This window comes from Microvirga calopogonii (assembly GCF_003347665.1).
GTDB lineage: Bacteria > Pseudomonadota > Alphaproteobacteria > Rhizobiales > Beijerinckiaceae > Microvirga > Microvirga calopogonii.
Genome location: NZ_QDGA01000002.1, coordinates 282,375 through 388,547, shown reverse-complemented (window position 1 = coordinate 388,547; position 106,173 = coordinate 282,375). Strand labels below are relative to the sequence as shown.

Here is a 106,173-nt window from a genome sequence, read left to right as displayed (position 1 = left end):
CCTTGCCGGCCACCATCATCAGGTCGGCCATCTCGTCGACGATCACCACGATGTAGGGCAAGGCGTCGAGATCCATCACCTCGTCCTCGTAGACCGCCTCGCCGGTCTCGCGGTCGAAGCCGGTCTGCACCGTGCGGGTGATGGTCTCGCCGCGGGCTTTCGCCTCGACCACGCGGGCGTTGAAGCCGTCGATGTTGCGCACCCCGAGCTTCGACATCTTGCGGTAGCGGTCCTCCATCTCGCGCACCGCCCATTTGAGCGCCACGACCGCCTTCTTCGGGTCGGTCACCACCGGGGTGAGCAGGTGCGGGATGCCGTCGTAGACCGAGAGCTCGAGCATCTTGGGGTCGACCATGATCAGCCGGCACTCGGCCGGCGAGAGCCGGTAGACCAGCGACAGGATCATGGTGTTGATCGCCACCGACTTGCCCGAGCCGGTGGTGCCGGCGACGAGCAGGTGCGGCATGCGGGCGAGGTCGGCGATCACCGGCTCGCCGCCGATGGTCTTGCCCAGGCACAGCGCGAGCTTCTGCTTCGAGGTCTCGAAGTCCTGGGAGGCGAGCAGCTCGCGCAGGTACACGGTCTCGCGCTTGTGGTTGGGCAGCTCGATGCCGATGGCGTTGCGGCCCTGGACCACGGCCACGCGCGCCGAGACCGCGCTCATCGAGCGCGCGATGTCGTCGGCGAGCGAGATCACCCGCGACGACTTCGTCCCAGGCGCAGGCTCAAGCTCATACAGGGTGACAACCGGGCCGGGATTGACCTTCGTGATGGCGCCGCGGACGCCGAAATCCTCCAGCGTCCCCTCCAGAAGGGCGGCGTTCTGTTCCAGGGCCTCGGCCGAGATCGTGGGCGCAGCGGGCCGTTTCGGCTCGGCGAGCAGGTTGAGCTGCGGCAGCTGGTAATGTTCTTCGTCCAATAGGGAGGGCTGCGCCTCCCGGGCCATGCGTTTGCCGGGCTTGGGCGCAGAATGCGCCGGCCCGACGCGCGCCGGCTCGGGCCGCGCGGCCGGACGGGGCGAGGGCGGGGTGATACCGTCGTCATCCCAGCTGGCCTCATCCTCGTCATGCATCGGCATGGAAGCGGGCGCGGGCCTCTGGCGCGCTGGGGCGCCGTCGAGAACCGGCTCGCGCCGCAGGGCGGGCTGGCGGGAGGGCCGCTTCGGCCGTGCGGGGACCTCCTCATCGTATTCGTCTTCCGGGGCGGCGCGGCGGCTTTCCTTCCAGCGCCGTGCCGTCGCGCGCAGGCTCATGACGCCGTGAGCCAGGGCCCCCAGGGACACGATTCCCCAGCCCGGCTCATCGTGGCTGATTTCCTCCGCCTCGTCCCAATCCTGGATCTTGCGCCGCCTGAGGGGCTGCGGCTCCTCGATCTCCTCCGGCTCCTCGTGGTGACGCTCCTCGTCCGGCCCGAGGCCGCAGGCCGCCGTGAGGCTGAAGATCGCGACGCCCGCGAACAGGAAGCCCAGGACCGCGCTGGCCGAGCCGCTGGAGAGGCCCGTGATGGCCTTCGCCCCGGCGAGGATCGCATCGCCGACCACGCCGCCAAGGCCCGTCGGCAGCGGCCAGCTCTGGGTTGGAGGCATGGCGCTGGCCAGAGCGGTGGCGGCGCCCGCGCCGATGACCCAAAGAGCCAGGCGCAGTTGCAGGCGGCCGAGATCGCCCGACTTCATGAGGCGCCAGCCCCAGAGCGCCAGGGGCAACACGGCCGCGATGGCGCCTAGTCCCAGGAGCTGCATCAACAGATCCGCCACGATGGCGCCGGGCCAGCCGAGAAGATTGCGGACCGGCAGGTCGGTGGCGTTGTTGAGGCTCGGATCGTCCACCGACCAGGTGGCGAGCGCCACCGCCACCGCACCGGCGACGGCGATCAGGCACAGGCCCGTCAGCTCCTGCGCCCGGCGGGCGAGGAAGGCCCGGAAAGCGCTGAAGAGGCCATCATAGGCGGAAGAAGAACGGCGGGCCGTACGCATCAAACCACTCTAAAAATCCATAGGACGGGACAATCTCGCCAGGATGCTAGAGAAGCCGGGTTAAGGGTCCTTTAACCGTAAGTGCATCGGACGGAGAAAGTGGCCCGGGTGATCCGCTGTTGACGTTCCCCCTTGAAAGGACGAGTGTCCCGGCCATGACGCGCAGGGCTCCCCGAACCGGTTGGACACACACCGCCATCGTGGCGGTGATGGCCTATGCGTTCGTCCTGCAGGCCCTGCTTCTCTCGGTCAGCGGAGCGTTCCACACGGCAGCGGCGGCTGAGGCGCAGGAGATCATCTGTCTTCAGGACGGATCCACTGCGCCGGACCATGGGCCCAAGAAGGCGCACCAGAATTTCTGCTGCACGCTCGGCTGCCATGGCGCCGGCATGGCCGGGCCGGTTCCGGCCACGGCCGTTCCCGAGCAGATCGCGCCCGCGGCCGCCGCAGACGAGCGGCCCGCCGAACTGCCGGATCTGCGGCTCACCTCCAACGTCCTGCCCCTGGGATCGCGCGCGCCGCCGCGCCTCGGCTGATCCGCACCAGCCGATTTCCCAGTACTCAAGGACAATTCCATGACTTCGTCACGCTTTGGCGCGCTCGCCGCCGCCCTCATGCTTTCCTCGCCCGCCTTCGCCCACGTCACTTTCGAGAACGGCCAGACGGCGCCGAACTCCACCTACAAGGCGGTCTTACGCATTCCCCATGGTTGCGACGGCAAGGCGACCCTCAAGGTGCGCGTCCGTATTCCCGAGGGAATCGTGGCTGTTAAGCCCATGCCGAAGGCCGGCTGGAAGCTGGAGACCACCAAGGGCTCCTACGTAAAGGCCTATCAGGTCAACGGGGAGGCGGTGTCGGAGGGCGTCACGGATATCGTCTGGACGGGCTCCCTCGATGACGCCTTTTACGACGAGTTCGTGTTCCAGGCCCGCTTCACCGATGCCTATCAGCCCGGCGCGACGGTCTATTTCCCCATCGTGCAGGAATGCGACGGGGCGACCGCGGAATGGACCCAGGTGCCAACCGCGGGCGAGGATCCGCACAGCCTGAAATCGCCGGCGCCCGGCGTGCGGATCGCAGGCGTCGCCACTGCTCCGCAGGCCGTGAAGGCCGGCACGCTCAGCCTCGAACAGCCCTGGTCGCGGGCGACCCCGGGGGGAGCCAAGGTCGGCGGCGGCTACGTGCGCATCACCAACACGGGCGCGACGCCCGATCGGCTGATCGGCGGCTCGTTCCCGCTCGCCTCCAAGGTCGAGGTGCATGAGATGCGTCTCGACGGCGATGTCATGCGCATGAAGCCGGTCGAGGGCGGGCTCGAGATCAAACCCGGCGCCACGGTCGAGTTGAAGCCGGGCGGGCTCCATCTCATGTTCATGGACCTGAAGGAGCCGCTGAAAGACGGCCAGACGGTCAAGGGCACGCTCGTGTTCGAGAAGGCGGGCTCCGTCGAGGTGGAATACGCGGTGCGCGGCATGGGCGGCGAGGCTCCCGCCGAGCACAAGCACTAGCGCGGAGACGATCGATGAACCTCAAACGCCTCCTCGTGCCGCTCGTCGTCTTCACGGCCGGCCTCCTGGTGCTGGTGGTGACGGCGGGCCTGCTCCTGTTCCCGTCCGGGCAGCAGCAGAGTGCCGGCAAAGTGCCCATCGGCGGCCCGTTCCGGCTCACCAGCCATGACGGAAAGCCGTTCACCGAAGACAACCTGAAAGGCAAGCCCTTCGTGGTCTTCTTCGGCTTCACCCATTGCCCGGAAGTCTGCCCGACCACGCTCTACGATCTCACCCAGGACATGACGGCCCTGGGCAAAGACGCCGACAGGCTGCAGGCTGTCTTCATTACCGTGGATCCGGCCCGCGACACCCCGGAGCTGATGAAGACCTATCTCTCCTCCTTCGACCCGCGCATCGTCGGCCTGTCGGGAACCGAGGAGGAGATCGCCGCGGCGGCGCGCGCCTACAAGATCTATTACCGCAAGGTGCCGACGGAGGGTCAGGACTACACCATGGACCACTCGGCAACCCTGTTCCTGATGGACAGCAAGGGCGAGTTCTACGGCACGTCCAACTTCCAGGAGCCCGAGGAAACGCGGCGGGCGAAGCTGCGGCAGTTGATCAAGAACGGGTGAAATTTCACCGATGTCATTCCGGGGCCGCGAAGCGGAACCCGGAATGACGGTTGAGGACAAACAAGAAAAGCCCCGGACCGAAAGGCCGGGGCTTTTCCTTTGAGCCTCTGGAAGGCTTCTTTGCCGCAGCGCCTGAGATGGGTCTCGACTCTCTCGGGCGCTGCGGAGTTTGGCTTAGTAGTTGTAGGCGCGCTCGCCGTGGTCCGCGAGGTCGAGGCCTTCGCGCTCCTGATCCTGCGTGACGCGCAGGCCGACGATCAGGTCGGTGATCTTGTAGAGCACCACGGAGCCGATGCCGGTCCAGGCCAGGGTGATCACCACGGCGATAAACTGGGTCCAGACCTGGCCGCCGATCGAGTACTCGCCGACGCCGTAGCCGCCGAGCGACGGAGCCGCCACGATGCCGGTGCCGATGGCACCGATGATGCCGCCGACGCCATGGATGCCGAAGACGTCGAGGGCGTCGTCATAACCCAGCGCGTTCTTCACGCCGGTGACGGCGAAGTAGCAGACCGCGCCGGCCACGAGACCGAGCACGATGGAGCCCATGGGACCGGACAATCCTGCGGCCGGCGTGATGGCCACGAGGCCGGCGACCGCGCCCGAGGCGATGCCGAGCAGCGAGGCCTTGCCCTTGCCGAGGGCTTCCACGGTCATCCAGGCCAGGCCGGCAGCGGCCGGAGCCAGGATGGTGTTGATGAGCGCGAGAGCGGCGCCGCCCGTGGCCTCCAGGTTGGAGCCGGCGTTGAAGCCGAACCAGCCGACCCACAGAAGGCAGGCGCCGACGAAGGTGAGAGTCAGCGAGTGCGGGGCGAGCAGGTCACGGCCATAGCCGATGCGCTTGCCGATCAGCAGGGCGCCGACGAGGCCGGCCACGCCGGAGTTGATGTGAACGACCGTGCCGCCCGCGAAGTCGAGGGCGCCGAGGCCGAAGAGGTAGCCTTCCGAGAACCACACCATGTGGGCGATCGGGAGATACACGAAGGTCAGCCACAGGCCCGTGAAGAGCATCACGGCCGAGAACTTGATGCGCTCGGCGAAGGCGCCGACGATCAGGGCCGGCGTGATGGCCGCGAAGGTGAGCTGGAACGCGATGAAGGTGAATTCCGGAATCGCCACGCCCTTGGTGAAGGTGTCGGCGGTGGAATCCGTGGTCACGCCGGCGAGAAACGCCTTGGAGAAGCCGCCGATGAAGGCGCCGATGCCCTCGCCGCCGGACGTGAAGGCGAGCGAGTAGCCATAGAACACCCACAGGATGGCGACCAAGCTGAACACGGAAAAGACCTGCATCAGCACGGACAGCATGTTCTTCGTGCGCACGAGGCCGCCGTAGAACAGGGCAAGGCCGGGAATCGTCATCAGGATCACGAGGATCGTCGAGACGAGCATCCAGGTGGTGTCACCCTTGTTGACCGTGGGAGCCGCAGCGGCAGCGTCCTGCGCCAAGGCGGGATCGACGAGCGCGAGACCTAATCCTAGCGCACCGAGCGCCGGCAGGAGGAATGGACGGAACTTCATCGGATTCAAACTCCGGTATTATTGAATGAATGGAATCAAAGGGCGTCGATGTCGGTCTCGCCCGTGCGGATGCGGACGGCCTTCTCGAGCGAGGTGACGAAGATCTTGCCGTCGCCGATCTGGCCCGTACGCGCGGCCGCCGTGATCGCATCGATCACCTGGTTCACCAGCTCGCTCGCCACGGCCACTTCGATCTTCAGCTTCGGCAGGAAGCTCACGGCGTACTCGGCGCCGCGATAGATCTCGGTATGACCCTTCTGCCGTCCGTAGCCCTTCACCTCAGTCACGGTGAGGCCGTGCACGCCGAGAGCGGTGAGCGCGTCGCGCACCTCTTCCAGCTTGAACGGCTTGATGACCGCCATCACGATTTTCATGGGTTAGGCCCCCTTTTGAGACGTCCGCCCGACAGCCCGGGCAGCGGTTTCCAACGTCAACCCGGCCTCGTGGACGGGTGTCGGGGGCATTTAGGCAAGAAGCATGCCAAGCTTTGTCCAGCATGCGCAAAGGGCCTCTGCCTCTTTGCTAGGCAGCCGAAGCTGGGCTATAAAACAGCCTTTCTGATGAAATTTTAGGCAGAGCTTGTCAGGTCCGCCGCTCGCGGATGAGTCCTTCCTGAGCAACGGATGCCACCAGCGTCCCGTCCTGCTTAAAAATGAGTCCGCGCGAGAATCCGCGGGCACCGCCGGCGCTCGGCGTATCCTGCGCGTAGAGCAGCCACTCGTCCGCCCTGAACGGACGGTGGAACCACATGGCGTGATCCAGGCTCGCAGGCTGTATGTTGGGGTCGAACACTGTCCGGCCGTGGGGAAAGAGGGACGTGTCGAGAAGCGTCATGTCTGAGGCATAGGCTAGGACGCATTGATGGATGGCCGGATCGTCGGGCAGGCGGCCGAGGGTCTTGATCCAGACATGGAAGCGCGGCTCGCCCGGATCGCGGGAGGTGTAGCGGTTGATCTCCACGGGACGGATCTCGAGCGGGCGCTCGCGTTCGTAATAAGTGCGCATCGGTTCCGGCATCTGCAGGAGAAGCCGGCCTTTCACGTCCTCCTCGCTCGGGAGTTCGTCGGGGCCCGGCACCTTCGGCATCTCGGCCTGATGCTCGAATCCCTCCTCGTCGCGGTGGAACGAGGCCGACATGGCGAAGATCGCCTGTCCGTGCTGGATCGCCAGGACCCGGCGCGTGGTGAAGCTCTTGCCGTCGCGGATGCGTTCCACCTCGTAGATGATCGGGATCTTCGGATCGCCCGGCAGCATGAAATAGCAATGGAGCGAATGGGGCGAGCGTCCGTCCACCGTGCGGGTCGCGGCGACCAGCGCCTGCCCGATCACCTGCCCGCCGAACACGCGCTGCCATCCGCTCTTCGGGCTCTGGCCGCGAAACAGGTTCACCTCGAGCTGTTCGAGGTCGAGAATGGAGAGAAGGTCGGTGACGGCGCGGGACATGGATTCAAGATCCTTCGATCGGCAACAATCATCCATCGATGAGCGCTTCGGGAACGTCAAGCTTGACGCTGGTCAATGATTGACGGACACCCACCTATAACGTTCGGAGCTGGAGAGTTTCCCGGGCGGATGCACTTTCGGACCACGAGAGTGTTTCCCTCACCGGACAAGCCCTTGAGGAGCAAGAGTCATGAGCGCAACGACCGGGATCGAGCGACCTCGCATCGTCATTGCAGGTGGTGGGCTCGCCGGATTGTCCCTGGCGTTGGCGCTGAAGGAGGCGCTCGGCGACGGAGTCGACGTGGTCATGTGCGATCCGGCGCTCAAGCGCGACCCGCACGGGGACAAGCGTTCCTATGCCATTGCCGCCGCGGCGCGGCGGATGCTGGCGGCGCTCGGGACCTGGGACCAGGTCGTCGACAAGGCTCAGCCGATCCTCGACATGGTGATCACCGACAGCCGCCTGCATGATCCGGTGCGGCCGACCTTCCTCACCTTCGCGGGCGAGGTGGATGGCAACGAGCCCTTCGCGCACATGATCACGGCGGGCGACCTGACCGCCGCCCTGCTGGAGGCCTGCCGTGAGGCCGGGGCCGATCTCAGGGCCGAGGGCGTGAAGGGCTTTGCCGTGCATGGCGCCCATACGGAGATTTCCCTAACGAACGGGGAGAGCCTGCAGGCTTCGCTGCTCGTCGCCGCCGACGGCGCGCGCTCGCGTCTGCGGGAGCAGGCGGGCATCGGCTGGATCTCATGGCCCTACAACCAGTCCGGCATCGTGGCGACCATCGCCCATGAACGCGATCACGAGGGCAGGGCCGTCGAGCATTTCCTGCCCTCCGGCCCCTTCGCGATCCTGCCGCTCAAGGCGGAACGCCAAGCCGACGGATCTTACAGCCACCGCTCCTCCATCGTCTGGACCGAGCGCGCCGAAAACGTGCCGGCCCTCCTGGATTCGCCTCCGGACGACCTGCTTGCCGAACTCGAGCGCCGCTTCGGGCTGCAGCTTGGAAAGCTTAGCTTCGAAACCAAGCCGCAAGCTTTTCCCCTGTCCTTCGGCGTGGCCCGCTCCTTCGTCGGCGAGCGGCTGGCGCTCCTCGGCGATGCGGCCCATGTGATCCACCCGATTGCCGGCCAGGGTCTCAATCTCGGCCTGCACGATGCGGCGGCCCTGGCCGAGATCATCACCGACGCCCTGCGCCTCGGCATGGATCCCGGCGCGGCCGACGTGCTCGACCAGTACGAACGGGCACGGCGCGCCGACATCACCGCGATGGGCCTGATGACGGATGGTCTCAACCGCCTGTTCTCGAACGACGTCCTGACCGTCCGCCTGATCCGTGACTTAGGCCTCGGTCTCGTCGACCGGATGCCGGGCCTGAAGCGCTTCTTCATCCGCGAGGCGGCCGGCCTGCGCAGCGGCGAGGCGCCGCGGCTGTTGAGGGGGGAGGGGCTTTAAATCCCTTTACGGCAAAAGCCTTTAGGATGACAAAGAAGCCGCTTTCGTAACGGTACATAATAACGTATAAGGCCCTCATATTGGTTCTCACTGAGGGTTCACCCATGTCTGAAATCTATAAGGCTATTCTCCAGAGCAGTGATCTTACGGCAGGGGTCGACTCGAGCATCCAGTACAAGCATCTGACAGCCGATACGGGAACGACTTTTGTCGGGTTCAGCATATCCGACACCACGACGGATGCGGGCGGGATCAAAGCAACCGCCACCCAACGCATCCTCGTGGCCTACGAGATTAACCTGAACGTAAAACTGAATGCGATCGAGTTCTCCGGCGCTGACAACACCGTTTACAACGAGGGAAAGATCACATCGGCAACGGGAACCGGTCTGCGCTTTCTCGGAACGGGAACCCACACGGTCAACAACGTCTTGAGAGGAAGCCTTCCGACACCATCGAACAATACAGGAAATGTGCTCGGTGGCAGCATCGTCGGCGCCGTCGGAATTGATCTGACCCGGACGGACACGACCTTTACCAGCCGGCTGGACCTGTTCAACTCGGGTGTCATCGAAGCTTCTTCCGGCTCAGTGATCATCGGCGGCAGCGGTGACGACCGGGTCGTCAATGTCGGCTTGTTCCGGACAACTGCCGCCAACGGTTCGCTCCTTATCGACCTGAAGAACGGCAAGAACTTTTACGACGGCGCAGCCGGCAGCTATCTGTCTGCTCCAAACACAACCTTGAGCGTCACGATCAAGGGAGGAACAGGGGAGGACACTTTTTTCGGGGGTGAAAGCGGCGAAACCTTCGTGGCCGGTACCGGCACAAACATCATTCACGGCGGCAACGATAGCGGTACTAGCCAGAAAGATACGGTCGATTACGCATGGGCGGCGGCGGCGGTCAGTGTAAGCTTGGAGCGCACCTACTCGCAATGGACCGGCGTGTCGTCCGATCTTCTGGTCAATATCGAGAATCTCACCGGCAGCGACTTCAATGACATTCTCACCGGCAATGACAAACCCAATGTGCTCAGGGGCGGGGCTGGTAACGATACGCTTGAGGGCGGCTACGAAGATGATGTCCTGAACGGCGGCAGTGATGAGAATGAGGCCAACACAGCGCGCTATACGGGTAGCTTGGCCGTCACAGTCGATTTAACGGTTCAAGGCGCCCAGAATACAGGCTACGGCTCCGATACGCTGATCAACATCCGCAACGTTGAGACCAGTGGAGGGGCGGATAAGCTGAGTGGCGATGCCAAGGACAACCTTCTCAAGAGTGGAGCTGGAAACGACTCCCTTAAAGGCGGAGCGGGTAACGATACCCTTCAGGGTGAAGCTGGCGCCGATACACTCAACGGCGGAGCGGGCAACGACACGCTGGACGGGGGCTCCGGCGAGGATACGGCGGAATTCTCCGGCAACCGCGCCAACTATACCTGGAACCTGGAGTCGGACGGCCGATACAAGATCACCGACAACACAGGCCAGGATGGTATCGATTATCTCAAGGACATTCGCATCCTGAAATTCGCCGATACCAAGGTTGCGCTGTCCAACGCTGCGCCGTCTGCCATCTTTCTCTCGATTTCCAGCGTTTCTGAATCCGCTACACCCAGCAAGGTCGCGGATATCTACGGTTCCGATTCCGATGGGGACACGCTGACTTACGCCCTCGTCGACAGCGCCGGCGGCCTGTTTTCGATCACCGATGACGAACTCATCCTCAACCGTCCGCTCGACTACGAGGTGGCGAAGCAGCATGTCATCTCCATCAAGGTCACGGACCCCTATGGCGGCGAGTTCACCAAAGCCATCACACTTAGCGTCCGGAACGTGACCGAAACGACCCCGCTCGTTCTGAACGGAACCAAGAGCGCCGACACATTGTCGGGCGAATCCGGCAACGACCGTCTCTCAGGCTTCGCGGGCAACGACTCTCTCTATGGGAGCAACGGCGACGACACCCTCATCGGCGGCGCAGGAATCGACGTCATGTTCGGCGGCGCAGGCAAGGACGCATTCGTGTTCGACACCAAGCCCAACGTGAAGACGAATGTCGAGTATCTCTTCGACTTCAACGTTGTGGACGACACGATCCACCTGAAGCTGTCCGCCTTCAAGGGCATCGGCAAGAAGGGCACGTTGTCGAAGGCAGCGTTCTGGACCGGCGACAAGGTGCACGATTCGAACGATCATATTCTCTACAACAAGAAGACCGGCGCGCTCTTCTTCGACCCTGACGGCACCGGCACCAAGCCGGCGCTGCAGATCGCGAGCCTGCCCAAGAACCTCAAGCTGACGCACAAGGACTTCCTCATCATCTGACGGGAGCCTGACGTCAAACGACAAAGGCCGGGCTTTTGCCCGGCCTTTTCTTTGAATATCACCAGGTCTTCAACCCTGCTTCTTCGCCCGCTCGATCGCCTCGACGATCAGGCGGCGGGCCTCTTCAGCATCGCCCCAGCGGATGATCTTGGCCCATTTGCCGGGCTCCAGATCCTTGTAGTGCTCGAAGAAGTGCTCGATCTGCTTGATGGTGATCTCGGGCAGGTCCGTATAGGTCGCCACCCGGTCATAGCGCTGGGTCAGCTTGCTCGACGGAACGGCGATGATCTTCTCGTCCTGGCCCCCGTCGTCCTCCATCACGAGAACGCCCACGGGGCGCACGTTCATGACGGCGCCCGGCGCAATGGCGCGCGTGTTGGCGACGAGCACGTCGCAAGGATCGCCGTCGCCCGAGAGGGTATGGGGGATGAAGCCGTAATTGCCCGGATACCGCATGGAGGTGTAGAGGAAGCGGTCGACGAAGAGTGCACCGGATTCCTTGTCCATCTCGTACTTGATGGGCTCGCCGCCGAGCGGCACTTCGATCACGACGTTCACGTCGTCCGGCGGGTTCTTTCCAATCTTGATCGCGTCAAGGCGCATAGAGCTGTTCTCCGGAACAAGGCTTGAAGCATCGTCCCGGGCGGGCCTCCTCCCGATGGGGAGATGGGCCGTCACGCCGGACGATGCGGCAAAAGCTCGTCTTGAGAGCGGCTTGAACCTTTTAGGCCGAAAGGCCGCTTTCTGAAGCTTGGACGCCTCACTAGAGCATCGGGCCCAAAAGTGGAAGGCACTTTTGGGTTCGATCCGGTGCTCATGACCTGAGCCAGCCCCTTGAGGTCAAAAGGCGAACCCGTTTTTCGGCGCCGTCGGGCGCACCGCTCGGCAGCAAGCCGGATAGCAGGGGAACCGAAAACAATGTTTCAGTCCGATTGCGGTGATGCCCTCAGCGGAAGAGATAGGCGACCTTGGCGAGCGGCGTTCCGCCGATCCGCTCCTCGACCCGCGCGATCGTCCGCCCGCCCATGCCCGCGTAGAACGCGCAGGCGCGCTCGTTGTCTTCGAGCGCCCAGACGGCGATCCTGTCCATCTTCTGCGCCTTGAGGTCGTTGCGCACGGCGTTGAACAGGCGCCGCCCGAAGCCGACGCCTTGGTATTCCGGCAGCAGATAGAGCTCGTCGATCTCTCCGTTCGCCGGCAGCGACCGGTCGCGGCAGCGGCCGTAGGAAGCATAGCCGACGGCCCCCTGGCCCATGTCCAGCACGACCAGCGGACGCCCGCGCGACACCGTGGAACGCCACCAGCGCGGGCTGCGCCGGGAGAACATCTTGTCCAGGGTCACCCCGGGAATGATGCCGAGATAAGCCTCCCGCCAGGCAGCATCGAAGACACGCGAAAGCGCCTGGGCATCCTCAGGTCTAGCGTGACGGATACTGACGAGAAGGTCGCTCATGGCTTTGGCAAAAAGATCGAGAGAAGCAACGGCATCAGTCTCTGCGGGTAAGGGTTAACGGCGCCTTAACGAAATGGGAAGACCGACGGTGAAAGCGTGGCTTTTTAAGCAAAATTCGGGCGCCGGGGACAGGCCAAAACGACGCAAGGCGGTGCTCCGGCCCATGAAGTTTTCAAGGCTACAATCCTAAATTGCGGGCAATGAGACAGTTTGGGACGAAGCAGACGAAACCTTTCAGCACCAACTGAAACAATGTAATATTGCGCACATCGTGAATCGGGCGGCTGAGCTATGCCTGCAGCCAAAACAGGATTTTAGAAGGAGGTTACCGTGGCGGCACCTGAAGCTTGGGGTGGAGAGTTTTCTTACGGCACCGCATCGCGAGAAAACGATGGTTGGGGTTTCATGAGTTATCTAGGTCAGATGTCCGCGACCGTTCTGAAAGACGGTCGAACCGTTCTGACCTGGACAGATCCTGCAAGCAACACAGTCAAAGCTCAGATCCGCAACGTCGACGGAACGCCGAGCGGGAATGTGTTCACGGTTAATATCGTCCCAGCAAGCGAGCAGACCAAGCCCGATATTGTTACACTCTCGAACGGGAATTTCGCGATCGCCTACCGATCGGATTTCCAGCAAGGATCGTCCGGAATCTACGTTGCAACCTATGACCCATCCGGTCATTCTCTGACTAACTTCCCCATTCGTACCTTGCCAACGTCAGACCCTTCACCACCGCGGATGGCGGCCTTGGCGAATGGGGACTATGTGGTTGTGATACCCGGCGACGAGGACTCAAACGCCACAACCTACGAAGGCCTCAATTACCTTTACGTCCGAAATACCCCGAACGGCCAAGTGGTACAGCCGAGATGGGAGTACGGTGGTGACGATCTTGAGCCGTTAGGCGTCGTGACGCTTAGCAATGGAAACTTCGTAACTCTGATTAACCATGAGGGGAACGACCTCGGGCATCCGGAAAAAGACTGGGTGGCATTTGAAATTCGGGACAGCAGCGGAGCCATTGCGGTCACGAGGACTAAAATTCCCAACGTTGACGCCCGGACGTCGCACTCCTCGCCGTCAAGTACAATTGTTGATCTCGGAAACAACTATTTTGGCGTTGTTTACACTGAGTCCGCCAGTAACCAACCTACATCCCTCAAGCTGAAAATATATTCAGGAATCACAGGCCTAGTGATCACCGGAGGGGATGGGATCGTACTAGCTACAGGCATCGATAGATATGATGCTTTGAACACCAGGGCAGTCCCCGGTGGTCTGATCTTTGCTTACGAATGGGGAAACTCTCCGCTTGGCGGCACAGCAAAGTACTTGGGCGTCTTCAAACTGTCCAATATGAGCGTTGAGGTCACCGAGGTTCTGCACGGCCCCTCACATTGGTACCAAGCAGTTCCGGTTCAGCTCGATGACGGTCGCTATGTGATTCATTGGTTGGACGCAGGCGGCGTAAGCAACTTCAATATCAAAGCTCAAATTTTCGACCCCCGCACCGAGGCTGTCACTTGGGTGAACACAGGAGGCGCCAAGCAGTTTGGCGGAACCAAATACGGGGACGATCTGACCGGTGGGGTCGAGAACGATACGCTCTACGGTTATGATGGCCACGACATCCTGAGGGGCGGCAACGGGGCAGATGTGCTCAAGGGTGGCATCGGCAACGACCTGCTCGAAGGGGGAGCCGACGCGGACGAACTCGACGGTGGGGACGGCACCGGGGATATTGCCGTCTATTTCGCCAATACCGTGAATGATGCCGTGGATGTCGATCTCCAAGGGGCCCTCGACGGAACCGGCATCGGTACCCGCGGCATGGCGGCTGGCGACAGGCTCAAGAACATCGAAGGCCTCATCGGGACGCGATACGGCGACACGCTGGCCGGGGACGGCAACAGCAACGTCCTCTATGGAGCCGACATCGAAGCCAGCGGCCCGAACGACAATGATCACCTGTATGGTCGTGGCGGCGCGGATGGCCTCTTCGGCTATGCCGGCAATGACATCCTCGACGGTGGAGAGGGCGCCGACGTGCTCGACGGCGGTGAGGGCCGGGACACGGCGGACTACACTTCGTCACCCGACGCGGTCGAGATCGATCTGTCGCAAGCAACGGTGATAGCCAGGGGCGGCGATGCCCAGGGCGACGTGCTGAAGAGCATCGAAGCTCTCGTCGGGTCCCGTTTCAACGACACCCTGACCGGCGGTGCCGGCGAGAACCATCTCTACGGCGGCATCGGCAACGACACGCTGATCGGCGGCGTGGAGGATTCGCTATGGGGCGGCGTGGGCAACGACAGGCTCGTGAACGGCCACGTGATCTTCGAGGGATCTCTCGGGCGCAACATCGATCTGGCCACCGGCACGGCGACGAACGCCGAGGAAACCGACACGCTGGTGAATGTGGTCTACGTCACCGGCGGCGACGGCAATGACACGATCACGGGCGTGAGCGGGACGAACAACGTCTCGGGCATCAACGATACGCTCCAGGGTGGCGCGGGTTTCGATCACTTCATTGCCAGCTACGGGAATGATAGTATCGACGGTGGAGCGGACGGCGGCGAGATCACCTACTTCTTCGTCTCCGCCTCCGGGGTCAACCTCGACCTGCAGCACGGTCGCGCGACCAAGTTCAACGGCCAGCAGGACACGCTGACTAACATCTGGCACGCCTGGGGATCGCGAGCCGACGACATCATCACGGGCGACGACGACCACGGAAATATCCTGTTCGGGCTGGACGGACACGACACGATCGACGGCGGCATCGGCAACGACACCCTGTGGGGCGGAGACGGCGGCGACACGCTGATCGGCGTCTCGACGATTGCCGGCTCGGATGTCGACGAGCTTCATGGCGAGCAGGGCAACGACTCCATCGTGGGCGGCGCCGAGGACGTGCTCTACGGGGGCGCGGGGGACGATACCCTCGAGGGCGGACATGTGGTGTTCGAGGGACCCGGCCGGACGATCAATCTCAAGACCAATATTTCAACCGTCACCAATCCTCAGGGCGTGACCTACGAAACGGACGTTCTGCGGAACGTCCGTTAGATCACGGCCGGAGACGAACGGGACACCATCGTCGGAAGCGATGGTAACGACTCGGTCGAAGCCGGCGGCGGCTTCGACCTGTTCATGGGCTCGACCGGCAACGACACTCTCGACGGTGGCGCTGGTTACGCTGCCGCTGATTATGGAGCATTGGGTGCCGGGATCACCTTCGATCTGGTGCTCGGCCAGGTATTCAAGCCGGGTAGCCAGAAGGATCTGGTCTCCCGTATCGCCGATGCCTATGGGACCGGCTTCGGCGATGTGTTCTATGGAGACGACCTCGCCGGCGGCAACGTCTTCGACGGACGGGCGGGCAACGACATCATCTATGGCTTCGCCGGCAACGACAAGCTCTACGGCGGGGACAACAGCGACCAGCTCTACGGGGGCGCCAACAACGACACCCTCGACGGCGGCGCGGGCGCCGACCGGATGGTGGGCGGGACCGGCGACGACGTCTACTACATCGACGATCTGAATGACGTGGTGGTGGAGGCCGCGGGCGAGGGCACCGACACAGTCGTCATCCGGGTGCGCGGCTACGACCAATCGCGGCTTCAGAACATCGAAAACATCCAAGACATGTTCAACCAACCTCCCTCGCTCCCCAGCTTCGAGGGCGGCGCTGTTTCCGTGACCATTCAGGAGAACCTCGGTGGCGCCTTCAAGCTTTTCGCCACGGACGACACGACACCTCTGTCCAGCCTGACATTCGATTTCGACAGAAGCGTCACCGACAGCGATGCCGGTGGGCGGTTCAGAATCTTGAAGTCCGGCAACCTGAGCTATCTCGAACTCTTCGGTACTCTTGACTACGAGAGCGTGCCGAAAAACGCTCAGGGAGAGGCGTTCTACACGGTCTACGTCAAGGTGAAGGACGGATCGGGAGCCGAGAGCGCAACGCAAGCCTTGACGGTCAAGATTGACGATGCGGATGAGGCTGCGAGAGATTTGATCTTCTCGGACCTTCAAACGATCAGGGTGGGGCAGACGAATGCGAACGTCGTCAAGGCCCAATGGGATAACGACCCCGACACCAAGGCCGCATTCCAGGTGAACAAGTATGGGTTCCTGGTCGACGGACTGGTGATGACGGACGATGGGGGCTTCACCATCAATGAGGATACCGGCCAGATCAGCACGAACGGCAGCTTCGGCAGCGAAGGAGCCGGCCCGCGGCTCCTTCAGGTTGTCACGTATGTGATGACGAACGGGACCAGGCACACGGACATTCGCTATAAGGAGAATTACACGGTCGACATCAAGGCTCCGGTCATCTCGATCTCGACCGAAACTGCCTCCGTAGTCGAGAGAAATAATTCGGATTTTGTGGAATACACTTTCATCGCGACCCGAAATGGAACAGGCGGTCCGGCGACCGTAAGCTGGTCGATTGCGGGAACCGACATCGACGCGAGTGACTTCACGTCCCTTAGCGGAACCTTCGATTTCGCAGCCGACGAGACGAGTACGACCTTTACGGTCCGGGTGCGCGGTGACAAGCTCGTCGAAGCCAACGAGACCTTCACGGTCACGCTGGTCAGCGCAACGTACGGCACGATCAGCACCACGAACGGCAGCGTGACCGGCGTGATCGTGAACGACGATCACGCGCCGACGCTGACGGTCACGGCGGGGCAGGAATCCAAGATCGGGGTGGTCGGAAGCACGGTCGCCGAGGCGTTGAAGGCGGTTGAGGTTGGTGATGGTGACGACGACCCGCTTACGGTGACGATCTCGTTTGCCACTGGGCACGGGTCTCTCACCTTTGATGCGTCCGGGAGCGGCGTGAATGTCTCGGTCATCGGGACCGACGCCGCCCGATATACGCTCCAAGGATCGGCAACGAACCTCAATGCCTTCATCGACACGATCGGGTTCAATGTAACCGGAATCGGGCAGACCGAATTCTCGTTCACCGTCAGCGACGGAACCAACACGACGAACTTCGCGAACGTGATTTCGGTGGTGGGCTACGACGCCTCGAACCTGCCCCCGCCCGTTCCGTCGGGCACCTTCACGGTTCACGAGAGCAAGAGCGGCGTGATCCACGAATTCGCGCTGGTGGACAACGCTCAGGAGAATACGACCGTCCTCTACAGCTTCGTGGATCATTTGGAGGATAACGTCAGGATCAGCGCGGACGGGCGGTTCGAGATCGACGGCAACCAGCTCAAGGTTCGCAATGCCTCGGTCCCAGGCGACTATACCGACACCTATCGGATCGTCGCGTCCGACGGCCCCAACTCGGTCACCGGCTATGTCAGCATCACGGTGAAGAACAACGTCGGCCCGACGATCACCCAGGTCAAGGAATCCGAACACGGCACGGCGGGAGCCAACGGCGTCATCCTGGTCCGGGAAGATGCGGGCGTCGGCGTGGTCGCGCGGGTCAGTGCCTCCGATCCGGACGCGGCCCTGGACGGACGCGCGCTCACCTACTCGCTGGAGGACACGCACAATGGGTTGTTCTCGATCGACGCCGCCGGCGTGATCCGGATCTCGAATGCGAGCCGGCTGCCGGTCGACCTCGACACTGAGTATCAGCTGAAGGTTCAAGTCTCCGACGGCAGCACCGAGGATATGGCAACCCGGACGGTCACGGTCAAAGTGACGGATGTCCCGGCCGGCAACCCGAACCACGCACCGACGGACATTGTCTTTGCTGGCTCTGCCGCGGAATATGCCGCGCGGGAGACGTTGGTCGGCACGCTAAGCGCCGTGGACGACGGCGTCGGCGGGGCTGGACTGGAATACACCCTGCTCGACAATGCCGGCGGCCGGGTCAAGCTCGTCAACGGCAACCAGATCGTGGTCGACAACGGCTTCCTGCTCGATGCCGAGCAGGAAGCCTCGCACAGGTTCAAGGTGCAGGTGAAGGATGCCAGCGGCGCCACCTATGTAGAGGAGCTCACCTTCGGCGTCCGGGACGTGAACCCCGAGGTCACGGCCGGCTCGGTTGCCAACGATGTGTTCCGTGGCGGCGCGCTGAACGACTCGCTGTCAGGCAATGCCGGCGACGACCGCCTGTTCGGCGGAGCGGGCAAGGACACGCTCAAGGGCGAGGCCGGCAACGACACGATCGGGGGCGGCGAGGGACTGGACGCGCTCTACGGCGGCAAGGGCGCGGCGAACAAGGACGCATTCGTGTTCGACACAGCGCTCACCAGCAAGAGCGTGGCGAACAAGAACAAGGACGTGATCTACGATTTCGGGCCGAAATACGACTCGATCTACCTCGACGATGCGGCGTTCACGAACAAGACCATCGCCAAGTACCTCAAGGGGAAAGGGGCCAGCCTCGACACACCTTTCAAGCTGAAGAGCAGCTTCCTGCGCGTCGGCGACAAGGCGCTCGACAAGGACGACTTCATCATCGCCAAGAAGGTGAAACCGACCGAGTACAAGCTGTACTGGGACGTGGACGGTTCCGGTGCGAAGGCCATGCTCGAGATCGGCACCGTGAAGCTTCAGAAAGGCGAGGGCACAACCCTCACCTACAAGGACTTCTTCTTCATCTGAACGACAAAGGAGCGGTTCCCGGGAACCGCTCCTTTGTCACGTGCGACCCGCACATCCCATGTGTCTTCTCGCGGCCGCACGACGTCCAGCCGGATGCTGCACAGATGAATCGCCCTCGACAACAGGAGCAAGTTCAGTTTATGTAATATAATTACAATAAATAGGCCGTTGGCATGACCTCCAAAGCTGGCACAACCCACTCCGCCCTCACGAGCCCGGGTAACGACACCATCGTCATCACGGCCAGCGAGCTCGATTTCAGGCTCACATTGGATGGCGGCGAGGGCACGGATACCCTCCAGCTGAATGGAGGGGGGACCTTCGATCTCAATATTCCTGGTACCTTCTCGTCGATCGAGATCGTCAAACGCTCCGCCGCCGACGATCGGATCCTGATTTGGGACGATTATTGGTACACTCACCCGTTGGAGAGTATCTCCGCCATCGAGGGCGGTGGCGGCAATGACACTCTTTCCCTCTATGGGTGGGATATCGATCTCCGCGGCAAGACGATTACCGGTTTCGCCGAAATCGAGCTGGCGGAACTCGGGGGCATCGAGGTCACGCTCAATGACCGGGATCTGGCGTTCCAGCTGACGGGCTACTGGAGCGAATCCGATCACCTGATCTTCGAGGGCGGGACCTTCGATGAGGCGGAGCGGAAGGCCTTGTTCGACAAGGGCGTAGACACGGTCACGGATGCGAGCGGTCTCACCTATTATGCAGCTCCTCCGGTTCTGTCGAATCTCGATGAAGAGATCATCCTCACCGCCGGTCAGATCGGCCAGCCTGTCCGGCTTGACGTCGGCGCCGACGCGGTCGTGACCGATGGCGACGACGCGGCCATCGCCAGCTTATACGTTGCTCATGGTATACTGGCGAATGGAGAGGCGGTGTACATCGCGCAGACCGCGCGGGTTTTTCTGTCGGATGGCATGAATGTCGGCAGCCGGATCTTTGTCGGACCGGAAGACGACCGCGTCGAGATCGGCAGCATCGCTCCTCATAACGAATACGGCTTCGATATCGCTTTCAACGGGAACGCGACCCATGCAAGGGTGGAAGAACTGCTCCACGCCTTAGAATACAGCAACGCGTCGACCGATCCATCTCTGACGCTTCAACGCAACCTCTATATTTATCTCAGCGACAAGGGCGGCCGGACCTCCATGCCGTCCATTTCCATTGCGATCGCTCCCGAAGGCGTGAAGGTGCTGACCTCCGGTGTCGATCAAATGGACGGCACGGCCGGGGATGATGTTTTTGCCGCGACGACAACCACCTTGAGCGATGGCGATGTGATCCATGGCGGTAATGGAACCGACACTCTCAAGGCATTGAGCGGTTCGGTTCCCGGTGCCGTTTTCGACCTCACCAAGCTTGCCGCATTCAGCGGTGTCGAGATCATCCGGTTGAGCGACACGTCCGGCGAGGTGCTGCGCACGAACGCCCAGCGCCTGAATGGGGTGACGAGCATCGACGGCGGAGCGGGCAGTGACGATGGGCTGACGCTTGTCGGATCGTCGTTCGACCTGACCGGAAAAACCATCACCGGCATCGAGAGGATCGAGCTGGCCGACCGAGCCGTTTCGATCACGGTCGACAGCAAGGAGGTCGCGGCTCTCGTCCAAGCCGACTATTACGGCTCCGCCAGCCTGACGCTTGCGGGAGGCACCTTTACGAGAGCCGAGCGCAAGCTTCTGTTCGAGCACAACATTAAGACAATTACCGATACATCCGGCACCTACACCAACGAAGCGCCTCGGGTGGAAGGCCTCGACGGCGACAGGATCCTCATCACTGCCGGGATGAAGGTCTTCGTGGATGTAGGCCGGAATGCAGCTGTCTCGGACGATTACGAAGCCCTCGCAGCGCTTGAAATCAGCGTCCAGGGCGGGGGCTCGAGCGGGCAAGGAGTCGCGGATCGGCTCGGGGTCGATACATCGGGACCGATTTCGCTCTCTGACGGAATGAACGAGGGGAGTGAAATCTTTCTCGGGCAGGAGTCGATCGGGGCAATCGTCACCTCTTCCGCAAGTTCTCTCAGAATCAATTTCAGCAGCCCTGTGGCGGTCGCTCATGTACAGGAGCTCGTTCGCGCCATTACGTACACCTATGACCGGCCCGCCGGCCCGTCGCTGGGCCAGAGAGAGATCTCACTTCTTCTCTGGGACACCGCCGGCAAGGCGACCAGTTCGATGGTTCATCTCAGTGAGAATCTAGCGCCGTCGCAGCTCGATCTGTCTCAGAACCTCACCGATGAGATGGCCGCGGCGGGAACGGTGGTGGGCTCGTTGCGGGCAACGGATGCCAATCCGGGCGATACCTTCACATATCGGCTGCTGGATGATGCCGGTGGCCGTTTTGCTCTTCGCGGCGATCAGCTCGTGGTGGCCGACGGCACCAAGCTCGATTTCGAGCAGGCAGGCTCCCACAATGTCAAGGTAAGGGTTACGGACAAGGGCGGCTTGAGCTTCGACAAGAGCCTCACGATCAATATTCGAAACGTGGAACCTGAATCCGTCCTCGGGACATCGGGCGACGATCATTTCGTCGGCGGCCTGAAGAACGATTTCCTGGCAGGTGGCGCCGGCGATGACGCACTTTCGGGCGGCGCAGGAAACGACCGATTGTCGGGCGGATTGGGCGCGGACATTCTGACCGGCGGAACCGGCAAGGATACCTTCGTGTTCGACAGTGCGGTCGCCAAGAAGAAGAACGCCAATATCGATACGATCGGCGATTTCAGCGCCAAGGACGATGCCTTCTGGCTCGACAACGCGATCTATAAGGGATTGGGCAGGAAAGGCTCGATCACGACGCCCATCAAGCTGTCGGATGGCGCGTTCTTCAAGGGCGAAGCCGCCCATGATGCATCCGATCGCATCATCGTCAGCAAGAGGACCGGCAAGATCTATTACGATGCCGACGGCACCGGCTCGCAGGCGAAGATCCACATCGCCACGGTCACGAAGGCTGCCGTCAAGGCCATGAGCGATGGCGACTTCTTCGTGATCTGATCTCGAAGAAAAAAGGCGGCCGAAGAAGCCGCCTTTTTCCAAATCTCCGCCCGTTCCTCTGCCGAAGAGCGGGCGCTTTGCCGTAAGCCTTACGCCGCGAGCTGACGCAGGACGTAGTGCAGGATGCCGCCGTTGCGGAAGTACTCGACCTCCTCCAGCGTATCGATGCGGCAATGCACTGGCACCTTGCGCACCGAACCGTCGGCGGAAGTGACTTCCATCTCCATGCGCTGGCGCGGCTTCAGATCGCCGGCAAGACCCTTGATGGTGATGGTCTCGTCGCCCTTCAGACCGAGAGTCTCCCAGGACGTGCCCTGCTCGAACACGAAGGGAGCGACACCCATGCCGACGAGGTTCGAGCGGTGGATGCGCTCGAAGCTCTCGGCGATGACGGCGCGCACGCCGAGCAGGTTCGTGCCCTTCGCCGCCCAGTCGCGCGACGAGCCGGTGCCGTATTCCTTGCCAGCGAGAACCACCAGCGGAACGCCCTCGGCCTTGTAGCGCATGGCCGCGTCGTAGATGAACATCCGCTCGCCGGAAGGCTGGTGGATGGTGTAGCCGCCCTCGACCACGTGGCCGCTCTCGTCCTTCACCATCTGGTTCTTGATGCGGATATTGGCGAAGGTGCCGCGCATCATGACTTCATGGTTGCCGCGACGGGTGCCGTACTGGTTGAAGTCGGCGACGCGCACCTGATGCGACTGCAGGTATTCACCGGCCGGCGAAGCGGCGCGGATATTACCGGCAGGCGAGATGTGGTCCGTGGTGATCGAGTCCTGGAACAGGCCCAGGATGCGCGCGTTCAGGATGTCCGTGACCGGCTTCGGCTCCTTGGTCATGCTTTCGAAGTAGGGCGGGTTCTGTACATAGGTGGAACCCATGTCCCACTCGTAGGTGAGGCCCGGCTCGAACGTGACCTTCTTCCAGTTGGCATCGCCCGAGAACACGTCGGCGTAGCGGGTCTTGAACAGCTCGCTCGTGATCGTGCGGTCGATGAACTCCTGCACCTCGGCCGAGGAGGGCCAGATGTCCTTCAGGTAGACGGGCTTTCCGTCCGAGCCCGTGCCGAGGGGATCCTTGGTCAGGTCCACCAGCATGGAGCCGGCGAGCGCATAGGCCACCACCAGCGGAGGGGAGGCGAGGTAGTTCGCGCGCACATCCGGGTTCACGCGGCCTTCGAAGTTGCGGTTGCCCGAGAGCACCGACACGGCCACGAGATCGTTGTCGTTGATCGCCTTTGAGATGTTCTCCGGCAGCGGGCCCGAGTTGCCGATGCAGGTGGTGCAGCCGAAGCCGACGAGGTTGAAGCCGAGCGCATCGAGGTCGCCCTGGAGGCCGGCCTTCTTGAAGTATTCCTCGACGATCTGCGACCCGGGCGCGAGCGAGGTCTTCACCCATGGCTTGGAGGTCAAGCCCTTGGCGACGGCGTTGCGGGCGAGAAGGCCTGCGCCGATCATCACGCTCGGGTTCGAGGTGTTGGTGCAGGAGGTGATCGCCGCGATCACCACGTCGCCGTGGCCGAGATCGTAATTGGCGTCTTCCACCTTCACGCGCTTGCCGATTTCGCCGGCCTTGCGGAACTCCTTCTCCATGGCGCCGAGGAACTCGGTCCTGGAGTTGTCGAGGGTCACGCGGTCCTGCGGGCGCTTGGGACCTGCGAGCGAGGGCACCACGTCGCCGAGGTCGAGCTCGAGGGTGTCAGTGAAGACCGGATCCGGCGTCTCGGCCGTGCGCCACATGCCTTGAGCCTTGGCATAGGCCTCGACGAGGGCCACGCGCTCGTCGGTGCGGCTGGTGGTCTTGAGGTAATCGATGGTCTTGGCATCGATCGGGAAGAAGCCGCAGGTTGCGCCGTATTCCGGGGCCATGTTGCCGATGGTGGAGCGGTCCGCCACCGACATGTCGTTGAGGCCGGGGCCGTAGAACTCCACGAACTTGCCGACCACGCCCTTCTTGCGCAGCATCTGGGTGACGGTGAGCACCAGGTCGGTGGCGGTCACGCCTTCCTTGAGCTTGCCGGTGAGCTTGAAGCCGATGACTTCCGGAATGAGCATAGAGACGGGCTGGCCGAGCATGGCAGCCTCAGCCTCGATGCCGCCGACGCCCCAGCCGAGAACGGCGAGGCCATTGACCATGGTGGTGTGCGAATCGGTGCCGACCAGGGTGTCCGGATAGGCGGTCTCTTCACCGGTCGCCGTGTCCTTGCGGGTCCAGACGGTCTGGGAGAGGAATTCCAGGTTCACTTGGTGGCAGATGCCGGTGCCTGGGGGAACGACTGAGAAGTTCTCGAATGCGGTCTGGCCCCACTTGAGGAAGCGGTAGCGCTCGCCGTTGCGCTGGTATTCCAGCTCGACGTTGCGGTCGAAGGCCTTCGGGGTGCCGAACTCGTCGACGATGACCGAATGGTCGATCACGAGGTCGACGGGGACGAGCGGGTTGATCTTGCGCGGGTCGCCGCCGAGGTTCTTCATGGCGTCGCGCATGGCGGCGAGATCCACCACGGCGGGAACGCCGGTGAAGTCCTGCATCAGAACGCGGGCGGGACGATAGGCGATTTCCTTCTCGTCCTTGCCCTTGTTGTTGAGCCATGCGGCCACGGCCTCGATATCGGTCTTGGTGACCGTGCGGCCGTCCTCGTAGCGGAGCAGATTCTCGAGCAGCACCTTCATGGAGAAGGGCAGCTTCGAGGCGCCGGTCAGGCCGTTCTTCTCGGCCTCGACGAGGGAGTAATAGGTATAGGTCTTGTCACCGACCTTGAGGGTCTGGCGGGCATTGAAGCTGTTGTTGAGCGTCACGGCGAATCCTCGCGTGCATTTGGGTTACGAACATGTGTTCGGCCGAAAGCGCGATAAGCGCGCGCCGCTCCGGGGGCGCCCGGACAGGGGAGAAGCGCGCGAGACGGATTGGACGCCTTGGCGCGCGGCGCAGCCGAGGGTGCTATAGATCATTTCGAACCATCCCGCTACACGGTTTAGAACCATTCTGGGGTGCAATCAGGGCAGGGGTCCGGGTTTGGGACAGGGTTTGCGTCTGAGCGTTAACAATTTGGCCTGCGAGCGGGGAGAGCGCCGTATCTTCGAGGGGGTTTCGTTCACCCTCGAGCCCGGCGGGGCCCTGGTGATCACCGGCCGCAACGGCGCCGGCAAATCCACCCTGCTGGAGCTGCTCGCCGGACGTCTCACTCCCGCGGCCGGAAAGATCCTCTGGGAGGGGGCGGGTGAGCGCACCCTGCCCGAATGTCTGCATTACGTGGGGCACCGCGACGCCCTGAAGGCAGCGCTTACGGCGGAGGAGAACCTGACCTTCGCCCGCGACTTCCTCGGGCATCCGGCGATGAAGCCGAGAGACGCGCTCGAAGCCGTCGGCCTCGTCCATGCGGCCCGGCTGCCGGTGGCCTACCTCTCGGCCGGGCAGCGCCGCCGCGTCGCGCTCGCCCGTCTCCTGGTGGCCGAACGCCCGCTCTGGCTTCTCGACGAGCCAACCTCGGCACTCGATGCCGCGTCCCAGGAAACCTTGCGTCTTCTCCTCGAGCATCACCGCGAGACCGGCGGCATGATCGCGGCCACGACCCATTCGCCGCTGTTCCTCAGGGAAGCGAAGGAGATCAGGATCGAACGCGTCAGCCCTGTCTCCTCGGTGGGGCAGGGGGCCGAGTGGAGCGAGGCGGGAGAGGCCCCATGATTCGCTCCTTCCGCGCCCTTCTGATCCGCGACCTGAAGCTCGCCGCCCGCGTCGGCGGTTCGGGCGTCATGGGGCTCATCTTCTTCCTGATGATCGTGACGCTCATCCCCTTCGCGCTCGGCCCCGACCTCAACCTGCTCTCGCGCATCGGGCCGGCCATCCTCTGGATCGCCGCACTGCTCGCGACCCTGATCGGCCTCGACCGGCTGTTCCAAGCCGATCAGGAGGATGGATCCCTTGATCTCCTGAGGCTCTCGCACGCGCCCCTCGAGGTCGTCGTGCTGGCCAAGGTGGTGGCCTATTGGCTCGTCACGGGCCTGCCGCTCGCCATCGCGGCGCCCTTCCTCGGTCTGCTCGTGGCACTGTCGCCGGAAGGCATGCTCGCCATGGTGGCGACCTTGCTGGTCGGCACGCCCGCGCTCACCTTCATCGGTGCCGTAGGCGCGGCCCTCACCTCGTCCTTGAGGCGCGGCGGGCTGATCCTGGCTATCCTGGTCGTGCCCTTCATGATCCCGACGCTGATCTTCGGCGTCTCGGCCGCCAATGCCGCCCTTGGCGGGACGATTCCCTTCGCGACGCCCTTCCTGGTCTTGGTCGCCCTGTCGCTGATCGCCGCAGTGATCGGAACGATCGGTGCGGCCGCGGCCCTGCGGTCGGGAGAGTAGGGCGCCTCGATCAGGTTGCACCAGACAAGATCTCTGACTAAAGTCAGACAATGGATCAGCGCCAGATCGATCAGGTTCGCCGCTTCAACCGCATCGTCACGCAACATGTCGGCGCGCTGGAGGACAGCTATCTCCAGCGGGGCCGTCCCCTGGGCGAGGCGCGGCTCCTGCACGAGATCGGGCCGGATGGCGTCGACGTGCGGGCTCTGCGCGACCGGCTCGGGCTCGATTCCGGCTATGTCAGCCGCTTGCTGCGCTCACTCGAAACGCAGGGTCTCGTGAAGACCGGCAATGGTCAGGGCGATGGTCGGATCAGGCGCGCCGTTCTGACGCCGAAGGGGTGTGCGGAGCGGGCGACCTACGATGCACTGTCCGACGATCTCGCCGCTTCCTTCTTGTCGCCTCTCGATTCGGCGCAGCGCGAGCGACTGGTGAACGCCATGGCCGAGGTCGAACGTCTGCTGCGGGCAGGCGCCGTGGAGCTGCACCTCGAGGCGCCCGACAGCGCGGCCGCGCGTGCGTGCCTGGAGCAGTATTTCCGCGAGCTCGCCGAACGGTTCGACATTGGCTTCGATCCGGCCAGAAGCAACCCGGCCAGCGTCGAGGACATGACGCCCCCGGCGGGATACTTCATGGTCGCCCGGCTCGATGGCCATCCCGTCGGGTGCGGCGCACTTAAGGTCGCAGACGGCATCACCGGCGAGGTCAAGCGGATGTGGACCGCGCCGTCCGCGCGCGGACTCGGGATCGCCAGAAGGGTGCTGCGGGCGCTCGAGGAAAAGGCGCGCGACGTCGGTCTCGTCAGACTGCATCTGGAAACCAACCGCTCCCTGACGGAGGCGCAGGCCTTGTACCGCCGCGAGGGCTATGAGGAAGTCACGCCCTTCAACAGCGAGCCCTATGCTCACCACTGGTTCGAGAAGCCGCTGTAATGGCCGTTACGATGGGCTGAAGGCTGCATCGAATCCTTCGATGCCCTCGCAGGTGAAGGTGAGAACGCGACCGGCATCGCGCCGGACCCATTGTCGGTCGATCATCGTGGAGAGGATCGCCGCGCCGAGTGCGCCGCCGAGATGACTGTGGCGCTCGCTCCAGTCGAGACAGGCGCGACAGACGGGGCGGCGGCCGTTTTCGAGCCGCGCGAGATCGATGCCGAAATCGGCGAAGAAGGTACGGCCCTTGGGCGTAAGGGCCAGATCCTGTCCGCCCTCGATGAGACCTTGGCGCTGTGCTCCCTTCAGCAGCGCGACGCCGCGTTCTCCCGCGAGATGGTCGTAACAGACCCGGGCGGACCGGAGCGCCGCATCCTTCGGACCCGTTCTGACGCGGGTGGCGCCCGTGCGCTGCGCCAAACCCATCAGGGCCTCCAGAACCTGCGCCACGTCCGGGCCCGAAAGCCGGAAATAACGGTGCCGGCCCTGCTTCTCCGCCGTCAGCAGGTTCGCGGCATCGAGCTTGGCGAGGTGGCCGCTGGCCGTCTGGAGCGTGACGCCAGCCGCTTCGGCCAACTCGCTCACGGTCAAAGCCCGCCCGTCCATGAGGGCGGTGAGGATGTTGGCTCGGGCCGGATCGCCGAGGAGCGCAGCCACGGAGGCGATGACGGGTCCTTCTTTCATACTTCGATCATAGCCGAACCATCGACGTCATACAATCAGCTAGAAGGGGGCGTGTTCCAGCCAACAGCAAGGTTCAAGATGATCACCTGCTTCATTCGCTACGAGATCGATCCGTTCAAGGTATCCGCCTTCGAGGAATATGCCCGCAACTGGGGCCAGGCCATTCCCCGCTGCGGCGCGGACCTCATCGGCTATTACGCGCCGCACGAAGGCTCCGCCACGACGGCCTATGGCGTCTACAACATCGGCAGCCTAAGCGATTACGAGGCCTATCGCGAGCGCCTGCGCAACGATCCGATGGGGCGGGCCAATTATGAGTTTGCTAAAAGGGAACAGTTCATCCGCCGGGAGGACCGGATCTTCCTGCGGCTGGCCTCCGGCCCTCATACGGAGCTTGTCAAACCATGATCGCGGTGATCTTCGAAGTCTGGCCTGACGGGGAGGACGGGAAGCGGGATTATCTCGGTCTCGCGGCGGCGCTGCGCTCCGATCTGATGGAGATGGACGGCTTCATCTCCGTCGAGCGCTTCCAGAGCCTGACCGAGCCGGGCAAGCTTTTGTCGCTGTCCTTCTGGCGCGACGAGGAGGCGGTGCGGGCGTGGCGGAACCTGCCGTCGCATCGCAGCACACAAGGCGCCGGCCGTGCCGGCGTCTTCCGCGATTACCGTCTGCGGGTTGCCGGTGTGATCCGCGATTACGGCCTCAACGAGCGCGAACAGGCGCCGGCCGACAGCCGGGTGGTGCATGATCCTGTCTCATCCGAGGCCTCGGCCTCAAAGTCTGATCCATCAATCTCGACCTCATCCTGAGGAGGTCGCGCAGCGACCGTCTCGAAGGAGGCTCCAGAGAGCACTGGAGGCGCCCTCGTCCTTCGAGACGGATTGCTGACGCAATCCCCTCAGGATGAGGGCTTAGGGAAGAGCGAAATAATGAGCCAGGCACTCAGGCTGATTCTGAGCGCCTGCTCTGCGCTGGGCGCGTCAGTAGAGCGGCCGGTGTCGTCTTGAGACGTTGAGCGATTTTTGCGATGACGTCGAGCGATGGATTGCGCACGCCGCGCTCGATTCCCGATATGTAGGTTCGGTCGATATCGATTTCATGCGCCAGCTCCTCCTGTGAAAGCTGGAGCGCTTCACGAGCCTTGCGCAGGTTCTGACCGAGAATTCGCTTGTAGTTTTCCATGGGCGCATGAGGCCCTTATGTAGACTGAGCGTCCACGGACTCAGCGTCACAATTCACTTGACGTGATATGTAGACTATAGTCTACAATTTGAGCCCGTGGCCGGGGGGTATCGCCATATGTCCAAGACGAAAAGTCCAAAAGCCGGTACAGCCGCTTGAGACGGTCCCTGAGCCCCCGGCCGCCACTTTCCTTGCGTCATGGCCTCAGGCTGATCCCGAAGGCCTGCTCGATGGCGGGTTTGCCGTCCCGCTCTACCCGATAGATGGCACGATAGAGGCCGGGCCGGAAACCGCCCTGCGGCTGCTTCACGCCGGCGAAGGCCATCCACTGCGCCTTGTCGCGGTCGAGGGGCGGGGCCCTGTTCTGGGCCAAGGGCTTGCCGTCGGAATCGAACAGGGTGAGCGTCTGAATGTCGCCGCCTTTCAGGCCGATGGCCCGGACAAAGGCCACGAGGGCAGGGGACCTCGTCGTCGGGATGTCCTGTTCGGCCGCGCCGGACTCGATGGCTTCCATGGTGACGGGGCCGGGAGCGAAGCCCTTGTTGAGGACGCTGCCGCCCTGATAGGCGAGGGCGCGCTGGAGCGAAGCCTCCCACAGCGATTTGCCGCCGCCGCAGGATTTGTCAGGCGCGCCATAGGCGAAGGGATCGATCGGCTTGCCGTCCTTGCGCAGGGTGAAGTGCAGGTGCGGAAATTCCGTCATGCCCGACAGGCCGATCCTGCCGATCCGATCGCCGGTTTTTACCGGGTCGCCCGGCTTCACCGCGAGGCTGCCCTTCGCCATGTGGCAATACTGTGCTTCCCAGCCATTGCCGTGGTCGATCACGGCGCCGTTGCCGCATTCGGTATTGGCGACGCTGTCCCGTCCCCGCCCGCTGATCGAAACATCCTCGACGCCGTCGCGGGTCCGCAGCACCTTGCCATCGGCCGCGGCGATCACATCGACGCCGGCCTTCTGGGCGGCCATGGTCGGAATCCGGATATCGGTGCCGTCATGCTTGTCGTAGGTGAGGGTGCCGCATTGATAATCGCTCGCGGCCGGCGACGGGTCACGGTCCACGTAATGCTGGATGAAGCAGGTGCGGCCGATCTCGCAGGCGACGGGCAGGCGCAGGGAGATGTCCTGCGCGGCGGCTGGAAGAGCGAGGGTGAGGCCGACAAGGCTTGAAAGTCCAAGGCGCATGATCGCTCCGCAACATTGATGCGGGATTATAGGCCGTTCCGCGTGGCGGATGAAAGGCGGGAGGACTTAACACTCACGTCATCACCGGCCATGTGCCGGTGATCCCGATGCGAGAGGCGCGGCGCTTCATTAGACCGGGATGGCCGGACAAGCCCGGCCATGACGTGAAAAGGGTTCGCATCTGGTCAAACAGAAAAGCCAAGGTCCTACGCACATTTCCGGAATGCCCAAATGCCCTGGACATCCTTAAAAGCGGCTTTCTGGCGAAAACGTTACGCGACTTGCGGCGATGTCTCCGTTGCAGGTGCAATTCAAGACCGCTACATCGAACCCATGATCCGAGAGCTTGCCAATCCGACCCGCTTCATGAGCCTCAGCGGCGCGCTTCTGCCGTGGGTGGGAGGCTTGGCTGCGCTGCTCCTGGCCGTCGGGCTCTACATGGTCTGGTTCACGGCGCCGGCCGATTACCAGCAGGGCGAGACGGTCAAGATCATGTACATCCATGTCCCGGCGGCGTGGCTGTCCCTGTTCTTCTACATGACGATGGCGGCTTCCGCGTTCGGCACGCTCGTCTGGCGCCATCCGCTCGCCGACGTGTCGCAGAAGGCGGCCGCGCCCATCGGGGCGGCCTTCACGCTGATCTGCCTCGTCACCGGCTCGCTCTGGGGCAAGCCCATGTGGGGCACCTATTGGCAATGGGACGCCCGGCTCACCTCCATGCTGGTGATGCTGCTGATCTATCTCGGCATCCTGGCGCTCTGGCGCGCCATCGAGGAGCCGAACCGCGCCGCCCGGGCCGTGTCGATCCTGACCCTCGTGGGCGCGGTGAACGTGCCGATCGTGAAGTTTTCCGTCGATTGGTGGAACACCCTGCACCAGCCGGCCTCCGTGTTCCGCCTCGGCGGGCCAACGATTCATTCCTCCATGCTCGTGCCGCTCCTGGTGATGGCCGTCGCCTTCACCCTGGTGGGAGTCGCGCTGCATCTCTCCGGCATGCGCACCGAGATCCTGCGCCGCCGGGTCCGTACGCTCACGATCCTCGAGGCCGAGCGCCTCGATGCACAGGCGGCCTGAACGATGTCGCACACGTTCTTCATCGCATTCTCCTATATACTGACAGCGCTGGTGATCGCCGGATTGATCCTGCGCGCGGTAATCGATCACCGCATCCAGGTGCGCGCGCTGGCCGAGCTCGAATCGCGCGGCATCGGCCGGAGGTCCCGCCGTGGCTAAAGCCGCCGAGCGCCCGCGCCTCCGCCTCATCTTCCTGCTGCCCGCGCTCGTCTTCGGCGCGCTGGTGGTGCTCTTCGGCGTGCAGCTGATCTCGGGGAGAAACCCTGCCGAGGTGCCCTCGGTCCTGATCAACAAGCCCGTGCCGACCTTCAGTCTCGCGCCGCTCGAAGGCCTTATGGCCAACGGCCAGCCCGTGCCCGGCTTCTCGAACCAGGATCTCAAGGGCCGCGTGACGGTGGTGAATGTGTGGGCTTCCTGGTGCGCCCCGTGCCGTCAGGAGCATCCGCTGCTGGTGGATCTCGCCAAGGATCCATCGATCCGGGTGGTCGGCATCAACCAGAAGGACAATCCCGACAATGCCCGCCGCTTTCTCGGCGCGCTCGGCAATCCTTATACCGCCGTCGGCGTCGATCCGAACGGCCGCGCCTCCATCGACTGGGGCGTCTACGGCGTGCCCGAAACCTTCATCGTCGGCCCGGACGGCACCATCCGCTACAAGCATATCGGCCCGCTGACGCCGGAGAATTTTGCGAGTTTCAAGGAGCGCCTGAGACAAATCCCGCGCGCTTGAGCCGGTTGATCGCCACGTCGAGCGCGGAGAGGAAGGCCGAGCGGTCCTTCTGCGAAAACGGTTTCGGCCCGCCGGTCACCTCGCCCATGGCGCGCAGGTCCTCCATCAGGTTGCGGGTGGCGAGCGCCATGCCGACGGAGGCTTCCGTGAAGGGTTTGCCGGTGGGGCCGATCACCTCGGCGCCGGCCTTCACGCAGCGGCTCGCGAGCGGGATGTCGGCGGTGATCACGATGGCGCCGCGCCGGGCGCGCTCGGCGATCCAGTCATCGGCTGCGTCGAAGCCGGAACTCACCACGACGCGCTCGATCAGGGGATTCTGCGGTACCTGGAGGAAGGCGTTCGAGACCACGAAGACGTTGACGCCGTGCCGCTCGGCGACTCGGTAGATCTCGGGCTTCACCGGGCAGGCATCCGCATCCACATAGACGACGATAGGTTGGAACATCTCGGTCATCGGCCATATATTCCTGTGGGATGCGGGATGCCGCCGGGACCTTTCCGGTAGGTCATGACGGCGTAACCGATCCGTAATGGGCTTTGAGTCACGTGTCGACCGGACCATATCCATCCTGGAGAGCAGAAAGAACCCCGTGACTCCCCGATCCCGCATCCGCGCCGCGCTGGGCTTGATCAACAGGCTGCGAACATCTCCCGTCCTGAGCGATGCCACGCACCGGCTGATCCGTGAGGCCGATACGGGCGCGCTTCAGCGCGCCGGGCTCGCGCGCATGGTCACGGCCGGGCTGCTTCTCATGGCCGTTCTGGTCACCACGGCGGGCGTCGAGCTCACCAATCCCATCGCGCTCAGGCAGATCTGGGCCGCCGAGCTGACCCTGGTCCTTTTCGGAGCGCTGGGCTGGTGCGGTGCCTGGCTCGCGTCGAAACGGATCGGCATCGAGAAGCTGCCGTTCATCACGGCCGTGCTCGATGCGTGCCTCGTCCTCGGCAATCTCGGCTATACCCATTGGGGTCTCGGGATCCCCGGCAGTCTCTTCTCGGTGTTTCCGGTCGCCTGGGTCGTGCCGATCACCATGGCGGCGGCGGCCATTCATTACCAGCCCAGGCTCCAGGCCTTCGTGGCGGCCCTCTACGTGATCGGCCTTTCGCTGCTCGCCTTCGGGAGCGGCTATTTGAGCCCGGCCGAGCGCCAGGAGGATCTGGCGGAAATCGTCGGCGTCTTCTCGGCCCAGGCCAACATGGTGCGCGTCGTCATGGTCTTCGCCGCCGCCCTGATCCTGATCCTGGTGGCGCGCCAGGGCCGGCTCATGCTGGAGCGGGCCGTGCGGGAAACGACCTTGCGCGTGACGCTCACCCGCTACCTGCCGCGGGAGCTGGCGCCGATCCTCACCGACCAAGCCTTCGCGTCCCTGCGCCAGGGCCGGCGCATTCCAGTGACCCTGCTCTTCGTCGACATCCGTGCCTCGACCACCTTCGGCGAGACCATGGAGCCGGCGCAGCTCGCCGTCTTCATCACGTCGTTCCGCCGTCGGGTCCTGAGGGCGGCCTCCCGGCACGGGGGCGTCATCGACAAGTTCACGGGCGACGGGGCCCTCATCCTCTTCGGGGTGCCGGGGGCCAGGGAAGACGACGCGAGCCGGGCGCTCGCCTGCGGCCGCACCCTCCTGACCCTGATCGACCGCTGGAACGCCAAGCGCGGCTTCAACCCGCCGGTGCGCCTCGGCATCGGCATCCACACGGGCGACGTGTTCTGCGGCGTCGTGGGGGACGAGAGCCGGCTCGAGTTCACGGTCGTCGGCGAGACCGTCAACATCGCCTCGCGCATCGAGCAAGCCACGAAGACGGCGGATTGCGAACTCCTGGCCTCGCAGGAGACCGTAGCGGCAGCCGGCGAGGAGGAAAGCTGGATCGAGGTCGCATGCGATCCCCTGCCGGGGGTCACGCGCAAGATGGTGCTGATGAAGCCGGCCGGATAAGGCTCACCCCCGCGCCCGCGCGATCGCCTCGCGCTTCTGCGCCAGACTCATGCCGCCCACATAGGCGTCCGTCCCGATCAGGAAGGAGGGCGTCGCCACGACGCCGAGGTCGTTGCCGGTGGCGAAGGCGTCTTTCATCCAGCCGGTGGTCTTGTCGCTGTTGGCGATCTCGGTCATGCGACTCCGGTCGCCGCCGAGCTTTTCCGCCTCCGCCAGCGCCCGCTCCCCATCCACCGTGCCGCGTAAGCCGAACAGGGCGAGATGCAGGGGCAGATAGCGCTCGGGGCCGTAGAGCTGCAGAAAGGCCAGGGCCGCGCGCGTCGCCGCGACCGATTGCGGGCTCAGCACGGCGAAGTTCACCAGCACGTAGGACAGCTCGGGCTCGGCTTTCAGAAGCTCGGGCAGGGCCTGCGCCGAACGTTTGCACCAGGGGCAGTTGTAGTCGAAATACTCCACCATGATCACGTCGCCGTGCTGGTGACCGAGGCGCACGATGGAGGGCAGGTTCAGAGCGTTCTCGATCAGCTCCACCGGGACCATCTGCGGCTCCGGCGCGGATTGCGCGAAGACGGGAGCTTTCGTACCGGACAGGGCGAGGCCGGCGAGAAGAACGCGGCGGGACAGGATCATGAACAGCACTCTCGTAAGGTGAGATCCTCGTGCCGGTCGAACATGGCGATGGCAAGGCCAAGGTTCGCTTTCTCGCAGACTCGTGAAAGGTGGTCCGGTGCCTGTGGTTGGCACTCGCGCAAGGCCTTACCCCCCGGCCCATGAGGTGATGAAGACCGGCACGTCTCCGGCCGGCATGGGGCGGCCGAAATGGTATCCCTGCACGAGATCGCAGCTCATGCGCTGCAGCAGGGTCGCCTGGAAGGCGGTTTCGACGCCCTCGGCCACGACTTCGATGCCGAGATTGCGGCCAAGGCTCAGAAGAGCCCTGACGATGGCGGCATCGTCCGCATCCGTCTCCAGGCCATCCACGAAGCTCCGGTCGATCTTGATCGCATCGACCGGGTAGCGCTTGAGATGCGACAGGGAGGCATAGCCGGTGCCGAAATCGTCGAGCGCGATCGTGACGCCCTCCGCGCATAACGTGCGCAGCGCCCGTTCCACGTATTCGGCGCCGGAGCCGAGAAACACGCTCTCGGTCACCTCCACTTCGAGGCAATGTGCTGGCACGTTCATCGATCTCAGGTCTTCGAGCACGCGCTCGGCGTAGTTGTCGCGCCGGAACTCGGCCGCCGAGGCGTTGATGGCGATCCGTCCGAAGGTCAGGCCGGTCTCGAGCCAGGAGCGGATATCCTTGAGGATGCAGGATCGCATGCGCTCGCCGATGGCCGTGCCGAGTTCCGTGTCGTTGAAGGCGGAGGCGATCTTTTCCGGCGACTGGATTCCGTTGCGCGGATGATGCCAGCGCAGAAGCGCCTCGAAGCCGCCGATCGAGCCGGAGGCGAGCACCACCTTCGGCTGGTAGAACGGCACGATCCAGTCCGACGCGACCGCCCGCGCGGCGACCTCCAGGGCGGAGGCCTGCCTTTGCGACTCCTCCCGCATGGTCGTGACGAACATCCTGAACGAGCCGCGTCCGGAGGTCTTGCTGCGATAGAGCGCCAGGTCCGCCTGTTTCTGGAGTTCCTCCGGGCTCATGCCGAAACCGACCGAGATGGCGCCGCCGATGCTCGTGCGGCAGTCCAGAAGCTTGCCGTTGCGCTTCAAGGGCTCCTGCATGCGGGCCAGGATGGCGTCGGCCATGGCGGCAACATCGCCTTCTCCTGCGATTCCGGGCAGGAGCACGGCGAACTCGTCGCCGCCCAGGCGGGCGACGGTGTCGCCGGATCGCACGACACTGCGCAGCCGCTGCGCAAACTCCTTCAGAAGGTCGTCGCCGGCATCGTGACCGAACCGGTCGTTGATCTGCTTGAGGTGATCGAGATCCATGACCAGCAGACCGGCGGCACGAGGCGATCCCAATGTGTCATTGAGAGCCTTTTGCAGGCGCTCGCGGAAGAGCCTGCGGTTGGCGAGGCCCGTGAGATCGTCATGATGGGCGGCCCAGCGGAGGGTTTCCTCCGTGAGCTTGCGATCATGGATGTCCTCGACGGCACCGTACCAGCGAACAACAGCGCCTTCTTCGCTGCGGCGGGCTGCGGCGCGGGAGCGGAACCAGCGATAGGACCCATCGGCCATGCGCAGGCGGTAATCCATATCGAGGCCCTGTCCGGTCGAAACGGCGCGTCCCCATTGCCTGATGATGGCAGCCAGGTCGTCGGGATGCAGCGCCTGCCGCCAGCCGGAGCCGAGAGCATCCTCCACGCGCATCCCGGTCCGGTCATACCAGCGCGACGAGATATCAAGCAGGTTGCCCCGCGGATCCGCCGTCCAGGAGATTTGCGGATTGAGTTCGATGGAATGCCGATGATGCTCCTCGCTCTCGCGCAGGGCCGCATCGCTGCGCTGCCGCTCGAGAGCCAGGGCTGCCAGATGCAGCAGGGCCTCCATGCGCTCCATCTCATTGCATGTCGGGGCGCGCGGTTCGCCGTAATAGAACCCGAAGGTGCCCAGCACGTCGCCGGAGCGCGAAAAGATCGGCTTGGACCAGCAGGCTCGGAGACCGTGCGTCAGGGCAAGGTCGCGCCAGTTGGCCCAGAGAGGATCGGAAGCGATGTCGGTGACGATGACGCTGGTGCGGGAGTAGGCGGCGGTGCCGCACGAACCTTTATCGGGTCCGACACCCAGACCGTCGATGGCAGCATTATAGGGAGCCGGAAGGCCGGGCGCGGCACCGTGCCGGAGCAAGCCGGCCTCGGCATCGTACAGCAGGATCGAGCATTTCGCCCCCGGGAGCTGTGCTTCGGCCAGGAGGCAGAGCGCCGTCAGAATTTCACCGACCGGCTGACCGGCGGCGACCATTTCCAGCACGCGGGCATGGCCCTGCAGGGCGAGCTCCGCTTCCTTGCGCTCGTGGATGTCTTCCGTGGTCCCGTACCAGAACGCGATCGCCCCGGCTTCGTCACGCCGCGCGGCGGAACTCGACCGGCACCACCGGTAATGGCCGTCCGCCATCCTGATCCGGTACTCGCACTGGTAGGGCGTGCCCGCCGCGAGGCTTTCGCGCCTCGCCTCGACCAGGCGGGGTAGGTCGTCCGGATGAACCAGCTTGACCCATCCGTTCCCGACCAGGGCTTCGGGCGGCTGGCCGATCCACTCGGACCAGCCGGGCCCGACCTGGACGACCGTTCCGTCCGCATCGGCCAGCCAGGGGATCTGCCGGCTCAGGGCGAAAGCGTAATGATACAGACTGTCATAGATTGTCGGTTCATTCCTCTGCGGCATGAGCAAATCTTCACGAGTCAACTCATGGGGCGAAGCAAATTCAACGTCCTCGTTCCAACGCATACCGCAAACCGAAATGCCGCGAATATCGAATAAATTCTTGGCGTATATTGCAATGCCTGTCCATTAGGAGGAATGGACTAACGCAGCCTTTCAGAGAACGCGACAAGGCTGATTTTTTATTGATGCTTTATTGGTAAGGTTAAACGGGGACGCAAAAGCGCAGTTCCGGAAGCAGCAGTTCGTCGACCGGCATGCATCGTCGTGAGCCAGACTCACGACCCAAACTCGGCACCTTATTTTGTAATAACGTAAAATTTAATATGGGCCGACCATCCCTCGTTTTTCCCAGCCGAGCCTTGCATGACCCAAACCCCTCTCCAAACCCTTGCCGGTAATACCTTCAACCTGACCAATAATGCCGATAACCCCGATATCATTACCGGAACGGCCGACGATGACACCTTCGTAGCCGTCTTTGGCACCCTCAATGTCGGTGACAGGCTCAACGGCGGCGCCGGAAACGATACGCTGCAGCTCGGGTACTGGTCCAATGGGAATGGATATAGCAGCATCCCGCTTTCGCAGATTGCTTTCACAGGCATCGAAACCATCCTGGGCTCGGATCAAAACGATCTAATCGACCTCGATGGAGGGCAACTCCAGGACATCAGGGTCATTAACGGCGGTGGCGGCACATTCAATTCGCTGAATCTTCGAGGAGCCACGATCGACCTGACCGGAAAGACGATCACGGCGTTCCGATCGATCAGTCTCGTCGAGAACGGGTCGACCATCACGGTCGACAATGTGGCCACTGCCAAGCTGATGTGGGGCAATCAAGTGCAGAACGATCACCTGATCCTCACCCAGGGAACGCTCACGAACGACGAACGTAACCAGCTTCATGCCCAGGGCATCGACAAGATCACCGTTGGAAGCGTCACGACGGAGAACAAGGCTCCCTTCGTGGCCAATCTGGACGGCGACCTGGCTTTCTTCGTCAGCAACACCGCTGTCCGGCTCGATACGGGAGCCGCTGCAACCCTGACCAACGACGATGAAACGTTGTCCTACCTTTCCGTCAGAGTCTTGAACCGCAGGGCCGCTGGCGATGCCATTGGCATCGATGTGTCAGGGGGAGATATCAAGCTCTCTGACGGGATGAACACCGGAAGCAAGATCTCCGTCCAAACGCCAAACGGATGGGTGGAGATCGCAGGGATTAATGTTGGACCAGGCTTCCTTGGCGTCAGCCTCTACGATAATGCCGGAACCTCGCGGGTGCAGACCCTCCTGAGAGCCCTGACCTATCAGAGCGCCAGCGGCGAGTTGGCGGAAACCTTGAGGATCCAGCTGTCGCTGCTCGATCCTGGCGGCCGAGAATCCGTGTCGATCATGAAGGTCGTTCGGCCCAACAACATGAACCCGACCGTTGCGGTTGATGGGGTGACGAGCTTCACGGTCAAGGAGGGCACCGCCTTCTCCGCCCTGCTCACCACCAGTGACGACATCGCAAACGAGGTGAGCGTCTCGTTCGACGGCGCGGCGCCGAACGGCGGCAACGCGGGCGGGCTGTTCGTGATCGAGGGTGGCCGGCTCAAGCTCGCTCCCGGCCGCGCTCTCGACTACGATGCGCTGGCCACGGGTCAGAAGTCGGTCACCGTCTATCTCAAGGCCACCGATACGGAAGGCGGCACCACCACGCAGGCCGTCACGATCAACGTGACCAACGATAGCAATGACGACGGCACCGATGGGCCTGACATTCTCATTGGCGGGGACGAGAGCGAAAGCCTGACCGGCAAGGGTGGCAACGACGTCGTCCGGGGCAATGGTGGCGACGATACGCTCTCCGGTGGCCTCGGCAACGACATGCTCGATGGCGGGGCGGGCAAGGACGTGTTCGTGTTCGACGCCAAGCTTTCGAAGACCAACACGCTCAACAAGAAGCAGAACCTGGACAAGATCGTCGACTTCGTGGTGGCCGACGACACGATCCATCTGGCGAAAAGCGTGTTCGCGAAGATCACGAAGAAGGGCGTGCTCAAGAAGAGCGAGTTCTACATCGGAAGCGCGGCGCATGACCGGGACGATCACGTGATCTACAACAAGAAGACCGGCGCGCTCTGGTATGATCCGGACGGCAATGGCGCCAAGGAGGCGATCCAGTTCGCCACCCTGTCGAAGAACCTCAAGCTCACCAACCTCGATTTCTTCGTCGTCTGAGGCAGCAACAAGGCTTCAGGCGTCCGCCCAGTCCTCCACCGACATCACCGGCCTTGTGCCGGTGATCTCGACGGGAAAAGCGTCAGCGTCATAAAATCGGCATGGCGGGGAATGATCCACGTATCGGGTCCGCGGGCGGTCGAGGCGTCCGTTGCGGCTGCTCCTGGTGCCAAGCCAGCGGAGGCGATATCCCGCAGGCTCCCGCCTTCTCGACGGCCAGACGCGTCTTTGCCGACAAGGTCCATGACAGCAACGCCTTGCGCCACTGCGGTGGGAGTCGAGGCGGTGATACCGTTCAACCTGGTACGACCGGCAGCCGTCCACTTTCTCAGCTTCAATCACCTCGCCTGCGCGATCCTATGGATGCGTCGAAGGTCGATCCAGCCTAGCCTTCTTCTCCGGTCACGCCGGCGGCGTCCTGGGCCTTCAGGACCTCGGGACGCGGCATCGAGATGATGTTGTAGCCGGAATCCACGTAGTGGATCTCGCCGGTCACGCCGTTGGAGAGATCGGACAGCAGGTACAGGGCCGAGCCGCCGATATCCTCGATGGTCACCGTGCGGCGCAGGGGAGCATGGGCCTTCTGGTAGGTGAACATGAGGCGGGCATCCGAAATGCCGGCACCGGCGAGCGTGCGCACCGGACCGGCCGAGATGGCGTTGCAGCGAATGCCCTGGGGGCCGAGGTCGGACGCGATGTAGCGCATGGAGGCTTCCAGCGCCGCCTTGGCCACGCCCATCACGTTGTAGTTCGGCATCACCCGGGTGGAGCCGCCATAGGTGAGGGTCAGGAGCGAGCCACCGTTCCTCATGCGCTTGGCGGCGCGCTGGGCGATCTCCGTGAAGGAGAAGCAGGAGATCACCATGGTGCGGGAGAAGTTCTCCCGGGTGGTGACGTCCACATAGGAGCCCTTCAGCTGCGACTTGTCGGAAAAGCCGATGGCATGGACCACGAAGTCGAGGCCGTCCCAGGTCTTGTCGAGGGTCTCGAACACCGCATCGACGGAGGCGATATCCTCCACGTCGCAGGGGATGACGAGCTCGGAGCCGAGCGATTGCGCCAGGGGAGCGACGCGCTTGCCGAGGGCCTCGCCCTGATAGGTGAAGGCAAGCTCCGCCCCGTGCTGGGCCAGGGTCTTGGCGATTCCCCAGGCGATGGAATGGTCGTTGGCGACGCCCATGATGAGGCCGCGCTTTCCTTGCATCAGACCGGTCACTTGGGTCCCCCTGTGCATCGGCTCCATCGTGCGACGCCAATTATTATGAAAGTGTGCATCGCGAGCCGGAAGAATGGTGTGGTTAAGCGTGTCCATGCGAGGTCCCCAGGAATGTATCGGGGCTTCGCATGGACCTGTCTCAGGTTTATGACGGCGTCTTACCCGTTGTAACGGCTGAAGACGAGTGTGGCATTGGTGCCGCCGAAGCCGAAGGAGTTCGACAGGACCGTGTCGATCTTGGCGTCGTCGATCCGCTTGCGGATGATGTTCATGTCGGCGAATTCCGGATCGAGCTCGTCGATGTGGGCGCTCTCGCAGATGAAGCGGTTGTTCATCATCAGAAGCGAGTAGATCGCCTCCTGCACGCCCGTTGCGCCGAGCGAGTGACCGGTGAGCGATTTCGTCGCAGAGATCGGCGGGCACTTGTCGCCCGAACCGAAGACCGTGCGGATCGCCTCGATCTCCTTCTGGTCGCCTACCGGGGTCGAGGTGGCGTGCGGGTTGATGTAGTCGATCGGGTTCTGAACGTCCTTGAGGGCCATGCGCATGCAGCGGATCGCACCCTCGCCCGAAGGGGCCACCATATCGTAGCCGTCGGAGGTCATGCCGTAGCCGACGATCTCACCGTAGATCCGCGCGCCGCGGGCCTTGGCGTGCTCCAGCTCCTCAAGCACCAGCACGCCCGCGCCGCCGGCGATCACGAAGCCGTCGCGGTTGGCGTCATAGGCGCGGGAGGCGCGTGAAGGGGTGTCGTTGTACTTGGTGGACATGGCGCCCATGGCGTCGAAGAGGTTGGACATGGTCCAGTCCAGATCCTCGCAGCCGCCGGCGAACATCATGTCCTGCTTGCCGTACTGGATCATCTCGTAGGCATTGCCGACGCAGTGATTCGAGGTCGCGCAGGCGGACGAGATCGAATAGTTCACGCCCTTGATCTTGAACCAGGTGGCGAGCGTGGCGGAGGCGGTCGACGACATCGCCTTCGGCACGGCGAACGGGCCGATGCGCTTGGGGCCCTTTTCGCGGGTGATGTCGGCCGCTTCCATGATGATGCGGGTGGAGGGACCGCCCGAACCCATGATGATGCCGGTGCGCTCGTTCGAGATCTCGCTCTCCTCGAGGCCCGCATCCCGGATGGCTTGGTCCATGGCGACATGGTTCCAGGCGGTGCCCCGGGCGTGGAAGCGCATGGCGCGGCGGTCGACGATCTCTTCCGGGTTCAGGCTGGGAGCGCCGTGAACCTGGCAGCGGAAGCCGTATTTCGTGTAATCTTCGGCCTTGCTGATCCCGGACTTCGCTTCGCGCAGAGAGGCAAGCACCTCCTGCGTGTTGTTGCCGATGGACGAAACGATGCCCATTCCGGTGACGACGACGCGCCTCATAGCCTACCTCTTCAAAGGATCTTCAATTATCTGCCTTAGCGGTTCAACACGTAAGGTCGATCCTGCTCATTCTCAACACTGAGCCATGCAAAACGGATGAAAGCGTCGTCCCAAGGAAGGCCCCGCCGTTTCACGGCAGGGCTGGTTCTTTAAAAAAGATTACGCTTTGTCAATAGGATGGGATAGGTACTGACCTTAGGTCAGCGCCCTCGAACTAGCCGCCCGCGGGGGCATCCGCCTGGAACAGGCCGACGCGCATGTCCTTGGCCTCGTAGATCCGGCGCCCGTCGGCCTCGAGCCAGCCGTCGGCGATGCCGAGCACCAGCTTCGAGCGGAAGACGCGCTTGAGATCGACGCCGTAGACCACTTTCTTGACCGTCGGCAGCACCTGGTCGGAGAACTTCACCTCGCCGACGCCGAGCGCCCGGCCGCGTCCGGGCGAGCCGCCCCAGCCGAGGAAGAAGCCCGTCATCTGCCAGAGGGCGTCCAAGCCCAGGCAGCCCGGCATCACGGGGTCGCCCTGGAAATGGCACGGGAAGAACCAGAGATCCGGTCGCACGTCGAGTTCCGCCACCACATGGCCCTTGCCATAGGCACCGCCATCCTCGCCGATGGAGGTGATACGGTCGAACATCAGCATGGGCGGGAGCGGCAATTGCGCGTTGCCCGGACCGAACAATTCTCCGCGCCCGCAGGCAAGGAGCTCTTCATAGGTAAAGCTGGACTGGCGGGCCATTCCGGATGCCGATCCTTTCATCGCGTCTTCAACAAGCGGCCTCGAGACGGTCTCGGGACCTGGGTGCCGGCTCTGGTAGCACAGGCTTGGCGATCCATCAAAGGGACCTGAGCCGGGATTCTTCACCGTTCTCGGAACCGGTGCCGCACCCGGAGCAGCCTTGCGGTAATCCTCTCGCTTTCCTATGATTGTGATGGTAGAAGCGCCCATCCGTTCATTCAGTTCCGCCGATGACCGATCCTTTATCCGCCTATATCGAGTCCGCCACCGCCCCGCATCGCAAGGGGTGTCCCGTGTCCGAATTGCGGGACAAGCTGCGCCGCGTGGGTCTGCGCCCGACCCGGCAACGCGTGTCCCTGGGCTGGCTCCTGTTCGGCAAGGGCGACCGGCACATCACGGCTGAACTGCTGTTCGACGAGGCGTCACGCGCTCGCGTCCCGGTCTCGCTGGCGACGGTCTACAATACCCTGCACCAGTTCACGGAGGCCGGCCTCCTGCGCCAGCTGTCGGTGGACGGGGCCAAGGCCTATTTCGACACCAACCCGACCGAGCATCACCACTTCTTCCTGGAGGAGGAGGGCGAACTCGTCGACATGCCCGAGACTGCCGCCGTGAGCGTGGCCGACCTGCCCGAACCTCCTGCCGGCATGGAAGTGGCCGGCGTCGAGGTCATCGTGCGCCTGCGCCGCAAATCTTGCAAAGCTTAGAGAACGAAGTTACGTCCTTAAAGCGGCCGACCGGGTTTCGCGAGCGGCAACCTGGATGTCTCTATCATGCCGCTTGCTCATAGCCTTTGTGCCGTCCTTGTCGCGTTCCTCTGGGGCCTCAGCTTCGTCGTCATCAAACTAGGTGTTAACAACACACCGCCCCTGCTGCTTGCTGCCATGCGCTTCTTCTTCGCTGCGCTGCCCGCGGTGTTCTTCATCCCGCGTCCCAAAACAAGCTGGCGGAACGTGGTGGCTTATGGATTCTTCCTCGGGGTAGGGCAGTTCGGCCTGCTCTTCGCGGCGCTCGCCATTGGCATGCCGGCCAGCCTCGCTTCCCTCGTGATGCAGGCTCAGGTCTTCTTCACCATCCTGTTCGCCGCTCTCGTGATGAACGAGCGGCCTAGCCCCCACCAGGTGCTCGGCAGTGTCGTCGGCTTTCTGGGGCTCTGCATCATCGCGCTGCCGCGCCTCACCGGCAGCGGAGCGGCACCATTCCTGATGACGGTGGCGGCGGCTGCGTCCTGGGGAGTAGCCAACACCATTTCCAAGCGCGCGGGCCGCGTGGACATGCTGAGCTATATCGTCTGGGCAAGCCTCATCGCACCGCTGCCGCTACTTGGCCTGTCCCTTTGGCTGGACGGGCCGGACCGCGTTGTTTCGGCTCTTGTCCATATCGACAAGGGCACCCTGGCGGCAGTGGCCTATCTCGCCTATCCCAGTACGCTCCTGGCATTCGGTATCTGGGCCTATCTCCTGTCCCGCCATGCGGCAGCGGTGGTGACGCCTTTCGCCCTTCTCGTGCCCGTGGCAGGGATTCTCGGGTCCGCGCTTGTACTCGGAGAGGTCATGCACCCGATCGAGGCCCTCGGCGGCGCGGTGATCGTCCTCGGGCTGGCTTTCAACATCTTCGGGAGGCGGCTCCTGAAACGGGCTGCTTAAACTTGTCCTTCAGCGGATAAAGCCGAATCCGACCAGCGCATAGACGATCAGGAAGATCGCCACGAAGACGTTCAGGAAGCGCGGGGCAACAAGAGATGCAATGCCGAGAACGAGGGCGAGGATCGGCAGTAGCTTGAAGCTTAGGTTGAGGCTCATGAAGACAGGGCTTTCGAGAAAAGAAACGATATTTCCTTCTATAGCCAAAAAGCTTGATAAATCGGAAAGAGCCTATTCCACGGTCTCGTTGGGATAGACACCCCAGAGCTTCTCCTGCTGGATGTAGCCGTCCACGTCCCGGGCGCCGTCCAGCACGATCACGACGCGGCACCATTTGCCGTCGCAGCCCTTGATGTTGGTGATCACGCCCGGCTGCAGATGGGCCGCCACGCCGCCTTTCTCATCGGCCCGGTCGAACAGGTTGATGGGCGGCTGGTTGCCCTTGGCCCAGGGCATGACGAGCGCCGTGCGCCGGCCCGACAGGAGGGAGTGAAGCACCCAGCCTTCCGTGCCTTCCGAATCGCGGATGCGCCGCCAAGTCTCGTACTCGGCAATGATTTCCACCGGCAGGCCGGCCCGCTGGAAGACCCAGGCGGTCCTGTGATCCTTGGACGGGCCCTCGCGCAGGTTCACCCGGTCCGTCTTGAGGCTCACATAGCGCGGCACCGGCAGGCCGGTGCCGAGACGGCCGCCCGGGGGTTGCTGAGCGACGGCCGTTGCGGCGCTCAGGCTGACGAGAGCAAGGGCAAGGGCGATCTTGCGCATGGTTACCCCGATCGTGACTTTGTCTTGGGTTGAGGCTCTGGTAGAGAAGCTTGACGGAGACCGCCACGCGGCGCGTCGTCACCTTTGATTGCCGAAGCAGGGTTAAGAGAGCGTGAAACTCTCTGAACTTCGCAGGGTTTAAGTGCCGGGGACGCTTGAAGTCGATGAAGAAGAGACCTGTCGTCGTTGTCACCCGCCGCCTGCCCGATGTGATCGAGACGCGCCTGCGCGAATTGTTCGACACGCGCCTCAATCTCGAGGACAAGGCCCTCTCCCCCGAGGAACTGGCAGAAGCCGTCAAGACGGCGGACGTACTCGTGCCGACCATCACGGACGAAATCGGCGCGGCCGTGCTGGAGCAGGCCGGCCCCAACCTGAAGCTCATCGCGAATTTCGGCAACGGCGTCGACAACATCGACGTGACGGCGGCGGTGGCCCGGGGGATCACCGTGACCAACACGCCCGGCGTGCTGACCGAGGACACGGCCGACATGACCATGGCACTGATCCTGGCGGTTGCCCGCCGCATTCCCGAAGGCGCCCGCGTGATCCCGGACGGGACCTGGGCCGGCTGGTCGCCGACCTGGATGCTGGGCCGGCGCATCACGGGCAAGCGCCTCGGCATCGTCGGTATGGGACGCATCGGCCAGGCGCTCGCCCGGCGCGCCAAGGCCTTCGGCCTGTCGATCCACTACCATAACCGGCGCCACGTGCCGCCGAAGGTCGAGGCGGAACTCGAGGCGACCTATTGGGAGTCCCTCGACCAGATGCTGGCCCGCATGGACATCGTGTCCGTGAACTGCCCGCATACGCCTGCCACCTATCATCTTCTCTCGGCCCGGCGCCTCAAGCTCATGAAACCCGACGCCATCCTTGTGAACACCGCTCGCGGCGAGATCATCGACGAGGGTGCGCTGACCAAGCTGATCGAAGCCGGCGCCATCGCGGGGGCAGGGCTCGACGTGTTCGAAGAGGAACCGGCGGTCAACCCGCGCCTCGTGCGCCTCGCCAAGCAGGGCAAGGTGGTGCTGCTGCCGCATATGGGCTCGGCTACCCATGAAGGCCGTGTAGCCATGGGCGAGAAAGTCATCGTCAACATCCGCGCCTTCGTCGATGGCCACAAGCCGCCGGATCGCGTTCTGCCCAGCATGCTCTGAAGGGGCTTTCAGTCGAAGGGTGCGGTCCTGCTGGTGAAAGCCGTGGATTTCCCTTGGCCCAAGGGATCCCTGACATTGGTGATTCACCGTATCGTGTTGTTCCTCCTCCGTGAGTCCTGTCTCTCCGGGGCGATCGTTCTTGATCTGATCCTGCCGTGGATGCCGGCTTCGAGCTGAGCCAGACGCCAATTTCCAGGCAGTGCCCCGCCGGGTGTCTGCCCAAAGGCAGCGCGACGACGCCCGGGAACGAAACTCAGCCGTTCCCTTTATGGACATACACCGACCCTCTCACCCCCTTCGACAAGGGGAAGATGTGGGGTGAGGCCCGTGGCAACCAAAATCCATCTTGAGCATAAACATATGTGAGTGCGGGCGGGAAAGGAGTTTGTCCAGAACAGGAGCGTACTTACCCGCATGGCCTTGATGACCAATTCCCTTATCCTGAAGCTCGAGAAATACGAGCGACTCTCCGATGACGAAAAGAGGGTGCTCGAAAATGCCATCGCGCGGATTCGCATTGTCGATGCCGATGAGGACATCATACGGGAGGGTGACCGTCCGACGGAGAGCTCGCTGCTCCTGGAAGGCTTCGCGGCCCGCTACAAGATCGTCTCGAACGGCCGGCGGCAGATCTCGGCGATCCATGTCGCCGGCGACTTCATCGACCTGCACAGTTTCCTCCTGAAGACGATGGACCATGGCGTGCTGGCGCTCACCAATTGCCGCATCGCCCTCGTTCCACATGCGACGCTCGAGAAGATCACCGACGAATATCCCCACCTCACCCGGTTGCTCTGGCTCAACACATTGATCGACGGCGCCGTCCACCGGGAGTGGCTCACGGCCATGGGCCGCCTGTCCGCCACGGCGCACATGGCGCATCTGATCTGCGAGCTGTACCTTCGCCTGAAGGCGATCGGCCGGGTCGAGGGCGATACGATCCAGCTTCCCATCACGCAGGCGGAACTCGGCGACACGCTCGGATTGTCGACGGTTCACGTGAACCGCGTGCTGCAGGAGCTGCGCAAGGAAGGGCTGATCCGTTTCCAGGGTGACGCGTTGACCATTCTCGATTGGGAACGGTTGAAGAAGGTGGGTGAGTTCACCTCGACCTATCTCAGCCTTCAGAACGAAGACCGGCAGCCCTGACTTTCGGAAAGACGATGAGCGACATTACTCTCCAGGCGATGCCTGTTCTGGCGGATGGCGGCAGGCATGAAGGGCAGCTCGTCCTCGTGGACGGGCAGTTGGTGGCCGTCTTCACCTGGGTGACGCCGGAGGAAACGGCGGGCGGGCATGAGCAGGCCGGCGGCTGGTTCCTGGAAGCGGGTTTCGGTCCCTGCAGCGGCCTGATCAGCACGACGCCACCGGTTCTGTCCACCCTCGACGACGCCGTGACCTGGGTGCGCACCCAGCTGGATACCGACCTGTTCCGGACCTGAATGCCTCACGCATGGTGCGGCCCTCCCGGTCCGCCTCATCCGATGCGCCAGTCAAGAGAAGGAGCCTCGGACCCAAAAGTGGTGTGCACTTTTGGGTCCGAGGCTCTAGCGCAGCCGAGCGATGATTTGGCCGGCCGCCCTCTCGCCTTCTTCCCAGGCCCCTCCGGCCGTGCCCCACTGGGCCCGCGAGAGCGCCTCGCCGGCAAACCAGATCCGCTCCCCGACCGGCGCCTTCAGGACGTCCCGGATGGCATAGAGCCCCGGCGGCACGACAGCCCAGGAGGCGAGCGACCAGGGATCGTGCCGCCAGGCGGTGCCGTGCACGGCGGAGAGGTTGCGGATCGCCCGATGGCCGAACTGCTCCGCCAGCACCTCCCGGGCATATCGGTAGGGGGCATGGACATCCCTCCGGTCGAAGGAGGAAGCGGCAGGCTGGTCGAGCTCGAAGAAGTGAAACGGCGTGCCGTCGATCCGGGTCAGAAGGCCCGGCGGCTGCCGGTGCGTTCCGGTGAGGCTCGCGAGCCGGTCCGCCCCGCGAAAGGGCGAATCCGGCCAGTGCAGGATCACATGCTCGTAAACGCCTTGCGTGAACCCGTCGATGGCCTCAGCGACGGCATGGGGCAGGGCGGGCGCGAAGCGGATCGCACCCCGCTGCAGCACCGCCATGGGCGCGGTGACGATGACGGCCCTGGCCTGGAGCGTTCCGGCCGAAGTGTCGATCCTCACCCCCTCGCCGGACCAGTCGATGCCTTGAACGGCGGTGCCGAGCCGCACCGGAAAATTGTGCGCCAGGCGGCCCACATAGGCGCCGAGCCCGCCGGCGATGAACAGGTTGTCCGAATATTCCATGCTCGGGAAATCGTGCAGGCTCACCTCGTCGAGCGGCCGGCCCGAGACGAGGCCGTGGATGGCCGCCACCCGCCGCCCCTGCGGCCCCATCGGGGGAAGCACTCTGGCCGCCGGCTGATCATCCCGGGCCTTGGCCGCCTGGGCCATGGCCCGGTCGGCCATGTCGAAGGCCCGGTCGAGGGCTGCCCGCTCGGTCCGGGTGCCCAGCCTGCCGCGGACGTAGAAGTGTCCGTTCACGGGGGCCCGGCGCAGGGGCTCACTGCGCAGGCGGCCGAGCTTCACGAGAGGATTGATCGGACCGGCATGAAGCCAATGGGCGCCGAGATCGACAGGATGGCCCTTGAATCGGCGCGTGACCGTGCGCCCCCCGATCCGGTTCCGTGCTTCGAGCACCGTCACCATCAGCCCCGACGCCAGGAGGCGCCGCGCCGCGGCGATCCCGGCGCTTCCCGCACCGACGACCACCACATCGGGATTGGCGTTCCAGCTCGTCGCGGTTTCAATCTCCATCGGCACGGCTTTCTTCACCCCTCGCTTTGCGGCGGGATCGTTCATAAGTAAGGTCCGCTTCCCGCATCAAGTGATGCTTTGCAAGGACCAAACGACAGATGCTGATTCAATCGGTTTTCGCGGCGGCCCGCGCGGTTTTCTCGCCGGCCCTGCGGCGTATCCTCTGGAAATCGATTGGATTGACGATGGCGCTGCTGCTCCTGGTCTGGCTCGGCCTGACCAAGCTGTTCGACATCTTCCTGAACGATCACCATCTGAGCGCCACTTATCCGATCATCGACAGTTTCGCGTTCTTCCTTGCGGGTTTCGGCCTCTTCGTCGTCCTGGTCTATCTGCTGCCGGCCATTTCCGCCATCGTGGCAGGCTACTTCCTCGACGACGTCGCCGAGGTGGTGGAACGGGACAACTACCCGGCCGATCCGCCCGGCCGGGCTCTGCCCTTCGGCCAGTCCCTGATCTACGGCCTCCGCTTCGCCGGCCTGTCGCTGCTGGTGAACCTTGTGGCCCTGCTCCTGTTCTTCATCCCCGGTATCAATATCGGCGTGTTCTTCGTCGCCAACGCCTATCTGCTGGGCCGGGAATATTTCGAGCTGGCGGCGGGCCGCTTCTGGCATCCTGAGGACGTGGCGCGCCTGCGAACGGAGTATCGGGGAACAGTGCTGGCCGCCGGCGCCGTGGTGGCGGCTTTGGTGCTCGTGCCGGTGGTGAACCTGATTACGCCGATCTTCGGCGCGGCCCTGATGGTTCACCTGCACAAGAAGCTCACGCGGAATCCGGCGAAGCCGCTGCCGCTGCGCCGGGACGACGCGGTCTCGATCGAGAAGGTCTAAAGGGTTTCATGGCATCGGACCTGATCTTCAACTCGGGTCCGATGCTTTGAGCTTTGGCTTTGCGCATCTTTTCACGCAAAACCGGTTCCCACTTTTCCGCTAATGGCTCGACGACTGGCCGACGGCGGGTCCAGTAGCCCGCTCCGGGTGGAAGCCGGATCCGGCTCCGCCCGAACGATGCGCGAGCAGGTCCGGCGTGTTGCCGGGAGGCGCGTTGCGCTTGAGGTCGAACTGGCCGGTCTTGCGGAAGCGCAGGAGGTAGCTCGGGACGATCGCCTCGATGGTGGTCGGCGTGAGCCCGAGGCCCTGGAGCGTCCGGCCCTCGTGGACGGCGCCTTCCGAGACCACGTTGTCCGTCTCGAGCAGGATCGCCTGGTCGCGGGTGGTGACGAGTTCGTTCGGAATGAGGCCGAGCGTCAGCCAGTCGAGCGTCCCCAGGACGCCGCCCATGGTCCGGGCCAGGTTGCCGGGCAGGGGCACAATCGGGCGCTTGCGCTCAGTGACCTCGAGGACGAATTCCATCATCTGGCGCATGGTGCGGATCTCGGGTCCGCCGAGCTCATAGACGCGGCCACCCGGCACTGCGCCGTCCACGGCACGCACAACGGCCTCGGCCACATCGCCTGCATAGACCGGCTGGAACCGGGTGTCGGCGCCCGGCAGCGGCAGCACGGGGAGCATGCGCGCGAGCGTCCCGAACCGGTTGAAGGAGCTGTCGCCCGGTCCGAACATGAGGGACGGGCGCAGGATCACGGCATCCGGCCGTGCCTCGAGCAAGGCGGCCTCACCCTCGGCCTTGGAACGCGCATAGGCCGATTCGGAATTCGCATCCGCCCCGATGGCCGAGACATGGGTGAAGGACACGGCCTTCCTGGCGAGCCGGGCGATCATGGCCGGCGCCTTGGCCTGGAGCGTGTCGAAGCGCTGGCGGCCGGTTTCCTGCAGGATGCCCACGAGATTGACCACATGATCCGCCCGGGCCACCGCATGGGCGACCGAGTCCTCGTTGCGCAGGTTGGCGTGAATCGGGTTGATCTGTCCGACTTTGCCCAGGGGCAGGAAGTTCGCGAGGTTCGGCTGGCGGGTCGGCACGAGGACGCGATAGCCGCGCTCGGCCAGACGGCTCACCACGTAACGGCCGAGAAAGCCCGATCCGCCGAAAACGGTGACGGTTTGCTGCTCAGGCGTGCGAAGGGCACCGATCATGAAACTCTCCTGCCCGGCTAAGGGCTTGCATGGAGCTTGGGTGTGAAATTCGAAATTGTCTCTAGTCAAACGCCGCTCCCCTGTGAAGAGGTGCAGCAAAAGAAAGCGCATCGGTCGCATTTTCAGTGATTGACGAAGCCTGAGAAGCACCGTAAACGAAGCCTCGCCGACGAGGCATGCCCAGGTGGCGGAATTGGTAGACGCACTGCTTTCAGGTAGCAGCGGGTAACACCGTGGAGGTTCGAGTCCTCTCCTGGGCACCATCCCTTTTTAGGGTTAGAGTTTATAGAACAATCAGTTAGGTCCGTTGCGATGGCGCTCATGGCGATACATGGGTGATGCATGCGTCGGGCCTTTTTCGTTTTGATGTGCGCGCATTGGCCTGTGCGAGCGACCTGCTGGACAGCATGGAGGAGTGGAACTCGAAACGGGCACTAGGGGCTCGTCTCAAGGTTGCCATCGACATTCATACTGGACCTTGCTTCTGCGGCGTCGTGGGCGACGAGACGCGTCAGGAATTCACTGTCCTGGGTTCTACGGTGAATATCGCAGCACGGCTGGAGGAAACCACAAAGCGCCGCGTCAGTACGAAATGCACCCGAGTTTTCGGCAATGAACGATGCGCCGCTTGAGAGACTGAGCATCGGACGGGATCCCAAAAGTACAAATCTACTCTTAGGTGCAATGCTCCAAAAAACCGGCGCGGGAAGCATCGACCGGATCCACCCCCTAACCTTAACCATGATAGAGTGCTTCTGCCATCGGCAGCCGTTCCGACTCTCATCGGAGCCTATCATGTTGCATCGCAACCGATCAGATTGTGTGGCCCTGTGCCTGCTGACGCTCCTGCTCGTTGCTTCGCCAGGAGTATCGGCCCAGAACGTGACGGGGCCTGCCGCTATCGATGTCCTGCCCGGGATGCCGCCTGTGATCGATCCGTCCAATCTCTACGGCGAGGCTTCTGCCGGCCGGCTGGGTCCGGCGGTCGGATCCGCTCTGCCCAGGGTCTACGTGCCCAACGTGAAGTCCGGCACTGTCGACGTGATCGATCCCGAAACCCTCACGGTCGTGGACCGCCTCAAGGCAGGGCAAAGCCCGCAGCACGTGGTACCGTCCTGGGACCTGAGGACCCTGTGGGTGACCAGCAGCGCGGATCGCAGGCACGGCCAGGGCAGTCTCCTGCCGATCGATCCGATCAGCGGCCAGCCAGGCCGCCCGATTCCGGTACCCGACGCCTACAACATGTACTTCATGCCGGACGGCTCCGCCGCCATCGTGGTGGCCGAGGCGCGCCGGCAGCTCGAGTTGCGCGATCCCGAGACGATGGCCCTGCGGCGGTCCATCCAGACACCGCAATGCCGGGGTCTCAATCATGCCGATTTCTCCATCGATGGGCGCTATGCGATCTTCACCTGCGAGTTCGGCGGCAGTCTCGTCAAAGTCGATCTCATCGAGGGGGCGGTGATCGGCACCCTGCGGCTCTCGAAGGGCGGCATGCCCCAGGACATCCGGATCTCACCAGACGGCAAGGTCTTCTATGTCGCCGACATGCGGGCCGACGGTGTGTTCGTGGTGGACGGCGAATCCCTGACCGAGACCGGGTTTATCCCCACAGGTCCCGGCACGCACGGTCTCTATCCGAGCCGGGATGGCACGAAGCTCTACGTGGCGAACCGCGGTTCTCACAGGACGAATGGGGCGCCCCACGGCCCGGGCAGCGTTTCGGTGATCGATTTCGCGACCCGCAAGGTGGAGGCCACCTGGCACATCCCGGGCGGGGGCAGCCCGGACATGGGCAATGTCAGCGCGGACGGCAAGCGGCTCTGGCTGTCCGGTCGCTACGATGGGGTGGTCTACGTGATCGACACCGCTACCGGCGAGATGGAAACTGTTCCGGTCGGCAGGAGCCCGCATGGTCTCACCGTCTGGCCGCAGCCCGGGCGCTATTCACTCGGGCACACGGGGAACATGCGCTGAGCGGATGTCCTTGATCCACTCACCCATGATATCCCGACCTGAAGGCCGAGAATGTCTGCGCAAGCATTAGGTTCAACTTATGAGACATTCCGGCGATCCGACGTCACGCGGCCAGGAGAAAGATGCCGCCTCCCGCCAAGGCAAGGCTCCAGAGAATATCCAGGTTGATCCAGCCTCGCCTCAGAAAGGCGAGCCCCTGGTCATAGACGACCAGACTGACGGCTCCGATCACCATCAGCATCGCCCCCGTGTGAACAGTGAGCGCCGCAAACGACATGGGAATCGAGGTCGAGGCGGTGAGTTCGCCGCCGGCGCCCGGCGAGACGCACAGCGACAAGAGTGCAGGGATCAGCATAAAGCCAGCCCCGTGAGCACTGGCCATCATGAAAGACCACACGGCGAGACCGGCCAATCCGGTCTGCATCCCGATCCGGAGAGGGGTGCCATGGCCGGCGAGAATATGGGTGGCCGCCCAGACGATGAGGATGATTCCGGCGCCACGGCTGACAAGCGTCGCATCCACGACCGTGCCGAAGACGATCACCGCCAGCAGAACGGCGCCCACCGCGACAGCATGGCCGAAGGCGATAGGGGCAAGGGCCAGAACCACAAGTCCCCGACTCTGCCGATGGAGGCCCAGTGCGACGGCAAACAGCCAGCCCATGGCTGGATTCAAGCCGTGGAACGCACCGAGCCCCGCGAGAGCCAGCCAGGGCCATAGCGTGGACGAGATCGTGTTCATTCCAAATCCCTTGCCAGCAGAGCGGCGCTCCTTACGGGTAGCAATAGGAGTCGGAGGAACAATCGCCGCCTTCGAGGCGGACTTGATGCGGCCGATGCCCCTTGGGCCATTCGATGAAGAAGTCTTCGTCGAATGAGATGCCGCCCTCTGGGTCCGCGTTCAGCTTCACCATCCAGCCCTCAAAGCCGCGGTGGTAGAACTGCTGGTCGATGGGACCGTAGAGCGAGTTGGTGAAATACACCCGCCGTCCGTCCCGGCTGACCTCGACCATCTGTGGTCCACCGGTCAGATGTCCGTTCCTGGCCTTGGGATGCGAGGCACGCGACACGATCCCGCCGATCCGCACTGTGCCGGTGAGCTTGGGGTTCAACGGGTCAGAGACGTCATATTGCTGGAGATCGCCCGTCCCCCAACAGGACACATAGAGAAACCGATCATCCATGGAGAGGTCGATATCGGTGACGAGCGGCGGCACCGCCCCGAAGCCCTTCAGCATGTCCGGCAAGTCGTCCGGGCTGGCGGGCTCGGCCGGGATGGTGATGATCTTTTTGACCGCCCACCGATCGCCCTCGCGGTACCAAGTCCAGATCGAGGAGGAGAGATCCTTCAGGCTGATCACGCAGTTGACGAACCCGTAGGCCTTCGTCGGGTTGTGCGCCGGGCGGAGCTCGAACACGAGCTGATGCTCCTCGCCGAAATCAATTTCCTGCAGGTGCTTGCGCTTCAAAAGATCCCAGAAGTGCAGGCGCCGGCCATAGCGTGAACCGAGCAGGATCTCCGGAACCAAACCGTTCTCGAAGGTGTCGGGGGTTCCCCATTCACTGGTCACCAGCGTGTCGTATCCCAGATGCCACCAGCCGTCATAGGCAAGCTGTTGCGGCCCGCGGTCGACCTCCCAGCGCCCGAGCGGTTCGAAGCTCTCGTGGTCCATGATGAAGATACCGCCGGGCGCCTTGCCCTCGGCGTTGCCAAGGGCTGTGACGTAAATGCCGTCCGGTCCGCAATGGACCGTGTGCGGCCGGGTGTAGCCGGTCCGTTCGGCAATCACCTCGGGCTCGATGACCTTCACGATGGTGGGGTGGCGTGGGTCGGGCTTGGTGTCGAGGATGTGAATGCGCGACGAGCGCAGTCCCGGCACCACCAGGTAGCGCCGCTCCACATGCGGGTGAGGCATGTTGGGACAAAGGCAGGACGAACAGGCATTCCAGCCGAAATGGTGCAGTTCGTCGCCGGTGTTGGGCATGGCCACAGATCCGACGATCTGAGCATAGGACGGCGAGGCCGGGTCGAGATCGACGACCGCGATGCCATCGGGTTGTTGCCGGTCCGGATCGAACATGGCCACATAGGCCAGTGTCTCGGGCGGCGCCTTCTCGGCCAGGCGCGGAGATGGATAGAAACTCTGATCGGGCTGCCAACGCGTCACGACACCCTCCCTGATCGCCCCCTGGGTCGACGGTCAGTGTCTTTATCCTTGTGCAGACCTCGGCATCATATCGCATCCTCCGGCTCGTGTCGCCTCCGACCGCGGCAACTGATCCACCGGTTGCGAGTGTCTCAAAATGACACCTTTGGGCTCTAAGCTGGTAGGCAGCTGTCCTCCACGAACGGGATGTTCCAGAAGCGCCGGGAGTTCCCGGCCGGCTGCTCCAAATCCAACCAGCCGGAGCACATCTGTCGCGAGGGCGTGCAGCCGCCGAGCCTCAAAGGGCGGTGTGCGTTCCCTCGCAGGCCGGCCCTCATTTCGACGTGGATGCGGCCCGGGCCGAGCCCCTGTTCCGCGATGTTTCCGACGAAGCCGCCCGCAGCGTTAGCGCGCGAGCGCCAAGGTTATTGTCCGATCCGCTGGCCCCAACTGCCAAGTGCCTGTCCCGAACGGTCAAGCGGCTTCCTAATCAGAATCATAATTTATTTTACTGCTGATGTTCGGCCTCTATCGGCCGGCCGTCGCAGCGGCCGAACCGTAGTGACACCCGGTTTCTGGAATTTCCCGACGCCGGGACGTTCAGGAGTGATATCCGATGCGCCAGGTGATCGCGTTCGCGCTCGTCCCGATCCTTGCCAGCACAACGGTGCTCGCCGCTCCAGGCGTGACCACCACCAGCGTCAATTTCCGCTCAGGTCCCGGAACCAGCTTTTCCTCCATCCGGACCCTGCCGGCCGGCACGGAGGTCGATATCGGCGAGTGTGAGGAATCCGGTAGCTGGTGCGCCGTCGAGGTGAAGGGGCAGAGTGGTTTCATCAGCGGGCGCTACCTGGAGGAGCAAAAGAACACCGAGGGTTGGCCGCGCTCCTATGAAGTCGGGGAGGGCCGGATGGTTCTCTTCCAGCCGCAATTCACCGAGTGGGCCGACTTCAAGACCATTGAGGCACTGGTCGCGGCCGAATACGTGAAAGCGCCCAGCGCCAACCCGGTCTTCGGCGTGATCGGGCTCAAGGGCGCAACGTCCTACGATGAGGACGCGGGCGAGATCGTGATCAGCGGCATCACCGTTACCCAGCTCAATTTCTCAGGGCTCGATCGAGAGGATCTGAAAGCGCTCGCGGTGGAGACCGGCAAGCTCCTGCCCACGGGACCGATCACGGTCCCGGAGGCGCGGGTGACGGCGAGTCTCGCTGAACAGAAGCGCATGACGGACGTAGGGGGACTCAAGGCTGATCCACCACGAATCTTTGTCTCGCATACCCCGACGATCCTGTTGCAGACCGACGGCGAGCCCGCTTATGCGCCCGTAAAAGGCAAGACGGGTCTCTCGTTCGCGGTCAACACCAACTGGGATCTCTTTCGGATCGATGACGGCGGTACCCTCTACCTGCGCGACGACACCCATTGGCTGACGGCAGCCGCCATCACTGGCCCATGGACGCCTGCGATGGAACTGCCCACGCTGCTGACGGAACTGCCCGATGACGGCAATTGGGCCGATGCGCGCGGAGCCGTTCCGCCGGAGCCGTATCAGGACGGCAAGGCACCCAAGGTCCTGTCCACGGACAGTCCTGCCGAGATGATCCTGTTTCAGGGCGAGCCCAAGCTCGAGGATGTGCCGAAGACGTCATTGCAATGGGCCTCCAACACAGAGTCGGATGTCTTCTTCGACAAGGCCGGCAAGCAATGGTACGTGCTTCTGTCCGGGCGATGGTTCCGCGCTCCGTCACTCGAGTCGGGGCCGTGGACCTTCGCGACGCCCAATCTGCCCGATGGTTTCAAGAATATTCCCGAGGACGCGCCGTATTATGCCGTGCGTGCAACCGTGCCCGGAACGTCGGAGGCCGCCGAGGCGCGGCTCAAGGCCAGCATCCCCACCACCGCACGGGTCGAGGTGGGCTCGATCACGCCGACGGTCGCCTATGCGGGCGATGCTCAATTCGCACCCATCGAGACAACCGATCTTTCCTACGCGACGAACACGACGGACACCGTGATCAAAGTTGGCGGGCAGTACTTCCTGCTCCAGGACGGCGTCTGGTTCGTCTCCGACAGCCCGAACGGCCCATGGCAGCTCGCTCGCGAGGTGCCTGGCGCCATCTACGCGATCCCACCGTCGTCGCCGGTTTACGACGCCACCTACGTTCGCGTGTACGACACGGAGCCGGATGCGGTCTGGTACGGCTACACCATGGGGTATCTGTCCGGCTTCCTGGCCTGGGGCACCTATGTCTACGGCACCGGCTGGTCTTACCCTCCATACTGGTACAATTGGCCGGGCTATGCATACCCGATCTACTACCCACGACCGGTCACGTGGGGAATAGGAGCCTACTACAACCCAGTCCGCGGCATGTATGGCCGTTACGGCTATGCGTACGGGCCCTATCGCGGCATCGCCGGGGCGCGGACGTGGAACCCGGCAACCGGCACATACGGCAGAGCGGGTGCAGCCTGGGGGCCACGGGGATCGGCCGGGTTCGTCGGGGCCTACAATCCACGCAGGGATGCAGGCGGCTATCTCGCGGGCGGGCGCAACGTCTACGGCGCGTGGGCTTCCGCTGGAGTCAAGCGAGGATCCGAATGGGCGCGGGTGACGGCGCGGGACACCGCCGGCGGCGGCTCGGCGCTTCGGTGGAACACGTCGAACGGACAGGGCTTCATCCGCGAGGGCCGGCGCGGAGACATCTACGCGGGTCGGGACGGCAACGTCTACCGCAACACCGGTGAAGGCTGGCAGCGTTTCGACCGGGGCTGGCAGGACGTGGGGCGGCCGGAGGCCGGTGATCTTCTCCGGCGGGGCGAAGGCCGTGAGGGCCTCTCTCCGGAGGCAAGGGAGCGGTTCCAGGAGCGGGGCGGCGGCGAGGCGCTCCGAAACCTTGCCGGGGCCGGTGCTGCCGGTGCGGCGGGCGCTGCGCTCGGCCAGCGACTGAGCGGCGGTGAGCAGGTCCGGAGGGACATTGCCGACAGCGATACCGTTCGTGAGCGGTCGCAGCAGCGCCAGACGTCTCAGCAGCGTCCGGCAATGCAACAGCGTCAGGCTTCACAGCAACGCGAGGCGGTTCAGCGGCGTAGTGCAGCGCAGGATCGCCCGGCAGCCCAGCAGCGGCCGTCGTCGCAGCAGCGGCAGGCGACACGACAACGTCCCGCTCAGCCGCAGCGGCCTGCCGCGCAGCGACCGGCTCCCCGACAGCCGCTTCCGTCGAACATCGCGCGCGACGCCCAAGCGCGTCATCTCGGCAATCAGCGACAGATGGCGAGCCGGCAGTTCACTCGGCCACCGGCCCAGTTCTCCCGCTCGGGATCCTTCGGGCCGTCACGAAGCATGGGGTCGCGCGGCGGCTTCGGCGGGGGTGGAGGTGGGCGTGGCGGCGGCTTCAGAGGAGGTCGTCGTTAAGCGCACCATGCGGCGGCTCCCCCGCCATTCAGAAGTCACGTTGGACGCGCAAACGGCCTTCCCATGTGTCTTCGGATCCTGCCGGCCGAAAGGTGCCGGTCGGATCGCCGGATGCCGTCGTGAGCGGAACGGCGACACGTTCACGCGGATCGACCCGGATGTAGAGCGCCTCGACACCGATGAGGAAATCCTTCACCGGCGTCCAGATCACGTTGGCGCCAACGCGAATCTCATCGAAGTCGACGAGACCCGTGGTCGTCCCCGCAGTCCCGGCCGCGATCGTCGCTGCCGTCGCAGGCACCGTGTACTGGGCAACGCCCGGCGCATCGAAGCGCATCCAGGATCCGAAGACGTTCGTCTGCCAGGTCGGACTCCAGTTGTGATTGAGGCCGCCAGCGATGGCATAGGCCTTGTTGGTCCTGAACTCGCCCGTAAACGGATCGACGAACGCATCCGTGAAGGGCATCGAGAGTGGACCGGCGCTGACGAACCCGTTGCTGATCGGCTCCGACTGGCCGGCATTGAGATATCCGATCGCGCCGTCCGTATAGGTGGCCATCATCCATACGGCATCGCCGACCCCGAGCGCGGGCACATTGGCATAGCCAAGGGCGGCAACGGCAAAACCGTATTCCGTATCTGCGTAGGTCGGATTGGGAAGACCGGTGACTGGGTTGAGCACTGGGACCGTCACACCGTTGACCGTTGTGAGGCCGGCTGCGACATCACGGATCTGGTGCAGGGCGCCGGACAACTGCACCTCGCCCCAGGTGCCTTTGTAGCGGATGTTGGCCACGACATCCGGCATGCGCTCACCGCCATAGGTGGAGGCAATCGGACCGAAAGCCGGAAATGCACTGCCGGATCCAAATAGCGGAAAGTTGAGGTCATTGTTGATCTGACGCTCTGTGCCATCCTCGAAAGACAGGGTGGCGGAGAGGCCGTTGCCGAACGAGAAGGTATAGGCGAACAGGTTCACTTCGGCGTTGGAAGGATCATCGAACTTCAGATCGCCAAAGTTCGGGGCAGGGAGGTCCGGGCTCGTGAAGAAGGACACCGCGCGACCGGCGGTCAGGCCGCCGAACTGAACGAAGGCCTGAGAGATCTCAGGGCTCGTGGAGCTGAAACCATACGCGCCGGTGTTCCGGGTCATCTCCATACGGATATAGGTGCGCAGCATCCCGTAAGCGGTAAGGGTACGCGCATCGAGGTTGATGCGACCGCGTCCACGGAAACCGATCGTGTCCTGCGCGCGATCGAACGGTTCGAGATAGAGATTTTCGGCGCGAACCCGGCCACTGACCCGCAGGCAGGTTTCCGTGCCCGGGATGGCGAAGAAGCCGTTTCCGTGGGTGGAGCAGATACGGACGTAATCGACAGGCGCTGCGCTCTTGGCGGGCAGATCGGCGGCCTGCGCTCCGCCGGTGATGATCGCCGCACATCCAAGCAACAGAGTCCGGACAGACGCCATGGTACAAACTCCAAGAAGGCCCAACCGTATTGATGAAAGAATGTGCAGACGGACAGAGAACCGTCAAGCATGCCCTCGGTGACCGATGCTCGGCATTATTCAAATGTCACTGGGTGTTGCTGGCCGGCATCATGTAAAGGGTTTAGCTCAGCTCAGAAGAACCTGAACCGCGATAATCTTGACGATGGTCATGCTTGGGAAACAAATCGCATAACCAATATCCGTCCTCTCCGTAGGGGCGAGGCGGCCTGCAGCAACGGCAATGGCGGGATTGCCCGTCGATCCCGCACAGACACCGAGCAGATCGTCGAAGGGGATGCGTAACAGATATCCCACCACCAGCACGATCATGACGAGCGTCAGCAGCACGGCGGCGCCGCCCAGGAGGATCTGAATTCCATTGCTGGCGATGGTCTGAACGAAGGGACTTCCTGCCCCGATGGCGACCGAGCCGATGAACACCGCGAGACCGAGGTTTCGCAGAACCAGGTTCGCGACCACCGGTATCCTCCAGCCCAAGGGGCCGGTTCGACCAAGCCAGCCGAGAACGAGGGCTATGACGAGCGGCCCACCGGCAACACCGAGGCTGAAGGTACCGCCTCCTGGCAGGGGCACAGGGATCATGCCGAGCAGGAGGCCCAACGCGATCCCGACCCCGATCGACACGAAGGACAATTCGGCATTGCCCTTGACGCTGTCGCCGAAGTGACGCTGGACCTCGCTTTTTCGGTCGGAGGGCACGGCGGCCACCAGCAAATCGCCGAACTCGAGCGTCAGATCGGGCGACGCCATGATATCCACGTCTCCCCGGCGGATATGCGAGATGACGACAGGAAAATCGGGGAGCGCAATCTCCTGAACCGTTTTGCCGACGAAGGTCGCTTTCGAGACGTAGACCCGCACCACGTCGAAACTGGAACGGTCGCGGCTTATACGCCCGGGTTCCTCATGGCCCACGGCGATCTTGGCTTGCTCGATGCTCGTCGGACTGCCGACCAGCAGCAATCCATCGCCTTCGTGCAACCGTGTGCCTGCCAGGGCCGGCGCATTCACATGGTGCTGGCGAACGGCAACGATCTTGATATCGGCCGGCAGGATTGCGGAGACTTCCTCGATTGTTTGATCCTCGCAATTCGACTCAAGGGTCAACTCCGCCACTCGCACGTTCGGGGACGGTGTCTTGAATGTTGGTTTGACCAGCGCAGTCATGATGGTCATCAGGACGATCGGGCCGATGACGCCGAAGGGATAGGACACGGAGTAGCCGATCGCCGGATCCTGGTTTCCCGCTGCCGCCAGTGCCGCCTGCAGGGTCGGCGTGCTCGTGCCGGAGCCGGCGAACAAGCCGGCCGCCGTCGCCATGGAAATCCCGAGCGGGGAAGCCAATGACATTGCAACGAGGAGCGAAGCGACCACGGCTACGGTCGCAAGAGCGAGGTACTTGATGCCCGGCCCCTTCAGGCTCGCGAAAAACTGAGGCCCGTACTGGATGCCGACGCCATAGACGAACATCACGAGGCCGAGCGTGCCAACCAGACCGGGAGGCGCCGCCTTCGGCGCGATGGCGCCGATGATCAGGCCGGTGAACAGCACAGCGCCCGCACCGAAGGAAACGCCGGCAATCGAAATCTGGCCGATCGCATAGCCTGTGGCGATGGCGAGGAACAACGCCAACAACGGTGAGGCCTCAAGCAACGTACGAACGATATCGAGCATCGGTTACCCTCATCTTGCGCGACAGCCAGCCTCACGAAACTGACCCAACACCCGCGCCACAAGGTCAGGTGAGGGGGATGTGGTCTCGGAAAGCTCGTAGTTGAGTCCCATCGCCTGCCATTTGAAGGCGCCCATCTGATGGAACGGCAGAACTTCGACCCATTCCACGTTGCTCATCGGCGCGACGAAGCGAGCGATTCCCTCCACATTGGCAGGATCGTCGGTCAGGCCGGGCACCAGCACGAACCGCACCCAGACGGGCTTGCCGAGGGCGGCCAGCCGCTCTGCGAATTGAATGGTCGGACGGATATCCTGCCCAGTGGTCCGGCGATAGGTTTCCGGATCCCAGGATTTGATGTCGAGCAGCACGAGATCGACCTGGCGCAGGTAATCGTCATCGGCCCGTGCACCGAGAAAACCCGACGTGTCCAAGGCCGTGTGCAGGCCCATTCCCTTGGCGGCCGCGAAGAGCCGCTTGGTGAAGTGCATCTGAACCAGCGGCTCTCCACCCGATATCGTCAGTCCGCCGTCCATGGCACGCAGCGGTGCGGCATAGGTCTCGAGCGCGTTTCTGGCGCGCTCGAACGAGACGCGTGTGCCGTCCTTGAGGTGCCATGTGTCCGGGTTGTGGCAATAGAGACACCGCAGCAGGCATCCGCTCATGAAGATCGTCACCCGAACGCCTGGCCCATCCACAGTCGACCCGGTCTCGTAGGAGTGGATCCATCCGAAGTCGCCCCGAGGATCATTGAACGTGGCCGTTTCAGGCGCGTCCGGGGATCGGGCCTGTTGCAGAGCATACCGGCTGTGGGCCCAGGGCTCGTCGGCCATGACCTCATTTATCTCCGTGGAAAGTCCGGCTGATCACGTCCATCTGCTGTTCCCGGGTCAGACGGACGAAGTTGACCGCATAGCCCGAGACCCGGATGGTCAGATGCGGGTACTGGTCCGGATGCTCCATTGCGTCGAGCAGGGTGTCCCGGTTGAGGACATTGAGGTTCATGTGGAACCCTCCCTGACCGCAGTAGGTGTCGAGCACCTTCACGGCCTGCTTGATCTTCTCGCTCTGGTCCAGGCGATTGAGGCTCGGCGTGATCGACACGGTGTAGCTGATGCCGTCCTGCGCATCCGCATAGGGAAGTTTCGCCACCGACAGGCACGAGGCGAGCCATCCATGGCTGTCACGGCCGTGCATCGGGTTGGCTCCGGGAGCGAAGGGTTCGCCGGCCCTGCGGCCGTCCGGCGTGTTGCCGGTATGCTTGCCGTAGACGACATTGCTCGTGATGGTGAGCACCGATTGCGTATGAACGGCATTCCGGTAGGTCGGATGCTTTCGGATCTTCCGCATGAAGGTGGAGACAAGATCGGCCGCGATGGTGTCGACGCGGTCGTCATTGTTGCCGTATTTCGGGAAATCGCCTGTAATCTCGTAGTCGACGATCAACCCGTCATCGCGCCGGACTGGCCTCACCTGTGCATGCTTGATCGCCGACAGGCTGTCGGCCACTACCGACAGGCCCGCGATGCCGAAAGCCATCGTGCGCAGGATCTGCTGGTCATGGAGCGCCATTTCCAGGCGTTCGTAGTAGTATTTGTCGTGCATGTAGTGAATGCAGTTCATGGCATGGACATAGGTTCGCGCGAGCCATTCCATCATGGTGTCGAACTTTGCCATGACATCGTCGAAGTCGAGAACATCACCGATCACGGGTGTCGACGCCGGGCCGATCTGCTCACCGCTGACCTCGTCCCTTCCGCCGTTGATCCCGTAGAGCAGACACTTGGCGAGGTTGACGCGGGCGCCGAAGAACTGCATCTGGCTGCCGATGCGCATGGCCGACACGCAACAGGCGATGCCGTAATCGTCGCCCCAGTAGGGCCGCATGAGATCATCGTTCTCATACTGGATCGACGAGGTCTCGGCCGAAATCTTGATGCAGTAGCGCTTGAAGCCATCGGGCAGCTGCTTCGACCAGAGCACCGTCATGTTGGGCTCCGGCGCCGGACCGAGGTTCGTCAGCGTGTGCAGCATGCGGAAGCTTGTCCGCGTCACCAGGGGACGGCCATTCAAGTCCATGCCGCCGACGCATTCGGTTGCCCAATAGGGATCGCCCGAGAACAGGGCGTCGTAATCGGGCGTGCGCAGGAAGCGGACGATGCGCAGCTTCTGCACGAGCTGGTCGATGAGTTCCTGGGCGCCTGCCTCATCCAGAGCGCCGCTCTTCAGGTCGCGCTCAATGTAGATGTCGAGGAAGGATGAGATGCGGCCGATGGACATGGCCGCGCCGTTGGCTTCCTTGATCGCTCCGAGATAGCCGAAATACGTCCACTGCACCGCCTCTCGCGCATCGGCGGCCGGACGCGTGATGTCGAACCCATAGTTCTTGGCCATCTCCGCCAGGTCGGCCAGCGCCCGCATCTGCTCGGACAGTTCTTCCCGGTCGCGGATGACCTCGTCGGTCGGCCATTTCGAGTCGAGCAGCGCCCGCTCGGCCTGTTTGGCCGCAAGTAACTTGTCCGTGCCGTACAGGGCCACCCGGCGATAATCGCCGATGATCCGGCCGCGACCATAGGCATCGGGCAGACCCGTGATGATGTGGCTGCGCCGACAGGACATGATTTCCGGCGTGTAGGCGTCGAAGACCCCGTCGTTATGGGTCTTGCGGTACTTGGTGAAGATCTCGTGCACGATGGGATCCGGCTCGAAACCCGCCGCCTTGAGCCCGGCCTCGACCATGCGCAGCCCGCCATACGGCATGATTGCGCGCCGGAAGGGGGCATCGGTCTGAAGCCCGACGATCACTTCGTTGTCATGGTCGATGTAGCCGGGCTTATGGGCGGTCATCGAGGATGGCGTCCTGGCATCGACGTCCAGCACGCCCTTGCGGATTTCCTCTTGGAAGTAGGGCTGGAGTTTCGCCCAGACGGCCTTTGTCCGCTCACTCGGCCGGGCCAGAAAAGTCTCGTCTCCGTCATACGGCGTGACGTTCCGCTGGATGAAGTCGCGTACGTCAACGGTCTTCCACCAGCGCCCGGGCGTGAAACTCGCCCATTCGTTCACCGAATCTTCGATCTCGGACGCGCCAACCGGCTTCCGTGCTGCTTCCTGCGACCCTGGCTGCTGCTTCGGGTTGTCCATGGATCTCTGACCAATAGCGGCTTCATCCGGCATGGCGGATTCCTCCCACGAGGCTTGCGGACCTTTGTTCGACCTGTGCCCAGCCGCTCAGCAGAGCACGAGGTTCTGGGCCAACCCGGCCTCGCTCGTTTCCTTGTATTTGGGGTTCATGTCCTTGGCGGTGTCGGACAGCGTCTTGATCGTCGTGTCGAGATCCACCCGGTGCCGGCTCGCGATCTCGTTGGTGGCGATCATCGCGGCCGCCCAGGCCTTCACGGCCCCGAACGCGCAGCGCTCGATGCAGGGAACCTGCACATAGCCTGCGACGGGATCGCAGGTCATGCCGAGGTGGTGCTCCAGGGCCGACTCGGCGGCATTCTCGATCACCCGCGGCGGCTGATTCAGCACCTGCGTGATCAGGGCGGCCGCCATCGCGGAGGCAACCCCGATCTCGGCCTGGCAGCCGCCTTCCGCCGCTGCCAGTGTGGCGTTGTGCTTGCACAGGTAGCCGACGGCCAAGCCCGCCAATAGACCCTGCCGGATCTTGTCCATCGGCACCGCCCGGTCGCTCTGCGTCAGGGCGTAGACGATGGCCGGCATCACCCCGGCGGATCCGCCGGTCGGCGCGGTGATGACCAGGTGCCCGCGGGCATTCTCCTCCGAGGCTGCCAGAGCGAAGGCGGAGACCAGCCCGATCGCCCGGTCGCTCATGTAGGTGTCGTCGTTGGCGCGCTCATAGACCGTGGCCGCCTTGGAGTGCAGCTTGATCGGTCCGGGCAGGACGTCGTCCTTGTAGGACAAGCCGGTCTTCACCGTGGCGATCATCGCGTTGGCGATCTTGTCCAGAAAGGCGTTGATCTGCTCCTCGTTCTTGCCGGACACGGCGATCTCGTTCGCCATCATGACATCGGCAACCGAGAGGTTGTTGGCTTCCGCGTGCTGGCGAAGCTCCTTCATCGTCGCATAGGGATATTTCGGCTGTCCCTTTTTGGGTGGTTCGTACCCCTTCCACTCGATGAAGCCGCCGCCGACGGAATAGTATTCCTGCTCATAGAGAGGCCTGTCGCCCGCCATGAGCTGGCAGGTCATGGTGTTCGGGTGCGGAAAATCGCCCTTCGGTGCATCATAGATGATGTCGGCCAGAGAGAGGTTGAACGTCTTGCTGCCCAGCTTCACCGGATAAGTCTGATCCGGCTTGGCGATCATCTCGTCGAGGAAGCGCGGATCCACGGTGGCCGGTTCCTTGCCGACGAGACCTGCGAGGGCGGCGCGCTCGGTGCCGTGGCCCTTGCCCGTCGCGCTCAAGCTGCCGAAGAGGTGGACCTTCAGGCCGGTGGCTTGGGCCAACTGATCCGCAGGCAACTTCTCGCAGCGCTGGTAGAAGTCGTAGGTGATGCGCATCGGCCCGATCGTGTGCGAGCTCGAAGGTCCGGGGCCGACCTTGTAGAACTCGTCGGCGACCGTCATGACTGGACCTTTCGACGATTTGACGACGTCGAGATCCGGGGAAAGAGCCGAACTCATCTTGAGACCGGCATCGCCTCCCGCAGCTTCTCGTTTGGCCTGCTGTGCCGCCGCCTCCGTCGCGGCTTGCTGCGCACGGGCCTCTGGCGCCCAGGTCGTGCCAGTCATCACGGCGGCCGCGCCGATGGCGGCATTGCGCATCAGGAACGCCCGCCGGTCGATGCCTGCGGGAATACGGGTCGGTTCTGACGATGTCGGGAACAGATCGTCGTCCTTTGTGGAGCCAGTCATGAGCGCGTCCTCCTGTTCGAGGTACGGAGACGCGATAGGCGTGTGGAGCAGCTCCGGCCTCGTTCTTTGCGGAGAATAATGTTCTCCGTTTAAGCATCATCTTAGATGGCGGCTGAAGGACGTGCTTGATCGAAAGGGACAATCGATTGACACTTTGTGCCGCTCTGCTCCGGACTGCCCGACGGAGGCGCGAGGGTTCGGCATGGCCCCGGCAGGCCATGATCGCTGGGCCGCTATGCATTGGCCTCGCCTCGGCGAACACAGGGACGCCGGACAATACCAAATGCCAAGCGCCTGTCCCAAACGATCAAGCAAATACCTCGGTCCCGGCACATTGTGTTGCGCACATGTCGGCTTGATGCACGAGAGTGCGGTGAGCGGACTGGAGTATCCTGCGCTGAGCCAGGACGGCGTTTCAGATGTCCATCCAGCCGCCGCCGTTGCGCCCGCAGGATTTCAGAATGGGAACGTGCCAATGCGGATCGGAATATTTAGCGCGAAGAACTACGAACGCACGCTGCTCGATGAGCTGAACGCAAGTCACCATCACGACCTCGTCTATTTTGACACCCTCCTCGGACCCGATACGGCATCTCTCGCGGCGGGGTTCCCGGCCATCAGCGTGTTTGTCAACGATGGCGTCGATGGCAACGTTCTCAGACAGATCGCCGCCGGCGGCACGAAGCTGGTTGCAACCCGCTCGACTGGCTTCAATCATATCGATCTGAAGACGGCCAAGGAGCTTGGCGTCGCGGTCGTGCGGGTCACCAACTACTCGCCGAACTCCGTTGCCGAGTTCGCCGTCGGACTGATCCTTGTGCTCAATCGCAAAATTCACCGGGCCTATAATCGCACGCGCGAGGGAAATTTCGAACTCGACGGCCTCATGGGCTTCGATCTCGTCGGTCGTACCGTGGCCGTCATAGGCACCGGGAAAATCGGCACCATCTTTGCCCGGATCATGGCCGGATTTGGTTGCTCGGTCATCGGGTTCGACGTGCACCGTTCGCCCGAATTCCAGCATATCGGCGGCCGCTATGTCGATGCCGATGGAATCGAGGAGGCGGACATCGTTTCGCTCCATTGTCCGTTGACGCCCGAAACCTACCACATCGTCAGCGCTCGCACGCTCGGCCGTATGAAGAAGGGTGCTCTGTTGATCAACACGAGCCGCGGTGGTCTCGTCGATACCGAGGCGGCGATCGAAGCGCTCAAGTCCGGCCAGCTCGGCGGGATGGCCATCGACGTTTACGAGCAGGAAGCGGGTCTCTTCTTCAAGGATCTTTCCAGCACGGTGATCCCGGACGACGTCATTCAGCGCCTGGTCTCGTTCCCGAACGTGATCGTTACGGGCCATCAGGCGTTCTTCACGCGCGAGGCCTTGGGAACGATCCTGGAGACGACGCTTGCAAGCGTTTCGGATTTCGCAGCGGGCCGACCGCTGGCGAACGAAATCACACTCTGATCGCCGTAGCCCTTGAACGATGCAGCCACAAGCGCAGTGTGAAGAGGCACGCCGTCATCCGTGCCTTCCGAGCATGGCTTGTCCAGGCATCCGCCAGAGGACGGAGTGTCGACCGGCCGAAGTGACGGGCCAACCGACTCAACCAGTCAGCGGTTACTTGCGACGGCTCGAATTGATCAATGCAGAGCAGAGGACGAGTCGCTAGCGAGGCAAGCCTCGCATCGGCATTGCGGCTCCGCCAAAGGAGTCATTGCGGAATCCAGGAGCTTGGTAGGCCTGGGACGAGACGTAGTTCGGCGGCGTCGGGCTCGAACCGGAGCTTGAGACGCAGCCTGCCAGAAAGACGCTTGCCGCAAGCGCGGCGATGATCGTTCGCATGAGATCTCCTTGATCAGCTGGAGCTGTTTCCATTTGAGTCAAATCACGTCTCTTCTTCGGCGGTCCGCACTCTTGAATGGCGGACCGGACCAACTTTGCCGAAAACCGCTTCAGCGGATACGCACTGGCGCACCCGCGACGTGCATGTCAGCGCCGACCGACACGATTGACAGGACCGCCGCGGTTCATCGGGGTGCCGGGTCGTATGCCGACGCCCGCGGCACCGACGCCAGGCGTCACCGCCGCGCGGCGGGCCACAGGCGCGACCGGACGCGCGACGCAGCCTTTCGGCACGCCAACCGTCTTGCAATAGACGACTGCGTTTGCGGGCTCCGGAACCAGCATGGAGAGGATGATGAACGCGGCCAGGGCCAATCCGTGACAGTGCAGAGGTTTCATGGGCAGCATGACCATTCTCCATCCTTGTGGTCCCTACGCCCGCCATCAGGCGCAGGCTGTTCTGGTTCAGCCTAGTGAGGGAGGTCCCAAAAATCGGTGTCGTCCTCGACATCGGCCTCCATGCGGCGGTTCTCCATTGCAGTCCGAAATCCCTCAATTGCGTGCACCGTCACGAGGCGCAGCCGCGTCTTCTGGTCGGGCGTGAGGCTCTGGTAAAGCGGTTCCCAGGCATCAGCCAGCTTTCTCAGGCCCGCTGCACGGTCCGCCAGAACGTCGGCACGCTGGCGGAAGAGCTGGACCGGATCGATGTCCTGCGGCTGATTCAGGCGCTCTCTCAATGCAGCCAGTCGGCGATAGCGAGTCTCGGCCCTGGCGCGGATCGCTTCGTCCACGGCCGGCCACAATTTCTCCTGTTCCGGGGTGAGCTGCAGCGCGGCCTTGATCACTCCGACCCGAATGTCGGTCAGCATCTTGAAATCGGCTTGACTCAGCTGACCGCTTTCGTGTGGACCTGCCGGGCTGGACATGGCTTGCTGTGCATATGCTGTGGGCGCGCCCACCATGAACAGGGCCGTCACGACGCCGATCATCCCATTTCGCATCCTGGTCTCCTGCTGGTTCCTGCAGCCGTCAGATTACGGGATGGATCGAGACATGCTTGATGGCTTGGGACTCTATATTGACACTTTGAGACAGGCCCGAAGCGATAGCCGTTGCGTGACGCAGCGGCTGGGAGAATGTGGGCCCGAAATGCCAAGCAACTGTCCTAAGCGGACAAGCGGGTGGTTCGAGAACAAGACATAGTAAGGCTTGTCCGACATACTGTTGGAAGGTGAGGGATCATGCCTCGCTTCTTCTTTCATGTGAGGGGTCATCACCAAGAGCTGAGCCGCGACGAGCTCGGGCTCGACTTCCCTGACGTGGAGACCGCTTACTGTGTAACTTTCTGCGCGGCCCACGATATCCGGGCCGCGTTCGCGACCCACGGCCAGCACCCGGGCGATTACACGATCGAAGTCACGAATGCCGCTGAGGAGCTGGTCTTCAGCCTCCCATTCTCCGCGGCATTCGAGGGGTGGGTTCCCCAGCTTCCCGGGCGTTTTTGCCAGTGACGCCACATTATCCCCGAGCGACAACGCTGGTTGCAGTCACCTGATCGAGACATCCCAGCCGAACAAAGGGGAAAACGCGGCACGTTGCCGTCAGACCGTCTGCATTGTCACAGACCTGTTATTCACATATGTTAATTTGATAAGGGTCGAGGTCTCATCCGCGATCCTAAGAACCCTGTTTAGTTAAAAGATAACAATTCGTATTCCGGCGGGGCGGCAAAAAACTGCAGGGACAGGACGATGAAGGACATCGTGCTTCCGTCAGCGAGCCATAACGCACGTCTTTCCCAAACAGGGCCGACTCCCAGGCGGACGCTGCCACCCGGCTATATCCACTTGGGGGTTGCCAAAGAAATCGTGCCGATCCTGCGGGAATTCGGTCGCGATCCGGACCCGATTATCCGCGCAGCAGGCCTTGATCCTCTTCTCTTCGAGGACGGCGCGAACGTGATTCCGCACACAGCGTTGGGGCGTCTGCTCGCCCTGAGTGTCGCTCGCACCCACTGTCCGCATTTTGGGCTGTTGGTCGGCCAGCGCGCCACGATCCTGTCGCTTGGTATGGTGGGGCGCCTCATGCAGCACTCGGACACGGTCGGTGATGCCATGCGGGCCCTCGTCTCTTACCTGAGCATTCAGGATCGTGGCGCCGTCCCATCACTTACGATCAGCGATGACGTGGCGCTGTTCTCGTTCTCGGTCTATCAACCCCAGACCGAGAGCGCAGATCAGATCTCGGACGGATTCCTCGCCGTGACAGTCAATGCTCTGAGGACCCTGTGCGGGTCTGACTGGAACCCGATCGAGGTGCTCCTCCCACGGGCGGCCCCAAAGGATCTGGAACCCTTACGGCGCCACTTCCGGGCTCCCGTCCGGTTCAATCATGAGACGGCCGTCATCGTTTTTCCGACCCGTGATCTGGATCGTCCTGTCGCCGGTGCTGACCCCATATTGCGGGCTATGCTGGAGGAGCGGATCCAACAGATGAAGGGCGCCTCGGATTCCGCATTTTCAGACGACATCCGGCGGCTGCTGCGGACGCGGATGACGCGCCAGCGCTGCTCGGCCGAGGACATCGCCGAGCAGCTGATGATGCACCGCCGGACCCTGAACCGCCGCCTGAAAGGCAGCGGCATGGGCTACAGGGCAATCAACAACGAGATCCGTTTCGAGATCGCCCGGCAACTGCTGGTGGACACGGAGGTGCCGCTCGGCGAGATCGCGGCGGCGCTCGGATACTCGGAGGCAAGCGCCTTCACGCGTGCCTTCCGGCGCTGGTCGGGCGAGACGCCGACTGCTTGGCGCATAAACGGCCGTCACGTCTGAGCGGCGGTCGAGCCTGCCGCTTCGGTTCAGGCCTGCTGGTCCTTAAAGCATCGGACCGTGCCGGAAGGAGACCATCGCCAGCCCTGCCTTCCGCCGTGATCAGGAACTCGCGCTCGATCGCGACTGGAATGCTCGAGCCCTTCATGTCGGGCCTTGGTACCGCGATACGGCCGCGTCGAGCGTGGGAGAGAACCGCGTCTCGCCGAACCGGTCGAACAGCCCGAACCGCCGCAGCTTGTCCTTGACCGGATCCTTCAGTTCAGCGAACCGCAGCTCGATGCCTTGCACCAGCAAGGCGTCGTCAAGCTCTGCCAGGGCATCGGCCGCTGTCACATCAACGCTCGTGACGGGAGCGGCCGCGACCACAACGCACTGCACCGGCGTCGGCGATTCAGCCACGGCAGCGAGAACGCGCTCGCGGAACAGTTCCGCGTTGGCGAAGAACAGCGGCGCATCCCAACGGAACAGGACAAGACCGGAAATCCGGTGAGCCTGCGGATAACGCGTGACATCATGGTATCCCTCAACACCATTCGGACGCCCCAGGACGGCGGAGTACGGACGCCAGCCATCCCACAGAAACTCGATCACTGCGATCACGATGGCCAAGCCGATCCCCGGGATGGCGCCGAACACGGCCACTCCGGCGAAACAGGCGATCGACAGCCAGAATTCCCAGCGCTGGATCCGATGGATCCGCCTGAGGTCGGCCACTTCAAACAACCCGATGGCCGACGCAATGACGACCGCAGCCAGGGCGGAGGTCGGCAGGTTCCGCAGGAGGTCGGGGGCGACAAGCAAGAGCAGGGCGATGGCGAGGGCACCGACGATGCCGGTCAGTTGCGTGCGGGCCCCCGCCGCCTCCGCCACAGGCGTCCGCGAGCTGCTGCTGCTGATCGGAAAGCCCTGGAAGAACCCAGCAGCGAGATTGGCGGCTCCGAGCCCTACCATCTCCTGGTTGGGGTCGACCGTGGTGCGGGTCCGTGCGGCGTAGGCACGGGAGAGCACACTGGTGTCGGCGAACGATACCATGGCGACGGCGCACCCGCCGATCAGCACGGGAACGATGTCGCCGACCCCGATCAAAGGGATCGCGAAGCGAGGCAGGCCCTGGGGGAGCGAGCCGAGGATCGAGACGTCGTGGCGTTCCGCGAGGTCGAACAGACCGACAGCGATTGTGGCGCCGATGACGGCAATCAGGATGCCGGGCACGCGCCGGCTTCCCCGCAACAGCAGGATGGTCGCCAGCGTTCCCAAGCCGACCGCAAGAGCCGCCCAGTTGGTCCTGCCTGCCAGAACAGCCCCGCCAATCGCCCACAGATCCCGCAACGGTCCCGTGCTCTCGACCGAGAAGCCGAAGAGCTTGGGAAGCTGGCTGATCAGGACCGTCAGGGCAATGCCGTTCATGTAGCCGTAACGGATCGGCTTGGACAGGAGTTCGGTCACGAAGCCCAGGCGAGCCAGTCCGGCCAGGACCAGGACCATCCCCGACACAAGCGCCATCATGCCGCCCAGGGCGATGGCGCGCTGCGGATCCCCGCCGGACAACGGAAGCACGACGCCGAGGATGACGGCCGCCAAGGCGGAGTCCGGGCCGAGGACGAGGATGCGGCTTGGTCCGAAGACGGCGTAGACCAGCAACGGGATGATGGTAGCGTAGAGGCCGCAGATGCCCGGCAGGCCGGATGCCACGGCATAGGCGATCCCGACAGGGACAAGCATGGTTGCGAGCACCAGACCAGCCACGACATCATGGCCCAGCCATGTCGCCTCGTACCGGAGGAAGGTCCTGAGCCCAGGCGTCCAGCGAGACCATTGGATCCCGCGGTTGCCTCCACGAGCAGTCGGCACCTCAACCTGATTGCCTGGGCTGTAAGCCTCATGCCCGCTTGCCGCATGGCCCCCATCCGCATGCGGCGATGTCGCAACTCCCATCCGGCTGGGGGAAAGCGGATCCGCTGGTTGCATGCCGGCCATGGCCGCGCTCCGGATTATGCCGTCATGGCCTTCAGTACCGGGCTGGCACGATGTGCGAGGCCGGCAGTCCGTCCTCTGCCCCCTTGGGCCTCGGCTCAGCCTTCGGCACCTTCGGCAGTTCGACCTTGACCTTCTTGTAAGGGATCTGGCTCAGCATATGGGTGATCAGGTTCAGCCGTGCCCGGCGCTTGTCGTCCGATGGCACGATGAACCAGGGATTGGCCGGAGTGTCCGTGGCGCGCAGCATGTCCTGATAGGCCAGCGTATAGTCCCACCAGCGGCGCACCGACTCGGTGTCCATCGGGCTGAGCTTCCAATGCTTCATCGGATCCTCGATCCGGTCGGCGAAACGCCGTCGCTGCTCGTCCCGGCTCACGTCGAGAAAGTACTTGAGCAGGATGATGCCGTTATCGACGATCTCCTTCTCGAAGGATGGCACGAGACGCATGAAGCGCTCGTACTCGTCATCCGTACAGAAGCCCATCACGCGCTCGACCCCGGCCCGGTTGTACCAGGAGCGGTCGAACAGCACGATCTCGCCCGCGGCGGGGAATTGAGCCACGTACCGCTGAATGTATAGCTGGCTCTTCTCGCGCTCGGTCGGTGCCGGCAGGGCGACGTGCCGAAACACCCGCGGGCTCACGCGTTGGGTGATCCGGCTGATCACCCCGCCCTTGCCGGCGGTGTCACGGCCTTCGAAGATCACGATGATCCGGGCACCCGTTGCCTTGGCCCAGGTTTGTAGGCGTACGAGTTCGACCTGAAGCTTCCTCAGCTCGCTCTCGAACTTCTTCCGCTTCATCCTCTCTCGGATATCAGGGGCAACCGCCGCGTCGACGTCGGCTCTCTCGTTCTTTCGAACCTCTTGACGCTTCATGTCACGCACCGCGTCCTGGGATGGCAGAATCGTAAGTCCGCAAATTCGAAGGCACGGGAATGAAGGGTGCATCATCCCCGGTTCGCTGCGGCTACCGATTGCTAGCCAGCATACGAAATTTCTCCACTGTCGCTTGACCGAACGTGACGATGGCTTGGCATTTTGAGACAGCTATCGCCTAACGGAACCGTCCTTCAGGTCAGGGGGCTGGTTTGATCCTTAGCCTGAAACGCGAGCTCATCGCTGCGGCCCCATGAGAGCAAAGGCGTGCTGTGCGCAGAACACGTGGCTATGCAGATTGGCAATCCACTGCCGGCCTGCTGCTGTTACATTCAGGTAGGAGATCGCATCCCCCAGCTGCGGTGAGATGCTGCTCCAGTAGAAATCAGGGAAGCGCTCGACCAAGTCCGCCGGCGAAGCGTAGCCGAGTTTGCGATTAGCTCCGATCTCCTCAAATTCCTGGAACAGGGCATTGGCCTTCTTCAGGTAGAGGGGATCGCCGAGCTGCCCGATCAGGTCTGCGGCCTGCACAAGCCGTCCTTCCCGATCCTCCTCGTTCGCGGTGGTTCCCTGTGTCGGAAAACGCGTGAGTTCGATCGCCCGAGCCACCCGTTCCGCGTCGAGCAGGGGCGAGCCGGTCAGACGATCCATAACGAAGAGCTTGGAGCGGTCGACATGATAGGGGGCAAGCGCCGCATCGGAGGCTCCGCGCGGCAGGATCACCGTCGTCCCGCTCGCGTCGACCACGAACCGATCAGTCGCGTCACCCTTCAGAATGCCCCGGACATATCCGATGTCATGCAGCAGGCAGGCGACGATCAGATGCGAGTAGTCATCCGGCTCCAGGCGCTCCGTCAGCATCCGGCCATGGAGGATGTCTCGCCCGACGAGGGTGACGAGAAAGGTGTGTTCGACATTGTGATAGAGGGCGTCGCTCCTGCCGAGGCATTCCAGGGCCATGCGCGCGGCACCGTCGAGGCGCTCGGCCTTGTCCTGGTGCGCGGAACCGAACAGGCGGCGGAAGTCGCTCGCAATATGTCTTCCGAGCACGTCCGCCATGATCGCAGGCATCGTCATCATGCAGACCTCCCAAAGATGGGCCATCCTCTGCGCACGAGTATACCCGAGTTCGCTTGGAAACTCTGCAACGCTTGGTCTCCGGGCCTCCGGCTCCTCTGAAAAGCAGTCCGGCCTATACCGAAAGGGGCGGATCGCGGAACCGGATACCTCCACCACCACCCAGCCCATCGCCGCCGCAGCCTGCTCAAGTATCTCGTCCATCGTCTGAGGAATTGACGACGCGTCTCAACCCGCAATGACCTTGCAGGTCTCACCCTCGTCGTCACAACCCTATGGAGCAAATGGTCCTCTGCCAAGAACAGCAAGATCACGAGGAGGAACAGTCCGACCAAGCCTATCGCGCCAATCGTGGTCCGTACGACCCAAGTGGGCCAGCTTGGCCGTGCTCAATGGCCAATGCGCATGGCTGCCTTCTCTCGTGGCGGATGATCGCCTCTCGATGTACTCCTGGTAAGTCCTTGCCAGGCGCTCTTAGCCTCCGGAAGCGGCGACCTACTTGTACCGTAAGGTCTCGTAGAACAGCAGGCCGAGCACCCCCATCAAGATAACCAGAATCCAAACGGCCCAGTACCGCCAGCCGGATGTAGGCAAGTCACCAAACATGGCTGCTTCCTCCCAGCTCCGATGATGCTCTGTCGATACGTGGGAAATGAGGCACGGAGGCAACTTGGAGCGTCTAACAAACCGGTGCTGGTGCGGCACGGCCAAATCTCTTGCTCCCCATCCTCTCTGGGCGACGAATGGGCCGCTCTTACTGCTGGAGCCTGCCAAGCCTGAAGCCGATCGGTCGCGGGGGCGTGACCAAGCTGCCCATCGTCCGATTCTGGTTGTAAGGCTCGATTCTTGGGGACCCGACCGGACGCTATCGGAGCTTGAGGACGCTCGAAAGACATTCAGTTCAAAGTGGCGACGCTCATGTCGCCCTGTTCGGACAAGCGCGGGCCGAACTGGGACGTGCTGGTCGTGGCGTGGCCCGTGATGAGTTCGGCGCAGCGGCTTCCCATCATCATGGCGGGGGCATTCGTGTTGCCCGCGTTGATGTTTGGCATGGCCGAGAGGTCGCAGACGCGCAGGTTTTCGATGCCGCGCACCCGAAGCCTGGAATCGAGGACGGCCATCGGATCGCTGGCTGTCCCCATCCGGCAGGTGCCGCTGGGGTGGTAGTTCGTTTTCACGAAGCGGCGGCAATGCTTCATGATGGCCTCGTCGCTGAGGTCGTTTGGATCGGGAATCGAGATTCGCTCGATCCGCTCCTTCAAGGGCGTTGTCTGGAAGGCACGAATGAAGAAGCGCTGACCGTCGATCATCGCCCGCGCGTCGTCGGGATGTTTGAGCAGATCGGGCGAGACGAGCGGCATGTCGTCCGGGTTTGCGGAGCGCAGGCGGACATAGCCGCGCGATTTCGGCTTCACCACCACCGTCGTGATCGTCAGTCCATAAGTGTCGTCCACAAGGCCGAGCGTGTCGCGGTCGAGATAGATGATCGGCACGCAGAAGGCCTGGATCGTGGGTTCCGCATTCGGATCTGCCGGATTGACGAAGGCGCCTGCCTCGACGCCTGCCGAAAGGATCGGACCTGATCCGAAGAGCCGGAAATGAATGCCGTTGAGGAGCATTCGCCAACCCACACCCTGCTTGTAGTAGCCATAGGGCCCGTTCGCCTTGGCAATGAGCGGCGCCTCCGGGTGATCGATCAGATTCTCGCCGACGCCCGGCAGGTCGGCGATGCAGGCAATCCCATGCTGCCGCAGCTGACCGGCAGGGCCGATGCCGGACAGCATCAGGAGCTGCGGCGTGACGAGCGCGCCGGACGCAAGGATGATCTCACCATCCGCAAAAACTTTGTGGTCCGCACCTGTGGCATCGCGATAGGTGACGCCCACGGCGCGGCCATTCTCGATCTCGATCCGGCGCACCCGCGATTGTAGTCGGATGACGAGGTTCGGGTTGTCCGCGAGCGGCGCCAGGAAGGCATAGGCCGCGCTGCTGCGCCTGCCGCGCCGATTCATGAACTGATAGAATCCAACGCCGCGCTGCGTCGGGCCGTTGAAGTCCGGATTGAACGGCTCGCCCAAAGCCTGGACGGCCTGGACGAACCAGCGGGACATATCGTTGATGTGGCCTGGATCGGAGACGAGAAGGGGCCCGTCGGCGCCATGCAGCTCGTTGTAAAGCCTGTTGTTGCCTTCCATGGTGCGAAAGTGAGGTAGAACGTCGGCCCAGCTCCAGCCGGGATAATCGTTCTCCCCGTGCAGAATGTCGTGCCACTCGTCGTAGTCGGACGGCCGCCCACGCATATAGACCTGCGCATTGACCGAGGAGCCGCCGCCGAGAACGTTAGCCTGCGGGATGTCGTGGACGCGCCCGTCCAGATGCTCCTGCGGGACCGTGTGGTGATACCGCATGTACTTGCTGCCGTTGATCATCTTGAAGATGCCCGGCGGCATGTCCAGGAGTGGATGCCGGTGGGAGTATCCGCCCTCCAGCAGCAGCACGCGCCTTCCTTCGTTCACCAGCCGCGCGGCGGCCACGGATCCCGAAGAGCCGCCGCCGACGATGATGTAGTCAAAACGCTCTGTCATGGTTTCACCTGCTTGCCTGTCGGCCGGTGCTTGCGATGGCACAAGGTCCGTTTGAGCCGCGCATCACGCCTTGATCGTCTCAAGCCCCTTCCAGTCGAAGGCGATGCCATGGCCGGGCCGGTCAGGCGCCAAGGCGAATCCTTCCTGGATTGTCAGAGGCTCCGCGATGTAGCGTTCGAGCCCGAAACCATGAGCTTCGAGGTAGGAACGGTTCGGACAGGCGGCGAGAAGATGCACGGTCACGTCATGCGCGCCATGGCTGGTGACCGGCAGGTTGAAGGCCTCCGCCAGATGGGCGATTTTCATGAACGGCGTGACGCCGCCGCAATTGGTGACGTCAGGCTCCGGATAGGTGACGCCTCCGCCGGCTACGTAGAGCTTGAACTCCCAGAGCGTGCGAAGATTCTCGCCCGCCGCAATCGGCAGGCCGCCCTCACGCACGATGCGGGCGTGACCCGTCGGATCGTCGGGAATGGTCGGCTCCTCAAGCCAAGTCAGATCGAAGGGTTGGAGCGCCCGCGCGGCCCGGATGGCGCCATCGACGCTCCATTTCATGTTGGCGTCGGCCATCAGCGGGAAGCCTTCGCCCAGATGCCCGCGCATCGCCCGCACGCGCTCCACGTCCTCGAAGAGATTGGCGCGGCCCACCTTCATCTTGATGGCGCGGAAACCCTTGCCGAGATTGTCGTCCGTCTGGCGCAGGAGCTTGTCGAGCGGCAGATAAAGATCGATGCCGCCCGCGTAGCAGGGCACGCGAGGATCGAACCCGCCGAGGGCCTTCCAGAGCGGGAGGTTGGCGCGCTTCGCCTTGAGGTCCCAGAGAGCCATGTCGAAGGCCGAAAGCGCCAAAACCGTCGGGCCGCCGCGACCCCCGTAGTGAAGCGCCCACCAGGCCTTGTGCCAGAGGCGCTCGATCTCGTCGGCCTCCTCGCCGTCCATGATCTCGGGCAGCTCGCGGGCGAGGATCGTGTCGATGGCGGCTCCATTGCGACCGACCGTGAAGGTGTAGCCGACACCCTCCGCTCCGTCGGCATCGCGGATGCGTACGGTGTTGAGTTCGAAGGCGCGCATCTCGCCATGCATGGAATCGGTGAGAACACTCGGAAGCGGGATGCGGTAGAAGCCGGGTTCGATGGAGGTGATCCGGGGCATGGTCGTCCTTCGTTCGCTCAGGTGTCGAATACAGTACCGATTCTCACGCGGGCTCTTCGGTGCGCATGCTCAGCCGCGCCTGAATGGCGACGACGAGCAGCAGGAACGCGCCCCGGATCACCGATTGCCAATAGGCGGAGAGGCTGATCCAGCCGAGGCCGTTCTCGAAGTTGAGAATGTTGAAGATGAGCCCCAGAAGGAGCACGCCGGCGAGAGTCGAGCCGACGGAGCCGACGCCGCCGGTCAGGAGCGTGCCGCCCACGACCACGGCCGCGATGGCGAAGAGCTCCCAGCCGACGCCCTCGATGGGCTGGCCCGCGCCGAACTGCGCCGCGAGGATGACGCCCGCAAGGCCCGCGAGGCCGCCACTTGCCAGATATACGAGCGCCTTCACCCGGTTCGCAGGCAATCCCATGAGCCGTGCCGCATCCTCGTTGCCACCGATGGCGAGAACCGTGCGCCCGAAGGAGGTGAGGTTGAGGACGAGAGAGCCGACGAGATAGGCCATCAGCGCGATCCAGGCCGGGATGGGAAAGCCTAGGAAGTCGCCCTGGCCGAGTTCGGTGAAGCCTGACTCGTAGGACACCGAGACGGACTGGTTTTCCGCGAGAAGCAGCGCGCAACCGCTCGCCGCCAGCATCGTCGCCAACGTCGCGATGAAGGGCAGAATGTTGAGTCGGGTAATGATGAGGGCGTTGCAGGCGCCGACCGCAAGCCCTGCGGCCAGTCCGCCGAGCAGTCCGGGCAGGACGCCATACGGAGAGAGCAGGGCGGAGACGACGCTGCCGAGAGCCGCCGTGGAACCGACCGAGAGGTCGATGCCGCCCGTAATGATGACGAAGCACATGCCGAGGGCGACCAGCGCGAACATGCTGTTGTAGCGCAGGACCGACAGCACGTTGAAGGCGCCGAGGAAGTTTTCGTACCGAACCCATCCGAACACGATGAGAGCCAGAAGCGCGAGGAGCACCCCGTAGCGGCCGATGCCCTGGAACAGCTTGAGCGAGGAGGAGTTCATCCGGCGACCTCAGCGATGGTTCTGACGCTGCAGCCAGACGGCCAGAACGATGATGACGGCTTTCGCCACAAGGGCTGCCGCATCCGGAACGCCGTTGGCGAGAAGCGTGTAGCGGACAAGCTGGATGATGAGGGCGCCGACGAGGGTGCCAATCACCGTGGCCCGTCCGCCGGTGAGCAATGTCCCCCCCACGGCCACCGCCGCGATGGCATCGAGCTCCATGCCGAGACCGACGAGATTGGCGTCGGCGGCGGAGTTGCGGGCGATCACGATCAGCCCGGCGATGCCGGACAGGAGTCCGCTGATCAGGTAGACCCGCTGCTTTACGGAGGTGACGGGAATGCCGGCGAGCCGGGCCGCGCGTTCGTTGCCGCCGATGGCCAGGATCTGCCTGCCGAAGACCGTCCGCCGGAGCATCCAGGCCGCGACCGCCACGATAAAGATCATCAGGATGGCCTGAAACGGGATGCCGAAGATGCGTCCCAGGCCGATGAACTGAAAACTCGGCAGGTTGAAGACCTGAAGATTGCCGTTGGTGAACACCTGGGCAATGCCGCGCCCGGCAATGAAGAGCACGAGGGTCGCGATAATCGGCTGGATCCGCAGGCGCGTCACCAGCCACCCGTTGAACCAGCCGAGCGCCCCCGTCACCAGAACCGGCAGGACAAAGGCAAGTGCGATGCCGACAGCCGGGTGGGGCAGGGGAAAGAGCTTGCCGAGAAAGATCAGTGGCGCCAGCGCTCCCGCAATCGCCATGAGGGCGCCAACCGATAAATCGATTCCGCCGGTGGCGATCACGAGGGTCATGCCGACACCGACGATCACGATGGTGCAGACCTGGGTGAGGTTGACGTTGAGCGTCTGCCAGGTGGCGAAATTGGGCGTGACGGCAAGGTTGACCAGGATCAGGAGCGCAAGGGCGACCCAGGCCCCATGCCGCGTCAGCAGGGTTCTGACATCGACGCGGGAGGCCCTTTGCGCCGGCGGCAGGGTTGTGGCGGTTTCAGCCATGGGCGGCCTCCTGGGCAATCTCATGCCCATGAGCCATGGCGGCCATGACGCTCTGCTCGGTCACGGCCTCGCCCTTCAGTTCCGCGGCCGTGTGGCCGTCGCGGAGAACGAAGATGCGGCTTGCCGCCTCCACTACCTCCTCGAGTTCCGAGGAAATCATGAGAACGCCGAGACCCTGGCCGGCCAATTCCCGGATCAGGCTGAGGATCTCGGCCTTGGCGCCCACATCGATGCCGCGGGTCGGCTCGTCGAGAATGAGAAGTTTTGGATTCATGCAGAGCCAGCGCGCCAGCAGCACCTTCTGCTGATTGCCGCCCGAGAGTTCACGGATCCGCTGCTCCGGGCCGGAACAGCGGATGCCCAACCGCTTGATGAAACGGTCGACGATCTCACGGCTGCGGGTCTCGTCCACGATGCCGCGCCGCGCCAGTTGCGGCATGAGCGCGAGTGTGAGGTTCTCGCGCACCGACATGTCGGGAATGATGCCTTCGAGCTTGCGGTCTTCCGAGCAGAAGCCCATGCCGGCCTTGATAGCGTCGGAGGGAGCGGCGATGGCGTTCTCCCTTCCGGCGAAGGCGATCGTACCGGAATCCGGCCTGTCGGCTCCGTAGACGGCCCGGACCGATTCCGTCCGGCCCGCACCGAGCAGTCCGGCGAGACCGACGATCTCACCTGAGCGAACCTCGAATCTGACGTCACGGACCTTGCGTCCGACGGCGAGGTTCCGAACCGCCAGAACCGGCTCGCGACTATCGAGTTCGGATGTGTCCGCGTCGTGCGGTTCCTGCAGGACCTGGGTGAGTTCGCGCCCTAGCATGGAGGTGACGAGATCGAGGCGTGACAGCTGGTCCATCGGAGCAACCTGCACGGTGCGGCCGTCACGCATGATGGTGACGCGGTCGCAGACGGCGTAGAGCTCGTCGAGCTTGTGGCTGACGAAGACCACCGAGACGCCGGCTGCCTTGAGCTGGCGGATGACACCGAACAGGACCTCGACCTCGCGCTCGTCGAGGGACGATGTGGGCTCGTCCATGATGACGAGTTTGGCTTCGAACCCGATTGCACGGGCGATGGCGACCATCTGCTGCACGGCGGTCGGATAGACCATGATCGGGCGATGCACGTCGATGTCGATGTTGAAGCGTGCAAGCAGGGCGCGCGCCTCCGCATGTATGGCGGGCCAGTCGAGAAGGCCGAAGCGGCGCTTCTCACGACCGAGGCAGATGTTTTCGGTCACGGACCGATAGGGCACCAGATTGATTTCCTGGTAGATCGTGCTGATGCCGGCCTTCTGTGCTTCCTGCGGGGAGGAGAACTCGACGGGGCTTCCGTCGAACAGGATTTCGCCGGCATCCTTCTTGTAATAGCCGGTCAGGATCTTGATCATGGTCGACTTGCCGGCGCCATTCTGGCCGATCAGCGCGTGTATCTCGCCCTTCTCGACCAGGAGCTCGGCTGCGCGCAGGGCTGGAATGCCGGCGAAGCGCTTGTCGATGCCGTGCATGGTGAGGAGCGGCGCCATGAATGTTCCGATGATCTGTTCAGCCAAGCGAAAAGGCGCTGCCCGCATCGGCAGGCAGCGCCTTGGCGTTTAGTATGCGTCGCCGATGAGCTGGGCCGCGTTCGACTTGTCGAAGAAGCGGTCGGTGTTCACCACCCAGGGCTGGATCTGCTCGCCCTTGGCATAGCGTGCCAGCGTCTCGAAGGCCTTCGGACCGAACTTGGGATTGCACTCGACGGTCGCCAGCATCTTGCCGTCGACGATGGCCTGCAGGGCGTCGCGCGTGCCGTCGACGGAAACCACGATCACGTCCTTGCCCGGCTTCTTGCCGGCGGCCTCGAGAGCCGCGATCGCACCAATGGCCATCTCGTCGTTGTGCGCATAGATGGCCGTCGCGTCGGGATGGGCCTGCAGCAGCGTCTCGGCGACCTGACGGCCCTTGTCGCGGGCGAAGTCGCCGGACTGGGACGCCACGATCTTCATGCCGGGATGGGACTTGATGTAATCCTCGAAGCCCTTGCGACGGTCGTTGGCCGGCGATGAACCCGTGGTGCCCTCGAGCTGAATGATCGTGGCCTTACCGTCCACGGCTTTGGTCAGGGCCTCGGCCGCGCGCTTGCCTTCGTCAACGAAGTCGGAGCCGATGAAGGTGACGTAGTCACGACCCGCCTTGGCGAGGCTCTGGTCCACGTTGCGGTCGAGCAGGATCACCGGAATGCCCGCCTTCTTGGCTGCCATGACGGCAGGAATGAGCGGCTTCTCCTCGCGCGGAGCCAGGAAGATCAGGTCGACGCCCTGGGCGATCATCGAGTTGACGTCTGCGACCTGCTTGGCCGCCGAGCCGGCAGCATCCGTATAGACGAGCTGGTGTCCGAGCTTCGCGGCCTCGGCCTTCATGCTCTCGGTCTGGGCGATGCGCCAGGGGTTGTTCGACTCGGTCTGCGCGAAGCCGACCTTGTACTTGTCCTTCTGCTTTAGTTTCGGCAACTCCTGCGCCGACACGCCGCCGAGTCCGAGACCAAGGGCGGCCACACCGGTGGCGAGTGCAAGGAAAGTTCTTCTCAGCATCGTTTTCCTCCATGATGATTCTTGCCCCTCTGTCGGGGTTCTTTCGCGTATTGCCGCAGCCCTTCAGGCCTGCGGGACGTCACCAACGGACATACGTAGTCTGCTTGCGCAGGTAGCCGTCGAAACCGTATTTGCCGTCCTCGCCGCCCAGGCCCGAGTGCTTCCAGCCCGTGTGAAAGCCTTGGACGAGTTCCCCGCAGGGGCGGTTGACGTAGAGCTCACCGAACGAAAGCCCGCGGGACAGGCGCATGACCCGGCGCAGATCGTTGGTGTAGACATAGGCCGACAGGCCGTAGCTCGTGTCGTTGGCGAAGCTCAGCGCCTGCTCGAAGCTGTCGACCGTCATCACAGGCGCCACAGGGCCGAAAATCTCCCGCTGCATCACCGGCGCGCGGTTGCTGTGGACCCGAAGGACGGTCGGTTCGAACCAGTGCCCGCGGGCGAACTCGCCTTCCGTCAGTCGGTGTCCGCCGGCGAGCACCTCGGCGCCCGCCGCCATTGCCTCGTTGACGATCTCCTCGACCTTGTCGACCTCGGGCCGGTTCACCTTCGGTCCCATGTCGGGGTTCGTCATGGGATCGGCGAGCCTCAGAGCCTTCACCCGCGCAACGAACTTGTCGAGAAAGGGCTCGGCAATGGCCCTGTGCAGATACATGCGCTCGTTGCAGGTGCAGATCTGCCCGCAATTCGTGAAGCGCGAGATGATCGCGGCCTCGACGGCCGCGTCGACATCGGCATCCTCCAGGACGATGAAGGGCGCCTTGCCGCCCAATTCCAGCCGGACGACCTTCAGGTCATGCGCGCCTGCCGCATAGATCTCCCGTCCCGCACGGACGCTCCCCGTCATGGTGATGAGGTCGCTCAGGGGCGACCGTACGAGGGCATCGCCGACGGTGCGCCCGTCGCCGGTGACCACGTTGAGCACGCCTTTCGGCAGGCCGACCTCGTGGGCAAGACGGGCGATCTCGATGGCCGACAGGGGGGTGGATTCATGGCCCTTCACGACGATGGTGTTACCCGCGACAAGGGCAGGGCCGATCTTGCGTGCCGCGAGAGCCGCCGGGTAGTTCCAGGCCGTCAGGCCGACGACCACACCGAAGGGCACGCGGCGGATCCAGACATCCTCGTTCGGATGGTCGGACGGCAGAAGATCGCCTTCGATGCGCCGCGCGTTCTCTGCCGCATAGGTGAGAAACGTCACGACGGCGTCGATCTCACCCTCGGCTTGGTTCAGAGGCTTTCCCTGTTCGAGCACCACGATGCGGGCAAGATGCGCCTTCTCCCGTTTCACCGCTGCCGCGAGGTCGGAAACGTAGCCCGCGCGCACGATGGGCGGGAGCGCCGCCCAGGCGGGCTGGGCACGCTTGGCTGCCTCAAGGGCCGCCGTCACGTCGTTCACGCAGCCGACGGGAACGGTCGCGAAAACCGATTCGTTGGCTGGATTTTCCACCTCAAGACGGCCAGGGGCCTGACCATCGGTCCAGCCTCCATCGATATACATCTGGTAGTGAGTCACGCTGTCCGCGTGACGCGTCAGGGTTGGAGCTGTCATCGCAGGCTCCCGTCAAAAAAGGCTCCCTGAAGGGGAGCGGGAGAGCCTGGCTCGTTCATGCCTGCAAATGGCGTCACTCGTGTTTCCTCCGAGCTTGCTCAGGCTGAGCAACGTCAAACCAGTCGTCGGTTTCCGATCTGTTTGGTATGACCGAAGCCAGGATGAACAGGGTAATACTGGCTGTCAAGCGAGTAGTATTGTGCCCCAGTTACCGGCTGATCCCAGTGAGCTCCCTTTTGTCGTGCCGCGGACTGGCATTTGGTCCGACCATATGTTAGCCGGTTCGGAGAAGGGCCTTCTCGTTCGCAGGGCTTGGCGACATGCGTGATCCGATGAGGGGAATAGTCATGAGCAATGGGATGGAGCTGCTCGGCAAGGATCCCGCGGGACGTCGATCGGACGCGGTCGCGCAGGACCTCATGCGGATGATTCAATCCGGCGATCTTCAGGAGGGCGATCGTCTGCCGGCCGAACGGGAGCTGATGCAGCGTTATGGCGTGAGCCGGTCGGCGGTCAGGGAAGCCATCGTGTCGCTGGCCAATAATGGGCTTGTCGTGACCCGCTTGGGACATCGTCCCATCGTGAGCAAGCCAGATTACGGGATAGCACTCGACAAGGTCGGCAATCTCGTCGGGCACCTCGTGGTGGACCGCAACGGGGTCTGGAACCTGTTCGAGAGCCGCATCTTCTTCGAATCGGCGCTGGCACGCTGGGCGGCCAGCCATGCGCGGCGTGACGATATCGAAGAGCTTCGAGCCGCACTGGAAGCCAATCGGCAGGCGATCGGCAACTCGTCTCAGTTCGACGAAACCGACGCTGCCTTCCATGCCGTCCTCTATCGTATTCCAGGAAACCCGATCTATCCGGCCGTGCACAAGGCCTATGTGGAATGGCTCGTCCAGCACTGGCGTTCCATGAAGCGCGGAGCCGATATCGACCAGATGAACTATGCAGGGCACGAAGCCATCTTCGATGCCATTGCGGCGCGCGATCCGGACAGCGCCGAGGAGGCGCTGCGTCGCCATCTCGTCGCGGCATGGGAGTTCGTGCGATCAACCTTTCCCAATGGAAAGCAAATACGCGGTCAACGACCAACTGGTGATGCTTGATCATCCCAGCCGCGTGAGACGGACCGGCTCAGTCGTGGTGACGCTGCCGTGAGAGCATGGCGTATGGTACGTCCCCGCTTCAAGAAAAAAGACTGCGCAATAAAATGAAGGGATCAAATATAGAGGCTTTCTCAAACATCTCTTTCGAGGTAATCCAATGGAAACCAACTGCCAGGTTAAGACTTATGTCTTTGCCTGCTTCCTAGTCTGATAACGGGTTGCGTCTTGGTCGGAGCTAGGGGCAATGGTCAGTGTCGCCTCTTCCGTCTCAGGTCCCGATCGAGCTCTAACCTATGAAATTCGTTCGTATCCTCTTGGGGTTACTCCTGCTCCTCGGGGGGCTTTATGTCGTCGTCGGTGAGTACCTTTCGGGAACCAGCGCCGATGCTACGATCAATGCCCGCACGACCGTGCTCCGGGCGCCCATCCAGGGACTGGCCGAATTCACCGTGCGCAGCATCGGCGCCCGGGTTTCGCCCGAAGAGGCGGTGGTGCGCATCACCGACAATCAGTTCGACGATGCCCGCCTGATCGACCTGGAGCGAACCCGTTCCACCCTCGAGGCGGATCTCACCCGGCTCCGGGCCCAGACCTCGGCGGTAGACGAGGCCCGCAAGGTCCTGGACGCCCAAGCCAAGAGCTATCAGGAAGGGCGGGTCCGTCAGATCCGATCCCGCATCGCCGAGGCGCAGACTGCCGTGAATTCCGCAGAGGCGCGCTTCCGCGAGGCGGACAGCGCCCTGGACCGGACCAAGGACCTGAATTCCCGCGGCGTCCAGACCGCCATCACACTGGATCGTGCCCAGGCTCAGTACGACGTTGCGAAACAGGATATCGCCAGCGCCCGGGAGCGCATCACCTATCTCAATGCGGAACTCTCCTCGGCCCAGAACGGGGTCTTCATTGGAGACTCGTACAACGATGCGCCGTTCTCGATTCAACGCATCCGGGAGTTCGACCTCCGGCTGGCCGAGCTCAAGGCGGAGGCCGACAATGTCAGCAGCCGCCTGAATCTGGTCTCGACGCAGATCGCGGCCGAGCGCGTCCGGGTCAACCGCCTGACCTCGGCGGAGCTCTCGGTGCAGAACCCGGGCATCGTCTGGAACTTCCTTGCCAGCAGCGGCGAGCACGTCAACCAGGGGCAGGATCTCGTCCGCTTCGTGGACTGCTCCGCCGTCATGGTCACGGCCAGCGTGAGCGAGCGGGTCTATTCCACGCTCCGCGTCGGCACGCCGGCCCAGTTCCGATTGATCGGCGACGACCGGGTCATGCAGGGAACCATCACGCGCCTCGGCGGATCGGGGGCCGCCGGCCTCTACAGTACGCTCGCCATCGGTCCGAGCCCTGAACACCTGACCCGTTTCGACGTGGCCTTGAGCATTCCCGAGCTTGCCGGCGATCCGGACCTCTCGTGCGCCGTCGGCCGCACGGGCCGGGTGGTGTTCATCGACGGGCCGCTCGCCGGCATCCGGCAGAGGCTGACGGATCTCGGCCTCTAGATGCTCGTCCTCGACCAATCCCTGTCGAGCCTCGCTGGTCTGGCCATCGTGATCGGCCTTGCCCTGCTGCTGCCGCTGGCCACGCAGAAAAGCACCTGGATCCGCGTCCTGCTGCTCGGCCTGACGACCGTGTTGGGCTGGCGCTACATGATCTGGCGGATCACCGAGACGGTTCCGCCGGCGGTCGATGGGCTCACCATCGACGTCATCGTCGGATGGGCGTTCGTGGCGATCGAAGCCCTGGCTCTCCTGTCCTCGACCACCGCCTATCTGTTCCTGACCCGGCGGAAGGACCGGCATGAGGAGGCGGACCGGAACATCGCCTGGTGGGGGAGCACTGCGCCGCGCGTCGACCTCTACATTGCCACCTACAACGAGGAACTGGAGGTTCTCGAACGCACGCTCGCCGGCGCGCAGGCGAGCGACTATCCGAACCTGCGCATCTTCGTGCTCGACGACGGGCGCCGGGAATGGCTGACCGAGGTCTGCCGCCGCTATGGCGCCGAGCACAGGACGCGGCCCACCAACGAGCACGCGAAGGCAGGCAACATCAACTACACGCTGACGCAGCGCCTGAAGGACGAGGACGCCCCCGATTTCGTCGCCGTCCTCGACGCGGATTTCGTGCCGCACCGCAATTTCGTACGCCGGGTCGTCGCCCTGTTCCACGATCCGAAGGTCGGCCTTGTCCAGACGCCGCAGCACTTCTTCAATCCCGATCCGATCCAGCACAACCTCTACATCGCCTCTGCCTATCCGGATGAGCAGCGCTTCTTCTTCGAACATCTGGAGCCTGCCCGCGATGCGTGGGGCATCGCGGTATGCTGCGGAACGTCCTCGATGGTGCGCGTCTCGGCGCTGCGCGAGATCGGCGGCCTGCCGACGCAGAGCGTCACGGAAGACTTTCTCCTGACCATCCGCCTCGACAGCCACGGCTACAGGACGGTCTACCTGAACGAAGCGCTGACCGAAGGCCTCGCCCCGGAAGGGCTGCATGAATACGTCGTGCAGCGCGGACGTTGGTGCCTGGGCATGATGGAGATCGTGCGCAACGTCTACAATCCCTTCGGCACCAACGGACTGCGCTTCATGCAGCGCCTGAGCCTCGTCGACTCGGCGATGTTCTGGATGACGACGTTTCCATTCCGCCTCATCGCCCTCATCGGCCCGTTGCTCTACTGGTACTTCGGCATCATCGTCGTGAACGCCTCGCTGACGGATGTCGTCTCGTACTATCTTCCGTACTACGCGGCCGTTCTGATCACGCTCAACTGGATCTCGAATGGCATGATCTGGCCTGTGCTCAATGACGTATCCCAGCTCATTGCCGCATGGCCCATCACACGCGCCGCGGCAATGGGCCTGCTGACCAAGGGGCCGCATAAGTTCCGCGTCACGGCAAAGGGCGGCGACCGGACGAAGACCATCGTACAATGGCCGATGATGAAGCCGTTCGCGATCCTCTTCGGCCTCACCGTTCTGGGAATTCTCATGCCCTTGATCTTCCCGGATCACTTCAGCCACGTGTTCAAGGCCGGAGATGGGATCAGGATCATTCTGTTCTGGACGATCTACAACCTGATCGTGCTCGCCATCACGATGCTGGTCTGCGTCGAGCGGCCTCGCGTCAACCGGCCGCAGCGCGAGTCCGTGGAACTGGCCACGATGGCCGTCGGGTCGCAAAGACTTCCCTCCTGGGTGCTCGAGCTCGGGATCGATCATGCCCGTGTCCGCGGTTTGGCCGGTCTATCGGTGGGCGCGCTGGGGACGATTGCGCTGGCGGATGTGGGCGATGTCGCCATCCGCGTAACGAGCGAAACGAACGACGGCTATCGCCTGTCCCTGCGTCCGACCCCGGAACAGCGCGACGGTATCCTGCGCAAACTGCACACGGCGGATGCGCGGCCAGGAGTCGGACGGGGCGACCTTCCCGAGATGATCAGAGGCTGGATGCGTGGCCTGGCGTCGCGCTAGAGCATCGAACGCAAAAGCGGAAACCAGTTTTACTTGAAAAGATGCGGCAAGGCAAAGAAGAGAGCCGTTTCACGCAAGGGAAGCAGCTCTAGGCACAAGACAGGGGAGCGCACGAATGCGCATTGGAATCAGAACACTCGTCTTCGTCGTCGGCGCCTTGCTGATGCTCGTGCCGGCCATCGTGGCCGGTTCGATGTTCACGAATGCGATGCAGCGCCGGGCCGAGGTCGCCAACAGCGCGCGCCTGCGGGTTCTCGGCGAGATCGTTGCCGACCAGCTCGGGCGGCGCATGCACGAGCTTTGGCAGGACGTGGACGGAATGGCGCGTGCCATGCGTCTGGACAACCCCGAGGAAGTCCGCCGGCAGTTCACCCTGCTGAGCCAGGTGGATCGGCGTTATACCTGGATCGGCGTAGCCGATGTGCAGGGAAAGGTCATCGCCGCCTCGAAGGGCATGCTGGAGGGGGCGAGCGTCGCCGAGAGGCCGTGGTTCCGTCGGGGTCTCGGCGGCCCGGCCGCCGTCGACGTTCACGAGGCGGTTCTTCTGGCGAAACTTCTCCCCGCCACGCCGGAGCCGCGTCGCTTCGTGGATTTCTCTGCCCCGGTCAGGAATGAACAAGGCGCCGTGATCGGCGTCATCGGAGCGCATTTTGACTGGAACATGGTCCGGGACATCATCCAGGCCGTGAGGGGACAGGGAGTCGATGCCCTCCTCGTCTCCCGCGATCGCACTGTTCTCTCGGGACCGCAGGAGCTCAAGGAAACCACCTTGTCCGAAGGATCGGCCATTGCCGCCAGCCAGGGCACATCGATCTCGCTTCGTGAAAGATGGCAGGACGGCAAGGACTACATGACGGCCGTCATTCCCTCGATCCGGTTCAAAGACATGCCCAGTTTCGGCTGGAGCCTCATCGTACGCGCGGATTTGAACACGGTTCTCGATCCCACGCGCGCCATTTCGCAGGCCTTCTGGATGATGCTCGGCGCCGGCGCGCTGGTCGGTCTCATCCTGCTGTACCTGTTCTCCGCATGGCTCGCCAAACCGCTTCGTCGGCTTGTGGCAACGGCGGAGGTGCTTGCCAGCGGCCGCACGGACCAGCCGCCGCATGACGAGACCCGCTACGAGGAGGCTGCGCGCCTGAGTGCCGCTCTCGTGCGGCTTCAGACGTTCTCCGTCCGGCCCTATCAACCGTCCTTTGCCGCAAAGGACAAGTCGTCGGCAGCCGCACCCTGATATGCGAGCCGAGCGGCGGACGGGTTCTTAGGGACTATCTCTGTAGGCTCCCGGACGAAGATTGCCGGGTCGCCTCGATCATGGCGAATACAGGAGCGCCAGGTTGATAAGGCGCCGCCTGCTAGCAGCAAGCAGGTCTTCGTTTCTGCTTCCGCTAGACCTTCGTCTCCGCCGTCTCGGCGCGGGGGCTCGTATTGACAGCCGCAACGGGTTTGCGCGGTCCGGCGAAGCGGGGCTTCGGCTTGGGCGCTGCAATCAATCCTTCCCGGATCGCCTGCTTGCGGGCCAGCTTGCGGCTTCGGCGGACGGCTTCGGCTTTCTCACGGGTCTTGCGTTCAGACGGCTTCTCGTAAGACTTGCGCGCCTTCATCTCGCGAAAGATGCCTTCGCGCTGCATCTTCTTTTTGAGAACCCTTAGAGCCTGATCGACATTGTTGTCGCGTACTAGAACTTGCAAAGGATGTCCATTCTCGATTCGTGGGTTGCATTCCGCCACCGCGTGGCGTGGTGGGTCGACGAAGAAGCGATCCTGAAACGTTAGGTGCCGCGGATCTCGCTCTCGCGGACGGCTCTCTCGATCGCTCCTGACTTGATCCGGTACGAAACTTCTCCGGTCTGGTCAGCCGGCATGAGCCGCGTAACCTCGTAGATGCTGGCCGCACCGGCCCGGGAATCAGAAAAGCCCGGTTGGGCCAGGCGAACCATCTGTCGAACCTTGAACTTATGAGCCATCGATCAGTCTCCTCGCAGCGGTGATGGTCGGGGTGAGACGTCGTTACTTTCGCGCCTTGCGGGCGGCGTAGCGAGCATCGCGGGCAGCCTTGCGCTCCGCCTCGTGTCGAGCATCGCTCGCTTCCTTTTCGGCTGCGGCGCGTCGTTCCTGCACGGCTTGATCGGCCGCCTGAGCTTCACGCGCCATGGCGAGACGGGTCTCCTCGGCCAGACGGTTGGCTTCCCGTTCGGCGACGCGAGCGTCGCGTGCCGCGGTCACGGCAGCACGCGCGGCACGCCGTTCTGAAACTGCCGGGTCGTCCGGACCGGGCCGCTGGTGGAACTTCGCCAGCATGGCCTGCTTCGCGCTTTGCGAAACCTGGAGTCGCTCGCCGAAATCTTTTTGCTTCATGTCACCTGTCAATCTTATCAAATCCGTCCAACTCGTCCGAAATCCCTATCGGACACGCCGAATGCTGGTGATGGTGCCTTCAGGGAGGGTTCCCTGTTCCTGGCGGGCGCGTGCCGTCAATTCGACGGAGCGTGCATTGGCAGCCTTTTCCAGATCATCGATCCAGAGATAGGCGCGGCGCGCATCATCGTAATCGACGACGAACATCACCGATTTGGCGGGAGTTTTTCGAAACGTATACATCGCTTCAGCACCCAGTTTGGCCATTGGATCATGGCGTGGGAAAGAAAAAGCCGCTCCGCCGGGGAGCGGCTTCGTGGGCAGCACTCATGTCGTGCGCCGTATCATGCTCAGTCCGCCTGAATGTTGTTGACGGCGACCTTGCCGGAGCGGCGGTCTTCGGCGGTGTCGAAGGAGACCTTCTGGCCTTCGCGCAGACCGCGGATGCCGGCGCGCTCGAGCGCGGTGGCGTGGACGAACACGTCCTTGCTGCCATCGTCCGGCTGGATGAAGCCGAAGCCTTTTTGATCGTTGTAGAATTTCACGGTGCCCGAAATCATGGGAATGTCCTTGGATAGGCTTGTTATGCACGTGAGCCAGGGGCGTGCAGCCGCACGCCCGCACACTCGGGTTCGTCGATGTTTGGGAAGAGGGTCTGAACGTGCGCCTGGAAGGCCAAGGCGGAACGGCCCGATTGTCCGGCCAAATGTCGATGCTCTCTATCTAAGCACCACTTGCGGCGAATACAAGGCGCATCGACAAAGTCGTTGTCCAGATTAGCTCTGTCTATACCCCGGAATCTAAGGATTCAGGCAGGTTTTGGTGAAAGTCGGGAGCGGTCGAGCAGTGCTTCTTCGGCGGTTCTCATCTGGCATTTTCATCATTATTTCTATTCTATCTTGCAATTGACTGGAAAATAGTCCATATTGGTCCTATCCAACCGATATGTTCGGCCTGCTCTCTGAAGCTCATGATTGAGCGCCGAGCCCGCTTTCCGCACCTTTGAAGTTTGATCGCCGCGTGCAGCTCACGCGGCGGATCCGTCGTTTTGCTCCGCATTCGATCCCATCAACATCAACAACAGCGGCACGGCATGAAGCTGAAGCCGCTCAAGGACCCTATGTACACGAAATCTCATACGAAGCCCGCCAAGACGCTGTCTCAGCCCTTGCCGAAGAAGCAGCCGCACAAGTCCCTCTCCACTTGGCAGCCACAGCAGACCACACTCACCCGTGAAGAAATCCGGGCCATCATTCTCGAGCAGATCGGCTAAAGCATCGGCCCAAATGTGGGCCGATGCTCCAATCCCTGAAGAGCGCATTGTTCGAGCGGAAAACCTGGTAAACTGTTCGCTGGGCTCGGCCTTTTAGTTCCGGACGACGCGCCTGATCTGTGCGGCCCATCAGACCCTGTCGAGGCCACCCGCGCTGAGGCCCGGCCGGTGGCCGGTCTGCCATCGTGTTCCCTGCCCCAGACCTGCGATAACATTCCCATGAACGCCCTGCGAGATCCGATGCATTTCGCGAGCCCGTCGGAGCGCGGAACCAAACCGGCTGCGGCCTGTTAACCCTTGTTTAACTCTTGCCTTGAATTCGCCATTCCCGCCGTGCCAATAAAGATGAACAAATCCTTAACGGCACAGCGGTGGGGGCAATGCGGCAACCTCTCTTCGGGCTTCTGAACGTCCGGCCTTTTTTCAAGAGCACGTTCCGTCTCGCTGCTGTTTCCCTCGCCATCGCATGCGGTGCCGCGGTCGCACAGGCTCAGACCCAGACAGGGAGCATCCTGCCGGGCTCCTCGCAGCCCGTCGCGCAGGTCGGCATGGCAAAGCCGATCATGGGCTGGATTCGTTTCTGCGAGCAGTACCCCGAGGAATGCCGGGTCGACCCGTCCGAGCCGGCAACCATTCAGCTGGGCGCCAAGGAATGGCAGACGATCGTGCGCGTCAACCAGCAGGTCAATGCGGCCATCAAGCCCAAGACCGACATGGACCATTGGGGCGTCGAGGACCGCTGGGACTTCGCCGAGGACGGTTACGGCGACTGCGAGGACTACCAGCTCGTCAAGCGCAAGCGCCTGGTCGAGGCCGGCTTTCCCCGCCGCGCACTGCGCATGACCGTGGTGATCGACGAGGAAGGTGCTGGCCATGCGGTCATGATGGTGCGTACCAACCGCGGCGACTTCATTCTCGACAACAAGCGCAATGCCGTCCTGCCCTGGCACAGGACGGGCTACACCTACATCAAGCGCGAGGGCGACCAGAGCATGGCCTGGGCCTCGCTCGGCGGTCAGGTCTCGCCGACCATGACGGCGAACCAGTAAGCGCGACACGCTTTCCTCGATCCATCTCCGGCGCGGGGCAGACCTTCCGAGAGAACAAAGCCGCCCGACCGCAGTTGTCACTGCGGAGCTTGTTCGGGAGGGGCATATGTCCGGATTCTGGGTCAAGGCATCGATGCGAATTGGCCTTTACGGCGCCGGAGCCGTCGTCCTCTCGGCGGGCTCCGCAGCGGCTGCTGAACCCGAACTCCCGTTGGGACTGCTGACCCTGTGCCTTGCGACGCTGCCCGAGACCAGGCCGGAGCAGGTCTGGTCATCCTGGAGCCTCTCGCCCGTGATCGTGCTGCCGCTGGCCCTAGCCGCAGCGCTCTATGGTCGCGGGTTGCGCATCCTGGACGAAAATGCCCGGCCCTCCCTGACCCAGCGCGTCCTGTTTGCCGCCGGTATCGCGTGCCTGGTGGTCGCGCTGGTCTCGCCGCTGTGCCGGATGGCCGCGACCCTCGCCTGGGCCCACATGGTCCAGCACGTCCTGCTCGTCGCCGGGGCTCCGCTGCTCCTGGCCTTGAGCTGCCCCGGCCGTGTTCTGCTCGCAGCCTTGCCGGTCCGTCTTCGCGTGTGGATCGAGGCCATGCGGACGGACGGGCCGGCATCGCAGCCCTATGCCTCTCTCCTCGCCGGCTTCGTTCTCTACGGCGCGAATATCTGGTTCTGGCATGTCCCCGCGCTCTATCAGGGTGCCCTGCTGAATGCCGGCCTCCATGTGCTCATGGTTGCAGTGCTGCTGGCGGTGAGCCTGCTCTTCTGGCACGTGATCCTGGAGACCTACCGGGTTCCGGGTCCGGGTTCCGGACTGGCCGCCGCGCTTCTTTTCTTCACGTTCCTGCACACCGCCGTTCTCGGCCTGCTCCTCGCCGTCTCGCCGCAGGTCTGGTACCCGCTGATGGCGCTCCGCAGCGCCGCTTGGGGCCTGCTGCCCATCGATGACCAGAGGCTCGCCGGGCTAATCATGTGGATCCCCATGGGAGGGGTCTATTTCGCCACGGCCCTCGTCATCATGGGGCGTCTCATCAGCGGCTCCAGCCGGGCCCCCGAAGCGGCGGCTTCAGCCGGAACCGAGTGAGCGCGTTCGGCTCCGTCAGGTCCGTCCTCCAGCGGCGAGCAGGCGCATGGCATTGGCCGTGACCAGCACCGTCGCGCCGGTGTCGGCGAGAATGGCCGGCCACAGACCGGTGATGCCCAGGATGGTGGTCACCAGGAACACCGCCTTGAGCCCGAGCGCGATGGTGATGTTCTGGCGTATGTTGGCCATGGTGTCCCGCGACAGGCGCACCATGCGGGCGATGTCGAGCACGCGCCCGTGCAGCACCGCCGCATCGGCGGTTTCCAGAGCCACGTCCGTGCCGCCGCCCATGGCGATGCCCACATCCGCCGCCGCCAGTCCCGGTGCATCGTTGATGCCGTCGCCGATCTTGGCCACCACATGGCCATTGGCCTGTAGCTCCCGGACGATGGCCTGCTTGTCCTGCGGCAGCAGGTCCGCCCGGGGCTCGATGCCGAGCCCGGCCGCGATGGCCGTCGCCGTGCGCCGGTTGTCGCCGGTGACCATGAGGGTGTCGACTCCCGCCCGCTTCAGGGCTTCGAGCCCTTCCTTCGCATCGGGGCGGGGCTCGTCGCGCATGGCGATCACCCCGGCGACCTGATCGCCCGCGAGCAGCACCGAGACGGACTTGCCCTCGTCGTTCAGCCCGGTGATCAGCGCCGTCTGTGCCGACGTGAGCGCAACCTGCTCGCCGGCGGCCTTGGGCGAGCCGAGGAAAAGCGCGATGCCCCCGACGCTGCCCGTCACGCCCTTGCCGCCGACGGCACCCGCATTGGCCGCAGGCGGCACCGGAACGCCGGACTCCGCGGCCTTCGCCAGGATCGCCGTGGCGAGCGGATGGCTCGATCCAGTCTCCAGGGCAGCAGCCAGCGACAAGACCTCGCGCTCCGAGCGCCCGATAGGGATTACGTCCGTCACCTTGGGCTTGCCCTCGGTCAGGGTACCGGTCTTGTCCAGCGCCGCCACGGTGATCGTGCCCAGCGTCTCCAGCACGGCCCCGCCCTTCATGAGCAGGCCGCGGCGGGCGCCGGCCGCAAGGCCGGCCGCGATGGCTGCGGGCGTCGAAATCACGAGAGCGCAGGGGCAGCCGATCAGCAGGATCGCCAGGCCCTTGTAGATCCACTCGCCCCAGGAGGCGCCAAGGAGCAGCGGTGGCATGACGGCGACGAGCGCGCCGACCACGAGGACGGCAGGCGTGTAGTAGCGCGAGAAGCGGTCGATGAAGCGCTCGGTCGGGGCCTTGCTCTCCTGCGCCTCCTCCACGAGGCGCACGATACGCGCGATGGTGTTGTCCTGGGCTGTGGCCGTCACGCGCACGCGCAGGGCGCCGTCGCCGTTGATCGTCCCGGCGAAGACAGTCTCGCCCTCGCCCTTGCGTTTGGGCACGCTCTCGCCGGTGACCGGCGCCTCGTCGACGGCGCTTTCGCCAGACACGATCTCGCCATCGGCGGGCACCCGGTCGCCTGGGCGGACGAGGATGACGGAGCCGACCGTCAGACTTTCGGCCGGGATCTCTTCGGTCGTGCCGTTGCGTTCGATCAAGGCCGTCTTGGGCACCAGCTTGGTCAGGTTCTGGATGCTGGCCCGGGCCCGGCCCGCGGCGACTCCTTCCAGCAGCTCGCCGACCAGGAACAGGAACACCACCATGGCCGCCTCCTCGGTGGCTCCGATGATCACCGCGCCGACGGCCGCGATGGTCATGAGCATCTCGATGGAGAACGGAGTGCCGAAGCGGGCCGCCACGAGCGCGCGCCGGGCGATCGGCACGAGGCCGACCGCCATGGCAAGGACGAAGGCCCAATGCCCGGTCTGCGGCAGGAGCCGGCCGACGAGGTAGGCGGCCACGAGCGCCAGGCCGCAGGCGAGGGTCAGCAGGCCGCGCGGGCTCCTCCACCATGGACCGTCGCTGGGACCATGATCGTGCAGGTGACCGTGCAGGCCGGCGGAAGCTTCGTGATCGTGACCGTGCTTGTGACCATGATCATGATGGTGATCGTGGCCCTCATGACCGTGATCGCAGCCGGGACCATGCACGTGTCCATGGCCATGGTCGGCCTTCGCAGAGGCCTTGGCGTCCGCAGGACCTTGCCCGGTGACCCTGTAGCCCAGCGTCGTGATCTGCTTTGCAAGAGCGGCCGGGACGACCGTATCGTCATGGGCAACGATCACGGTTCCGGCCGGAACCGACACGTTCACATCGGCCACGCCGGGGTTGCGCCGCAGGGCCGTGTCGATCTTGGCCGCGCAGGAGGCGCAATCCATGCCCGAGACGCGGTAGCGGGTGCGCTGCCCCGTCGGCGCGGACCCGGCTTCGCCCCCATGGCCGCCGGGCAGATTGGATGCCTCAGGCATGACAAACCTCTTCACTTCGATTCGGGCGGAGCCTACATCCTCTAGCGGCTAGAGGTTCAAGAGGTTTCTTTCATGTCCCTGACGATCGGCGAGCTGTCGCGGCAGACTCGGGTGAAGGTGCCAACCATCCGATATTACGAGCAGATCGGCCTGCTGGCCGAGCCGAGCCGGACGGAAGGCCAGCAGCGGCGCTATGGCACGGGCGATGTCCGCAGGCTCAACTTCATCCGCCATGCCCGCGAGCTCGGGTTCGAGGTTGAGGCCATCCGACAGTTTCTTGATCTCACGAGCGCACCCGACCGCGCCTGCGGCGAGGTGCACGAGATCACCAAGGCTCATCTCGACGAGGTCAACGACAAGATCGCCCGCCTCACGGCCCTGCGCGATGAGCTCGAGGCCATGGTCGCATGCGACCACCGGAGGATCTCCGAATGCCGCATCATCGAGGTGCTTGCCGACCACGGGCAGTGCCGGCACGAGCGGCATTGAAGCATCGAACGCAAAAGTGGGAACGGGTTTTGCGTGAAAAGATGCCATAAACTAAACACTTGGAGCATCGTGCCGGCCCGACAGGAGACTTTGCCTTCGAGCCCGATCCTCAACGCCAGCCCAGGGCCGGGGCCACGTGTTTCAGGATGGCCTCGATGACATGGGCGTTGTACGCGACGCCGAGCTGGTTCGGCACGGTCAGGAGCAGCGTATCGGCCTCGGCAATCGCCTCGTCAGCCTTGAGTTCCTCGACGAGCCTGTCCGGCTCCGCCGCGTAGGAGCGGCCGAAGATCGCCCGCATGTTATCGATGAGGCCGATCTGGTCGCCGTCCTTGCCGTGCCCGAAATAGGCGCGGTCGAGGTCGTTCACGAGCGCGAAGATCGACCGCGAGACCGAGACGCGGGGCTCGCGGGCATGTCCCGCCTCCTTCCAGGCTTCCCGGTAGCGGCGGATCTGCTTGGCCTGCTGGACGTGGAAGGGTTCGCCCGTTTCGTCCTCCTTCAGGGTCGAGCTCTGGAGGTTCATGCCCTGCTGTGCGGCCCATACCGCCGTTCCGTTGGACGCGGATCCCCACCAGATGCGCTCTCGCAGGCCTTCCGAATGCGGCTCGAGGCGCAGCAGGCCGGGCGGGTTGGGGAACATCGGGCGCGGATTCGGCTCGGCGAAGCCCTCGCCCTTGAGGACGTTCAGAAGCACTTCCGTATGCTGGCGGGCCATGTCGGCATCGCTTTGGCCTTCTTCGGGCCTATAGCCGAAGTAGCGCCAGCCATCGATCACCTGTTCGGGCGAGCCGCGGCTGATGCCGAGCTGGAGACGCCCGCCGCTGATCAGGTCGGCCGAGCCCGCGTCCTCGGCCATGTAGAGCGGGTTCTCGTAGCGCATGTCGATGACGGCGGTGCCGATCTCGATGCGGCTCGTCCTCGCGCCGACCGCCGCGAGCAGCGGGAAGGGCGAGGCGAGCTGGCGCGCGAAATGATGGACGCGGAAATAGGCGCCGTCCGCGCCGAGCTCCTCGGCCGCGACGGCAAGGTCGATGGATTGGAGAAGGGTGTCGCGGGCCGAGCGCGTCTGCGACTGCGGCGAGGGTGACCAATGCCCGAACGAGAGAAAGCCGATCTTCTTCATGAGGCGGTCCTATGCAAATGCCGTGTGTCGGTTCGGCAAGGGAAAAGGCAGGCGGCCGTTCGTGCCGAAGCCCTCCTATGAGAAACACTCCTATGGGACTTCCCATGGCAGATCAATCTTGACGCGAATGCGCTCCAAGGAGCGGAGCATCGGCCCGCATGGGACAAGTCACGTCCGCGATTGAGCCGCAATCACCGGCTAGTTTATGTTAAATTGATCTTGGTCAAAGCGTCGGTGTTTGGAAGGATCGACTGTGCGGTCCTGAGGCACGTATCAGAACTCTGCGAGAAGGCCATTGCGATGACCAACAACATCGGGCCTGCGCTCAAGGGTAAGAGCAACGGTCAGGAACGGCCCATATCGCTCTCGTCCACGGTTCCGGCGGGATTGGGTCGCATGCTTCCGCCCGGCTACATTCATCTGGGTGTTGCTAAGGAAATCGCCCCGACCCTGCGCGGTTTCGGCATCGATCCGGCTCCCGTCATCCGTGAAGCGGGACTCGATCCGGCCCTCTTTGACGACGGTGCGAACATCATTCCTCACGCGGCTCTGGGCCGGCTTCTCACCTTAAGCGTCGCTCGTACTCATTGCCCGCATTTCGGGTTTCTGGCCGGCCGGCACGCCACGATCCTGTCATTGGGACTGGTCGGCCGCCTGATGCAGCATTCCGAGACCGTCGGGGATGCCTTGCGGGCGCTCGTGTCGAACCTGTGCATCCAGAACCGGGGCGCCGTGCCCTCGCTCACGGTCAGCGACGGCATGGCACTGCTCACCTTCTCGATCTACCAGCCCGAGGCCGAGAGCGCGGATCAGATCTCGGACGGATCCCTTGCTGTGGCGGTCAACGCCTTGCGCACCTTGCGCGGAGCGGACTGGAACCCGGCCGAGGTGCTGCTGCCCCGTGCCGCCCCTGCGGACCAGGAACCGTACCGGCGCCATTTCCGGTCCCCTGTCCGGTTCAATCAGGAGAGCGCCACCCTGGTTTTCCCGGCGCATGATCTTGACCATCGGATCGACGGCGCCGATCCGATGGTGCGGGAGGTGCTGGAGGAGCGAATCCGGCAGATGAAGCTCGCCCAGGGCCGCGAGTTTTCGGACGATATCCGGCGGCTGCTGCGGACGCGGCTGACGAGCGCCCGCTGCTCGGCCGAGGACATCGCCGAGACGCTGGCCATGCATCGTCGGACGCTGAGCCGCAGATTGAAGGACAGCGGCATGGGTTATCGGGCGATCGCCAACGAGATCCGGTTCGAGATCGCCCGGCAATTGCTGCAGGACACCGAGGTGCCCCTCGGGCAGATCGCGGCGGCGCTGGGCTATTCGGAAGCCAGCGCCTTCACCCGGGCCTTCCGGCGCTGGTCGGGCCGGACGCCCAAGGCCTGGCGGGCCGACGGCCGCGTCGACCCTGCGGCCCAAACTGTCAACGGATTGTCCTCACGGGTCAAGCATGGAGCGCCCGGGAGCCTACAGTGATCCACGCGGGCTGCTGATCTCATGGAGCGAGCATGGGTGATCCTGCTGCTTCATTGCGGCAAGGCCAGGGAGGAGCATACCATGATGCGAAGGATGTTCTCTTGTTCGGACGCCGCGCTCAGAAAGTCCGCATTGAGCCTTCTCACCGCCATGGCCCTTGCAGGGGCTCCTGCTCCGGCCGCGTGGGCGGAGGACGGTGACGCCCAGGGCATTCTCAAGGCCATGGCGGATTACGTCAGTCGACAGGAGAACCTGTCCCTGAAGTACGATGCGGATATCGAGGTGGTGACCCCGGCGGTCGAGAAGATCCAGTTCAGCGCCTCGGGCGACGTTGCCCTGAGCCGGCCGAACAGGTTCCGCATCAGCCGCACCGGCGGTTATGCCGATGTCGAGCTCATCTCGGACGGCACCAACGTGACAATCTATGATCGCGGCGGCAACCGGTTCGCCCAGGTGGCCGGATCCACCTCCTTCGACGAGGCCGTCGACAGGCTCCGCAGCGAGGCGTCGCTCGAACTTCCGGGCGCCGATCTCCTGCTGGCGAAGCCCTACGACGAGCTGATGGCGGGGGTGTTGGAGGCCAAGCACATCGGCCGTGGCGTCGTCGAGGGGGTCGAGTGCGAGCATCTCGCCTTCCGCAATCTCGACACCGACTGGCAGATCTGGGTCGAGGTCGGCGACAAGCCGGTGCCGCGCAAATACGTCATCACCAGCAAGGCGGTCGGGGCCGCACCGCAGTACACGCTGCGGCTCAGGGACTGGAAGACCGGCGTCACTCCCGCCCCGGATGCATTCGCGTTCAAGCCGCCGGAAGGTTCCAGCGGAGTTGCCATTACCGTCCTCAAGGACATCGATGAAATCCCGGCCGGCGTCGTTCCCGGAGGTACGAAATGAGCATCCTCAAGCAAGTGAGCCTTGCGGCGCTCGCCCTTGCGGCCGGTGGAGCAGGCCTGCTCTGGAGCGGCGATGCATCCGTTTCATCAGGCTCGTTCATCAGCCAGGCTGAAGCCAGGATCGGACGCCCGGCGACGCCGATGAGCTATGCCGGCGTGGCTCGCCGGACCACCCGCAGATCCGTTGCCTACGGGGCGGCGGCCGGCGCGGCGGCGGCAGGGACCTACTATTACGCCGCTCCCGGCTGCCAGCAGGTCGTGAACGCCTACGGCCAGATCGTCTACCGGTGCCCGTAACCAGTTCTGATCGGAGCGGACCATGAGCGCGAGACCACCCCGGACCCTGCTCGCTGCTCTATGGGGCTTGACGGTTCTGATCCTCGTTCAGGCGGGCCTTGGCCCGGCCCGGGCCCAGGCCGATCCAGCCCCGCCTGCGCCACCGCAGGTTCAGGAACTTCTACGACTTCTGGAAGACCCAACCACACGGGCGTGGATCGACCGGCAGGCACGACCGCCGCCGCCCCCGGCCGCGGAGGCGGCACAACAGCCGCAGGACATGAATTCAGAGCTGATGGCGAGGCGCGTCGAGGCGCTGCGGACGCATCTCGCCTCCCTGGCGGCGGCGGTGCCCCGTCTTCCCCACGAGGCCAGGCAGGCGGCGGATCTGCTGTCGCAGGAGCTTCAGAGCCGGTCCGCCGTCGACGTCGTCCTCCTCGTCCTCGGCTTCCTGATCCTCGGTGCCGGGGCCGAATGGATCTTCAGAAGGATCACGGCATCGGCCGGCGAGCGGATCGTTTCACAGCCGGTGCGAACGGCCAACGACCGGCTGAGGATGATCGGCTGGCGTCTGGGGTTCGGTCTGGCTCATGTGGCGATCTTCGGGTTGGGGAGCATCGGGGCGTTCCTTGTCTTCGACTGGCCGCCCCTGCTCAGGCGCATCGTGCTCGCCTATCTTGTCGCGGCACTCCTGCTGCGGATTGCCTTGCTGATCAGCCGGGTGCTGCTCTCGCCCCGGGCGATCGGCCCTTACGATCCCGAAGTCCTTCGGGTCGTTCCCATGACCGACGAGGCGGCCCGCTTCTGGCACCGCCGCATCGTGCTGTTCGTCGGCTGGTTCGCGTTCGGCTGGGCCACTGTGGAATCGGTGAGCACACTCGGGTTCTCGCCCGACGGCCGCAGGGTGGTCGCGTATGCCTTGGGAATCGGTCTTCTGGTCCTGGCGGTCGAGGCCGTCTGGCGATGGCCGTCTCCTCCTGTGGTCGTGCCGGAGGCATCGAGGCACCCAGCACGGCATCACACGATCGGGACGTGGTTGCTGTCGCTCTACCTCGTTCTGCTGTGGGGATTATGGGTCGCCGGCCTGATGGGTCTGTTCTGGCTGTTGGCGGTGGCCGCCCTCCTGACACAGGCGATAAAGATCACCAGAGACGCCGCCCGCCACCTGCTGCGGTCACCGGAAGGTCCTGAGACCGTCCACAGCCACGAACTCTGGGCCGTCTATCTCGATCGGGGCATACGGGTCCTTCTGATCGTCGGGGCGGCGTTGTTCCTCACATGGGCATGGGGGATCGATCCGGGCGAGATGACCAGCCGCGACACCGTCGTCACGCGTCTCATCCGGGGGGCGCTCAGCAGCATCGTGATCCTGCTGGTGGCCGACCTCCTCTGGCAGGTCGTGAAGACGCAGATCGACCGCAAGCTGGCGCGCCTGCAGAACGGGGCAGCTCCTGGGAGCGAAGAAGCCTTGCGCCAGGCACGGGTTCGAACGCTTCTGCCGATGCTCCGAATGGCCGCGTTCATCGTTCTGGCGACCGTTGCCGTGCTCATGGCGCTCTCGGCGCTGGGGGTGGAGATCGGTCCGCTCGTCGCGGGCGCAGGCATCTTCGGCGTTGCCGTGGGGTTCGGGTCGCAGACCCTGGTGAAAGACATCATCAGCGGCATCTTCTACCTGCTCGACGACGCTTTCCGGGTCGGCGAGTACATCCAGAGCGGCTCCTACAAGGGCACCGTGGAGAAGCTGGGATTCCGCTCCGTGAAGCTGCGGCACCATCGCGGGCCTATCTTCACGGTCCCTTACGGTCAGCTCGGGGCGGTGGAGAACATGAGCCGCGACTGGGTCATCGACAAGATGACCATCAGTGTCACCTACGATACCGACCTCGACAAGGCGAAGAAGATCATCAAGCAGGTGGGCAAGGAACTGGCGGCGGATCCGGAATGCGCCCCCAACATCATCGAGCCGTTGAAGATGCAGGGCGTGGAGCAGTTCGGCGACTTCGCCATCCAGCTGCGCATGAAGATGATGACCCGTCCGGGCGAGCAGTTCGTGATCCGGCGCAAGGCCTTTGGGATGCTCAAGAAGGCTTTCGACGAGAATGGCATCGAGTTCGCATTTCCGACCGTCCAGGTGGCGGGCCGAGGAGATGTCGAGCCGGCCGCCGCCCGGCAGATGCTCACGCTCGTCAAGGGCAAGCCGGAAGAGGGCGGTTAGAGCATCGGCCCCAAAAGTCGCCCCGCTTATGGGGATCCAAGCCGATGCGCCGCTCCTTGAATAGCGCATCGTGCGGACCCGGACGGCAGCGCGCGTGTGGTCCCAAGTGTCAAGAGGAAGTCACAAGCGGTCAAGCAGGCCGATTCGGGAGCGGCCATGATGGCGCTATTCGGCGGCGGCAGGGCTGCCGGAGAGGCGGAGGGGATCATGGAGATGTCATCCACCCGCAGGACAGACGAGACACCGCCGGGCCACGGCTCCGGCCCCCTTACCGACGATCTGCGGCGGGTGCTCCGCACCGAGCTGCTCAGGGACAGTTGTTCCGCCGCTGCCGTCGCCCGCCTGTTCTCGATGCACCGTCGCACCATGAGCCGGCACCTGCGCACGGAGGGCCTCGCCTTCCGCCAAGTGGCCAATGAGGTGCGCTTCGAGATCGCGTGCGAGCTCCTGGAGAACACCGACATGGCGGTGAACCAGATTGCCGCGGTCCTGAGGTATTCCGAACTCAGCGCCTTCACCCGTGCTTTTCGGCGTTGGGCCGGGCAGACGCCGTCGGCTTGGCGCGCCAAGCACTCCCGCGCCGGAGATTCCTCGAAACCCGACATCCGGCAGCTCAAGACGGCCGAATGAACCATGCTGTTCGCCCGTCGGGCGAAAAGGAGACCCGGTTCTCACTGACGCGGCGCTCCGGGCCCGCACGGCGCTCCTAGCCGCGCGGGGCAGGCATCATTGGACCTGAAAGAGGCTGTCCTCGGTTGAAGACGGCTCTCAGTCGTCCCACAAATCCCTCGGGCCTTGCTTGCAGCGGTATCCGACGAAACACCACGGCGTGTCGCGGCTCGGGACGAAGGCCTGCTGGGCGTATTCGCCGATCGCGCAGAACGTTTCGTCGCGCACGAACCGGTCGTAAGTCTGGCCGCCGGTTCCCAGGACGATAGCTCCTCGCGCAAACACCAATTGCTGGCTGGCACCGCAGGGAGCAGCCAGCGTCGACGGACGCGGCTGGGCCTGCGCGCCGGTCAGGAAGGCGGACGACATCAACACAATCACGGCTCGCTTCATGGGCGGCCTCCTGCCTCGTTGCGGTCGCATGGCGGAGTGACCCTGGAACGTTCCCTATCGGGCGGCTCCGCTGCTCAGTCTCTATATCTGGTGCATCGTTCTTCGCGGAAAACCGGGTCCACGTTTCATTGGCGTAGTCCTCTCGTCCGCGCGATGCTCCAGGCCCTCACCGGCCGTTATCGATCTCGAGGGAACGGCAAACTCCTCCAATATGGCATTGGGCGACGTCGGCCGTTCTCACCCAGGCCGGCTGTGCCGTTTCCGGAAGAGCGCAGAAACTCGAATCCCTGACATAGCGGTCGTAGGTCGTCGGTCCGGTGCGGAGCACGACGGCGCCTCGCGAGGCAACGATCCCCCTGGCCGCGGCACAGGTCATGGTCAGGGTTGTGGCTCCCGTCTGGGCTGTCGCACCCGTCACGAAGCCGGCCATGACAATCGACAGAAGAACTGGCTTCATCGCTTTCCTGCACTCCGTTGATCATCATAGTGCGGACGAACGCCGTCGCTTGATGAAACGGGACAGCCCTTGACAGTTTGAGCCGCAGGGCTGTGCGCACAAGCGGACGGTCAGATCCGCCGGCCGAGCACCATG

Annotated in this window: 93 protein-coding genes, 1 tRNA gene and 1 pseudogene (1 of these 95 cut by a window edge); 45 read left to right on the top strand and 50 right to left on the bottom strand. The window is 63.6% G+C overall.

Annotation, left to right across the window (positions count from 1 at the left end):
* The coding region (locus DDF70_RS04330) for a DNA translocase FtsK (RefSeq protein WP_162820213.1) at nt 1–1,972 on the bottom strand (1,972 nt) is incomplete at its 3' end.
* 155 nt (nt 1,973–2,127) lie between these two features.
* On the opposite strand from DDF70_RS04330, the gene DDF70_RS04325 reads away from it, so the two are divergent.
* Genes DDF70_RS04325 through DDF70_RS04315 form a run of 3 tightly spaced genes read left to right on the top strand, consistent with a single transcriptional unit; the run spans nt 2,128 to nt 4,097 of the window.
* Nucleotides 2,128–2,508, top strand: a complete 381-nt coding sequence (locus DDF70_RS04325) for a DUF2946 family protein (RefSeq protein WP_114943614.1) — start codon at nt 2,128–2,130, stop codon at nt 2,506–2,508.
* Nucleotides 2,509–2,547: 39 nt separating this feature from the next.
* Entirely contained in the window at nt 2,548–3,480 is a 933-nt protein-coding gene (locus tag DDF70_RS04320; protein WP_114943613.1) for a DUF1775 domain-containing protein, read from the top strand.
* A gap of 14 nt (nt 3,481–3,494) precedes the next feature.
* Complete coding sequence (locus DDF70_RS04315) at nt 3,495–4,097, top strand: SCO family protein (protein ID WP_114943612.1); 603 nt, start codon at nt 3,495–3,497, stop codon at nt 4,095–4,097.
* A gap of 174 nt (nt 4,098–4,271) precedes the next feature.
* Here the strand turns inward: DDF70_RS04315 and DDF70_RS04310 are convergent, their stop codons facing one another.
* From DDF70_RS04310 to tesB, 3 genes are all read right to left on the bottom strand, one after another.
* Nucleotides 4,272–5,615 carry an ammonium transporter gene (locus DDF70_RS04310; RefSeq protein WP_114943611.1) on the bottom strand — a complete coding sequence of 448 codons (1,344 nt, stop codon included), beginning with the start codon at nt 5,613–5,615 and terminating at the stop codon, nt 4,272–4,274.
* A gap of 35 nt (nt 5,616–5,650) precedes the next feature.
* Nucleotides 5,651–5,989 carry a P-II family nitrogen regulator gene (locus DDF70_RS04305; protein ID WP_036355072.1) on the bottom strand — a complete coding sequence of 113 codons (339 nt, stop codon included), beginning with the start codon at nt 5,987–5,989 and terminating at the stop codon, nt 5,651–5,653.
* A 208-nt stretch (nt 5,990–6,197) separates the two neighbouring features.
* Nucleotides 6,198–7,058, bottom strand: a complete 861-nt coding sequence (gene tesB, locus DDF70_RS04300) for an acyl-CoA thioesterase II (protein WP_114943610.1) — start codon at nt 7,056–7,058, stop codon at nt 6,198–6,200.
* Nucleotides 7,059–7,248: 190 nt separating this feature from the next.
* Here tesB and DDF70_RS04295 point away from each other — a divergent pair, with 190 nt between their 5' ends.
* Together DDF70_RS04295 and DDF70_RS04290 are read left to right on the top strand one after the other, a co-directional pair.
* A complete protein-coding gene (locus DDF70_RS04295; RefSeq protein WP_114943609.1) occupies nt 7,249–8,514 on the top strand; it encodes a ubiquinone biosynthesis hydroxylase in 1,266 nt (421 codons plus the stop codon).
* 104 nt (nt 8,515–8,618) lie between these two features.
* Nucleotides 8,619–10,847 (top strand): calcium-binding protein, encoded by a 2,229-nt coding sequence (locus DDF70_RS04290; protein WP_114943608.1) that lies wholly within the window; start codon nt 8,619–8,621, stop codon nt 10,845–10,847.
* Nucleotides 10,848–10,916: 69 nt separating this feature from the next.
* Here DDF70_RS04290 and ppa read toward each other — a convergent pair whose 3' ends face one another.
* Nucleotides 10,917–11,450 carry an inorganic diphosphatase gene (gene ppa, locus DDF70_RS04285; RefSeq protein WP_009490622.1) on the bottom strand — a complete coding sequence of 178 codons (534 nt, stop codon included), beginning with the start codon at nt 11,448–11,450 and terminating at the stop codon, nt 10,917–10,919.
* A gap of 343 nt (nt 11,451–11,793) precedes the next feature.
* Nucleotides 11,794–12,300, bottom strand: a complete 507-nt coding sequence (locus tag DDF70_RS04280) for a GNAT family N-acetyltransferase (protein WP_114943607.1) — start codon at nt 12,298–12,300, stop codon at nt 11,794–11,796.
* Between the two features lie 1,530 nt (nt 12,301–13,830).
* On the opposite strand from DDF70_RS04280, the gene DDF70_RS36390 reads away from it, so the two are divergent.
* The 4 genes and pseudogenes from DDF70_RS36390 to DDF70_RS37820 all read left to right on the top strand — a co-directional run bounded on the left by DDF70_RS36390 (nt 13,831) and on the right by DDF70_RS37820 (nt 21,917).
* On the top strand, nt 13,831–15,375 hold the full coding sequence (locus tag DDF70_RS36390; RefSeq protein ID WP_162820212.1) for a calcium-binding protein: 1,545 nt from the start codon (nt 13,831–13,833) through the stop codon (nt 15,373–15,375).
* Nucleotides 15,376–15,444 (top strand): annotated as a pseudogene (locus tag DDF70_RS39145) (hypothetical protein); the annotation flags it as partial.
* 15 nt (nt 15,445–15,459) lie between these two features.
* Nucleotides 15,460–18,897: a cadherin domain-containing protein gene (locus DDF70_RS04265; protein ID WP_114943605.1), complete on the top strand. Its 3,438-nt coding sequence runs from the start codon at nt 15,460–15,462 to the stop codon at nt 18,895–18,897.
* A gap of 173 nt (nt 18,898–19,070) precedes the next feature.
* Entirely contained in the window at nt 19,071–21,917 is a 2,847-nt protein-coding gene (locus DDF70_RS37820) for a hypothetical protein (RefSeq protein ID WP_114943604.1), read from the top strand.
* A gap of 89 nt (nt 21,918–22,006) precedes the next feature.
* Here the strand turns inward: DDF70_RS37820 and acnA are convergent, their stop codons facing one another.
* Complete coding sequence (acnA, locus tag DDF70_RS04255) at nt 22,007–24,712, bottom strand: aconitate hydratase AcnA (protein ID WP_114943603.1); 2,706 nt, start codon at nt 24,710–24,712, stop codon at nt 22,007–22,009.
* A gap of 229 nt (nt 24,713–24,941) precedes the next feature.
* Here acnA and ccmA point away from each other — a divergent pair, with 229 nt between their 5' ends.
* The 3 genes from ccmA to DDF70_RS04240 are packed head-to-tail and all read left to right on the top strand — an operon-like array spanning nt 24,942 to nt 27,195.
* Nucleotides 24,942–25,598 (top strand): heme ABC exporter ATP-binding protein CcmA, encoded by a 657-nt coding sequence (ccmA, locus tag DDF70_RS04250; protein WP_114943602.1) that lies wholly within the window; start codon nt 24,942–24,944, stop codon nt 25,596–25,598.
* A complete protein-coding gene (ccmB, locus tag DDF70_RS04245) occupies nt 25,595–26,263 on the top strand; it encodes a heme exporter protein CcmB (RefSeq protein WP_114943601.1) in 669 nt (222 codons plus the stop codon). The genes ccmA and ccmB overlap by 4 nt, the downstream gene beginning before the upstream one ends.
* A 50-nt stretch (nt 26,264–26,313) precedes the next feature.
* Entirely contained in the window at nt 26,314–27,195 is an 882-nt protein-coding gene (locus DDF70_RS04240) for a bifunctional helix-turn-helix transcriptional regulator/GNAT family N-acetyltransferase (protein WP_114943600.1), read from the top strand.
* A 6-nt stretch (nt 27,196–27,201) separates the two neighbouring features.
* Here DDF70_RS04240 and DDF70_RS04235 read toward each other — a convergent pair whose 3' ends face one another.
* Nucleotides 27,202–27,879 (bottom strand): ArsR/SmtB family transcription factor, encoded by a 678-nt coding sequence (locus DDF70_RS04235; protein ID WP_114943599.1) that lies wholly within the window; start codon nt 27,877–27,879, stop codon nt 27,202–27,204.
* A 78-nt stretch (nt 27,880–27,957) separates the two neighbouring features.
* Between DDF70_RS04235 and DDF70_RS04230 the strand changes: the two genes are divergently transcribed.
* Both DDF70_RS04230 and DDF70_RS04225 read left to right on the top strand, forming a co-directional pair.
* Nucleotides 27,958–28,287 carry an NIPSNAP family protein gene (locus DDF70_RS04230; RefSeq protein WP_114943598.1) on the top strand — a complete coding sequence of 110 codons (330 nt, stop codon included), beginning with the start codon at nt 27,958–27,960 and terminating at the stop codon, nt 28,285–28,287.
* Nucleotides 28,284–28,688, top strand: coding sequence for an antibiotic biosynthesis monooxygenase family protein (locus DDF70_RS04225; protein WP_114943597.1), 405 nt, complete (start codon nt 28,284–28,286; stop codon nt 28,686–28,688). Before DDF70_RS04230 ends, DDF70_RS04225 begins: the two co-directional genes overlap by 4 nt.
* 133 nt (nt 28,689–28,821) lie before the next feature.
* Here the strand turns inward: DDF70_RS04225 and DDF70_RS04220 are convergent, their stop codons facing one another.
* The gene (locus DDF70_RS04220) at nt 28,822–29,061 is read right to left on the bottom strand and encodes a helix-turn-helix domain-containing protein (protein ID WP_170316025.1); all 240 of its coding nucleotides are present in this window, start codon (nt 29,059–29,061) and stop codon (nt 28,822–28,824) included.
* A gap of 196 nt (nt 29,062–29,257) precedes the next feature.
* Nucleotides 29,258–30,244, bottom strand: coding sequence for a M23 family metallopeptidase (locus tag DDF70_RS04215; RefSeq protein WP_114943596.1), 987 nt, complete (start codon nt 30,242–30,244; stop codon nt 29,258–29,260).
* Nucleotides 30,245–30,577: 333 nt separating this feature from the next.
* Here DDF70_RS04215 and DDF70_RS04210 point away from each other — a divergent pair, with 333 nt between their 5' ends.
* The 3 genes from DDF70_RS04210 to DDF70_RS04200 are packed head-to-tail and all read left to right on the top strand — an operon-like array spanning nt 30,578 to nt 32,048.
* A complete protein-coding gene (locus DDF70_RS04210) occupies nt 30,578–31,318 on the top strand; it encodes a heme ABC transporter permease (protein WP_114943595.1) in 741 nt (246 codons plus the stop codon).
* Nucleotides 31,319–31,321: 3 nt separating this feature from the next.
* Complete coding sequence (gene ccmD / locus DDF70_RS04205) at nt 31,322–31,477, top strand: heme exporter protein CcmD (protein WP_114943594.1); 156 nt, start codon at nt 31,322–31,324, stop codon at nt 31,475–31,477.
* Nucleotides 31,470–32,048, top strand: a complete 579-nt coding sequence (locus tag DDF70_RS04200; protein WP_114943593.1) for a DsbE family thiol:disulfide interchange protein — start codon at nt 31,470–31,472, stop codon at nt 32,046–32,048. The genes ccmD and DDF70_RS04200 overlap by 8 nt, the downstream gene beginning before the upstream one ends.
* On the opposite strand, the gene DDF70_RS04195 is transcribed toward DDF70_RS04200, so the two are convergent.
* The gene (locus tag DDF70_RS04195; protein WP_114943592.1) at nt 32,014–32,502 is read right to left on the bottom strand and encodes a YaiI/YqxD family protein; all 489 of its coding nucleotides are present in this window, start codon (nt 32,500–32,502) and stop codon (nt 32,014–32,016) included. The two genes, DDF70_RS04200 and DDF70_RS04195, sit on opposite strands and share 35 nt — an antisense overlap.
* Nucleotides 32,503–32,638: 136 nt before the next feature.
* Between DDF70_RS04195 and DDF70_RS04190 the strand changes: the two genes are divergently transcribed.
* On the top strand, nt 32,639–33,982 hold the full coding sequence (locus DDF70_RS04190; RefSeq protein WP_162820211.1) for an adenylate/guanylate cyclase domain-containing protein: 1,344 nt from the start codon (nt 32,639–32,641) through the stop codon (nt 33,980–33,982).
* Between the two features lie 3 nt (nt 33,983–33,985).
* On the opposite strand, the gene DDF70_RS04185 is transcribed toward DDF70_RS04190, so the two are convergent.
* Both DDF70_RS04185 and DDF70_RS04180 read right to left on the bottom strand, forming a co-directional pair.
* Complete coding sequence (locus DDF70_RS04185) at nt 33,986–34,612, bottom strand: DsbA family protein (RefSeq protein ID WP_114943590.1); 627 nt, start codon at nt 34,610–34,612, stop codon at nt 33,986–33,988.
* Between the two features lie 126 nt (nt 34,613–34,738).
* Nucleotides 34,739–37,315: a bifunctional diguanylate cyclase/phosphodiesterase gene (locus tag DDF70_RS04180; RefSeq protein ID WP_162820210.1), complete on the bottom strand. Its 2,577-nt coding sequence runs from the start codon at nt 37,313–37,315 to the stop codon at nt 34,739–34,741.
* A gap of 363 nt (nt 37,316–37,678) precedes the next feature.
* Between DDF70_RS04180 and DDF70_RS38665 the strand changes: the two genes are divergently transcribed.
* On the top strand, nt 37,679–39,544 hold the full coding sequence (locus DDF70_RS38665; RefSeq protein ID WP_114943588.1) for a calcium-binding protein: 1,866 nt from the start codon (nt 37,679–37,681) through the stop codon (nt 39,542–39,544).
* Nucleotides 39,545–39,929: 385 nt separating this feature from the next.
* On the opposite strand, the gene fabI is transcribed toward DDF70_RS38665, so the two are convergent.
* The 3 genes from fabI to fabA form a co-directional block, all read right to left on the bottom strand.
* Nucleotides 39,930–40,760 carry an enoyl-ACP reductase FabI gene (gene fabI, locus DDF70_RS04170; RefSeq protein WP_114943587.1) on the bottom strand — a complete coding sequence of 277 codons (831 nt, stop codon included), beginning with the start codon at nt 40,758–40,760 and terminating at the stop codon, nt 39,930–39,932.
* Nucleotides 40,761–40,918: 158 nt separating this feature from the next.
* Nucleotides 40,919–42,142: a beta-ketoacyl-ACP synthase I gene (gene fabB, locus DDF70_RS04165; RefSeq protein ID WP_114943586.1), complete on the bottom strand. Its 1,224-nt coding sequence runs from the start codon at nt 42,140–42,142 to the stop codon at nt 40,919–40,921.
* 214 nt (nt 42,143–42,356) lie between these two features.
* Nucleotides 42,357–42,878 carry a 3-hydroxyacyl-[acyl-carrier-protein] dehydratase FabA gene (fabA, locus tag DDF70_RS04160; protein ID WP_170316024.1) on the bottom strand — a complete coding sequence of 174 codons (522 nt, stop codon included), beginning with the start codon at nt 42,876–42,878 and terminating at the stop codon, nt 42,357–42,359.
* A 230-nt stretch (nt 42,879–43,108) separates the two neighbouring features.
* Here fabA and irrA point away from each other — a divergent pair, with 230 nt between their 5' ends.
* Nucleotides 43,109–43,585, top strand: coding sequence for an iron response transcriptional regulator IrrA (irrA, locus tag DDF70_RS04155; protein ID WP_114943584.1), 477 nt, complete (start codon nt 43,109–43,111; stop codon nt 43,583–43,585).
* Between the two features lie 66 nt (nt 43,586–43,651).
* Entirely contained in the window at nt 43,652–44,524 is an 873-nt protein-coding gene (locus DDF70_RS04150; protein ID WP_114943583.1) for an EamA family transporter, read from the top strand.
* 9 nt (nt 44,525–44,533) lie between these two features.
* On the opposite strand, the gene DDF70_RS04145 is transcribed toward DDF70_RS04150, so the two are convergent.
* Together DDF70_RS04145 and DDF70_RS04140 are read right to left on the bottom strand one after the other, a co-directional pair.
* On the bottom strand, nt 44,534–44,680 hold the full coding sequence (locus DDF70_RS04145) for a DUF3096 domain-containing protein (RefSeq protein ID WP_114943582.1): 147 nt from the start codon (nt 44,678–44,680) through the stop codon (nt 44,534–44,536).
* Between the two features lie 72 nt (nt 44,681–44,752).
* Complete coding sequence (locus DDF70_RS04140) at nt 44,753–45,286, bottom strand: SH3 domain-containing protein (RefSeq protein ID WP_114943581.1); 534 nt, start codon at nt 45,284–45,286, stop codon at nt 44,753–44,755.
* A 164-nt stretch (nt 45,287–45,450) separates the two neighbouring features.
* Here DDF70_RS04140 and DDF70_RS04135 point away from each other — a divergent pair, with 164 nt between their 5' ends.
* The 3 genes from DDF70_RS04135 (at nt 45,451) to DDF70_RS04125 (ending at nt 47,885) form a co-directional block, all read left to right on the top strand.
* Nucleotides 45,451–46,443: a 2-hydroxyacid dehydrogenase gene (locus tag DDF70_RS04135; protein ID WP_170316023.1), complete on the top strand. Its 993-nt coding sequence runs from the start codon at nt 45,451–45,453 to the stop codon at nt 46,441–46,443.
* A 423-nt stretch (nt 46,444–46,866) separates the two neighbouring features.
* Entirely contained in the window at nt 46,867–47,592 is a 726-nt protein-coding gene (locus DDF70_RS04130) for a Crp/Fnr family transcriptional regulator (RefSeq protein ID WP_114943649.1), read from the top strand.
* 14 nt (nt 47,593–47,606) lie between these two features.
* Nucleotides 47,607–47,885, top strand: coding sequence for a hypothetical protein (locus DDF70_RS04125; RefSeq protein ID WP_114943579.1), 279 nt, complete (start codon nt 47,607–47,609; stop codon nt 47,883–47,885).
* A 105-nt stretch (nt 47,886–47,990) separates the two neighbouring features.
* Here the strand turns inward: DDF70_RS04125 and DDF70_RS04120 are convergent, their stop codons facing one another.
* Entirely contained in the window at nt 47,991–49,244 is a 1,254-nt protein-coding gene (locus DDF70_RS04120) for a flavin monoamine oxidase family protein (protein ID WP_245435364.1), read from the bottom strand.
* Between the two features lie 98 nt (nt 49,245–49,342).
* Between DDF70_RS04120 and DDF70_RS04115 the strand changes: the two genes are divergently transcribed.
* Nucleotides 49,343–50,074, top strand: coding sequence for a sulfate transporter family protein (locus DDF70_RS04115; protein ID WP_114943577.1), 732 nt, complete (start codon nt 49,343–49,345; stop codon nt 50,072–50,074).
* Between the two features lie 99 nt (nt 50,075–50,173).
* Here the strand turns inward: DDF70_RS04115 and DDF70_RS04110 are convergent, their stop codons facing one another.
* Nucleotides 50,174–51,280, bottom strand: coding sequence for a complex I NDUFA9 subunit family protein (locus tag DDF70_RS04110; RefSeq protein ID WP_114943576.1), 1,107 nt, complete (start codon nt 51,278–51,280; stop codon nt 50,174–50,176).
* 178 nt (nt 51,281–51,458) lie between these two features.
* Here DDF70_RS04110 and DDF70_RS04105 point away from each other — a divergent pair.
* The 3 genes from DDF70_RS04105 to DDF70_RS04095 all read left to right on the top strand — a co-directional run bounded on the left by DDF70_RS04105 (nt 51,459) and on the right by DDF70_RS04095 (nt 53,257).
* Nucleotides 51,459–51,543: transfer RNA gene (locus DDF70_RS04105), tRNA-Leu, on the top strand.
* A 72-nt stretch (nt 51,544–51,615) separates the two neighbouring features.
* Complete coding sequence (locus tag DDF70_RS04100; protein WP_162820209.1) at nt 51,616–51,912, top strand: adenylate/guanylate cyclase domain-containing protein; 297 nt, start codon at nt 51,616–51,618, stop codon at nt 51,910–51,912.
* Between the two features lie 163 nt (nt 51,913–52,075).
* Nucleotides 52,076–53,257 carry a YncE family protein gene (locus tag DDF70_RS04095; RefSeq protein ID WP_114943574.1) on the top strand — a complete coding sequence of 394 codons (1,182 nt, stop codon included), beginning with the start codon at nt 52,076–52,078 and terminating at the stop codon, nt 53,255–53,257.
* A gap of 103 nt (nt 53,258–53,360) precedes the next feature.
* Here the strand turns inward: DDF70_RS04095 and DDF70_RS04090 are convergent, their stop codons facing one another.
* Nucleotides 53,361–53,999 carry a hypothetical protein gene (locus tag DDF70_RS04090; protein ID WP_114943573.1) on the bottom strand — a complete coding sequence of 213 codons (639 nt, stop codon included), beginning with the start codon at nt 53,997–53,999 and terminating at the stop codon, nt 53,361–53,363.
* A gap of 31 nt (nt 54,000–54,030) precedes the next feature.
* A complete protein-coding gene (locus tag DDF70_RS04085; protein ID WP_114943572.1) occupies nt 54,031–55,425 on the bottom strand; it encodes a selenium-binding family protein in 1,395 nt (464 codons plus the stop codon).
* A 595-nt stretch (nt 55,426–56,020) separates the two neighbouring features.
* On the opposite strand from DDF70_RS04085, the gene DDF70_RS04080 reads away from it, so the two are divergent.
* Nucleotides 56,021–58,822 carry an SH3 domain-containing protein gene (locus DDF70_RS04080; RefSeq protein WP_114943571.1) on the top strand — a complete coding sequence of 934 codons (2,802 nt, stop codon included), beginning with the start codon at nt 56,021–56,023 and terminating at the stop codon, nt 58,820–58,822.
* A 28-nt stretch (nt 58,823–58,850) separates the two neighbouring features.
* On the opposite strand, the gene DDF70_RS04075 is transcribed toward DDF70_RS04080, so the two are convergent.
* The 5 genes from DDF70_RS04075 to DDF70_RS04055 form a co-directional block, all read right to left on the bottom strand.
* Nucleotides 58,851–60,293 carry a porin gene (locus DDF70_RS04075; RefSeq protein WP_114943570.1) on the bottom strand — a complete coding sequence of 481 codons (1,443 nt, stop codon included), beginning with the start codon at nt 60,291–60,293 and terminating at the stop codon, nt 58,851–58,853.
* A gap of 147 nt (nt 60,294–60,440) precedes the next feature.
* Nucleotides 60,441–62,009 carry an aspartate:alanine exchanger family transporter gene (locus tag DDF70_RS04070; protein ID WP_114943569.1) on the bottom strand — a complete coding sequence of 523 codons (1,569 nt, stop codon included), beginning with the start codon at nt 62,007–62,009 and terminating at the stop codon, nt 60,441–60,443.
* A gap of 9 nt (nt 62,010–62,018) precedes the next feature.
* The gene (gene pflA, locus DDF70_RS04065) at nt 62,019–62,840 is read right to left on the bottom strand and encodes a pyruvate formate-lyase-activating protein (protein ID WP_114943568.1); all 822 of its coding nucleotides are present in this window, start codon (nt 62,838–62,840) and stop codon (nt 62,019–62,021) included.
* A gap of 4 nt (nt 62,841–62,844) precedes the next feature.
* Nucleotides 62,845–65,181, bottom strand: a complete 2,337-nt coding sequence (gene pflB, locus DDF70_RS04060) for a formate C-acetyltransferase (protein ID WP_114943567.1) — start codon at nt 65,179–65,181, stop codon at nt 62,845–62,847.
* 54 nt (nt 65,182–65,235) lie between these two features.
* Nucleotides 65,236–66,882: an L-serine ammonia-lyase gene (locus tag DDF70_RS04055; protein ID WP_114943566.1), complete on the bottom strand. Its 1,647-nt coding sequence runs from the start codon at nt 66,880–66,882 to the stop codon at nt 65,236–65,238.
* Between the two features lie 475 nt (nt 66,883–67,357).
* Between DDF70_RS04055 and DDF70_RS04050 the strand changes: the two genes are divergently transcribed.
* On the top strand, nt 67,358–68,347 hold the full coding sequence (locus DDF70_RS04050; RefSeq protein ID WP_114943565.1) for a 2-hydroxyacid dehydrogenase: 990 nt from the start codon (nt 67,358–67,360) through the stop codon (nt 68,345–68,347).
* A 201-nt stretch (nt 68,348–68,548) separates the two neighbouring features.
* On the opposite strand, the gene DDF70_RS36385 is transcribed toward DDF70_RS04050, so the two are convergent.
* The 3 genes from DDF70_RS36385 to DDF70_RS04040 all read right to left on the bottom strand — a co-directional run bounded on the left by DDF70_RS36385 (nt 68,549) and on the right by DDF70_RS04040 (nt 69,714).
* Nucleotides 68,549–68,725 carry a hypothetical protein gene (locus tag DDF70_RS36385; RefSeq protein ID WP_162820208.1) on the bottom strand — a complete coding sequence of 59 codons (177 nt, stop codon included), beginning with the start codon at nt 68,723–68,725 and terminating at the stop codon, nt 68,549–68,551.
* A gap of 147 nt (nt 68,726–68,872) precedes the next feature.
* The gene (locus tag DDF70_RS04045) at nt 68,873–69,133 is read right to left on the bottom strand and encodes a hypothetical protein (RefSeq protein WP_425374049.1); all 261 of its coding nucleotides are present in this window, start codon (nt 69,131–69,133) and stop codon (nt 68,873–68,875) included.
* Nucleotides 69,134–69,195: 62 nt separating this feature from the next.
* A complete protein-coding gene (locus DDF70_RS04040; RefSeq protein ID WP_245435361.1) occupies nt 69,196–69,714 on the bottom strand; it encodes a Spy/CpxP family protein refolding chaperone in 519 nt (172 codons plus the stop codon).
* Between the two features lie 252 nt (nt 69,715–69,966).
* Between DDF70_RS04040 and DDF70_RS04035 the strand changes: the two genes are divergently transcribed.
* The gene (locus DDF70_RS04035; protein WP_114943563.1) at nt 69,967–70,236 is read left to right on the top strand and encodes a DUF6894 family protein; all 270 of its coding nucleotides are present in this window, start codon (nt 69,967–69,969) and stop codon (nt 70,234–70,236) included.
* A 336-nt stretch (nt 70,237–70,572) separates the two neighbouring features.
* The gene (locus DDF70_RS04030; RefSeq protein ID WP_245435360.1) at nt 70,573–71,559 is read left to right on the top strand and encodes an AraC family transcriptional regulator; all 987 of its coding nucleotides are present in this window, start codon (nt 70,573–70,575) and stop codon (nt 71,557–71,559) included.
* A 141-nt stretch (nt 71,560–71,700) separates the two neighbouring features.
* On the opposite strand, the gene DDF70_RS04025 is transcribed toward DDF70_RS04030, so the two are convergent.
* From DDF70_RS04025 to aldA, 10 genes are all read right to left on the bottom strand, one after another.
* Nucleotides 71,701–73,536 (bottom strand): SulP family inorganic anion transporter, encoded by a 1,836-nt coding sequence (locus DDF70_RS04025; RefSeq protein ID WP_205772387.1) that lies wholly within the window; start codon nt 73,534–73,536, stop codon nt 71,701–71,703.
* 31 nt (nt 73,537–73,567) lie between these two features.
* Nucleotides 73,568–74,338, bottom strand: a complete 771-nt coding sequence (gene ppk2 / locus DDF70_RS04020; RefSeq protein WP_114943646.1) for a polyphosphate kinase 2 — start codon at nt 74,336–74,338, stop codon at nt 73,568–73,570.
* A 312-nt stretch (nt 74,339–74,650) separates the two neighbouring features.
* Nucleotides 74,651–75,493, bottom strand: a complete 843-nt coding sequence (locus DDF70_RS04015; protein WP_114943561.1) for an HD domain-containing protein — start codon at nt 75,491–75,493, stop codon at nt 74,651–74,653.
* Nucleotides 75,494–76,386: 893 nt separating this feature from the next.
* Nucleotides 76,387–78,075 carry a GMC family oxidoreductase gene (locus DDF70_RS04010; protein WP_114943560.1) on the bottom strand — a complete coding sequence of 563 codons (1,689 nt, stop codon included), beginning with the start codon at nt 78,073–78,075 and terminating at the stop codon, nt 76,387–76,389.
* A 63-nt stretch (nt 78,076–78,138) separates the two neighbouring features.
* Nucleotides 78,139–79,227 carry a mandelate racemase/muconate lactonizing enzyme family protein gene (locus tag DDF70_RS04005; RefSeq protein ID WP_114943559.1) on the bottom strand — a complete coding sequence of 363 codons (1,089 nt, stop codon included), beginning with the start codon at nt 79,225–79,227 and terminating at the stop codon, nt 78,139–78,141.
* A gap of 43 nt (nt 79,228–79,270) precedes the next feature.
* Nucleotides 79,271–80,245 carry an ABC transporter permease gene (locus tag DDF70_RS04000; protein ID WP_114943558.1) on the bottom strand — a complete coding sequence of 325 codons (975 nt, stop codon included), beginning with the start codon at nt 80,243–80,245 and terminating at the stop codon, nt 79,271–79,273.
* A 9-nt stretch (nt 80,246–80,254) separates the two neighbouring features.
* Nucleotides 80,255–81,256: an ABC transporter permease gene (locus DDF70_RS03995; RefSeq protein ID WP_114943557.1), complete on the bottom strand. Its 1,002-nt coding sequence runs from the start codon at nt 81,254–81,256 to the stop codon at nt 80,255–80,257.
* Nucleotides 81,249–82,778 (bottom strand): sugar ABC transporter ATP-binding protein, encoded by a 1,530-nt coding sequence (locus tag DDF70_RS03990; protein WP_114943645.1) that lies wholly within the window; start codon nt 82,776–82,778, stop codon nt 81,249–81,251. Before DDF70_RS03990 ends, DDF70_RS03995 begins: the two co-directional genes overlap by 8 nt.
* Nucleotides 82,779–82,847: 69 nt before the next feature.
* Nucleotides 82,848–83,825, bottom strand: coding sequence for an ABC transporter substrate-binding protein (locus DDF70_RS03985; protein WP_114943556.1), 978 nt, complete (start codon nt 83,823–83,825; stop codon nt 82,848–82,850).
* Between the two features lie 79 nt (nt 83,826–83,904).
* On the bottom strand, nt 83,905–85,377 hold the full coding sequence (gene aldA, locus DDF70_RS03980; RefSeq protein WP_114943555.1) for an aldehyde dehydrogenase: 1,473 nt from the start codon (nt 85,375–85,377) through the stop codon (nt 83,905–83,907).
* A gap of 347 nt (nt 85,378–85,724) precedes the next feature.
* Between aldA and DDF70_RS03975 the strand changes: the two genes are divergently transcribed.
* The 4 genes from DDF70_RS03975 to DDF70_RS03960 all read left to right on the top strand — a co-directional run bounded on the left by DDF70_RS03975 (nt 85,725) and on the right by DDF70_RS03960 (nt 91,193).
* Entirely contained in the window at nt 85,725–86,486 is a 762-nt protein-coding gene (locus DDF70_RS03975) for an FCD domain-containing protein (RefSeq protein ID WP_114943554.1), read from the top strand.
* A gap of 293 nt (nt 86,487–86,779) precedes the next feature.
* A complete protein-coding gene (locus DDF70_RS03970; protein WP_114943553.1) occupies nt 86,780–87,985 on the top strand; it encodes an HlyD family secretion protein in 1,206 nt (401 codons plus the stop codon).
* A complete protein-coding gene (locus DDF70_RS03965; RefSeq protein WP_114943552.1) occupies nt 87,986–89,959 on the top strand; it encodes a glycosyltransferase family 2 protein in 1,974 nt (657 codons plus the stop codon).
* Between the two features lie 115 nt (nt 89,960–90,074).
* Nucleotides 90,075–91,193: a cache domain-containing protein gene (locus DDF70_RS03960; RefSeq protein WP_114943551.1), complete on the top strand. Its 1,119-nt coding sequence runs from the start codon at nt 90,075–90,077 to the stop codon at nt 91,191–91,193.
* Nucleotides 91,194–91,347: 154 nt separating this feature from the next.
* On the opposite strand, the gene rpsU is transcribed toward DDF70_RS03960, so the two are convergent.
* From rpsU to DDF70_RS03935, 5 genes are all read right to left on the bottom strand, one after another.
* Nucleotides 91,348–91,650 (bottom strand): 30S ribosomal protein S21, encoded by a 303-nt coding sequence (gene rpsU / locus DDF70_RS03955; RefSeq protein ID WP_114943550.1) that lies wholly within the window; start codon nt 91,648–91,650, stop codon nt 91,348–91,350.
* 80 nt (nt 91,651–91,730) lie between these two features.
* Nucleotides 91,731–91,925, bottom strand: a complete 195-nt coding sequence (locus DDF70_RS03950; RefSeq protein WP_114943549.1) for a hypothetical protein — start codon at nt 91,923–91,925, stop codon at nt 91,731–91,733.
* Nucleotides 91,926–91,968: 43 nt separating this feature from the next.
* Nucleotides 91,969–92,316, bottom strand: a complete 348-nt coding sequence (locus DDF70_RS03945) for a DUF6481 family protein (RefSeq protein WP_114943548.1) — start codon at nt 92,314–92,316, stop codon at nt 91,969–91,971.
* A gap of 45 nt (nt 92,317–92,361) precedes the next feature.
* A complete protein-coding gene (locus tag DDF70_RS03940; RefSeq protein ID WP_114943547.1) occupies nt 92,362–92,583 on the bottom strand; it encodes a hypothetical protein in 222 nt (73 codons plus the stop codon).
* Between the two features lie 83 nt (nt 92,584–92,666).
* Nucleotides 92,667–92,876, bottom strand: a complete 210-nt coding sequence (locus DDF70_RS03935) for a cold-shock protein (RefSeq protein ID WP_114943546.1) — start codon at nt 92,874–92,876, stop codon at nt 92,667–92,669.
* A gap of 533 nt (nt 92,877–93,409) precedes the next feature.
* Between DDF70_RS03935 and DDF70_RS03930 the strand changes: the two genes are divergently transcribed.
* The 3 genes from DDF70_RS03930 to DDF70_RS03920 all read left to right on the top strand — a co-directional run bounded on the left by DDF70_RS03930 (nt 93,410) and on the right by DDF70_RS03920 (nt 95,716).
* Nucleotides 93,410–93,589, top strand: coding sequence for a hypothetical protein (locus tag DDF70_RS03930; protein ID WP_114943545.1), 180 nt, complete (start codon nt 93,410–93,412; stop codon nt 93,587–93,589).
* A 380-nt stretch (nt 93,590–93,969) separates the two neighbouring features.
* The gene (locus tag DDF70_RS03925; RefSeq protein ID WP_114943544.1) at nt 93,970–94,638 is read left to right on the top strand and encodes a transglutaminase-like cysteine peptidase; all 669 of its coding nucleotides are present in this window, start codon (nt 93,970–93,972) and stop codon (nt 94,636–94,638) included.
* A 106-nt stretch (nt 94,639–94,744) separates the two neighbouring features.
* Nucleotides 94,745–95,716, top strand: coding sequence for a cytochrome c oxidase assembly protein (locus DDF70_RS03920; RefSeq protein ID WP_114943543.1), 972 nt, complete (start codon nt 94,745–94,747; stop codon nt 95,714–95,716).
* Nucleotides 95,717–95,731: 15 nt separating this feature from the next.
* On the opposite strand, the gene DDF70_RS03915 is transcribed toward DDF70_RS03920, so the two are convergent.
* Nucleotides 95,732–98,047, bottom strand: a complete 2,316-nt coding sequence (locus DDF70_RS03915) for a heavy metal translocating P-type ATPase (protein WP_114943542.1) — start codon at nt 98,045–98,047, stop codon at nt 95,732–95,734.
* A 72-nt stretch (nt 98,048–98,119) separates the two neighbouring features.
* Here DDF70_RS03915 and DDF70_RS03910 point away from each other — a divergent pair, with 72 nt between their 5' ends.
* Nucleotides 98,120–98,536 (top strand): MerR family transcriptional regulator, encoded by a 417-nt coding sequence (locus DDF70_RS03910; protein WP_114943541.1) that lies wholly within the window; start codon nt 98,120–98,122, stop codon nt 98,534–98,536.
* Between the two features lie 109 nt (nt 98,537–98,645).
* On the opposite strand, the gene DDF70_RS03905 is transcribed toward DDF70_RS03910, so the two are convergent.
* Nucleotides 98,646–99,662, bottom strand: coding sequence for an LLM class flavin-dependent oxidoreductase (locus DDF70_RS03905; RefSeq protein ID WP_114943540.1), 1,017 nt, complete (start codon nt 99,660–99,662; stop codon nt 98,646–98,648).
* 300 nt (nt 99,663–99,962) lie between these two features.
* Between DDF70_RS03905 and DDF70_RS03900 the strand changes: the two genes are divergently transcribed.
* The 5 genes from DDF70_RS03900 to DDF70_RS03880 all read left to right on the top strand — a co-directional run bounded on the left by DDF70_RS03900 (nt 99,963) and on the right by DDF70_RS03880 (nt 105,149).
* The gene (locus tag DDF70_RS03900; RefSeq protein ID WP_114943644.1) at nt 99,963–101,135 is read left to right on the top strand and encodes an AraC family transcriptional regulator; all 1,173 of its coding nucleotides are present in this window, start codon (nt 99,963–99,965) and stop codon (nt 101,133–101,135) included.
* A gap of 132 nt (nt 101,136–101,267) precedes the next feature.
* Nucleotides 101,268–102,029, top strand: coding sequence for a DUF2092 domain-containing protein (locus DDF70_RS03895; RefSeq protein WP_245435359.1), 762 nt, complete (start codon nt 101,268–101,270; stop codon nt 102,027–102,029).
* The gene (locus DDF70_RS03890) at nt 102,026–102,325 is read left to right on the top strand and encodes a hypothetical protein (RefSeq protein WP_114943539.1); all 300 of its coding nucleotides are present in this window, start codon (nt 102,026–102,028) and stop codon (nt 102,323–102,325) included. The genes DDF70_RS03895 and DDF70_RS03890 overlap by 4 nt, the downstream gene beginning before the upstream one ends.
* A 22-nt stretch (nt 102,326–102,347) precedes the next feature.
* On the top strand, nt 102,348–104,519 hold the full coding sequence (locus DDF70_RS03885; RefSeq protein WP_114943538.1) for a mechanosensitive ion channel family protein: 2,172 nt from the start codon (nt 102,348–102,350) through the stop codon (nt 104,517–104,519).
* A 156-nt stretch (nt 104,520–104,675) separates the two neighbouring features.
* Nucleotides 104,676–105,149, top strand: a complete 474-nt coding sequence (locus tag DDF70_RS03880) for a helix-turn-helix domain-containing protein (RefSeq protein WP_245435358.1) — start codon at nt 104,676–104,678, stop codon at nt 105,147–105,149.
* 138 nt (nt 105,150–105,287) lie between these two features.
* On the opposite strand, the gene DDF70_RS03875 is transcribed toward DDF70_RS03880, so the two are convergent.
* The 3 genes from DDF70_RS03875 to DDF70_RS03865 all read right to left on the bottom strand — a co-directional run.
* A complete protein-coding gene (locus DDF70_RS03875) occupies nt 105,288–105,581 on the bottom strand; it encodes a hypothetical protein (protein WP_114943537.1) in 294 nt (97 codons plus the stop codon).
* A 166-nt stretch (nt 105,582–105,747) separates the two neighbouring features.
* The gene (locus DDF70_RS03870; RefSeq protein WP_114943536.1) at nt 105,748–106,038 is read right to left on the bottom strand and encodes a hypothetical protein; all 291 of its coding nucleotides are present in this window, start codon (nt 106,036–106,038) and stop codon (nt 105,748–105,750) included.
* Nucleotides 106,039–106,148: 110 nt separating this feature from the next.
* A protein-coding gene (locus DDF70_RS03865; RefSeq protein WP_114943535.1) for an MGH1-like glycoside hydrolase domain-containing protein crosses the window boundary here: on the bottom strand, nt 106,149–106,173 show its end. 1,253 nt of this gene lie beyond the right edge of the window; the window shows 25 of its 1,278 coding nt (coding positions 1,254–1,278); the start codon falls outside the window, past its right edge; its stop codon occupies nt 106,149–106,151.

What these genes read in the sequence shown, in the direction of transcription:
- DDF70_RS04325 (WP_114943614.1), top strand. Translation starts at nt 2,128, where the DNA reads ATGACGCGCAGGGCTCCCCGAACCGGTTGGACACACACCGCCATCGTG.
- DDF70_RS04320 (WP_114943613.1), top strand. Translation starts at nt 2,548, where the DNA reads ATGACTTCGTCACGCTTTGGCGCGCTCGCCGCCGCCCTCATGCTTTCC.
- DDF70_RS04315 (WP_114943612.1), top strand. Translation starts at nt 3,495, where the DNA reads ATGAACCTCAAACGCCTCCTCGTGCCGCTCGTCGTCTTCACGGCCGGC.
- DDF70_RS04310 (WP_114943611.1), bottom strand. Translation starts at nt 5,615, where the DNA reads ATGAAGTTCCGTCCATTCCTCCTGCCGGCGCTCGGTGCGCTAGGATTA.
- DDF70_RS04305 (WP_036355072.1), bottom strand. Translation starts at nt 5,989, where the DNA reads ATGAAAATCGTGATGGCGGTCATCAAGCCGTTCAAGCTGGAAGAGGTG.
- tesB (WP_114943610.1), bottom strand. Translation starts at nt 7,058, where the DNA reads ATGTCCCGCGCCGTCACCGACCTTCTCTCCATTCTCGACCTCGAACAG.
- DDF70_RS04295 (WP_114943609.1), top strand. Translation starts at nt 7,249, where the DNA reads ATGAGCGCAACGACCGGGATCGAGCGACCTCGCATCGTCATTGCAGGT.
- DDF70_RS04290 (WP_114943608.1), top strand. Translation starts at nt 8,619, where the DNA reads ATGTCTGAAATCTATAAGGCTATTCTCCAGAGCAGTGATCTTACGGCA.
- ppa (WP_009490622.1), bottom strand. Translation starts at nt 11,450, where the DNA reads ATGCGCCTTGACGCGATCAAGATTGGAAAGAACCCGCCGGACGACGTG.
- DDF70_RS04280 (WP_114943607.1), bottom strand. Translation starts at nt 12,300, where the DNA reads ATGAGCGACCTTCTCGTCAGTATCCGTCACGCTAGACCTGAGGATGCC.
- DDF70_RS04265 (WP_114943605.1), top strand. Translation starts at nt 15,460, where the DNA reads ATGGGCTCGACCGGCAACGACACTCTCGACGGTGGCGCTGGTTACGCT.
- DDF70_RS37820 (WP_114943604.1), top strand. Translation starts at nt 19,071, where the DNA reads ATGACCTCCAAAGCTGGCACAACCCACTCCGCCCTCACGAGCCCGGGT.
- ccmB (WP_114943601.1), top strand. Translation starts at nt 25,595, where the DNA reads ATGATTCGCTCCTTCCGCGCCCTTCTGATCCGCGACCTGAAGCTCGCC.
- DDF70_RS04240 (WP_114943600.1), top strand. Translation starts at nt 26,314, where the DNA reads ATGGATCAGCGCCAGATCGATCAGGTTCGCCGCTTCAACCGCATCGTC.
- DDF70_RS04235 (WP_114943599.1), bottom strand. Translation starts at nt 27,879, where the DNA reads ATGAAAGAAGGACCCGTCATCGCCTCCGTGGCTGCGCTCCTCGGCGAT.
- DDF70_RS04230 (WP_114943598.1), top strand. Translation starts at nt 27,958, where the DNA reads ATGATCACCTGCTTCATTCGCTACGAGATCGATCCGTTCAAGGTATCC.
- DDF70_RS04225 (WP_114943597.1), top strand. Translation starts at nt 28,284, where the DNA reads ATGATCGCGGTGATCTTCGAAGTCTGGCCTGACGGGGAGGACGGGAAG.
- DDF70_RS04220 (WP_170316025.1), bottom strand. Translation starts at nt 29,061, where the DNA reads ATGGAAAACTACAAGCGAATTCTCGGTCAGAACCTGCGCAAGGCTCGT.
- DDF70_RS04215 (WP_114943596.1), bottom strand. Translation starts at nt 30,244, where the DNA reads ATGCGCCTTGGACTTTCAAGCCTTGTCGGCCTCACCCTCGCTCTTCCA.
- DDF70_RS04210 (WP_114943595.1), top strand. Translation starts at nt 30,578, where the DNA reads ATGATCCGAGAGCTTGCCAATCCGACCCGCTTCATGAGCCTCAGCGGC.
- ccmD (WP_114943594.1), top strand. Translation starts at nt 31,322, where the DNA reads ATGTCGCACACGTTCTTCATCGCATTCTCCTATATACTGACAGCGCTG.
- DDF70_RS04195 (WP_114943592.1), bottom strand. Translation starts at nt 32,502, where the DNA reads ATGACCGAGATGTTCCAACCTATCGTCGTCTATGTGGATGCGGATGCC.
- DDF70_RS04185 (WP_114943590.1), bottom strand. Translation starts at nt 34,612, where the DNA reads ATGATCCTGTCCCGCCGCGTTCTTCTCGCCGGCCTCGCCCTGTCCGGT.
- DDF70_RS04180 (WP_162820210.1), bottom strand. Translation starts at nt 37,315, where the DNA reads ATGCCGCAGAGGAATGAACCGACAATCTATGACAGTCTGTATCATTAC.
- DDF70_RS38665 (WP_114943588.1), top strand. Translation starts at nt 37,679, where the DNA reads ATGACCCAAACCCCTCTCCAAACCCTTGCCGGTAATACCTTCAACCTG.
- fabB (WP_114943586.1), bottom strand. Translation starts at nt 42,142, where the DNA reads ATGAGGCGCGTCGTCGTCACCGGAATGGGCATCGTTTCGTCCATCGGC.
- fabA (WP_170316024.1), bottom strand. Translation starts at nt 42,878, where the DNA reads ATGGCCCGCCAGTCCAGCTTTACCTATGAAGAGCTCCTTGCCTGCGGG.
- irrA (WP_114943584.1), top strand. Translation starts at nt 43,109, where the DNA reads ATGACCGATCCTTTATCCGCCTATATCGAGTCCGCCACCGCCCCGCAT.
- DDF70_RS04150 (WP_114943583.1), top strand. Translation starts at nt 43,652, where the DNA reads ATGCCGCTTGCTCATAGCCTTTGTGCCGTCCTTGTCGCGTTCCTCTGG.
- DDF70_RS04145 (WP_114943582.1), bottom strand. Translation starts at nt 44,680, where the DNA reads ATGAGCCTCAACCTAAGCTTCAAGCTACTGCCGATCCTCGCCCTCGTT.
- DDF70_RS04140 (WP_114943581.1), bottom strand. Translation starts at nt 45,286, where the DNA reads ATGCGCAAGATCGCCCTTGCCCTTGCTCTCGTCAGCCTGAGCGCCGCA.
- DDF70_RS04135 (WP_170316023.1), top strand. Translation starts at nt 45,451, where the DNA reads ATGAAGAAGAGACCTGTCGTCGTTGTCACCCGCCGCCTGCCCGATGTG.
- DDF70_RS04130 (WP_114943649.1), top strand. Translation starts at nt 46,867, where the DNA reads ATGACCAATTCCCTTATCCTGAAGCTCGAGAAATACGAGCGACTCTCC.
- DDF70_RS04125 (WP_114943579.1), top strand. Translation starts at nt 47,607, where the DNA reads ATGAGCGACATTACTCTCCAGGCGATGCCTGTTCTGGCGGATGGCGGC.
- DDF70_RS04120 (WP_245435364.1), bottom strand. Translation starts at nt 49,244, where the DNA reads ATGGAGATTGAAACCGCGACGAGCTGGAACGCCAATCCCGATGTGGTG.
- DDF70_RS04115 (WP_114943577.1), top strand. Translation starts at nt 49,343, where the DNA reads ATGCTGATTCAATCGGTTTTCGCGGCGGCCCGCGCGGTTTTCTCGCCG.
- DDF70_RS04110 (WP_114943576.1), bottom strand. Translation starts at nt 51,280, where the DNA reads ATGATCGGTGCCCTTCGCACGCCTGAGCAGCAAACCGTCACCGTTTTC.
- DDF70_RS04095 (WP_114943574.1), top strand. Translation starts at nt 52,076, where the DNA reads ATGTTGCATCGCAACCGATCAGATTGTGTGGCCCTGTGCCTGCTGACG.
- DDF70_RS04090 (WP_114943573.1), bottom strand. Translation starts at nt 53,999, where the DNA reads ATGAACACGATCTCGTCCACGCTATGGCCCTGGCTGGCTCTCGCGGGG.
- DDF70_RS04080 (WP_114943571.1), top strand. Translation starts at nt 56,021, where the DNA reads ATGCGCCAGGTGATCGCGTTCGCGCTCGTCCCGATCCTTGCCAGCACA.
- DDF70_RS04075 (WP_114943570.1), bottom strand. Translation starts at nt 60,293, where the DNA reads ATGGCGTCTGTCCGGACTCTGTTGCTTGGATGTGCGGCGATCATCACC.
- DDF70_RS04070 (WP_114943569.1), bottom strand. Translation starts at nt 62,009, where the DNA reads ATGCTCGATATCGTTCGTACGTTGCTTGAGGCCTCACCGTTGTTGGCG.
- pflA (WP_114943568.1), bottom strand. Translation starts at nt 62,840, where the DNA reads ATGGCCGACGAGCCCTGGGCCCACAGCCGGTATGCTCTGCAACAGGCC.
- pflB (WP_114943567.1), bottom strand. Translation starts at nt 65,181, where the DNA reads ATGCCGGATGAAGCCGCTATTGGTCAGAGATCCATGGACAACCCGAAG.
- DDF70_RS04055 (WP_114943566.1), bottom strand. Translation starts at nt 66,882, where the DNA reads ATGACTGGCTCCACAAAGGACGACGATCTGTTCCCGACATCGTCAGAA.
- DDF70_RS04050 (WP_114943565.1), top strand. Translation starts at nt 67,358, where the DNA reads ATGCGGATCGGAATATTTAGCGCGAAGAACTACGAACGCACGCTGCTC.
- DDF70_RS36385 (WP_162820208.1), bottom strand. Translation starts at nt 68,725, where the DNA reads ATGCGAACGATCATCGCCGCGCTTGCGGCAAGCGTCTTTCTGGCAGGC.
- DDF70_RS04045 (WP_425374049.1), bottom strand. Translation starts at nt 69,133, where the DNA reads ATGCTGCCCATGAAACCTCTGCACTGTCACGGATTGGCCCTGGCCGCG.
- DDF70_RS04040 (WP_245435361.1), bottom strand. Translation starts at nt 69,714, where the DNA reads ATGATCGGCGTCGTGACGGCCCTGTTCATGGTGGGCGCGCCCACAGCA.
- DDF70_RS04035 (WP_114943563.1), top strand. Translation starts at nt 69,967, where the DNA reads ATGCCTCGCTTCTTCTTTCATGTGAGGGGTCATCACCAAGAGCTGAGC.
- DDF70_RS04025 (WP_205772387.1), bottom strand. Translation starts at nt 73,536, where the DNA reads ATGGCCGGCATGCAACCAGCGGATCCGCTTTCCCCCAGCCGGATGGGA.
- ppk2 (WP_114943646.1), bottom strand. Translation starts at nt 74,338, where the DNA reads ATGAAGCGGAAGAAGTTCGAGAGCGAGCTGAGGAAGCTTCAGGTCGAA.
- DDF70_RS04015 (WP_114943561.1), bottom strand. Translation starts at nt 75,493, where the DNA reads ATGATGACGATGCCTGCGATCATGGCGGACGTGCTCGGAAGACATATT.
- DDF70_RS04010 (WP_114943560.1), bottom strand. Translation starts at nt 78,075, where the DNA reads ATGACAGAGCGTTTTGACTACATCATCGTCGGCGGCGGCTCTTCGGGA.
- DDF70_RS04005 (WP_114943559.1), bottom strand. Translation starts at nt 79,227, where the DNA reads ATGCCCCGGATCACCTCCATCGAACCCGGCTTCTACCGCATCCCGCTT.
- DDF70_RS04000 (WP_114943558.1), bottom strand. Translation starts at nt 80,245, where the DNA reads ATGAACTCCTCCTCGCTCAAGCTGTTCCAGGGCATCGGCCGCTACGGG.
- DDF70_RS03995 (WP_114943557.1), bottom strand. Translation starts at nt 81,256, where the DNA reads ATGGCTGAAACCGCCACAACCCTGCCGCCGGCGCAAAGGGCCTCCCGC.
- DDF70_RS03990 (WP_114943645.1), bottom strand. Translation starts at nt 82,778, where the DNA reads ATGGCGCCGCTCCTCACCATGCACGGCATCGACAAGCGCTTCGCCGGC.
- DDF70_RS03985 (WP_114943556.1), bottom strand. Translation starts at nt 83,825, where the DNA reads ATGCTGAGAAGAACTTTCCTTGCACTCGCCACCGGTGTGGCCGCCCTT.
- aldA (WP_114943555.1), bottom strand. Translation starts at nt 85,377, where the DNA reads ATGACAGCTCCAACCCTGACGCGTCACGCGGACAGCGTGACTCACTAC.
- DDF70_RS03975 (WP_114943554.1), top strand. Translation starts at nt 85,725, where the DNA reads ATGAGCAATGGGATGGAGCTGCTCGGCAAGGATCCCGCGGGACGTCGA.
- DDF70_RS03970 (WP_114943553.1), top strand. Translation starts at nt 86,780, where the DNA reads ATGAAATTCGTTCGTATCCTCTTGGGGTTACTCCTGCTCCTCGGGGGG.
- DDF70_RS03965 (WP_114943552.1), top strand. Translation starts at nt 87,986, where the DNA reads ATGCTCGTCCTCGACCAATCCCTGTCGAGCCTCGCTGGTCTGGCCATC.
- DDF70_RS03960 (WP_114943551.1), top strand. Translation starts at nt 90,075, where the DNA reads ATGCGCATTGGAATCAGAACACTCGTCTTCGTCGTCGGCGCCTTGCTG.
- DDF70_RS03950 (WP_114943549.1), bottom strand. Translation starts at nt 91,925, where the DNA reads ATGGCTCATAAGTTCAAGGTTCGACAGATGGTTCGCCTGGCCCAACCG.
- DDF70_RS03945 (WP_114943548.1), bottom strand. Translation starts at nt 92,316, where the DNA reads ATGAAGCAAAAAGATTTCGGCGAGCGACTCCAGGTTTCGCAAAGCGCG.
- DDF70_RS03940 (WP_114943547.1), bottom strand. Translation starts at nt 92,583, where the DNA reads ATGGCCAAACTGGGTGCTGAAGCGATGTATACGTTTCGAAAAACTCCC.
- DDF70_RS03935 (WP_114943546.1), bottom strand. Translation starts at nt 92,876, where the DNA reads ATGATTTCGGGCACCGTGAAATTCTACAACGATCAAAAAGGCTTCGGC.
- DDF70_RS03930 (WP_114943545.1), top strand. Translation starts at nt 93,410, where the DNA reads ATGAAGCTGAAGCCGCTCAAGGACCCTATGTACACGAAATCTCATACG.
- DDF70_RS03925 (WP_114943544.1), top strand. Translation starts at nt 93,970, where the DNA reads ATGCGGCAACCTCTCTTCGGGCTTCTGAACGTCCGGCCTTTTTTCAAG.
- DDF70_RS03920 (WP_114943543.1), top strand. Translation starts at nt 94,745, where the DNA reads ATGTCCGGATTCTGGGTCAAGGCATCGATGCGAATTGGCCTTTACGGC.
- DDF70_RS03915 (WP_114943542.1), bottom strand. Translation starts at nt 98,047, where the DNA reads ATGCCTGAGGCATCCAATCTGCCCGGCGGCCATGGGGGCGAAGCCGGG.
- DDF70_RS03910 (WP_114943541.1), top strand. Translation starts at nt 98,120, where the DNA reads ATGTCCCTGACGATCGGCGAGCTGTCGCGGCAGACTCGGGTGAAGGTG.
- DDF70_RS03905 (WP_114943540.1), bottom strand. Translation starts at nt 99,662, where the DNA reads ATGAAGAAGATCGGCTTTCTCTCGTTCGGGCATTGGTCACCCTCGCCG.
- DDF70_RS03900 (WP_114943644.1), top strand. Translation starts at nt 99,963, where the DNA reads ATGACCAACAACATCGGGCCTGCGCTCAAGGGTAAGAGCAACGGTCAG.
- DDF70_RS03890 (WP_114943539.1), top strand. Translation starts at nt 102,026, where the DNA reads ATGAGCATCCTCAAGCAAGTGAGCCTTGCGGCGCTCGCCCTTGCGGCC.
- DDF70_RS03885 (WP_114943538.1), top strand. Translation starts at nt 102,348, where the DNA reads ATGAGCGCGAGACCACCCCGGACCCTGCTCGCTGCTCTATGGGGCTTG.
- DDF70_RS03880 (WP_245435358.1), top strand. Translation starts at nt 104,676, where the DNA reads ATGATGGCGCTATTCGGCGGCGGCAGGGCTGCCGGAGAGGCGGAGGGG.
- DDF70_RS03875 (WP_114943537.1), bottom strand. Translation starts at nt 105,581, where the DNA reads ATGAAGCGAGCCGTGATTGTGTTGATGTCGTCCGCCTTCCTGACCGGC.
- DDF70_RS03870 (WP_114943536.1), bottom strand. Translation starts at nt 106,038, where the DNA reads ATGAAGCCAGTTCTTCTGTCGATTGTCATGGCCGGCTTCGTGACGGGT.